96 protein-coding genes, 1 tRNA gene and 1 pseudogene (1 of these 98 running past the window's edge) are annotated in these 115,343 nt (G+C 71.1%); 59 read left to right on the forward strand and 39 right to left on the reverse strand.

What is annotated here, in order from left to right; translation table 11 throughout:
• Positions 1-1,878: 1,878 nt before the first annotated feature.
• Both ADK55_RS40935 and ADK55_RS39150 read left to right on the forward strand, forming a co-directional pair.
• Positions 1,879-2,754: a helicase-associated domain-containing protein gene (locus ADK55_RS40935; protein WP_420713619.1), complete on the forward strand. Its 876-nt coding sequence runs from the start codon at positions 1,879-1,881 to the stop codon at positions 2,752-2,754.
• Positions 2,744-3,301, forward strand: a pseudogene (locus ADK55_RS39150) (site-specific integrase); the annotation flags it as partial. The gene ADK55_RS40935 and the pseudogene ADK55_RS39150, both read left to right, overlap by 11 nt.
• Positions 3,302-3,519: 218 nt before the next feature.
• On the opposite strand, the gene ADK55_RS10725 reads toward ADK55_RS39150, so the two are convergent.
• Positions 3,520-3,591, reverse strand: a tRNA-Arg gene (locus ADK55_RS10725).
• A gap of 82 nt (positions 3,592-3,673) precedes the next feature.
• Here ADK55_RS10725 and ADK55_RS10730 point away from each other — a divergent pair.
• The 25 genes from ADK55_RS10730 to ADK55_RS10850 all read left to right on the forward strand — a co-directional run bounded on the left by ADK55_RS10730 (position 3,674) and on the right by ADK55_RS10850 (position 29,921).
• Positions 3,674-4,168, forward strand: coding sequence for a response regulator (locus tag ADK55_RS10730; protein WP_234349995.1), 495 nt, complete (start codon positions 3,674-3,676; stop codon positions 4,166-4,168).
• Between the two features lie 143 nt (positions 4,169-4,311).
• Entirely contained in the window at positions 4,312-5,391 is a 1,080-nt protein-coding gene (gene nrtL, locus ADK55_RS10735; protein WP_063839500.1) for an ArgS-related anticodon-binding protein NrtL, read from the forward strand.
• A gap of 19 nt (positions 5,392-5,410) precedes the next feature.
• The gene (gene lysA / locus ADK55_RS10740; RefSeq protein ID WP_053677406.1) at positions 5,411-6,802 is read left to right on the forward strand and encodes a diaminopimelate decarboxylase; all 1,392 of its coding nucleotides are present in this window, start codon (positions 5,411-5,413) and stop codon (positions 6,800-6,802) included.
• Between the two features lie 124 nt (positions 6,803-6,926).
• Entirely contained in the window at positions 6,927-8,219 is a 1,293-nt protein-coding gene (locus tag ADK55_RS10745; protein ID WP_053677408.1) for a homoserine dehydrogenase, read from the forward strand.
• 6 nt (positions 8,220-8,225) lie between these two features.
• Positions 8,226-9,296: a threonine synthase gene (thrC, locus tag ADK55_RS10750; protein WP_053677410.1), complete on the forward strand. Its 1,071-nt coding sequence runs from the start codon at positions 8,226-8,228 to the stop codon at positions 9,294-9,296.
• A gap of 316 nt (positions 9,297-9,612) precedes the next feature.
• Positions 9,613-10,539, forward strand: coding sequence for a homoserine kinase (gene thrB / locus ADK55_RS10755; protein ID WP_053677412.1), 927 nt, complete (start codon positions 9,613-9,615; stop codon positions 10,537-10,539).
• A 476-nt stretch (positions 10,540-11,015) separates the two neighbouring features.
• The gene (gene rho, locus ADK55_RS10760) at positions 11,016-13,157 is read left to right on the forward strand and encodes a transcription termination factor Rho (protein ID WP_053677415.1); all 2,142 of its coding nucleotides are present in this window, start codon (positions 11,016-11,018) and stop codon (positions 13,155-13,157) included.
• 371 nt (positions 13,158-13,528) lie between these two features.
• Entirely contained in the window at positions 13,529-14,635 is a 1,107-nt protein-coding gene (locus ADK55_RS10765; RefSeq protein ID WP_053677418.1) for an LCP family protein, read from the forward strand.
• Positions 14,636-14,825: 190 nt separating this feature from the next.
• Positions 14,826-15,044, forward strand: coding sequence for a 50S ribosomal protein L31 (gene rpmE, locus ADK55_RS10770; RefSeq protein ID WP_053677420.1), 219 nt, complete (start codon positions 14,826-14,828; stop codon positions 15,042-15,044).
• 108 nt (positions 15,045-15,152) lie between these two features.
• A complete protein-coding gene (gene prfA / locus ADK55_RS10775) occupies positions 15,153-16,232 on the forward strand; it encodes a peptide chain release factor 1 (protein WP_053677422.1) in 1,080 nt (359 codons plus the stop codon).
• A gap of 48 nt (positions 16,233-16,280) precedes the next feature.
• Entirely contained in the window at positions 16,281-17,126 is an 846-nt protein-coding gene (gene prmC / locus ADK55_RS10780; protein WP_053677424.1) for a peptide chain release factor N(5)-glutamine methyltransferase, read from the forward strand.
• 46 nt (positions 17,127-17,172) lie between these two features.
• Positions 17,173-17,820, forward strand: a complete 648-nt coding sequence (locus ADK55_RS10785; protein ID WP_053677425.1) for an L-threonylcarbamoyladenylate synthase — start codon at positions 17,173-17,175, stop codon at positions 17,818-17,820.
• Positions 17,817-18,470: a low molecular weight phosphatase family protein gene (locus ADK55_RS10790; protein WP_053677427.1), complete on the forward strand. Its 654-nt coding sequence runs from the start codon at positions 17,817-17,819 to the stop codon at positions 18,468-18,470. The genes ADK55_RS10785 and ADK55_RS10790 overlap by 4 nt, the downstream gene beginning before the upstream one ends.
• Before the next feature lie 90 nt (positions 18,471-18,560).
• Positions 18,561-19,790: a serine hydroxymethyltransferase gene (glyA, locus tag ADK55_RS10795; protein ID WP_053677430.1), complete on the forward strand. Its 1,230-nt coding sequence runs from the start codon at positions 18,561-18,563 to the stop codon at positions 19,788-19,790.
• A 104-nt stretch (positions 19,791-19,894) separates the two neighbouring features.
• Positions 19,895-21,241 (forward strand): MraY family glycosyltransferase, encoded by a 1,347-nt coding sequence (locus tag ADK55_RS10800; RefSeq protein ID WP_199826494.1) that lies wholly within the window; start codon positions 19,895-19,897, stop codon positions 21,239-21,241.
• Between the two features lie 276 nt (positions 21,242-21,517).
• The gene (locus tag ADK55_RS10805) at positions 21,518-21,964 is read left to right on the forward strand and encodes a hypothetical protein (RefSeq protein WP_053677433.1); all 447 of its coding nucleotides are present in this window, start codon (positions 21,518-21,520) and stop codon (positions 21,962-21,964) included.
• A 225-nt stretch (positions 21,965-22,189) separates the two neighbouring features.
• Positions 22,190-23,011, forward strand: coding sequence for a F0F1 ATP synthase subunit A (gene atpB / locus ADK55_RS10810; RefSeq protein WP_053677435.1), 822 nt, complete (start codon positions 22,190-22,192; stop codon positions 23,009-23,011).
• Positions 23,012-23,086: 75 nt separating this feature from the next.
• Entirely contained in the window at positions 23,087-23,335 is a 249-nt protein-coding gene (locus ADK55_RS10815; protein ID WP_030008695.1) for an ATP synthase subunit C, read from the forward strand.
• A 40-nt stretch (positions 23,336-23,375) separates the two neighbouring features.
• Positions 23,376-23,921, forward strand: coding sequence for a F0F1 ATP synthase subunit B (locus ADK55_RS10820; RefSeq protein ID WP_053677437.1), 546 nt, complete (start codon positions 23,376-23,378; stop codon positions 23,919-23,921).
• The gene (locus ADK55_RS10825; protein ID WP_053677439.1) at positions 23,918-24,733 is read left to right on the forward strand and encodes a F0F1 ATP synthase subunit delta; all 816 of its coding nucleotides are present in this window, start codon (positions 23,918-23,920) and stop codon (positions 24,731-24,733) included. The genes ADK55_RS10820 and ADK55_RS10825 overlap by 4 nt, the downstream gene beginning before the upstream one ends.
• Before the next feature lie 130 nt (positions 24,734-24,863).
• Positions 24,864-26,459: a F0F1 ATP synthase subunit alpha gene (atpA, locus tag ADK55_RS10830; RefSeq protein WP_053677441.1), complete on the forward strand. Its 1,596-nt coding sequence runs from the start codon at positions 24,864-24,866 to the stop codon at positions 26,457-26,459.
• A 20-nt stretch (positions 26,460-26,479) separates the two neighbouring features.
• Positions 26,480-27,397 carry a F0F1 ATP synthase subunit gamma gene (locus ADK55_RS10835; protein ID WP_053677443.1) on the forward strand — a complete coding sequence of 306 codons (918 nt, stop codon included), beginning with the start codon at positions 26,480-26,482 and terminating at the stop codon, positions 27,395-27,397.
• Positions 27,397-28,839, forward strand: a complete 1,443-nt coding sequence (atpD, locus tag ADK55_RS10840; protein WP_053677446.1) for a F0F1 ATP synthase subunit beta — start codon at positions 27,397-27,399, stop codon at positions 28,837-28,839. Before ADK55_RS10835 ends, atpD begins: the two co-directional genes overlap by 1 nt.
• Before the next feature lie 128 nt (positions 28,840-28,967).
• A complete protein-coding gene (locus ADK55_RS10845; protein ID WP_053677447.1) occupies positions 28,968-29,342 on the forward strand; it encodes a F0F1 ATP synthase subunit epsilon in 375 nt (124 codons plus the stop codon).
• Positions 29,343-29,471: 129 nt separating this feature from the next.
• Positions 29,472-29,921, forward strand: a complete 450-nt coding sequence (locus tag ADK55_RS10850) for a DUF2550 domain-containing protein (protein WP_053677710.1) — start codon at positions 29,472-29,474, stop codon at positions 29,919-29,921.
• A gap of 87 nt (positions 29,922-30,008) precedes the next feature.
• On the opposite strand, the gene ADK55_RS10855 is transcribed toward ADK55_RS10850, so the two are convergent.
• The 3 genes from ADK55_RS10855 to ADK55_RS10865 form a co-directional block, all read right to left on the reverse strand.
• Positions 30,009-31,913, reverse strand: a complete 1,905-nt coding sequence (locus ADK55_RS10855) for a glycoside hydrolase family 18 chitinase (protein WP_053677450.1) — start codon at positions 31,911-31,913, stop codon at positions 30,009-30,011.
• 133 nt (positions 31,914-32,046) lie between these two features.
• Positions 32,047-32,703, reverse strand: coding sequence for a response regulator (locus ADK55_RS10860; RefSeq protein WP_053677452.1), 657 nt, complete (start codon positions 32,701-32,703; stop codon positions 32,047-32,049).
• Positions 32,700-33,896 (reverse strand): sensor histidine kinase, encoded by a 1,197-nt coding sequence (locus tag ADK55_RS10865; RefSeq protein ID WP_234349996.1) that lies wholly within the window; start codon positions 33,894-33,896, stop codon positions 32,700-32,702. The genes ADK55_RS10860 and ADK55_RS10865 overlap by 4 nt, the downstream gene beginning before the upstream one ends.
• Before the next feature lie 187 nt (positions 33,897-34,083).
• On the opposite strand from ADK55_RS10865, the gene ADK55_RS10870 reads away from it, so the two are divergent.
• On the forward strand, positions 34,084-34,665 hold the full coding sequence (locus tag ADK55_RS10870) for a hypothetical protein (protein ID WP_053677454.1): 582 nt from the start codon (positions 34,084-34,086) through the stop codon (positions 34,663-34,665).
• Positions 34,666-34,701: 36 nt separating this feature from the next.
• Here ADK55_RS10870 and ADK55_RS10875 read toward each other — a convergent pair whose 3' ends face one another.
• Positions 34,702-35,274 (reverse strand): cob(I)yrinic acid a,c-diamide adenosyltransferase, encoded by a 573-nt coding sequence (locus ADK55_RS10875; protein ID WP_053677455.1) that lies wholly within the window; start codon positions 35,272-35,274, stop codon positions 34,702-34,704.
• A 454-nt stretch (positions 35,275-35,728) separates the two neighbouring features.
• Between ADK55_RS10875 and ADK55_RS10880 the strand changes: the two genes are divergently transcribed.
• From ADK55_RS10880 to ADK55_RS10890, 3 genes are all read left to right on the forward strand, one after another.
• Entirely contained in the window at positions 35,729-36,577 is an 849-nt protein-coding gene (locus tag ADK55_RS10880; protein WP_053677457.1) for a 3-hydroxyacyl-CoA dehydrogenase family protein, read from the forward strand.
• A gap of 156 nt (positions 36,578-36,733) precedes the next feature.
• Positions 36,734-37,057, forward strand: a complete 324-nt coding sequence (locus tag ADK55_RS10885; RefSeq protein WP_053677459.1) for an STAS domain-containing protein — start codon at positions 36,734-36,736, stop codon at positions 37,055-37,057.
• Between the two features lie 196 nt (positions 37,058-37,253).
• Positions 37,254-39,812 carry a hypothetical protein gene (locus ADK55_RS10890; RefSeq protein ID WP_053677461.1) on the forward strand — a complete coding sequence of 853 codons (2,559 nt, stop codon included), beginning with the start codon at positions 37,254-37,256 and terminating at the stop codon, positions 39,810-39,812.
• A gap of 68 nt (positions 39,813-39,880) precedes the next feature.
• Here the strand turns inward: ADK55_RS10890 and nucS are convergent, their stop codons facing one another.
• Positions 39,881-40,552, reverse strand: coding sequence for an endonuclease NucS (gene nucS, locus ADK55_RS10895; RefSeq protein ID WP_053677463.1), 672 nt, complete (start codon positions 40,550-40,552; stop codon positions 39,881-39,883).
• A 220-nt stretch (positions 40,553-40,772) separates the two neighbouring features.
• Between nucS and ADK55_RS10900 the strand changes: the two genes are divergently transcribed.
• Positions 40,773-41,165, forward strand: coding sequence for an SCO5389 family protein (locus ADK55_RS10900; protein ID WP_053677465.1), 393 nt, complete (start codon positions 40,773-40,775; stop codon positions 41,163-41,165).
• 159 nt (positions 41,166-41,324) lie between these two features.
• On the opposite strand, the gene ADK55_RS10905 is transcribed toward ADK55_RS10900, so the two are convergent.
• Positions 41,325-42,344: an LLM class flavin-dependent oxidoreductase gene (locus tag ADK55_RS10905; protein ID WP_053677467.1), complete on the reverse strand. Its 1,020-nt coding sequence runs from the start codon at positions 42,342-42,344 to the stop codon at positions 41,325-41,327.
• Positions 42,345-42,605: 261 nt separating this feature from the next.
• On the opposite strand from ADK55_RS10905, the gene ADK55_RS10910 reads away from it, so the two are divergent.
• The gene (locus ADK55_RS10910; protein WP_053677469.1) at positions 42,606-42,953 is read left to right on the forward strand and encodes a hypothetical protein; all 348 of its coding nucleotides are present in this window, start codon (positions 42,606-42,608) and stop codon (positions 42,951-42,953) included.
• A 36-nt stretch (positions 42,954-42,989) separates the two neighbouring features.
• Here the strand turns inward: ADK55_RS10910 and ADK55_RS10915 are convergent, their stop codons facing one another.
• From ADK55_RS10915 to mce, 7 genes are all read right to left on the reverse strand, one after another.
• Positions 42,990-43,817 (reverse strand): ABC transporter permease, encoded by an 828-nt coding sequence (locus ADK55_RS10915; RefSeq protein ID WP_053677471.1) that lies wholly within the window; start codon positions 43,815-43,817, stop codon positions 42,990-42,992.
• Entirely contained in the window at positions 43,814-44,926 is a 1,113-nt protein-coding gene (locus tag ADK55_RS10920) for an ABC transporter ATP-binding protein (protein WP_053677473.1), read from the reverse strand. The genes ADK55_RS10915 and ADK55_RS10920 overlap by 4 nt, the downstream gene beginning before the upstream one ends.
• A gap of 209 nt (positions 44,927-45,135) precedes the next feature.
• Complete coding sequence (locus ADK55_RS10925; RefSeq protein ID WP_053677714.1) at positions 45,136-45,918, reverse strand: ABC transporter permease; 783 nt, start codon at positions 45,916-45,918, stop codon at positions 45,136-45,138.
• Positions 45,919-45,920: 2 nt separating this feature from the next.
• Positions 45,921-46,943: an ABC transporter ATP-binding protein gene (locus tag ADK55_RS10930; protein ID WP_053677475.1), complete on the reverse strand. Its 1,023-nt coding sequence runs from the start codon at positions 46,941-46,943 to the stop codon at positions 45,921-45,923.
• A 128-nt stretch (positions 46,944-47,071) separates the two neighbouring features.
• Entirely contained in the window at positions 47,072-48,010 is a 939-nt protein-coding gene (locus ADK55_RS10935) for a cellulose-binding protein (protein WP_053677477.1), read from the reverse strand.
• Positions 48,011-48,204: 194 nt separating this feature from the next.
• Positions 48,205-52,740, reverse strand: a complete 4,536-nt coding sequence (scy, locus tag ADK55_RS10940; protein ID WP_053677478.1) for a polarized growth protein Scy — start codon at positions 52,738-52,740, stop codon at positions 48,205-48,207.
• Positions 52,741-53,277: 537 nt separating this feature from the next.
• Positions 53,278-53,718 (reverse strand): methylmalonyl-CoA epimerase, encoded by a 441-nt coding sequence (mce, locus tag ADK55_RS10945; RefSeq protein ID WP_053677481.1) that lies wholly within the window; start codon positions 53,716-53,718, stop codon positions 53,278-53,280.
• Positions 53,719-53,864: 146 nt separating this feature from the next.
• On the opposite strand from mce, the gene ADK55_RS10950 reads away from it, so the two are divergent.
• From ADK55_RS10950 to ADK55_RS40940, 3 genes are read left to right on the forward strand one after another with little or no spacing between them, the layout of a single operon-like run.
• A complete protein-coding gene (locus ADK55_RS10950; protein WP_053677483.1) occupies positions 53,865-55,073 on the forward strand; it encodes an acetyl-CoA C-acetyltransferase in 1,209 nt (402 codons plus the stop codon).
• 11 nt (positions 55,074-55,084) lie between these two features.
• Positions 55,085-56,065: a methylmalonyl Co-A mutase-associated GTPase MeaB gene (meaB, locus tag ADK55_RS10955; RefSeq protein WP_053677485.1), complete on the forward strand. Its 981-nt coding sequence runs from the start codon at positions 55,085-55,087 to the stop codon at positions 56,063-56,065.
• Positions 56,066-56,117: 52 nt separating this feature from the next.
• Entirely contained in the window at positions 56,118-56,192 is a 75-nt protein-coding gene (locus tag ADK55_RS40940; protein WP_107089157.1) for a 50S ribosomal protein bL37, read from the forward strand.
• A gap of 75 nt (positions 56,193-56,267) precedes the next feature.
• On the opposite strand, the gene ADK55_RS10960 is transcribed toward ADK55_RS40940, so the two are convergent.
• From ADK55_RS10960 to ADK55_RS10980, 5 genes are all read right to left on the reverse strand, one after another.
• Entirely contained in the window at positions 56,268-56,831 is a 564-nt protein-coding gene (locus tag ADK55_RS10960; RefSeq protein ID WP_053677487.1) for a PepSY domain-containing protein, read from the reverse strand.
• A gap of 112 nt (positions 56,832-56,943) precedes the next feature.
• A complete protein-coding gene (locus ADK55_RS10965) occupies positions 56,944-57,420 on the reverse strand; it encodes a MarR family winged helix-turn-helix transcriptional regulator (protein WP_053677716.1) in 477 nt (158 codons plus the stop codon).
• A 70-nt stretch (positions 57,421-57,490) separates the two neighbouring features.
• Positions 57,491-58,294, reverse strand: coding sequence for an AIM24 family protein (locus ADK55_RS10970; RefSeq protein ID WP_053677718.1), 804 nt, complete (start codon positions 58,292-58,294; stop codon positions 57,491-57,493).
• Between the two features lie 11 nt (positions 58,295-58,305).
• On the reverse strand, positions 58,306-58,956 hold the full coding sequence (locus tag ADK55_RS10975; RefSeq protein ID WP_053677489.1) for an AIM24 family protein: 651 nt from the start codon (positions 58,954-58,956) through the stop codon (positions 58,306-58,308).
• Entirely contained in the window at positions 58,956-59,594 is a 639-nt protein-coding gene (locus ADK55_RS10980; protein WP_053677491.1) for an AIM24 family protein, read from the reverse strand. Before ADK55_RS10980 ends, ADK55_RS10975 begins: the two co-directional genes overlap by 1 nt.
• A 150-nt stretch (positions 59,595-59,744) precedes the next feature.
• On the opposite strand from ADK55_RS10980, the gene ADK55_RS10985 reads away from it, so the two are divergent.
• Complete coding sequence (locus ADK55_RS10985) at positions 59,745-60,089, forward strand: DUF3817 domain-containing protein (RefSeq protein WP_053677493.1); 345 nt, start codon at positions 59,745-59,747, stop codon at positions 60,087-60,089.
• Positions 60,086-60,391 (forward strand): MTH1187 family thiamine-binding protein, encoded by a 306-nt coding sequence (locus ADK55_RS10990; protein ID WP_053677495.1) that lies wholly within the window; start codon positions 60,086-60,088, stop codon positions 60,389-60,391. Before ADK55_RS10985 ends, ADK55_RS10990 begins: the two co-directional genes overlap by 4 nt.
• A 158-nt stretch (positions 60,392-60,549) precedes the next feature.
• Here ADK55_RS10990 and ADK55_RS10995 read toward each other — a convergent pair whose 3' ends face one another.
• Complete coding sequence (locus tag ADK55_RS10995; RefSeq protein ID WP_053677497.1) at positions 60,550-61,557, reverse strand: ArsR/SmtB family transcription factor; 1,008 nt, start codon at positions 61,555-61,557, stop codon at positions 60,550-60,552.
• Between the two features lie 148 nt (positions 61,558-61,705).
• On the opposite strand from ADK55_RS10995, the gene ADK55_RS11000 reads away from it, so the two are divergent.
• From ADK55_RS11000 to ADK55_RS11015, 4 genes are all read left to right on the forward strand, one after another.
• The gene (locus tag ADK55_RS11000; RefSeq protein WP_053677499.1) at positions 61,706-62,971 is read left to right on the forward strand and encodes an MFS transporter; all 1,266 of its coding nucleotides are present in this window, start codon (positions 61,706-61,708) and stop codon (positions 62,969-62,971) included.
• A gap of 21 nt (positions 62,972-62,992) precedes the next feature.
• Positions 62,993-63,502 carry a MarR family winged helix-turn-helix transcriptional regulator gene (locus ADK55_RS11005; protein WP_053677500.1) on the forward strand — a complete coding sequence of 170 codons (510 nt, stop codon included), beginning with the start codon at positions 62,993-62,995 and terminating at the stop codon, positions 63,500-63,502.
• A gap of 113 nt (positions 63,503-63,615) precedes the next feature.
• Positions 63,616-63,945: a DUF3817 domain-containing protein gene (locus tag ADK55_RS11010; RefSeq protein WP_053677720.1), complete on the forward strand. Its 330-nt coding sequence runs from the start codon at positions 63,616-63,618 to the stop codon at positions 63,943-63,945.
• Between the two features lie 109 nt (positions 63,946-64,054).
• Complete coding sequence (locus ADK55_RS11015) at positions 64,055-65,755, forward strand: acyl-CoA mutase large subunit family protein (RefSeq protein WP_053677502.1); 1,701 nt, start codon at positions 64,055-64,057, stop codon at positions 65,753-65,755.
• A 132-nt stretch (positions 65,756-65,887) separates the two neighbouring features.
• On the opposite strand, the gene ADK55_RS11020 is transcribed toward ADK55_RS11015, so the two are convergent.
• Entirely contained in the window at positions 65,888-66,526 is a 639-nt protein-coding gene (locus tag ADK55_RS11020) for a TetR/AcrR family transcriptional regulator (RefSeq protein ID WP_053677722.1), read from the reverse strand.
• A 355-nt stretch (positions 66,527-66,881) separates the two neighbouring features.
• Between ADK55_RS11020 and ADK55_RS11025 the strand changes: the two genes are divergently transcribed.
• The 5 genes from ADK55_RS11025 to ADK55_RS11045 all read left to right on the forward strand — a co-directional run bounded on the left by ADK55_RS11025 (position 66,882) and on the right by ADK55_RS11045 (position 71,471).
• Positions 66,882-67,871, forward strand: a complete 990-nt coding sequence (locus ADK55_RS11025; RefSeq protein WP_053677504.1) for a tetratricopeptide repeat protein — start codon at positions 66,882-66,884, stop codon at positions 67,869-67,871.
• A gap of 617 nt (positions 67,872-68,488) precedes the next feature.
• On the forward strand, positions 68,489-69,148 hold the full coding sequence (locus ADK55_RS11030; protein WP_053677506.1) for a DUF6230 family protein: 660 nt from the start codon (positions 68,489-68,491) through the stop codon (positions 69,146-69,148).
• Positions 69,149-69,248: 100 nt separating this feature from the next.
• Positions 69,249-69,806 carry a DUF6114 domain-containing protein gene (locus ADK55_RS11035; protein ID WP_053677508.1) on the forward strand — a complete coding sequence of 186 codons (558 nt, stop codon included), beginning with the start codon at positions 69,249-69,251 and terminating at the stop codon, positions 69,804-69,806.
• Positions 69,796-71,133 (forward strand): hypothetical protein, encoded by a 1,338-nt coding sequence (locus ADK55_RS11040; protein ID WP_053677511.1) that lies wholly within the window; start codon positions 69,796-69,798, stop codon positions 71,131-71,133. Before ADK55_RS11035 ends, ADK55_RS11040 begins: the two co-directional genes overlap by 11 nt.
• Before the next feature lie 104 nt (positions 71,134-71,237).
• Positions 71,238-71,471, forward strand: coding sequence for a hypothetical protein (locus ADK55_RS11045; protein ID WP_053677513.1), 234 nt, complete (start codon positions 71,238-71,240; stop codon positions 71,469-71,471).
• A 105-nt stretch (positions 71,472-71,576) separates the two neighbouring features.
• Here ADK55_RS11045 and pyk read toward each other — a convergent pair whose 3' ends face one another.
• The 3 genes from pyk to pta form a co-directional block, all read right to left on the reverse strand.
• Complete coding sequence (gene pyk, locus ADK55_RS11050) at positions 71,577-73,010, reverse strand: pyruvate kinase (protein WP_053677515.1); 1,434 nt, start codon at positions 73,008-73,010, stop codon at positions 71,577-71,579.
• 63 nt (positions 73,011-73,073) lie between these two features.
• Positions 73,074-74,288, reverse strand: a complete 1,215-nt coding sequence (locus ADK55_RS11055; RefSeq protein ID WP_053677517.1) for an acetate kinase — start codon at positions 74,286-74,288, stop codon at positions 73,074-73,076.
• A 63-nt stretch (positions 74,289-74,351) separates the two neighbouring features.
• Positions 74,352-76,442, reverse strand: coding sequence for a phosphate acetyltransferase (gene pta / locus ADK55_RS11060; RefSeq protein WP_053677518.1), 2,091 nt, complete (start codon positions 76,440-76,442; stop codon positions 74,352-74,354).
• Positions 76,443-76,750: 308 nt separating this feature from the next.
• On the opposite strand from pta, the gene ADK55_RS11065 reads away from it, so the two are divergent.
• Positions 76,751-77,776 carry an ATP-dependent 6-phosphofructokinase gene (locus ADK55_RS11065; RefSeq protein ID WP_053677521.1) on the forward strand — a complete coding sequence of 342 codons (1,026 nt, stop codon included), beginning with the start codon at positions 76,751-76,753 and terminating at the stop codon, positions 77,774-77,776.
• Between the two features lie 157 nt (positions 77,777-77,933).
• Here ADK55_RS11065 and ADK55_RS11070 read toward each other — a convergent pair whose 3' ends face one another.
• The 5 genes from ADK55_RS11070 to ADK55_RS11090 all read right to left on the reverse strand — a co-directional run bounded on the left by ADK55_RS11070 (position 77,934) and on the right by ADK55_RS11090 (position 86,701).
• Positions 77,934-78,623 (reverse strand): helix-turn-helix domain-containing protein, encoded by a 690-nt coding sequence (locus ADK55_RS11070; protein ID WP_078998773.1) that lies wholly within the window; start codon positions 78,621-78,623, stop codon positions 77,934-77,936.
• A gap of 298 nt (positions 78,624-78,921) precedes the next feature.
• The gene (gene glgB / locus ADK55_RS11075) at positions 78,922-81,207 is read right to left on the reverse strand and encodes a 1,4-alpha-glucan branching enzyme (protein WP_078998775.1); all 2,286 of its coding nucleotides are present in this window, start codon (positions 81,205-81,207) and stop codon (positions 78,922-78,924) included.
• Complete coding sequence (locus ADK55_RS11080) at positions 81,204-82,664, reverse strand: maltokinase N-terminal cap-like domain-containing protein (RefSeq protein ID WP_063839501.1); 1,461 nt, start codon at positions 82,662-82,664, stop codon at positions 81,204-81,206. Before ADK55_RS11080 ends, glgB begins: the two co-directional genes overlap by 4 nt.
• Before the next feature lie 351 nt (positions 82,665-83,015).
• Entirely contained in the window at positions 83,016-84,710 is a 1,695-nt protein-coding gene (gene treS, locus ADK55_RS11085; RefSeq protein WP_053677523.1) for a maltose alpha-D-glucosyltransferase, read from the reverse strand.
• A complete protein-coding gene (locus tag ADK55_RS11090) occupies positions 84,707-86,701 on the reverse strand; it encodes an alpha-1,4-glucan--maltose-1-phosphate maltosyltransferase (protein ID WP_063839502.1) in 1,995 nt (664 codons plus the stop codon). The genes treS and ADK55_RS11090 overlap by 4 nt, the downstream gene beginning before the upstream one ends.
• 716 nt (positions 86,702-87,417) lie before the next feature.
• On the opposite strand from ADK55_RS11090, the gene glgP reads away from it, so the two are divergent.
• Positions 87,418-90,054 (forward strand): alpha-glucan family phosphorylase, encoded by a 2,637-nt coding sequence (gene glgP / locus ADK55_RS11095; protein WP_053677525.1) that lies wholly within the window; start codon positions 87,418-87,420, stop codon positions 90,052-90,054.
• A 7-nt stretch (positions 90,055-90,061) separates the two neighbouring features.
• Here the strand turns inward: glgP and ADK55_RS11100 are convergent, their stop codons facing one another.
• The gene (locus ADK55_RS11100) at positions 90,062-91,075 is read right to left on the reverse strand and encodes an Lrp/AsnC family transcriptional regulator (protein ID WP_107089158.1); all 1,014 of its coding nucleotides are present in this window, start codon (positions 91,073-91,075) and stop codon (positions 90,062-90,064) included.
• A gap of 127 nt (positions 91,076-91,202) precedes the next feature.
• Between ADK55_RS11100 and ADK55_RS11105 the strand changes: the two genes are divergently transcribed.
• Together ADK55_RS11105 and ADK55_RS11110 are read left to right on the forward strand one after the other, a co-directional pair.
• Positions 91,203-92,726, forward strand: a complete 1,524-nt coding sequence (locus ADK55_RS11105) for a DHA2 family efflux MFS transporter permease subunit (RefSeq protein WP_053677526.1) — start codon at positions 91,203-91,205, stop codon at positions 92,724-92,726.
• A 305-nt stretch (positions 92,727-93,031) separates the two neighbouring features.
• A complete protein-coding gene (locus ADK55_RS11110) occupies positions 93,032-93,865 on the forward strand; it encodes a hypothetical protein (protein ID WP_053677528.1) in 834 nt (277 codons plus the stop codon).
• A gap of 260 nt (positions 93,866-94,125) precedes the next feature.
• On the opposite strand, the gene ADK55_RS11115 is transcribed toward ADK55_RS11110, so the two are convergent.
• Complete coding sequence (locus tag ADK55_RS11115) at positions 94,126-96,393, reverse strand: M4 family metallopeptidase (RefSeq protein ID WP_053677530.1); 2,268 nt, start codon at positions 96,391-96,393, stop codon at positions 94,126-94,128.
• Between the two features lie 382 nt (positions 96,394-96,775).
• On the opposite strand from ADK55_RS11115, the gene ADK55_RS11120 reads away from it, so the two are divergent.
• Complete coding sequence (locus tag ADK55_RS11120) at positions 96,776-98,263, forward strand: sugar transferase (RefSeq protein ID WP_078998778.1); 1,488 nt, start codon at positions 96,776-96,778, stop codon at positions 98,261-98,263.
• A 19-nt stretch (positions 98,264-98,282) separates the two neighbouring features.
• Here ADK55_RS11120 and ADK55_RS11125 read toward each other — a convergent pair whose 3' ends face one another.
• Positions 98,283-99,227, reverse strand: coding sequence for a GDP-L-fucose synthase family protein (locus tag ADK55_RS11125; protein WP_053677734.1), 945 nt, complete (start codon positions 99,225-99,227; stop codon positions 98,283-98,285).
• 320 nt (positions 99,228-99,547) lie between these two features.
• Here ADK55_RS11125 and gmd point away from each other — a divergent pair, with 320 nt between their 5' ends.
• The 4 genes from gmd to ADK55_RS11145 all read left to right on the forward strand — a co-directional run bounded on the left by gmd (position 99,548) and on the right by ADK55_RS11145 (position 104,695).
• Positions 99,548-100,561 carry a GDP-mannose 4,6-dehydratase gene (gmd, locus tag ADK55_RS11130; RefSeq protein ID WP_053677532.1) on the forward strand — a complete coding sequence of 338 codons (1,014 nt, stop codon included), beginning with the start codon at positions 99,548-99,550 and terminating at the stop codon, positions 100,559-100,561.
• Positions 100,562-100,808: 247 nt separating this feature from the next.
• Positions 100,809-103,589, forward strand: a complete 2,781-nt coding sequence (locus tag ADK55_RS11135; RefSeq protein WP_053677534.1) for a LamG-like jellyroll fold domain-containing protein — start codon at positions 100,809-100,811, stop codon at positions 103,587-103,589.
• Between the two features lie 84 nt (positions 103,590-103,673).
• A complete protein-coding gene (locus tag ADK55_RS11140; RefSeq protein WP_053677536.1) occupies positions 103,674-104,354 on the forward strand; it encodes a hypothetical protein in 681 nt (226 codons plus the stop codon).
• A 125-nt stretch (positions 104,355-104,479) separates the two neighbouring features.
• Positions 104,480-104,695 (forward strand): hypothetical protein, encoded by a 216-nt coding sequence (locus tag ADK55_RS11145; protein WP_053677538.1) that lies wholly within the window; start codon positions 104,480-104,482, stop codon positions 104,693-104,695.
• Between the two features lie 54 nt (positions 104,696-104,749).
• On the opposite strand, the gene ADK55_RS11150 is transcribed toward ADK55_RS11145, so the two are convergent.
• Together ADK55_RS11150 and ADK55_RS11155 are read right to left on the reverse strand one after the other, a co-directional pair.
• Positions 104,750-105,877: a glycosyltransferase gene (locus ADK55_RS11150; protein ID WP_053677540.1), complete on the reverse strand. Its 1,128-nt coding sequence runs from the start codon at positions 105,875-105,877 to the stop codon at positions 104,750-104,752.
• Positions 105,874-106,413 (reverse strand): WcaF family extracellular polysaccharide biosynthesis acetyltransferase, encoded by a 540-nt coding sequence (locus ADK55_RS11155; RefSeq protein WP_053677543.1) that lies wholly within the window; start codon positions 106,411-106,413, stop codon positions 105,874-105,876. The genes ADK55_RS11150 and ADK55_RS11155 overlap by 4 nt, the downstream gene beginning before the upstream one ends.
• 124 nt (positions 106,414-106,537) lie before the next feature.
• Here ADK55_RS11155 and ADK55_RS11160 point away from each other — a divergent pair, with 124 nt between their 5' ends.
• The gene (locus ADK55_RS11160; RefSeq protein ID WP_420713617.1) at positions 106,538-108,058 is read left to right on the forward strand and encodes a hypothetical protein; all 1,521 of its coding nucleotides are present in this window, start codon (positions 106,538-106,540) and stop codon (positions 108,056-108,058) included.
• Positions 108,059-108,094: 36 nt separating this feature from the next.
• Here the strand turns inward: ADK55_RS11160 and ADK55_RS11165 are convergent, their stop codons facing one another.
• The 3 genes from ADK55_RS11165 to ADK55_RS11175 are packed head-to-tail and all read right to left on the reverse strand — an operon-like array spanning position 108,095 to position 112,283.
• A complete protein-coding gene (locus tag ADK55_RS11165; RefSeq protein ID WP_053677547.1) occupies positions 108,095-109,339 on the reverse strand; it encodes a hypothetical protein in 1,245 nt (414 codons plus the stop codon).
• Positions 109,336-111,081 (reverse strand): lipopolysaccharide biosynthesis protein, encoded by a 1,746-nt coding sequence (locus ADK55_RS11170; RefSeq protein WP_053677549.1) that lies wholly within the window; start codon positions 111,079-111,081, stop codon positions 109,336-109,338. Before ADK55_RS11170 ends, ADK55_RS11165 begins: the two co-directional genes overlap by 4 nt.
• The gene (locus tag ADK55_RS11175) at positions 111,078-112,283 is read right to left on the reverse strand and encodes a glycosyltransferase family 4 protein (protein WP_053677736.1); all 1,206 of its coding nucleotides are present in this window, start codon (positions 112,281-112,283) and stop codon (positions 111,078-111,080) included. Before ADK55_RS11175 ends, ADK55_RS11170 begins: the two co-directional genes overlap by 4 nt.
• 172 nt (positions 112,284-112,455) lie before the next feature.
• Between ADK55_RS11175 and ADK55_RS11180 the strand changes: the two genes are divergently transcribed.
• Positions 112,456-112,965 carry an adenylyltransferase/cytidyltransferase family protein gene (locus ADK55_RS11180; RefSeq protein ID WP_053677738.1) on the forward strand — a complete coding sequence of 170 codons (510 nt, stop codon included), beginning with the start codon at positions 112,456-112,458 and terminating at the stop codon, positions 112,963-112,965.
• Here ADK55_RS11180 and ADK55_RS11185 read toward each other — a convergent pair.
• Positions 112,946-113,668 (reverse strand): CDP-alcohol phosphatidyltransferase family protein, encoded by a 723-nt coding sequence (locus ADK55_RS11185; RefSeq protein WP_053677551.1) that lies wholly within the window; start codon positions 113,666-113,668, stop codon positions 112,946-112,948. The genes ADK55_RS11180 and ADK55_RS11185 overlap by 20 nt on opposite strands.
• Positions 113,669-113,710: 42 nt before the next feature.
• Positions 113,711-114,910 carry an MFS transporter gene (locus ADK55_RS11190; RefSeq protein WP_053677553.1) on the reverse strand — a complete coding sequence of 400 codons (1,200 nt, stop codon included), beginning with the start codon at positions 114,908-114,910 and terminating at the stop codon, positions 113,711-113,713.
• 72 nt (positions 114,911-114,982) lie between these two features.
• Here ADK55_RS11190 and ADK55_RS11195 point away from each other — a divergent pair, with 72 nt between their 5' ends.
• Positions 114,983-115,343 carry the 5' portion of a MarR family winged helix-turn-helix transcriptional regulator gene (locus tag ADK55_RS11195; protein ID WP_053677555.1) on the forward strand. 134 nt of this gene lie beyond the right edge of the window, so the window shows 361 of its 495 coding nt (coding positions 1-361); the start codon lies at positions 114,983-114,985; its stop codon lies off the right edge, out of view.

Here is a 115,343-nt window from a genome sequence, read left to right on the forward strand (position 1 = left end):
CCCACAGACCCACCCCCACCCCCTCGTACGGACCACCGGAACCCGCCTCCGGAGCGGCTATCCGATCCCAGCGCTTCCCGGCATTCCCGGAGCGGTTCCCGCGCCGGGTGTCGCGCCACGGCAGTTGGGCAAGGACGCTGTCCACGGCCGTTCCGGAGCCGGGCACGGCGCTGGTGGCGGTGGCCCGTTGCGGTGTCGAGGACGATCTGCCTCTTGCGGCGCTGGGTCCGCAAGGTTCACCCCCGTGGGGTGACCGGACGGCGCTAGCCTGGCCGGGTGAATGCGCGTACCGCCCTCGCGAAATGGCTGGGCACCCTGGATCCTGAGCGGCTGACCGCATTGCTGGAGGAGCGGGATCTGCCGCTCGCCGCCGAGTACCGACGGATCACCACCCTCCGCGAGCTCGCCGAACACCTGCTCACCGACGAGTCGGTGGGCCAGGGACTGATGGCGGGCACCGCCGGAGAACTGGAATTGCTCGCTTCCGTCGCGGCCCTCGCCCTGGAGCGACACGGTCCCGTAGCCGGCGGCGAGGCCGAGGACGGGCCCCGGTATCCCTGGCAACAGCGGATGCCTGTCGCCGCCGTGGAGCCCGCGGACCGACTGGTGCCCGAGCGGGACGTACTGGCCTGGTTCGAGCCGGGGGAGGAGCGGCGGCGGGCGGAGCACACGCTCGCCGGACTGCGGGAGCGCGCGCTGTTGCTCCCCGCGCCCAAGGGGAAACTGGCGCTGCCACCGCTGTTGCACGTCCGGGCCGCCGGCTTCGACGGCTACGGGCGCACCGCGACCCGGCTGCTGACCCACGCCTACAACGCCCCGGAGGTCAAGCGGATCGCCGCGAACCTGTTCGGCGAGGGCGCGGCCCGCACCCGCGACCAGGCCCAGGAGCTGATCATCGCTCTGCTCGCCGATCCCGCACGGGTGCGGGCACTGGTGGCGGACGCCCCGGTCCGGGCGCTGGAGCTGCTGGACCACCTGGTACCCGGCCCGCCGGTGCTGCGAACCCACTGCTTCGTCGGCCGGAATGGGGCACAGTACGCGAGCCCGGACGCCAAGTACGTCTTCCGGGAGGGCGGCAGCGGCGACGATGGCACCGACTGGCTGGCCGTACGCGGACTGCTGGTCCCCGTCGGTGTCGACCTGGTCGAGCTTCCCTACGAGGTCGCCCGTGCGCTGCGCGACGGGGGCGCGGCACCCAGCCCCCGGCTGGAACCGGAGCCGTTCACCGCCGCCGCGCCGTTGCCGTCCGGCTGGGAGGGCGAGGGTGGCACGGCCGCCGCGGCGGCCGCCTGGCGGGCCGAACTGGTACTGCGGGCGCTGGCCGCCGAGCCGGTCGCGATGCGCAAGGCGGGCGGCATCGCCGTACGGGACACCCGGCGGCTGGCCAAGGCGGCCGGGGCCGATGAGGCCGACACCCGGCTGTGGCTGGACCTCGCGGTGAACGCCGGCCTGGCCGCGCCGCAGAACGACGAACCGGCACCCGCTCCCCGGGGCCGTAGGAACTCCAAGGGCCCCAAGCCCTCCGCCCGGCTGCTGCCGAGCGACCGCTACGACGCTTGGGCCGCCGCCCCCGCAGCGGGCAAGCTGCTGCCGCTGCTGGCCGCCTGGGTCGTGGTCCCCGCAGTGCTCAGCCACTGGCCGGACCCCGACGAGACCCCGGTCGCGCTCGTCAGCCCGCAGGACGAGGACGCCGTGATCCTGCGCACCGGGGTCCTGCGAGCGCTCGCCGTCCTCCCCGACGGACACGGGCTGACCGCGAACGCGCGCGGATACACCGAACTGCTCGCCCTGGCCGCATGGTTCCAGCCGTCCCTGCGCGTCCACCTGGCCGCAGACGGCGCCGGGGAGCTGACCGGCCTGGACGGAGTCCTCGACCGCATGGCGGCCACCCTGGCAGAGGCGGCCCTGCTCGGCGTGGTCGCTCACGGCGCGCTCACCCCCGCCGGGCGGGCCCTGTGCCGACTGCTGGAGGCGGGAGCCGCCCACCACTACCCGGCAGTGCCCGGCGCGGGCGCCGACCCGTCCGCCCGGGGCTCCGAGGGCCTGGACGAAGACCTGTCCCTGCGCCCCACCCTGGCGAAGGCGGTGACCACCCTCCGCGAGGAGCTGTACGCGGCGCTGCCCGAGCCCAGCGACACGGCCCGGTTCCAGAGCGACCTGACCGCCACCGTCACCGGTGCGCCCGCGCCCGCCCTCGCCGAACTGCTCTCCGGCGTCGGCGACATCGAGTCCGAGGGGCACGCGGTGGTCTGGCGGATCACCGCCGCCTCCGTGCGCCGGGCCCTGGACGCCGGCTGGAGCGCCGACGAACTACTCGACCGCCTCACGGCGGCAAGCGAACAGGGCGCCCCCCTGCCCCAACCGCTGGCCTACACGATCAAGGACACCGCCCGCACCCACGGACAGCTCAAGGTCGTCCGTTCCGCCTGCTGCATCCGCTCGGACGACACGGCCCTGATCGCCGAGGTGGCCCAGGCCCGCGGCCTGGCCAGACTCCGCCTGCGCCGGATCGCCCCCACGGTCCTGATCTCCACGGCCCCGCCGGAGGAGACCCTCACCGCCCTGCGCACGGCCGGCTACGCCCCCACCCAGGAAGCCGAGACCGGCACCACCCTCCTCGACCGCGCCCCCACCGACCGCGCCCCGAGCCTCATGCCGACCCTGGACCACGCTCACGCCCCCTACGGTGCACCGGCCCGCGGCGTCCCCGCGAGCGCCCGCGTGCTGGCCGCCACACTCACCGCGGGCGGCTGAAGTCGTGGGGCCGGCCGAGGCGGATACGACAGATACGACTCTGCCGGGTTCCGGATGGGGGACCGCTCTACCGCACCGGACGCGGCCGAATGTGGGCAAGCAGTGGACCGACTCGGGGGAGAGCCATGACGAGCGCGGACTGAAGAACCGGCCCACGGAAGAGGTGAGGCGGGCGCCGATCCCGCCCCGGCTTGTGACCATCCTCCGCGAGCACCTCGACACCTTCGGGACCGCTCAGGACGGGCGGCTCTCCTTCACCGGGGGCGGGGGAGCGGTCTCCTCCTCCACGTACTACCGGGCCTGGCGGGAAGCCAGGGTGATCGCGCTGCCGCCGGCTGTGGCTGCCTCGCCGCTCGCACAGCGGCCCTGTGGCCTCCGGCACTCGGCGCCCTCCACATGACTCAATGCCGGGGTCGACTCGACCGAGGTTGCCGAGCGCGCCGGCAACAGCGTGGAAGTGCTGCTCAGTCGGTTCGCGAAGTGCCTCGACGACCGCCAGGAGGTGGCCAACCGTCGGATCGAAGATCTGCCGCGCGAGTACGAGTGATCGCGAGTGAGTGGCGAAGCGCTGCGAGGCCCCTGGACCTGTCTCGGGGCCTTCAGCGGTTCCCGGGTTGACCTGGGGCGATCGGTCGAGATCCTGTCCACGAATAGTCCACAGGGTCTGACATGCGGTTGCACAGGACGGCAGTTGGCTGCGCATACGCGAAGACCCCGTCTCAGCGAACTCGCTGATGGCGGGGTCTTTGGGCACTTCCTGCGAAGTGCCCCCGGCAGGATTCGAACCTGCGCACACGGCTCCGGAGGCCGTTGCTCTATCCCCTGAGCTACGGGGGCGTGTCGCTTGTGTTGCTGCGACGGGTTGAACACTACCAGCTCTCACCGGGTGATCAGGAACTCGTTTACCGGGGAGTGGGGAGTGCGTCGCCCGCAGGGGGTGGAAGTGGCAAAAACCCGGACGCGGGGGCTGTGGCGGACCTACTCTCGAGTTGTGTCAGGCGCCTCGGGTCGGGTGCTTGTTGTCGACGACAACAAGGTCATCCGGCAGTTGATCAAGGTCAATCTCGAGCTGGAGGGCTTCGAGGTCGTGACCGCGAACGATGGTGCCGAGTGCCTGGACGTCGTACATGAGGTGTGTCCGGACGTGATCACCCTTGATGTGGTCATGCCTCGGTTGGACGGCTTCGGGGCGGCCGCGCAGTTGCGGGCCGATCCGCGGACGCGGCATCTGCCCGTCGCCATCGTCAGCGCGTGCACCCAGTACGAGGTCGAGGTCGGGATCGCCGCCGGGGTGGACGCGTTCCTCGCCAAGCCCTTCGAGCCCGCCGAGCTGGTGCGCGTCGTGCGCAGGCTGGCCGAGCGCCGGGACCGGCGCGAGCGGAAAGAGACACCGGCGGGCAGAGGACGAGGGTAAGGCCGACGGGGTGGATGGACCCCGTGGCTGACGGCTCGCGCGGGTCCTGTCCTCTTCTATGTGTCCAGGTGTGTGTTCACGTGTGTGTTCACATGCCGAAACCCTTCGCGTGACCCGGGGGCTTCTCCCCTAGGCTGGGTGACGTGACCCCCGCTGACCTCTCTCGTACCGTCGTGCGCGCCGTGCGCTGCGCCGTCGAGGACGGGGAGCTTCCGGCGGACGCGGTCGTTCCCGACCGGGTCGTGGTCGAGCGGACCCGCCCCGGTGGGGTGGGGGAGTACGCCACGCCCGTCGCGTTCCAGGTGGCGAGGTCGGCCCGCCGCGCACCCGGTGAGGTGGCGGCGGTGCTCGCGCGCCGACTGGAGGTGGCGGACGGGATCGAGCGCGTCGAGATCAGCGGGGCGGGGTTCCTGAACTTCGTGCTGCGGAAGCGTTCCGTCGCCGATCTCCTGCGGGAGATCCACGCCCAGGGAATCCGGTACGGATGCGCCCCGGATCCCGACCCGGATCCCGACCCGGACCATGCCCCGGACCGTGAGCGTGAGCGTGACCGTGATCTCGCCCCCGTCCCCGCTCCCCGCGCCGAAGTCCGCGCGCGCGTCGTCCGCGACGCGCTGCTGAGGATCGCGGCCACGCAGGGCTCGACGCCGAATGCCACCGAACCGGTGCCGAGCACCGTCCCCACCCCGGACACCGCTCCGAACATCGCCCCCGTCCCCGCCAGGGAAGGGGACGTCGGCGCGCGCTTCGGCGTCGACGCCGCCGCCTGGGCCATGCTTGCCGTCGCGCCCCACGAGAGCCCGGTGTTCGCCGAGCGGCTGCTCGCGCAGGACGAGTCCAACGAGTTCTTCCGCGTCCGGTACGCCCATTCCCGCGCCCGCGCGCTGACCCGCAACGCCGCCCAGCTCGGGTTCGAGAGCCTGCCCGAAGAGTTCCAGAGCCTGCCCGGCGAGGTGGTGGGTGAGAACGCCCTCCTGCGCGTCCTCGCCGAGCACCCCCTCGCCCTGGAGGCCGCCGCGTACCACCGTGCGCCCGAGCGGCTCGTACGGCAGCTCGTCGAGCTGGCCGACGCCCTGCTCGACTTCCAGTACCGGGTACTGCCCCAGGGCGACGAGAAACCCTCGGCCGCCCACCGCTCCCGGCTGGCTGTCGCCGAAGCCGCCGGGACGGTGCTGGCCGGTGGCCTGACCCTGCTCGGCATGGACGCCCCTGAACGCCTGTGACCCGCAAAGAGAGATTTCGATGAGCCGTTCCGCGCACCCCGCCGGCCCCCGCCACGCCGACGTCCTGCCCGAGGGCCACTACGCCCCGCCGCCCGCCGACCTGAACGCGCTCGACGAGAAGGTCTGGGCCCGGACCGTCACGCGCGGCGACGACGGCGTGGTCAGCGTCGGCGGAGTCGAAGTCACCCGCCTCGCCGAGGAGTTCGGGACGCCCGCCTTCTTCCTCGACGAGTCGGACTTCCGTGAACGCTGCCGCGCCTGGGCGCACGCCTTCGGGCCGGACGCGGACGTGTTCTACGCCGGCAAGGCGTTCCTCTCCAAGGCCGTCGTGAAGTGGCTCAAGGAGGAGGGACTCAACCTCGACGTCTGCTCCGGTGGCGAGCTGGCCACGGCGCTCGCCGCCGAGATGCCCGCCGGACGCATCGCCTTCCACGGCAACAACAAGTCCGTCGCCGAGATCACCCGCGCCATCGAGGCCGGCGTCGGTCGCATCGTCCTCGACTCGTACCAGGAGATCGCCCGCGTCGCGCACATCGCGCGCGAGCTCGGCGTACGGCAGCCGGTGCAGATCCGCGTGACCGTCGGCGTCGAGGCACACACCCACGAGTTCATCGCCACCGCCCACGAGGACCAGAAGTTCGGCATCGCCGTCGCGGACGGCTCCGCCGCAGAGGCCGTGCGCCGCGCACTCGGGCACGACAGCCTGGAGCTGCTCGGCGTCCACTCCCACATCGGCTCGCAGATCTTCGACATGGCGGGCTTCGAGGTGTCGGCCAAGCGCGTGGTCCGGCTGCTGGCCGACGTCCGCGACGAGCACGGCGTCGAACTCCCGGAGATCGACCTCGGCGGTGGCCTCGGCATCGCCTACACCTCCGCGGACGACCCGCGCGAACCCCACGAGATCGCCAAGGCCCTGCACGAGATCGTCGCCCGCGAGTGCGAATCGGCCGGGCTGCGCGCCCCGCGGATCTCCGTGGAACCCGGACGGGCGATCGTCGGCCCGACGGCCTTCACGCTGTACGAGGTCGGGACGATCAAGCCGCTGGAGGGGCTGCGGACGTACGTGTCCGTCGACGGCGGCATGTCCGACAACATCCGTACCGCCCTCTACGACGCCGAGTACACGGTCAACCTGGTCTCGCGCGTCTCCGACGCCGAACCGATGCTCGTCCGCGTCGTCGGCAAGCACTGCGAGAGCGGCGACATCGTGGTCAAGGACGCGTTCCTGCCGGCCGACCTGGCCCCGGGCGACCTGCTGGCCGTACCGGCCACCGGCGCGTACTGCCGCTCCATGGCCAGCAACTACAACCACTCGCTCCGCCCGCCCGTCGTCGCCGTGCGCGACGGACAGGCGCGAGTGATCGTCCGTCGGGAGACGGAGGAGGATCTCCTGAGTCTCGACCTCGGATGATGAAATAGACGTCTCACTCAATGGACCGAGGATGGAAACTGCTGTCCATTGAGTGAGACTGGTTCACACCTGGTGTGCAAACCGCGCTCCGGGTAGCGATGGAAGATCGAAAGGCGTAGGTCGAATGATGCGTACGCGTCCGCTGAAGGTGGCGCTGCTGGGCTGTGGAGTGGTCGGCTCAGAGGTGGCGCGCATCATGACGACGCACGCCGAAGACCTCACGGCCAGGATCGGCGCGCCCGTCGAGCTCGCCGGCGTGGCCGTGCGCCGCCCCTCCAAGGTGCGCGAGGGCATCGACCCGGCGCTCATCACCACCGACGCGACCGCCCTCCTCAAACGCGGTGACATCGACGTCGCCATCGAGGTCATCGGCGGCATCGAGCCGGCCCGCGCCCTGATCCACACCGCCTTCGAGCATGGCATCTCCGTGGTCTCGGCGAACAAGGCGCTGCTCGCCCAGGACGGCGCCGCGCTGCACGCCGCGGCCGTCGCCGCCGGGCTGGACCTGTACTACGAGGCGGCCGTCGCCGGCGCCATCCCGCTGGTCCGCCCGATGCGCGAGTCCCTCGCGGGCGACAAGATCAACCGGGTCATGGGCATCGTCAACGGCACGACGAACTTCATCCTCGACAAGATGGACTCGACGGGCGCCGGCTACCAGGAGGCCCTCGACGAGGCCACCGCGCTCGGCTACGCCGAGGCCGACCCGACCGCCGACGTCGAGGGCTACGACGCCGCCGCCAAGGCCGCGATCCTCGCCGGCATCGCCTTCCACACCCGGGTCCGCCTCGACGACGTGTACCGCGAGGGCATGACCGAGGTCAGCGCGGCCGACTTCGCCTCCGCCAAGCGGATGGGCTGCACCATCAAGCTCCTCGCGATCCTGGAGCGCGCCGCCGACGGCCAGTCCGTCACCGCCCGCGTGCATCCCGCGATGATCCCGCTCAGCCACCCGCTGGCGTCCGTCCGCGAGGCGTACAACGCCGTCTTCGTCGAGGCGGAGGCCGCCGGTCGGCTCATGTTCTACGGGCCCGGCGCGGGCGGTGCCCCCACCGCGTCCGCGGTCCTCGGCGACCTCGTCGCCGTCTGCCGCAACAAGCTCGCCGAGGCAACGGGGCCCGGCGAGTCTGCGTACACCCAGCTGCCGGTCAGCACCATGGGCGACGTCGTCACGCGCTACCACATCAGCCTCGATGTGGCGGACAAGCCGGGCGTCCTCGCCCAGGTGGCGACGACGTTCGCGGAGCACGGTGTCTCCATCGACACCGTTCGGCAACAGGGCAAGGACGGCGAGGCCTCCCTCGTCGTCGTCACTCACCGCGCGCACGACGCCGCCCTCACCGGGACCGTCGAGGCGCTGCGGAAGCTGGACACCGTGCGCGGTGTCGCCAGCATCATGCGTGTTGAAGGGGAGTAAGGACCCATGAGCAGCAATCGCACCCACCAGTGGCGCGGCATCATCGAGGAGTACCGGGACCGCCTGCCGGTCACGGCCACGACTCCGGTGGTCACGCTCCGTGAGGGCGGTACTCCCCTCGTCCCGGCCCAGTTGCTCTCCGAGCGCACGGGCTGTGAGGTCCACCTGAAGGTCGAGGGTGCCAACCCCACCGGGTCCTTCAAGGACCGCGGCATGACGATGGCGATCACCCGGGCCAAGGAGGAGGGCGCCAAGGCCGTCATCTGCGCCTCCACCGGCAACACCTCGGCCTCGGCCGCGGCCTACGCGGTCCGCGCCGGCATGGTCTGCGCCGTCCTCGTGCCGCGCGGCAAGATCGCGCTCGGCAAGATGGGCCAGGCCCTCGTACACGGCGCCAAGATCCTTCAGGTCGACGGCAACTTCGACGACTGCCTGGACCTGGCCCGCGCGCTGTCCGACAACTACCCGGTGGCGCTGGTCAATTCCGTCAATCCGGTGCGCATCGAGGGTCAGAAGACGGCCGCGTTCGAGATCGTCGACGCGCTCGGCGACGCCCCCGACATCCACGTGCTGCCCGTCGGCAATGCCGGCAACATCACCGCGTACTGGAAGGGCTTCAAGGAGTACAAGGCCGACGGCCTGTCCTCCCGTACGCCCCGCGTGTGGGGCTTCCAGGCCTCCGGTTCCGCGCCCATCGTGCGCGGCGAGGTCGTCAAGGAGCCGCACACCATCGCCACCGCGATCCGGATCGGCAACCCGGCCTCCTGGGACTACGCCCTTCAGGCCCGGGACGAGTCGGGCGGTTTCATCGACGAGGTGACGGACCGCCAAATCCTCGCGGCCTACCGCCTGTTGGCCGCCCAGGAGGGTGTCTTCGTCGAGCCCGCCTCGGCCGCCTCGGTGGCCGGCCTGCTCAAGGCCGTCGATCTCGGCCTGGTCGACCCCGGCCAGAAGATCGTCTGCACGGTCACCGGCAACGGTCTGAAGGACCCCGACTGGGCCGTCGCCGGCGCCCCGCAGCCCATCACCATTCCGGTGGACGCCGAGGCCGCGGCCGCCCGCCTCGGTCTGATCTGACCCCGGGGTCCGACCCCGGTCGGATCCCTCGCCGAGTCGCCGGATTCCGGAAGTCCCCGGAATCCGGCAACTCGGTCCGTACGGCACAAAAGACAACGGAATTCAGCGGAAGAACACGACACGCATCGTGCGCCTCCTGTGCGCCCTATGTCGCGAGAGAACCTTCCTTCGATACGCTGTACTCACATCCGCCACCGCGCATATGACTCGGTGCTGCCCCAAGGGCCTTCGGGTGTCGTACGTTCTCCAGTACATTCGCAGCGAAGATCCCGCCCAGCACCAGATCTCGCACAGTCACAAGGAGTGTCATCGACCGATGGCAGGTCCAGCGTTCCGCGCCGCCGCCGTACGAGTGCGCGTCCCCGCCAGCAGCGCCAACCTCGGCCCGGGCTTCGACGCCCTCGGTCTGGCCCTGGGGCTCTACGACGACGTGGTCGTCCGGGTCGCCGACTCCGGCCTGAACATCGACATCGCGGGTGAGGGCGCCGACACCCTCCCGCGCGACGAGAGCCACCTCCTCGTGCGTTCCATGCGCACCGCCTTCGACCTGCTGGGCGGACAGCCGCGCGGCCTGGAGGTCGTCTGTGCCAACCGGATCCCGCACGGTCGGGGCCTGGGCTCCTCCTCCGCCGCGATCTGCGCCGGCATCGTCGCCGCCCGCGCGGTGACCATAGGCGGGGAGGCGAAGCTCGACGACGCCGCGCTGCTGGAACTCGCCACCGAGATCGAGGGTCACCCCGACAACGTCGCCGCCTGTCTCCTCGGCGGCTTCACCCTTGCCTGGATGGACGGCGGCAGCGCCAAGGCCATCCGTATGGAGCCCGCGGATTCCATCGTTCCGGTGGTCTTCGTGCCGTCCAAGCCGGTCCTGACCGAGACCGCGCGCGGCCTGCTGCCGCGCACCGTCCCGCACGTGGACGCGGCCGTCAACGCGGGTCGTGCGGGCCTGCTCGTGGAAGCCCTGACCAGGCGTCCCGAGCTGCTGCTGCCCGCCACCGAGGACCGGTTGCACCAGGAATACCGGTCCCCGGCGATGCCCGAGAGCGTGGCACTCGTGGGCCGACTGCGGGCGGACGGAATTCCCGCGGTCATCTCCGGCGCGGGCCCCACGGTCCTCGCGCTGGTCGACAACGGTGCGGCCGACAAGGTCGCGCGGCTCGCGGGCGAGGGGTGGGCCGCGAACCGGCTCGCCCTCGACGCCGCGGGCGCGAGCGTACTTCCGCTGGGCACGCAGGGCGGCTGAGCCTTTCCCGAATGGCCGCGGCCGAAAAGGCGCGGCCGAAAAGGGGAAGGCCGGCCAGTGACCAGGGCGGGCGGCCGGGCAGGCCGCTCGCGCGGAAGGGCGTTACAGCCGGTGATTGAGAGGGGGAATGTCTGTTGGATCCGGTAGTGTTAGTCTCAAGTGCGCATCCGAAGCCGCCATGGCTCGGTGCTCAGTGTCCCCATTCGGGACCACCTTTCTTCCGGGAGCCTCCCCGACTGCTTTGATCGCCACCAGCAGTTTCGAGCACGCTCCGGAATCGGCGTGACATTCCCACGCTTTCAGCTCGGGGGCTTCTCGCCGGAACCACCCACGCACGTTTCTCTCCGCCGTATCCCTATCGGCGGACCACCGCCCCGGCCGCGGTCCATGACCCATCAAGTCGTGGTCCGTTGTCGGACAGCACAACCGGTCGCCGAGCCAGACAGGCCGACGTCCGCTCCAGGGAAGGACCCTTCGTGAGCGACACCACCGATCTGATGGGCGCTGCCGACACCAACGTCGACACCAGTGCCCCCGCCGCGGGCGCCGCGCCCAAGCGTCGCCGCTCCGGCACCGGCCTCGACGGCATGGTCCTGGCCGAGCTTCAGCAGGTCGCGTCCGGCCTCGGCATCAGGGGCACCGCGCGCATGCGCAAGAGCCAGCTGATCGAGGTCATCAAGGAGGCGCAGGCGGGCGGCAGCGCCCCCAAGGCCGCCGCCGCGGACACCGCCGAGGCCAAGCCGAAGCGCCGCGCCACCAGCAAGGCCCGCACGGGCGACGTCGCCGCCGAGGCGCCCGTCGAGAAGGCCGCGCAGCAGTCCCAGATCGACATCCCGGGCCAGCCGGCGGGGGGCCCCTCCCGCGCGAGCGAAGCCGAGCGGGAGGAAGCCCCGGCCGGCGAGCGTCGCCGCCGTCGCGCCACCGCCCCCTCCGGAAGCCCGGAGTCCGCGGCGCCCGTCGCCGTGCAGGTCGAGCAGAAGACCGAGACCGCCCCCGCCGCGCAGACCGACGTCAAGGCCGAGGCCGCGACCGCCGTCTCCGGTGGACAGGGTCAGGCCCAGGAGGCCGGCGAGGGTCGCGGACGCCGCGACCGTCGCGACCGCGGTGACCGTGCCGAGCGCGGCGACGGCCGGCGCGAGCGCCGTGACCGCGGCGCCAAGGCCGACGACCAGGGCCAGGCCGGTCAGGGCCAGGCCGGCCAGACCCAGACGGGCCAGACCCAGACGGGTCAGGGCCAGGCGGGTCAGGGCGCTCAGGGCGGAGGCCGGCAGGACCGCGGTGACCGTCAGCAGCAGGGCGGCCGCGGCCAGGGGCAGAACCAGGGCCAGCAGGGTCGTCAGGACCGTCAGGACAACGGCCCCCAGGACGACTTCGACGGTGAGGACGGCCGTCGCGGCCGTCGTGGCCGCTACCGCGACCGTCGTGGCCGTCGCGGCCGTGACGAGTTCGCGCCGAGCGAGCCGCAGGTCGCCGACGACGACGTGCTGATCCCCGTCGCGGGCATCCTCGACATCCTCGACAACTACGCGTTCATCCGGACCTCGGGCTACCTGCCCGGCCCGAACGACGTGTACGTCTCCCTCGCCCAGGTCCGCAAGGCCGGTCTGCGCAAGGGCGACCACACCACCGGTGCGGTCCGCCAGCCCAAGGACGGCGAGCGCCGCGAGAAGTTCAACGCCCTCGTGCGCCTGGACTCCGTCAACGGCATGGCGCCCGAATCCGGCCGCGGCCGGCCGGAGTTCCAGAAGCTGACGCCCCTGTACCCGCAGGACCGGCTCCGTCTGGAGACCGACCCGGGCGTGCTGACGACCCGCATCATCGACCTCGTCGCGCCGATCGGCAAGGGCCAGCGCGGTCTGATCGTGGCCCCGCCGAAGACCGGCAAGACCATGATCATGCAGGCCATCGCCAACGCGATCACGGTCAACAACCCCGAGTGCCACCTGATGGTCGTCCTGGTCGACGAGCGTCCGGAAGAGGTCACCGACATGCAGCGGTCGGTCAAGGGCGAGGTCATCTCCTCGACCTTCGACCGTCCGGCCGAAGACCACACCACCGTCGCCGAGCTGGCCATCGAGCGCGCCAAGCGTCTCGTCGAGCTGGGTCACGACGTGGTCGTCCTGCTGGACTCCATCACCCGTCTGGGCCGCGCGTACAACCTCGCCGCCCCCGCCTCCGGCCGCATCCTGTCCGGTGGTGTCGACTCGACCGCGCTGTACCCGCCGAAGCGCTTCTTCGGTGCCGCGCGCAACATCGAGGACGGCGGCTCGCTGACCATCCTGGCCACCGCGCTGGTCGACACCGGCTCGCGCATGGACGAGGTGATCTTCGAGGAGTTCAAGGGCACCGGCAACATGGAGCTCAAGCTCGACCGCAAGCTCGCCGACAAGCGCATCTTCCCGGCCGTCGACGTCGACCCGTCGGGCACCCGCAAGGAGGAGATCCTCCTCAACGCGGAGGAGCTCGCCATCGTTTGGAAGCTGCGCCGGGTACTGCACGCACTCGACTCGCAGCAGGCGATCGAGCTGCTGCTCGACAAGATGAAGCAGACGAAGTCGAACGCCGAGTTCCTGATGCAGATCGCCAAGACGACGCCCGCGGGCAAGAACGACGACTGACCGTCGCCGTAGCCGCACGTCCGACCGAAACCGCCCCCGCCGCACTCCGCGGAAGGGGCGGTTTCGTCGTGTACGGGCACTGACGGCGTACGCCGGTTCGTACACGCGGCGTACACACTGTCGGCACTCGGTGCGACGTTCGACACACTCCCGCCCCTTCGGCACCCCCCTGCGCGCCGCCCCCTTCCGTCGGGAAACCCCAGGCGAGCGCGCCGCGGCGCGGCGCGGATCCCCGGGCCGGCGGCCCGTGAGGCGGCCCGATCACGCCCGCGGGCGTGGAACCCTGAAGGACGTTAGTCCGTCTGTGTCAGGGGGCAGCAGGGGGAGATCGGCCGACCGGGCCGGGCGCCGTACGCAGGACTGAGGAGACCATGACCGAGGACAGCACGGGCCGCCGCGCCGCAGGCGGAGGGCGCCGACGCAAGCCGCCGCCGCGGCGCCGCAAGGCCCTCACCGTCGTCGCCTGGACGGCCGCCGGCGTGGTCGTGTTGGGCGGCGGGGGACTGGGTTACTTCTACTTCAAGTTCAACGGGAACCTGAAGAGCGTCGACATCGACCAGGCCCTCGGCACCGACCGCCCGCAGAACGTCGACAACGGCTCCATGGACATCCTGGTCCTCGGCTCGGACTCCCGCGGCGGAGCCAACGGCGAGTACGGCCGCGACGACGGCGGCTCGGCCCGCTCCGACACCGCGATGATCATCCACCTGTACGAGGGCCACAAGAAGGCGAGCGTGGTGTCGATACCGCGCGACACCATCGTGAAGCGCCCCTCCTGCGAGACCTCGGACGGCAAGACCGACAAGGGCGGCAACCGCTCGCAGTTCAACGAGGCCTTCACGGTCGGCGGGGCCGTCTGCGCGGTCAAGACCGTCGAGAAGATGTCGGGGATCCGCATGGACCACTACATCGAGGTCGACTTCACGGGCTTCAAGAAGATCATCGACAACCTCGGCGGCGTCGAGGTCACCACCACCAAGCCGATCAAGGACGGCGCCAGCCACCTGAACCTGCCGGCCGGCGTGAACAAGCTCAACGGCGAACAGGCCCTCGGCCTCGTCCGGACCCGCAAGAGCGTCGGCGACGGCAGCGACCTGGGACGAATACAACTCCAGCAGGCCTTCATCAAGGCGCTGATCAAGCAGGTCAAGAACGTCGGCGTCTTCGACAACCCCAAACGGCTGCTCGACCTCGCGGACTCCGCCACCAAGGCGATCACCACCGACCGGGCGCTCGGCGACGTGAAGTCCCTGATGGGCTTCGCACAGGGACTCCAGGGCATCGACGGCGCGGACATGCAGATGATCACCCTCCCGGTGGCCGGCGACCCCGTCGACCCCAACCGGGTCGTCCCCCTCGCCAAGGAGTCGAAGATGGTCTGGGACTCCCTGCTCGCCGACCAGCCGATTCCGGCCGAGGCCACGGCGGACTCGGCGGGGGACAAGGGCACGGCCGGGTCGATCGTGCAGAGCCCCTGACGCGAGTCACCGCAGGTCAGGACGGTTCCTCCGGGGGCCGGAATAGATGCCCGCCGCTCCCTGTTGAGGAGGGCGTCCTCAGAATTTTGACAGGCGGCCCGGTCCTGGCAGACTGGTCTGTCGGCCCCGGTTCACGCAGCGCGCAATTCGGCTCCTGCGACCCGGCGCCCTCCCGAATCTAGGAGACACCTTGAAGCGCGATGTTCACCCCCAGTACGTCGAGACCCAGGTCAGCTGCACCTGTGGCGCGTCGTTCACCACCCGTAGCACCCTGACCGAGGGCACCATCCGTGCCGAGGTCTGCTCCGAGTGCCACCCGTTCTACACGGGCAAGCAGAAGATCCTCGACACCGGTGGCCGTGTGGCCCGCTTCGAGGCCCGCTTCGGCAAGGCTGCCGGCTCGAAGTAGCGAGCCTCCGGCGCCGGATCCCGGCTGCGCACCGTTTCACACGGGGGCAGCCGGGCCGGCGCCTTTCTCGTCCCGCAGCCCTTTCTCACTTATCTCCAGGAGCCCCCGATGTTCGAGGCGGTCGAGGAACTGATCGGCGAGCACGCCGATCTGGAAAAGAAGCTCGCCGACCCTTCGGTCCACTCCGATCAGGCCAACGCCCGCAAGCTGAACAAGCGCTACGCGGAGCTCACGCCGATCGTCGCCACCTTCCGCGCGTGGAAGCAGGCGGCCGAGGACATCGAGACGGCCAAGGAGTTCGCGGCGACCGACCCCGACTTCGCCGCCGAGGCCAAGGAACTGACCGCACAGCGCGAAGAGCTCACCGAGAAGCTCCGCCTGCTGCTCGTTCCTCGCGACCCCAGCGACGACAAGGACGTGCTCCTCGAGGTCAAGGCCGGCGCGGGCGGTGACGAGTCCGCCCTCTTCGCGGGCGACCTGCTGCGCATGTACCTGCGCTACGCCGAGCGCGTGGGCTGGAAGACCGAGATCATCGACGCCACCGAGTCCGAACTCGGCGGCTACAAGGACGTACAGGTCTCCGTCCGCACCAAGGGCGGCAACGGCGCGACCGAGCCCGGCCAGGGTGTCTGGGCCCGCCTGAAGTACGAGGGCGGCGTGCACCGCGTCCAGCGCGTGCCGGCCACCGAGTCCCAGGGCCGCATCCACACCTCCGCCGCCGGCGTGCTCGTCACCCCGGAAGCCGAGGAGGTCGAGGTCGAGGTCAACATGAACGACCTCCGCATCGACGTGTACCGCTCCTCGGGTCCCGGCGGCCAGTCCGTCAACACCACCGACTCGGCCGTGCGCATCACGCACCTCCCGACCGGTGTCGTCGCGTCCTGCCAGAACGAGAAGAGCCAGCTCCAGAACAAGGAGCAGGCCATGCGCATCCTGCGCTCGCGGCTGCTCGCCGCGGCCCAGGAAGCCGCCGAGCAGGAGGCCTCCGACGTGCGCCGCAGCCAGGTGCGCAGCGTGGACCGGTCCGAGAAGATCCGCACGTACAACTACCCGGAAAACCGGATCTCGGACCACCGGACCGGCTTCAAGGCGTACAACTTGGACCAGGTGCTCGACGGCGACCTCGACCCGGTCATCCAGGCCTGCGTCGACACCGACTCCGCGGCCAAGCTCGCGGCCGCCCACTGATCCAGACCCGCACCACCCCCCCGTACGACAGCAGCCCGGAGGACCAGCGTGAACTTGCTGCTTGCCGAGGTGGCCCAGGCCACCCAGCGGCTGGCCGCCGCCGGCGTGCCCTCACCGCGCTTCGACGCCGAGGAACTCGCGGCCTTCGTGCACGGCGTCAAACGGGGGGAACTGCACCACGTCAAGGACACCGACTTCGACGCCCGGTACTGGGAGACCATCGCCCGGCGCGAGGCCCGCGAGCCGCTCCAGCACATCACCGGCCGAGCCTTCTTCCGGTATCTGGAGCTCCAGGTGGGCCCCGGGGTCTTCGTGCCCCGGCCCGAGACCGAGTCGGTCGTCGACTGGGCCATACAGGCCGTCCGGGCGATGGACGTCGTCGAACCGCTGATCGTGGACCTGTGCGCCGGGTCCGGGGCCATCGCCCTGGCCATGGCCCAGGAGGTGCCGCGCTCGCGCGTGCACGCGGTCGAGCTGTCCGAGGACGCCCTCCAGTGGACCCGCAAGAACGCCGAGGGCTCCCGGGTCACCGTCCACCAGGGCGACGCGCTGAGCGCGCTGCCCGAGCTGGACGGCCAGGTGGACCTGGTGATCTCGAACCCGCCGTACATCCCGCTCACCGAGTGGGAGTACGTCGCCCCCGAGGCCCGCGACCACGACCCCGAGATGGCGCTGTTCTCCGGCGAGGACGGCCTCGACACCATCCGAGGCATCGAGCGCACCGCCCACCGGCTGCTGCGACCCGGCGGGATCGTCGTCATCGAGCACGCCGACACCCAGGGCGGCCAGGTCCCGTGGATCTTCGCCGAGGAGCGTGGCTGGGCCGACGCGGCCGACCACCCCGACCTCAACAACCGCCCGCGCTTCGCGACCGCCCGCAAGGCCCTGCCGTGAGCGCGCCCCTTCCCGCCACCACCCCGCTGCTTGAGGAGGCCCGCTGATGGCCCGGCGATACGACTGCAACGACGCGACGGACCGCAAGACGGGCCTGCGCGAAGCCGCATCCGCCGTGCGCCGCGGCGAGCTCGTCGTGCTGCCCACCGACACCCTGTACGGGATCGGTGCGGACGCCTTCAGCGCCGAGGCGGTCGGTGACCTGCTCGCCGCCAAGGGGCGCGGCCGCAACATGCCCACCCCGGTCCTCATCGGCTCGCCGAACACCCTGCACGGCCTGGTCACGGACTTCTCCGAGCAGGCCTGGGAACTCGTCGACGCCTTCTGGCCGGGCGCGCTGACGCTGGTCGCCAAGCACCAGCCGTCGCTGGCCTGGGACCTGGGGGAGACCCGCGGGACCGTGGCCGTGCGGATGCCCCTGCACCCCGTCGCGATCGAGCTGCTGACCGAGGTCGGCCCGATGGCCGTGTCCTCGGCGAACCTGACCGGGCACCCGGCCCCCGAGGACTGCGACGCCGCCCGCGAGATGCTGGGCGACTCCGTGTCCGTGTACCTGGACGGCGGGCCGACCCCCGGCATCCAGCCGTCGTCGATCGTCGATGTCACCGGGAAGGTCCCGGTCCTGCTGCGCGAGGGCGCGCTGACCGCGGACCAGCTGCGGGAGGTCGTACCCGACCTCGAGGTGGCCCCGTGAGCCCTGAGGGGCGTGGCATAGCAGGACACCTCCCGGCCGTGGCCGGGGGCGGATCCTTCCGCATACTCCACGTCAGCACCGGCAACGTGTGCCGCTCGCCGATCACCGAGCGGCTGACGCGGCACGCCCTGTCGCACCGCCTCGGCGGCCCCGTGACCGGGGACCTCATCGTGGAGAGCGCGGGCACCTGGGGCCACGAGGGGGCGCCGATGGAGGCCAACGCCGCCGCGGTCCTCGCCGACTTCGGGGCCGACGCCTCCGGGTTCACCGGGCGCGAGCTGCTGGACGAGCACGTCATACGCGCCGACCTGGTGCTCACCGCGACCCGGGACCACCGGGCACAGGTCATCTCCATGGGCCACTCCGCGGGGCTGCGGACCTTCACCCTGAAGGAGTTCACCCGGCTCGTGCGGGCGATAGATCCGGCCACCCTGCCGCCGCTGGACGACGGCATGGCGGAGCGCGCCCGCGCCCTGGTACGGGCCGCCGCCGCGCTGCGCGGCTGGCTGCTGGCCCCCTCGCCGGATGCCGACGAGGTGTACGACCCGTACGGCGCCCCCATCACCTTCTTCCGCTCCATCGGCGACGAGATCAACCAGGCGCTGGACCCCGTGGTCACCGCCCTGACGGGCGTCACCGCAGGACGCTGAGGACTCACCCGCGCGCGGGCGCCACAAGGCGCGACGGGCACCGCGGTCCTACAGTGGGCGGTACCCGGTACACGTCTCTGGAGTCGCGCCATGAGCGTCATCACCCAGCCCACGGACCTGCTGCGGCAGCAGGACCCGCAGATGGCCGACGTGCTCGCCGGAGAGGCGCGACGGCAGGCCGGCACCCTCCAGCTGATCGCCGCCGAGAACTTCACCTCGCCCGCCGTGCTCACCGCCCTCGGATCGGCGCTCGCCAACAAGTACGCCGAGGGCTACCCGGGCGCCCGCCACCACGGCGGCTGCGAGTACGCCGACCTGGCCGAGCGGATCGCCGTCGAGCGGGCCCGCGCCCTCTTCGGGGTGGATCACGCCAATGTGCAGCCGCACTCCGGTTCCTCCGCGGTCCTCGCCGCGTACGCCGCGCTGCTGCGCCCCGGCGACACGGTCCTGGCGATGGGACTCCCGTACGGCGGACACCTCACACACGGCTCACCCGCGAACTTCTCCGGTCGCTGGTTCGAATTCGTCGGCTACGGGCTGGACGCCGAAACGGGCCTCATCGACTACGAACAGGTCCACGAACTCGCCCGCCGGCACCGTCCCAAGGCCATCGTCTGTGGCTCGATCTGTTACCCCCGCCACCCCGAGTACGGGGTCTTCCGCCAGATCGCCGACGAGGTCGGGGCCTTCCTGATCGCGGACGCCGCGCACCCGATCGGTCTGGTCGCCGGCGGGGCGGCCCCCAGCCCCGTCCCCTACGCGGACGTGATCTGCGCGACCACGCACAAGGTGCTGCGCGGTCCGCGCGGAGGCATGATCCTGTGCGGCGCCGAGTTCGCGGAACGGGTGGACCGGGCGGTGTTCCCCTTCACCCAGGGCGGCGCCCAGATGCACACCATCGCCGCCAAGGCCGTGGCCTTCGGGGAGGCCGCCGGGCCCGCGTTCACCACGTACGCCCACCGGGTGGTCGCCAACGCCCGGGCGCTCGCCGAGGAGCTGGAGGCCGACGGTTTCCTCGTGACGACCGGCGGCACCGACACCCACCTGATCAGCGTCGACCCGGCCCCCCTCGGACTGGACGGCCCGACCGCGCGCGGCCGGCTGGCCGCCGCCGGCATCGTGCTGGACACCTGCGCCCTCCCGTACGGGGAACAGCGCGGGATCCGTCTCGGCACGGCGGCCGTGACCACGCAGGGCATGGGCGGGGCCGAGATGCGACGGATCGGAGCGCTGTTTGCGGCGGCGCTCCACGGGGAAGCCGCGAAGACCCGTACGGAGGTCGAAGAACTGACACGAGAATTTCCACCGTATGGGTACTGACAGGGACAAGCCGGGCGTACCGCAACCGCGGTAGCCTCCCCGCGCGTCCTCGGAGTGGGGTACATCGCAGCTAATGTGTGGGGCTGAGATGGCCGGCGATACATCTGGGGCAGCCCGTGCGTGAATATCTGCTGACGCTGTGCGTCACGGTCGCGGTGACCTACCTGCTGACCGGGCCCGTGCGGAAGTTCGCTATCGCGGCCGGGGCCATGCCGGAGGTGCGCGCGCGTGACGTGCACCGAGAACCGACGCCGAGGCTCGGCGGCATCGCGATGTTCGGCGGTCTGTGCGCCGGCCTCCTGGTCGCCGACCACCTGCAGAACCTCAACGCGGTGTTCACCGCCTCGAACGAACCGCGGGCGCTGCTCTCCGGAGCGGCGCTGATCTGGCTGGTGGGCGTCCTCGACGACAAGTTCGAGATCGACGCCCTGATCAAGCTCGGCGCCCAGATGATCGCCGCGGGCGTGATGGTCATCCAGGGTCTGACGATCCTGTGGATCCCGGTTCCCTTCATCGGAACCGTCGCGCTCACCCAGTGGCAGGGCAACCTGCTGACCGTCGCCCTGGTCGTGCTCACCATCAACGCCGTGAACTTCGTGGACGGACTCGACGGGCTCGCGGCCGGCATGGTCTGCATCACGACCGGCGCCTTCTTCCTCTACGCGTACCGGATCTGGTTCGGCTACGGCATCGAGGCGGCGGCCCCCGCCACCCTCTTCGCCGCGATCCTGATGGGCATGTGCCTCGGCTTCCTGCCGCACAACATGCACCCGGCCCGCATCTTCATGGGCGACTCCGGCTCGATGCTGATCGGCCTGGTGCTGGCCGCCTCGGCGATCTCGATCACCGGGCAGGTGGACCCCGACACCATGGCGCTGTTCGCGGGTGGTGAGCGCAACGCGACCCACGCGATGCTGCCGGTCTTCATCCCGCTGGTCCTGCCGCTGACGATCATCGCGATCCCGATGGCCGACCTGGTGCTGGCCGTCGTCCGGCGCACCTGGAAGGGCCAGTCGCCGTTCGCGGCGGACCGCGGCCACCTGCACCACCGACTGCTGGAACTGGGGCACTCGCACAGCCGCGCGGTGCTCATCATGTACTTCTGGTCCGGCCTGATCGCCTTCGGCGCGGTGGCCTATTCCGTGCACTCCACCTCGATGTGGATCGTGCTCGCCATCGCGGCGCTGAGCGCGCTGGGCCTCGTCCTCCTGCTGCTGCCGCGGTTCACCCCGCGCGCGCCGAGGTGGGCGGAGGGCCTCGTACCGCCGCGGTACCGGCACGCGGAGCGGGCCGCGGAGGCGGCGGCCGAGGCGGCCGCGCAGGACGCGACGGGCACGGAGCCGGAGCCGGCCCGCCCGATCGCGGCCGGGGTGTCCGGCGTCAACGGCGCGACTGCGATTGGCCCCCGTTCTCGCCTCCCCGACCGGCGTAAGGCCGGTTCCGCGCGCTGACGCCGGAGGCGCATGTCCGACATGAACTCCCTTTACCAGACAAGTCACATGGCTGTCCTGCACACACGCGCAGGGTCACTCTCATGTGTGACAGTCAGCACACCCACCGGGTAAAGCTCTCATCAAATACTTTGTGATACCGTTCACTAAACCCGGCGACAGAGCCGAAGGACCGTAGTGCGACGGTCCATTGGCCCGAGGCTCTCACTCGGACCGGGCTTACGCTCGTCCCGTACGAGTCCCGTATACCCCCACCATCACGCGGAGCCATGCGCCATGCTGTCCGATGACGCCCGATCCCTTTTGCATACCGCGGTACCCACCGCTGTGGTCGGCCTTGTGGCCGCTGCCGTCAGCGGCGTCGTAGCCGGCGGGAAGGGGGCTCTCGGGGCCGTCATGGCCACGATCATCGTGATCCTGTTCATGGGGATCGGTTTTGTCATCCTGCAGCGGACGGCACGATCGCTGCCGCATCTGTTCCAGATGATGGGTCTGGCGCTCTACACGACCCAGATCCTGCTGCTCTTCGTCTTCGTCGCCGTGTTCAAGAACACGACGCTGTTCAATCCCAGGGCATTCGCGATCACCATCGTCGCGGCGACCCTTGCTTGGATCGCCGCGCAGACGCGCGCGCACATGAAGGCCAAGATCCTTTACGTCGAGCCCGAGTCCGCCAAGCGCGACAAGGGTGAGAAGCCCGAAAACACGGGGTCCTCTTCGTGAACGGTAGGGGCGGAATAAGTGCGCGTTCGAGATGCTGCTATCGTCCGGTGCCAACTGCGGCATCGCGGGCGCAGGCATCTGAGCTGACGCCTGCTTCAACGCGAGGCTCACTGCCTGCAAGCCGCCCCCACATCCGTAAGACCAGTCCCGTGCCGAACCGCGGCTGTGCGCCGCGCCGACACAACGAGGTTGCCGTACCTATGCGCCACGCTGAAGGAGCCCGCGGTGAGTGCTGACCCGACGCAGGTGCTCGCCTTCGAGACCGATTGCCACATCTTCGACGGCTGTGGCTTCCCGGCTCCTGGCCTGCACTCGTTCCTGTTCGAGCCGATCTTCGGCGACATCGACGGCACCGTCTACTTCAACAAGACGATGCTGTTGGCCCTGCTCGGGTCGATCATCATCGTCGGATTCTTCTGGGCCGCCTTCCGCAAGCCGAAGCTGGTTCCCGGAAAGCTCCAGATGGTCGCCGAAGCCGGATACGACTTCGTGCGCCGCGGGATCGTCTACGAGACGCTCGGCAAGAAGGAAGGCGAGAAGTACGTCCCCTTCATGGTCGCGACGTTCTTCTTCGTCTGGATGCTGAACCTCTGGTCGATCGTCCCGCTCGCGCAGTTCCCGGTGACCGCCGTCATCGCGTACCCGGCGGGTCTCGCCCTGGTCATCTACTTCATGTGGATGTCGGTCACCTTCAAGCGCCACGGCTTCGTCGGCGGTCTGAAGAACCTCACGGGCTACGACAAGTCGCTCGGCGGGATCCTGCCGCTGGTCATGCTCATCGAGTTCTTCTCGAACGTGATCGTCCGACCGTTCACGCACGCGGTCCGTCTCTTCGCGAACATGTTCGCCGGCCACACCCTGCTGCTGCTCTTCACGATCGCCAGCTGGTACCTGCTGAACGGCATCGGTATCGCCTACGCGGGTGTGTCGTTCGTGATGGTCATCGTGATGACCGCGTTCGAGCTCTTCATCCAGGCTGTCCAGGCCTACGTCTTCGTACTGCTGGCCTGCAGCTTCATTCAGGGCGCCGTCGCCGAGCACCACTGACCGGCCCCACCCCCAAACCAACAGTCGTCCGGTGGCCAACCCCCACCGGTCCATGAAAGAGAAGGAAGAACCGGCATGTCCGCTCTCCAGACCCTCGCTGCTGGCGTCGAAATCAAGGGCAACCTCGGCTCCATCGGTTACGGCCTCGCGGCCATCGGCCCCGGCGTCGGCGTCGGCATCATCTTCGGTAACGGCACCCAGGCGCTGGCCCGCCAGCCCGAGGCCGCCGGCCTGATCCGCGCCAACCAGATCCTCGGCTTCGCCTTCTGTGAGGCGCTCGCCCTCATCGGTCTGGTCATGCCGTTCGTCTACCCGACCTCCTGATTCCGGTAGCGGACAGACCCTTTAGACGGAAGGCACTGATGTGAACCCTCTGGTTCAGCTCGCGGCCGAAGAGGCGGAAAACCCCCTCATCCCGCCGATCCCCGAGCTTGTCATCGGCCTGATCGCCTTTGTCATCGTCTTCGGTTTCCTCGCGAAGAAGCTCCTCCCGAACATCAACAAGGTTCTGGATGAGCGTCGCGAGGCCATCGAGGGTGGCATCGAGAAGGCCGAGGCAGCCCAGACCGAGGCTCAGAGCGTCCTCGAGCAGTACAAGGCTCAGCTCGCCGAAGCCCGGCACGAGGCCGCGCGCCTGCGCCAGGAAGCGCTGGAGCAGGGCACTGCGCTCAAGGAAGAACTGCGCGCAGAGGGCCAGCGGCAGCGTGAGGAGATCATCGCTGCCGGCCACGCCCAGATCGCGGCAGACCGCAAGGCCGCCTCGCAGGCACTGCGTCAGGACGTGGGCAAGCTCGCCACCGACCTGGCCGGAAAGCTCGTCGGCGAGTCCCTTGAGGACCACGCCCGGCAGAGCCGCACGATCGACCGTTTCCTCGGCGAGCTCGAGGAGAAGGCCGAGGCCGCCCGATGAACGGAGCGAGCCGCGAGGCACTGGCCTCAGCGCGTGAGCGTCTCGACGCGCTGATGGACAACACGTCCGTCGACGCGACGAAGCTCGCCGGTGAGCTGGCTGCCGTCACCGCGCTGCTCGACCGTGAGGTCTCGCTGCGTCGGGTCATCACGGACCCGGCGCAGCCCGGCGAGGCCAAGGCCGAGCTCGTGGGTCGCCTGCTGGCCGACCAGGTCGGCGGGGAAACCCTCGACCTGGTGTCCGGCATGGCGCGCTCCCGCTGGTCGCAGTCCCGCGACCTGGTGGACTCGCTCGAGGCACTGGCGGCCACCGCCGACCTCACCGCGGCCCAGCAGGCGAACGGGCTCGACAACGTCGAGGACGAGCTGTTCCGGTTCGGCCGGATCGTCGCCTCGAACACCGGGCTGCGCTCCGCGCTGACCGATCGGGCGGCCACCGCCGCCGCCAAGAGCGAGCTGCTGCGCAGCCTGCTCGGCGGCAAGGCGAACGCGGTCACCGAACGACTGGTGACCCGACTCGTCACGCACCCGCGTGGACGTAGCCTGGAAGCGGGACTCGACTCCCTTTCCACGCTCGCCGCCGAGCGCCGCAACCGCATGGTCGCCATCGTGACCACCGCGGTTCCGCTCAGCGACGCGCAGAAGCAGCGTCTCGGCGCGGTGCTGGCCAAGCTGTACGGCCGCCAGATGCACCTCAACCTCGACGTGGACCCCACGGTCCTCGGCGGGATCGTGGTGCGGGTCGGCGACGAGGTCATCGACGGCACCATCGCGGACCGCCTCTCCGAGGCGACCCGCCGCATGGCCGGCTGACCAGCCACCAACTAGAACAAAGCATTCCTAGCGGCCCGGTTGGGCCGTGCAGAACTTGCAGAAGATTCCTGGGGGTCGCCCCCAGACCCCTAAGAAGCTTCAGGCCCAACAAGGAGAGCAGGGAACCCAGATGGCGGAGCTCACGATCCGGCCGGAGGAGATCCGGGACGCACTGGAGAACTTCGTCCAGTCGTACCAGCCGGACGCGGCCTCGCGCGAGGAGGTCGGAACGGTCAGCGTTGCCGGCGACGGCATCGCGAAGGTGGAGGGCCTGCCCTCCGCCATGGCGAACGAGCTGCTGAAGTTCGAGGATGGCACCCTCGGTCTCGCCCTCAACCTCGAGGAGCGCGAGATCGGTGCGGTCGTCCTCGGCGAGTTCAGTGGCATCGAGGAGGGCCAGCCGGTGCAGCGCACCGGTGAGGTTCTCTCCGTAGGTGTCGGCGAGGGCTACCTCGGCCGCGTTGTCGACCCGCTCGGCAACCCGATCGACGGCCTCGGCGAGATCGCGACCGAAGGCCGCCGCGCCCTCGAGCTGCAGGCCCCGGGCGTCATGGTCCGCAAGTCGGTCCACGAGCCCATGCAGACCGGCTACAAGGCCATCGACGCGATGGTGCCGATCGGCCGCGGCCAGCGTCAGCTGATCATCGGCGACCGTCAGACCGGCAAGACCGCTCTGGCCGTCGACACGATCATCAACCAGCGCGACAACTGGCGCTCGGGCGACGTGAACAAGCAGGTTCGCTGCATCTACGTCGCCATCGGCCAGAAGGGCTCGACCATCGCGTCCGTTCGCGGCGCCCTGGAAGACGCCGGTGCGCTGGAGTACACGACGATCGTCGCCGCCCCGGCGTCCGACCCGGCCGGCTTCAAGTACCTGGCGCCGTACACCGGTTCCGCCATCGGCCAGCACTGGATGTACGCCGGCAAGCACGTCCTGATCATCTTCGACGACCTGTCGAAGCAGGCCGACGCCTACCGCGCCGTGTCGCTGCTGCTGCGCCGCCCGCCGGGCCGCGAGGCCTACCCGGGTGACGTCTTCTACTTGCACTCCCGTCTGCTGGAGCGCTGTGCGAAGCTCTCCGACGACATGGGTGCCGGTTCGATGACCGGTCTGCCGATCGTCGAGACCAAGGCGAACGACGTGTCGGCGTTCATCCCGACCAACGTCATCTCCATCACCGACGGCCAGTGCTTCCTGGAGTCCGACCTGTTCAACGCGGGCCAGCGCCCGGCGCTGAACGTCGGTATCTCGGTCTCCCGCGTCGGTGGCTCCGCCCAGCACAAGGCGATGAAGCAGGTCTCCGGCCGTCTGCGCCTGGACCTCGCCCAGTACCGCGAGCTGGAGGCGTTCGCCGCCTTCGGGTCCGACCTGGACGCCGCTTCGAAGTCCTCGCTGGAGCGCGGCAAGCGCCTGGTCGAGCTGCTGAAGCAGGGCCAGTACCAGCCCATGCCCGTCGAGGAGCAGGTCGTCTCCGTCTGGGCCGGTACCACCGGCAAGATGGACGAGGTCCCGGTCAACGACATCCGTCGCTTCGAGTCGGAGCTGCTGGAGCACCTGCGCCGCGAGCGCAAGGACCTCCTCACCTCCATCGCCGAGGGCGGCAAGATGTCGGACGACACCCTGACGTCGATCGCCGACGCCATCGCCGCCTTCAAGCAGCAGTTCGAGACCTCGGACGGCAAGCTTCTGGGCGAGGACGCGCCGGCCGTCAACGTCTCCAAGTGACGACGGAAGGGACCTGACTCATGGGAGCGCAGCTCCGGGTCTACAAGCGTCGCATCCGTGCCGTCACGGCGACCAAGAAGATCACCAAGGCGATGGAGATGATCGCCGCCTCGCGCATCGTCAAGGCGCAGCGCAAGGTGGCGGCATCGATGCCGTACGCGACCGAGCTCACCCGTGCGGTGACCGCGGTGGCGACCGGCTCGAACACCAAGCACGCCCTGACCACCGAGGTCGAGGCGCCGGTGCGCGCCGCGGTCCTGCTCATCACGAGCGACCGCGGTCTGGCCGGCGGCTACTCCTCGAATGCCATCAAGCAGGCGGAGCGGCTCAGCGAGCGGCTGCGCGGCGAGGGCAAGGAGGTCGACACGTTCATCGTCGGCCGTAAGGGTCTGGCCTACTTCGGTTTCCGCGAGCGCAAGGTCGCGGAGTCGTGGACCGGCTTCACCGACAGCCCGGCCTACGCCGACGCCAAGCGCGTCGCGGAGCCGCTGATCGAGGCCATCCAGAAGGAAACGGCCGAGGGCGGCGTCGACGAGCTGCACATCGTCTACACGGAATTCGTGTCGATGATGACGCAGAACGCGGTCGACGGCCGGATGCTGCCGCTCAGCCTCGACAAGGCCGAAGAAGAGTCCGGCGCGAAGGGCGAGATCCTTCCGCTGTTCGACTTCGAGCCGTCGGCGGAGGACGTCCTCGACGCCCTGCTGCCGCGCTACGTCGAGAGCCGTATCTACAACGCACTGCTGCAGTCGGCCGCTTCCGAGCACGCCGCCCGCCGCCGCGCGATGAAGTCGGCGACCGACAACGCCGGAGACCTCATCAAGAGCCTCTCCCGGCTTGCCAACGCGGCCCGCCAGGCCGAAATCACCCAGGAAATCAGCGAGATCGTCGGTGGCGCGAGCGCCATGGCTGACGCGACCGCGGGGAGTGACAAGTAATGACGACCACTGTTGAGACGGCCGCCGCCACGGGCCGCGTCGCCCGGGTCATCGGCCCGGTCGTCGACGTGGAGTTCCCCGTCGACGCCATGCCCGAGATCTACAACGCGCTGAAGGTCCAGGTCGCAGACCCGGCCGAGGACGGCGCGCTCAAGACGCTGACCCTGGAAGTCGCCCAGCACCTGGGTGACGGCCTGGTCCGCACCATCTCCATGCAGCCCACCGACGGTCTGGTCCGCCAGGCCCCGGTGACCGACACGGGCGAGGGCATCACCGTCCCCGTCGGTGACTTCACCAAGGGCAAGGTGTTCAACACCCTCGGTGAGGTGCTGAACTACCCGGAGGAGAACGCCAACGTCACCGAGCGTTGGCCCATCCACCGCAAGGCGCCCCGCTTCGACGAGCTCGAGTCGAAGACCGAGATGTTCGAGACCGGCGTCAAGGTCATCGACCTTCTCACCCCGTACGTCAAGGGTGGAAAGATCGGTCTGTTCGGTGGTGCCGGTGTCGGCAAGACCGTTCTGATCCAGGAAATGATCTACCGCGTCGCCAACAACCACGACGGTGTGTCGGTCTTCGCGGGCGTCGGTGAGCGTACCCGTGAGGGCAACGACCTCATCGAGGAAATGGCCGACTCGGGCGTCATCGACAAGACGGCGCTTGTCTTCGGTCAGATGGACGAGCCCCCGGGCACCCGTCTGCGCGTCGCCCTGGCCGGTCTGACCATGGCGGAGTACTTCCGCGATGTGCAGAAGCAGGACGTGCTGTTCTTCATCGACAACATCTTCCGGTACACCCAGGCGGGTTCCGAGGTGTCGACCCTGCTCGGCCGCATGCCCTCCGCGGTGGGTTACCAGCCGAACCTGGCCGACGAGATGGGTCTCCTCCAGGAGCGCATCACCTCGACCCGTGGTCACTCGATCACCTCGATGCAGGCGATCTACGTCCCCGCGGACGACCTGACCGACCCGGCGCCGGCGACCACCTTCGCCCACCTCGACGCGACGACGGTTCTTTCCCGTCCGATCTCCGAGAAGGGCATCTACCCGGCCGTGGACCCGCTGGACTCGACGTCCCGCATCCTCGACCCGCGGTACATCGCGGCGGACCACTACGCCACGGCGATGCGCGTCAAGGGGATCCTCCAGAAGTACAAGGACCTCCAGGACATCATCGCGATCCTCGGTATCGACGAGCTGGGCGAGGAGGACAAGCTCGTTGTCCACCGTGCCCGTCGCGTCGAGCGCTTCCTGTCGCAGAACACCCACGTGGCGAAGCAGTTCACCGGCGTGGACGGTTCGGACGTTCCGCTGGAGGAGTCGATCGTGGCGTTCAACGCGATCTGCGACGGCGATTACGACCACTTCCCCGAGCAGGCGTTCTTCCTGTGCGGTGGCATCGAGGACCTGAAGGCCAACGCCAAGGAGCTGGGCGTCTCCTGAAGCCCCGCTCCTCGTGAGCAGAGCTGATTGACGGAGAGGGGCGGGTGCGTCCCGTCCCTCTCCCCACGCCCATTAGAATTTGACCCAACACCCGGCCGACCCGCCGGGTGGTGACCCGAGGAGCCACCTTGGCTGCTGAGCTGCACGTCGAGCTGGTCGCGGCGGACCGCAATGTCTGGTCCGGCGAGGCCACCCTTGTTGTCGCCCGCACCACGTCCGGCGACATCGGCGTCATGCCCGGTCACCAGCCGCTTCTCGGTGTGCTGGAATCGGGCCCTGTGACCATCCGCACCAGCGAGGGCGGCACTGTCGTCGCCGCGGTGCACGGCGGATTCATCTCGTTCGCGGACAACAAGTTGTCGCTGCTGGCCGAGATCGCCGAGCTCGCGGACGAGATTGACGTCCAGCGGGCGGAGCGGGCACTGGATCGCGCGAAGTCGGAGGCCGACGCGGCCGCCGAGCGTCGCGCGGATGTCCGACTGCGCGCGGTAACGGGGCACTGAGCCCCGTACCGAATAGTGTGCGACCTCAGCCGCGGTTCGTTCTGGAATTTTCCAGACCGGGTCGCGGCTGAGGCGATGTACGTCCGTTTTTCGCATGGCGGTATTCGATGAGCGAGGAGGTCGGTGAAGATGCTCCTCGCTCTGCTTGTGAGCGGCCTGATCGTGGTCTTGTTGGCGATCGGGCTCTTTGTCTTCGGGCTGCGCCGGAGACTGATCCAGCGGTCCGGGGGGACCTTCGACTGCAGCCTGCGGTGGGGCGGTGTGGCCGAGGGGCCCGACGTCTCCGGCAAGGGATGGGTGTACGGGGTCGCCCGCTACAGCGGTGACCGGATCGAATGGTTCCGGGTCTTCAGCTACTCCCCGCGCCCGCGCCGGCTGCTGGAGCGTTCCTCCATCGAGGTCCTCGCCCGCCGCGCGCCCGAGGGCGAGGAGGAGCTGGCGCTGCTGTCGGACGCCGTCGTGCTCGGCTGTTCCCACCGGGGGACGCGCTTGGAGCTGGCGATGAGCGACGACGCGCTGACCGGTTTCCTGGCCTGGCTGGAGGCGGCGCCTCCCGGCCAGCGGGTGAACGTGGCCTGAGCGGTACCGGCACGTGGGGAAGCCGGGGAGAAGGGGGACGGACCCTTCTCCCCGGCTTCGTCGGTTCACCGGTGCGGAGCGCGGGGGCTACTGCAGACCGGTGTGGATCGCGTTGGCGAGTTCACCGTTGGTGGTGTCGCCGCTGAACTCCCAGAAGAAGGCTCCGCGCAGTCCCTGCTGCTTGGTCCAGGTCATCTTCGAGGCGACGGTGGCGGGGGTGTCGTAGCTCCACCAGTTGCTTCCGCACTTGGCGTAGGCGGTGCCGGCGATGGTGCCGGTGGACGGGCAGCTCGCCTTGAGGACCTTGTAGTCCTCGATGCCGGGCTCGTACGTGCCCGGGGCGGGCCCGGTGGCCGTGCCGCCCGGGGTGGCCTGGGTGACGCCGGTCCAGCCGCGGCCGTAGAAGCCGATGCCGAGGTTGAGCTTGGAGCCGGCGATGCCCTTGCCCTTGAGCTTGGTGATCGCGGCCTCGGAGTTGAAGCCGTCCTGCGGGATGCCGGAGTAGGCGGTGAGCGGGGAGTGCGGGGCCGTCGGGCCCTGCGCCGCCCAGGCGCCGAAGAAGTCGTACGTCATGACGTTGTAGAAGTCGACGTACTGGGCGGCGCCCGCGTAGTCGGCCGCGTCGAGCTTGCCGCCGTTGGAGCCGTCGGCGGAGATCGCGGCGGTGACCAGGTTGTTCGCGCCGAACTTGCCGCGGACGGCCTGCATCAGGTTCTTCAGGGAGGCCGCGCCGCTGGTATCGCAGGTCAGGCCGCAGGCGTTCGGGTACTCCCAGTCGAGGTCGATGCCGTCGAAGACGTCGGCCCACCGCGGGTCCTCGACCAGGTCGTGGCAGGACTGGGCGAAGGCGGCCGGGTTCGCGGCGGCCTGGCCGAAGCCGCCGGACCAGGTCCAGCCGCCGAACGACCAGAGGATCTTGATGTTCGGGTACTTCGCCTTGAGCTTGCGCAGCTGGTTGAAGTTGCCGCGCAACGGCTGGTCCCAGGTGTCGGCGACGCCGTCGACGCTCTGGTCGGCGGTGTAGGCCTTGTCGTAGTCGGCGTACGCGTCGCCGATGGTGCACTTGCCGCCCTGGACGTTGCCGAAGGCGTAGTTGATGTGCGTGATCTTCGCGGCGGAGCCGGAGGTGACCAGGTTCTTCACGTGGTAGTTGCGCTGGTAGACGCCCCAGTTCGTGAAGTAGCCGAGCTTGACCCTGGTGCCGTCACCGGGGTCGGGGCCGGGGCCCGTGCCGCCGCCCGGGGTGGTCACCGAGAGGGAGCCGGAGGAGGGGCCGGTCTGGTCGGCGGTGTCGCGGGCGGTGACCGTGTAGGCGTACGTCGTGCCCTTGGTCAGGCCGCTGTCGGCGTAGCTGGTGCCGGTCACCGTGGCGACCTTGCCGCTGCCGCGGTAGACGTCGTAGTTCTTGATCCCCTTGTCGTCGGTGGCCGCCGCCCAGTTCAGGGTGAGCGAGGTCTCGGTGACCCCGGTCGCGGTGGGGGTGCCGGGGGCGGACGGCGGGTTGTCGGTGGGGGTGGTGCCGCCGTCGCAGGAGCCGCCGTTGATCTTGCAGCCGGAGGGGGCGCCCGGGCCGGTGCCGTTGAAGCCGAAGGTGACGCTCGCGCCGGGGGAGAGGGCGCCGTTCCAGCCGACGTTCTTGGCGGTCCAGTGGTTGCCCGAACTGGTGACGGTGGCGTCCCAGGCCGAGGTGACCCTGGTGCCGGTCGGGTAGTCCCACTCCACGGTCCAGCTGTTGATGGCGGTGGTGCCGGTGTTCTTCACCGTCCACTTGCCCTCGAAGCCGGAGCCCCAGTCGGAGGCCTTGGTGTAGGTCGCGGTGGCGGAGCCGGCGGCCTGTGCGGTGCCTGCCAGGCCGACGAGGCCGGCGACGGGCAGGGCCAGGGCGACCGCGGTCGCGGCCAGCCTTCTGAGCAGTCGTACGCGTCGTGGGGGTGCTGTGCTCAAGGGTGCTCCTCCGTAGGTCCGTCGAAGTCGTGGGGCCGACTCCGACATGGGGGTGGGACCTGCGCCGCCCGTGAGCACGTCTCGTCAAGGTTCTTGCCATGACACGCTCACCACAGTGTTGCGGTGAGATTAGAAAGGTCTGGACCAACCGTCAAGAGGTCCAGACCTCCCTTCGAGCCTCCTACTGGATGCCCAACTCCTGCGCCAGCACGGCCGCTTGGACCCGGCTGCGCAGCTCCAGCTTCCCCAGCAACCTGCTGACGTGCGTCTTCACCGTCGCCTCCGCCATCTCCAGCCGGCAAGCCACCTCCGCGTTCGACAGGCCCTCGCCCAGGCAGCCCCACACCTCCCGCTCGCGCCGGGTCAGCGAGGCCACCGCCGCCGCCCGCTCCGGCGGCACGGCCGTCCGCACGGGTTGCGGCGCCGCGAACTCGGCGATCAACCGACGGGTCACCGCGGGCGCGATCAGCCCCTCGCCGCGGGCGACGGTGCGCACCGCCCCGATCAGCTCCGCCGCCTCCGCGTCCTTCAGCAGGAAGCCCGAGGCGCCCGCGCGCAGCGCTCCGAAGACGTACTCGTCGAGATCGAACGTCGTGAGCACGAGCACGTCGGCCAGCCCCTCCGCGACCACCTGCCGCGTGGCCGAAACCCCGTCGAGCCGGGGCATCTGCACATCCATGAGGACCAGATCCGGCCGAAGCTCACGGGCCAGACGGACCGCCTCCTCCCCGTCCGCCGCCTCGCCCACCACCTCCATGTCGCCCGCACTGCGCAGGATCATCACCAGACCCGCGCGCACCGCCCGCTGGTCCTCCGCCACCACGACCCGGATGGTCACCCGGTCACCGCCCTCTCCTCGGCGGGCAAGGACGCCCGCACCTGCCACACCGTGCCGGCCCGCCCCGCCGTGAACGCGCCCCCGAGCAGCTCCGTCCGCTCGCGCATGCCGATCAGCCCCGCGCCGGAACCGGGGGCGCGCGGGCCGGGCCGCTCCCCGTACGGCGAGTCCACCCGTACGGTCAGCAGCCCGTCCGCGGATGACAGGCGCACCCGGACCGTCCCCGGGACGGCGTGCTTGAGGGCGTTCGTCAGCGACTCCTGGACGATGCGGTACGCGGCCAGCTCCACGGGGGCGGGCAGCGGCTCCCCGTCGGTGCGGGTGTCCTCCAGTACGAAGTCCAGGCCGCTGCCGGCCCCGTTCACGCGAGCCTTGCCGATGAGTACGTCCAGTCCGTCGAGGGAGGGCACCGCCACCGGCTCCTGCTCCGCGCCGGCGTCCCGCAGCAGCCCGATCAACCGTCGCATCTCGGCCAACCCCTGCACGCTGTTCTCGCGGATCACCCCGAGGGCGTCCCGGCTGGTCGCGGGGGAATCGATGGACAGCGCGGCGGTGGAGTGGATGGCGATGGCCGACAGGTGATTGGCCACCATGTCGTGCAACTCCCGCGCCATCCGGGCCCGTTCCGCGACCACGGCCTGCGCGCGGTCCATCTCGGCCAGCAGCGCGGTCTGCTCGGCGCGCAGCCGGGCGGCGACCGCCGCCTCGCGGTGGTTGCGCAGGGTGGCTCCGGTGAGGGCCGGCCCGAAGCTGACGATGCCGGTGATCACGCCGATCAGCAGGGCCTGCGGGGTGCGCAGCCAGGCCACCGAGGCGATCGTGACGGCGATGGTGATCAGTCCGGTGGTGACCGGGAGCCGCCGGGCCATGGAGGGCTTGCCGTACACGACGGCGGCGTACATCAGGTCGGTGAAGATCAGGACCGTGACCAGGTTGCCGACGGTGAACTGGTCCGCGATCACCCCGACGGTGCCCACGGGCAGCGTCACGCGCGGTGCGGTGCGGCGCAGCAGCTCCATCGGGCCGAGGGCGACCAGCGGGACCAGGGCCGCCCAGTCGGGGAACATGTTCCGGCTCGGGGAGCTGTGTACCCCGAGTGACCACAGGAGCACCCCGGCGAGCAGGCTGACGACGCACAGCAGCACGTCGTCGCGGTGGGGGCGGAAGGCGGACACGAGGGTCTTCGAGGGCACGTTCCCATCCAACACGGTGAAGCGCTCCCGGGCCTCGCCGGCTGGGCGGAGGAGCCGCTACATCGAAGGGTGCAGTCGACTCTCGTCATCGCAGACGACGTGCCGGACCGCACCGGACGGGACTCTTGGAAGGACCGGGAGCGGCCGCCCCGTCCGAGTCGAGAGGTCGAGAGGGAAGGTGAGTACCGTGCTCGTCGCGCTGATCGTCGCCTGCGAGGTCGGTTTCTGGGTGCTGCTGGCGGCAGGGCTGGCGCTGCGCTACCTCGCCCGAATGCCGAGGCTGGGCGCGGCGGTGCTGCTGTGCGAGCCGCTGCTGGAACTGGCCCTGTTCGTGTTCACCACGCTGGACCTGAAGAACGGCGGCCGACCGGGCTGGACGCACGGCCTGGCCGCCCTCTACATCGGCTACACCGTGGCCTACGGCCACTACACGGTGAAGTGGCTCGATCGGCACGCCGCCCACCGTTGGGCGGGGGGACCGAAGCCGCCGGGCGCCAAGTACGGCAGGGCGCGGGCCGTCCACGAGTGGAAGCTGTGGGTACGGACCCTCGTCGCCGCGGCCGTCTCGCTGGCACTGCTGGAAGCCGCGATCCGGTACGTGGGCGACGGAGTGGACGTCGACGCGCTCCGGCAATGGCAGTCCGTCGTCCTGCGGATCGTCGGCATCCAGGCCCTGGTCGCGGCTACCTACTCGATCTGGCCGCGGAAGGCTCCGGCGGGCAGGGTCGACCAGGACGGGGCAGACCCCGCCGCCCTCCTCAAGCGGTAGCCGGGTCGACCGCCCGGCCGACGGGCGGCGGACTCGTCAGCGCTCGCCGCCCGGCACCCACAGCACGTCCCCGACCTCCTTGTTGGCCGTACGGGCCAGGATGAACAGGAGGTCGGAGAGACGGTTCAGGTAGGTGGCCGTCAGCGGGTTCATGGCCTCCGCGTGCTCCTCCAGGGCCGCCCAGGTCGAGCGCTCGGCGCGCCGCACGACGGTGCAGGCCTGGTGCAGCAGGGCCGCGCCGGGGGTGCCGCCGGGCAGGATGAAGCTCCGCAGCTTCTCCAGCTCGCCGTTGAAGGTGTCGCAGTCCGCCTCCAGCTTGTCCACGTAGAACTGCTCGACGCGCAGCGGCGGGTACTCGGGGTTCTCGACGACGGGGGTGCACAGGTCCGCGCCGACGTCGAACATGTCGTTCTGCACCCGGACCAGGACCTTCACCAGGTCCTCGGACAGACCGCCGAGGGCGATCGCCGTGCCGATGGCCGCGTTCGCCTCGTTGACGTCGGCGTAAGCGGAGATCCGCAGGTCGGTCTTCCGCGTGCGGCTCATGTCTCCGAGGGCGGTCGTGCCCTGGTCGCCGGTGCGGGTGTAGATGCGCGTGAGGTTCACCATGTGTCCAGCCTAGTGAGCGACCCCGAAACACGCGTACGGCGCCCGCGTGCGATGGCCCCCGCGGGCCGGCCGTCGTCCACCGGCGACGGCCGCAGAACCGCCCGAAAGGGTACGCAACGGCGCAGAGATGGCGGTACGGGGAAGAGGGGGCGGTATGCCCGACCCGGTCGCCGTCCGGAGCGGGGTCGAACAGGCCCGGTGGGCCGCCGTCTTGACGGGCCCGTGCCGCCCCGAGCGGAGCGCCGGGGTCGGTGGAGCGGAGCGCCGGGTCGGGCGACTCCGGCCGATCGAGGACCGGTTGGGGACGGCGGGTACGGGCTGAGCCGTCCCGGTGTGATGTCCGTCAGATGAGACGTGACGCGTGTTACTTCGCGGTCACACGACCCCTCACGGGCGCTAGTCTCCGCCGGAGAGGCCACGGGACTGGGCCGTATTCGAGAACGAGGGGTGTGCAGTGGCTGGGAAGCTCGCCGTCATCGGTGCCGGACTCATGGGATCCGGTATCGCTCAGGTCTCCGCTCAGGCGGGCTGGGACGTCGTACTGCGTGATGTCACCGACGCCGCGCTGACCCGTGGCACGGACGGGATCAAGGCCTCGTACGACCGCTTCGTCGCCAAGGGCAAGCTGACGGCCGAGGACGCCGAGGCGGCGCTGGCCCGGATCACCACCTCCACCGACCTCGACGCGGTCGCCGACGCCGACATCGTCGTCGAGGCCGTCTTCGAGAAGCTCGAGGTCAAGCACGAGATCTTCCGTGCGCTCGACAAGCTCGTACGGGACGACGCGATCCTCGCCTCCAACACCTCCGCCATCCCGATCACCAAGATCGCGGCCGTGACGGAGCGTCCGGAGCGGGTCGTCGGCGCGCACTTCTTCTCACCCGTCCCGATGATGCAGTTGTGCGAGCTCGTCCGCGGCTACAAGACGAGCGACGAAACCCTCGCCACCACGCGGGCGTTCGCCGAGTCGGTCGGCAAGACCTGCATCGTCGTCAACCGCGACGTCGCCGGCTTCGTGACGACCCGTCTGATCTCCGCGCTGGTCGTCGAGGCCGCCAAGCTGTACGAGTCGGGCGTCGCCTCCGCCGAGGACATCGACATCGCCTGCAAGCTGGGCTTCGGTCACGCGATGGGCCCGCTCGCCACCGCCGACCTCACGGGCGTCGACATCCTGCTGCACGCCACGAGCAACATCTACACCGAGTCGCAGGACGAGAAGTTCGCGCCGCCGGAGCTGATGCGCCGCATGGTGGACGCGGGCGACATCGGTCGCAAGAGCGGCCAGGGTTTCTACAAGCACTGAGCACGATCGTTCGAATGCCCTCGCCCGACAGGGTGAATTAGGTATCGGTTCGCTCACGGTCGGCAACTTCCCTGCTCCTGAGGCAGTCAGTTGCAGTGAGAGTTGCCGACCACGGACCAGTCGGACCAGACGAACGCAGGACTGCCGGGAGCGCATATGCACATCAGGGGCGACCACGCCGAACTCGCGGTCGGGGGTCGCCTCGACGTGCGCAGCGCGGCGGACGCCCGTACGGCCCTGCACTCCGCCCTCGACGACGGCCACGGCGACCTCGTGCTGGACCTCACGGCACTCGACTCCTGGGACGCGACCGGCCTCGGCGTGATCATGGGCGCCCACCGGAGGGCCGGCCGGAGCGGACGCCGCCTGGTACTGCGCGGGGTGCCCGCGCAGATGCAGCGGTTGCTGGTGGCGACCCGGCTGCACCGGATCCTCGCCATCGAGGGCGGGCTGGAAGCGGAGTCCCTGCCGCGGGTGTGACGACCGGATGCGTCGGATTCCGCAGAAACGTAACGGTCCGGTGGTGAAGACACCCCCGGCGGTTCCGGCGGGGCCGGCCACGGTCTAGGGTTCGGGCGGAAACCGGACCAGTAGCGACTGCGGCGTGTGCGAGCGAAGGCCGGGCGGTACGACGGCGGCAGCGGCGGTACGCGCGACGCGATCGGGGGACTTGGTCATGGACCGAACTCAGGGACAGTCCGAACCGGGCGAGGACACCCCGGCAGCGTCGACGGGACCCGCGAGCGGGCCCGTCGCGCGGGTCGTCACCCTGACCGCGGGGGACTTCACCCTCACCGTCAACCCGGTCGACGGCAGCGAGATAGAACCCCTGCGACCGGGCGCCGCGACGGAGCGCCCCGCCAAGCGCGGTCCGGCCGCCCGCGCCGAGCGGGACGCCGCCGCGAGACCGCCGGCGCTGCCCGGCACCCCGCTCCCCGGCCGGCTCCTGCTGGAGCGCGAGGAGGAGCGGGAGCGACTCGTACGGCTGCTGGGGCGCGGGCGCTCCGTCCGCCTGACCGGACCCGCCGGATCGGGCCGTTCCGCGCTGCTCGACTCGGTGGCCCTCGCCTGCGAGGGCATCGCGCCCGACGGGGTCGTACGCCTCTCCGGGCACGGGCAGCAGCAACCGACGGAACTGCTCCACGCGCTGTACGCGGCCGTGTACGAGGGCTCGGGCCGACGCCCCGACCGCCCGGAACTCCTCGCACGGGTGAAGGAGATCGGCGCGGTCGTCCTCCTCGACGACCTGGAACTCGGCGGCCCCGCGCTCGACGAGCTGCTGCGGGCCACGCCCGAATGCGCCTACCTGCTGGCCGCCACCCCCGACACCAAATCCCCCTCCGACGACTCGCACCTGGAGGAGGTCTTCCTCGGGGGCCTCGGCCGGGCCGACTGCGTCCTGCTGCTGGAGGCCCTCACCGGGCGCGCCCTGACCGAGGAGGAGACCGCCTGGGCGGGCGACCTGCGGTTCGCCTCCGAGGGGCTGCCCCTGCGCTTCGTCCAGGCCGCCGCGCTGCTGGGCCAACGGGACGAACTCAACCGGACCGACGAGACGGACGACGAGGAGGAGCCCGGAGTCTTCGAGGAACGCCCCCGCGAGCCCGTCGACGTACCGCTGCCCACCCTGGCCGAGGCCGCCGCGCCGGCGGAACTCCTCGCCTCCCGGGTGAGCGAATCGGCACGGGCCGCCCTGCGCATCGCGTGCGCGCTCGGCGGGGAGATGCCCCACCACGCGCACCTGCCGGCCCTGGTGGGGGACACCCACGCCGACGTGGCGGTCACGGAACTCCTCGGCTGCGGACTGCTCACCCCGGTCGGACCGCGCTACCGGCTGGCCCCCGGAGTGGCCCGGCAGCTGGAGGAGGCCGGGTACGGGGAGAGCGCCGCCGAGGAGGCCCGCACGGCCGCCCGGCACTACGTCTGGTGGACCGGCCACGCCTCGGTGACCCCGGAGCGGGTCGCGGCGGAGGCCGACGCGGTACTGGCGGCCCTGGCGGGCGCCGACGTGGTGGCGGCCGTACTGCTGGCGCGCACGGCCGCCCCGGCCTTCGCGGCGTCGCTGCACTGGGAGGCGTGGGAGCGGGTGCTGCGCTCGGGCGCGGAGGCCGCGCGCAAGGCGGGGGAGGTCGCGGAGCAGGCGTACTTCCACCACGAGCTCGGTGTGCTCGCGCTGTGCGAGGGCCGGCTTGAGCGGGCCCGGGCGGAGCTGGAGGCCTCGATCGGCCTGCGGGGCGCGCTCGCCGACAAGCGGGGCACGGTCGCGGGGCGGCGGGCGCTGGCGCTGGTCACGGACCGGGAGACGGCGGGGGGAGTGGCGTCGCCGCCGCTGCGGCTGGAGGCGCCCGTGACCCCGATGACGCCCGTGACCCCGATGACGCCCGCGGCGCCCGTGACTCCTGCTCTTCCCAAGGCTTCCACGCCGCCGACGGCCTTCCCGCCGGTGTCACTGCCCGCGTCCCTGGCCGGCTCCGTTCCGGCGGCTCCTCCCGCGGGCCCGGCCGACGCCCCGCCCGCGTCACCGCCGACGCGACCGGTCGGCGCGCCGGCCCCGACGGGGCCCGGGGTCCCGCCGGCGCCGGCGGGGGAGGTCGTCACACAGGTGGTTCCCGTGATCCAGCGGGGGGACCAGAAGTCCTCCTCCGCCCTGTCGGAGGTCTTCGACGACGCGTTCCCCCTGACGGCGAAGCCGGCCGCGCCGCCCCTCGCCCCGCCGCCGCCCGCTCCGGCGTCCCGACGCCGCACGGCGCTGCTGGCCGCGGCCGGCGCGGTGACGGTGGCCGTGCTGGGCACGGTGGTGGCCCTGGCGGTGATGCCGTCGGGCGACGACAAGCCGCAGGGGCCCGCCGTGTCGACCACCCCGACGTCCGTGACGGAGAGCAGCGGGAACGTTCCTTCGGAGCCCTCCGAACCCGAGCCGGGGACGTCCGACCCGGCCGATCCGGCGGACCCGAGCCGCCCCGCACCGTCGGGCACCCACTCCGATCCGGGCACCGTACCGGGCACGGGGAAGACACCGCCCGCGCGCACGCCGTCCGGCCGGCCCTCGTCCCCGACGACGCCGCGCACCTCGACGCCGCCGTCGACGCCCGTCCAGTCGCCGACCTCCCCGGACCCCAAGCCGTCCACGTCCTCGGTGACCCCGCAGCCGTCGGTGTCGACCCAGCCGCCGGTAACGTCGGTCCCCACCGGCCCGACGGGCGGCGACACCTCCCCGGAGGCGTCCACGACCCGGTAGGGAGCGGAGAACGGCACGGCCCCGCCGGCAGTCGCCGACGGGGCCATGAAAGCCGTGGAAGAGGCGCCCTAGAACAGGCGGAGCTTGTCGTCCTCGATGCCGCGCATGGCGTTGTAGTCGAGGATCACGCAGTCCATGCCGCGGTCCGTCGCCAGGACGCGGGCCTGCGGCTTGATCTCCTGGGCCGCGAACACGCCCCGGACGGGGGCGAGGTGCGGGTCCCGGTTCAGGAGCTCCAGGTAGCGGGTCAGCTGCTCGACACCGTCGATCTCGCCGCGCCGCTTGATCTCCACGGCCACCGTCGCGCCGTCGGCGTCACGGCACAGGATGTCCACCGGCCCGATCGCGGTCATGTACTCGCGTCGGATCAGGCTGTAGCCCTCGCCGAGGGTGTCGATGCGGTCGGCCAGCAGCTCCTGGAGGTGCGCTTCCACGCCGTCCTTGATCAGACCCGGGTCCACGCCCAGCTCGTGGGAGGAGTCGTGCAGGACTTCTTCCATCGTGATGATGAGCTTCTCGCCCGCCTTGTTGATGACGGTCCAGACACCGGCCTCGTCCCCGCTCCCCTCCTTGAGGGTGCACGGAGGCGACATCCAGTTGAGCGGTTTGTACGCCCGGTCGTCCGCATGGATCGAGACACTGCCGTCGGCCTTCACGAGGATCAGACGGGGTGCCGAGGGCAGATGGGCAGTGAGCCGGCCCGCGTAGTCGACGGAGCAGCGGGCAATGACGAGACGCATGGTCGGCAACGCTACTCGACCGATGGGCCTCCACGCGATTCGCCCGTGAAAGCCCCGTTCGCGGATGGCGCGTTGTATGCGCATTCTCCTGGTGCGGTACCCGGTGGGCGCCTACCGTGGATAGCGGGAGGTCGTCGAGCGTGCACACTGCGTCGCGACTCTCCTTCCCTGCCCGTAAGACTCCGGCGACCCGAACGCCGGGGTCACGAGAGGAGAACCCATGTCGCTCGACGTCTCACCGGCCCTACTCGAACAGGCCGAGCGAGGCGAGGTCGACGAAGCCGCCTTCGTCGACTGCGTCCGGACCTCCCTGCCTTACGCATGGGAGATGATCAGCTCGCTGGTGGCTCAGCTGGAGGTTGAGGGCGGAGAGTTCGCCGACAACCAGACGCCGCCGCCGGACGAGCAGGCGCGGGGGCAGCTGCTGCGCGCCCTCGCGAGTGACGCGATACGTGGTGCGCTCCAGCGGCACTTCGGAGTGCGTCTGGCATTCCAGAACTGTCACCGTGTCGCCGTGTTCCCGCTGGATACCTCATCGGATGACAGGCACGCCCGTTTCACCTCGATCCGGGGCCAGTTGCTCAACCAGTCGCCGGAACTGCGGGACTGCTAGGCCGTCTCCGTTTCGCCCGGCGCCACTGTGACGACGGGACCTGGGCCCCGTCGCCACCGGTGTTCCGCTGCCGCTCCGAGTCGCGAGAGCTGCGACTGACACCGGAGCGGCAGGCCCGGGTTCCGACTCCCCGACCGCCGTCGGCCCGGGGTCCGGATCTCAACCGAGGCGGGGCAGGACCTCGGCGCCCAGGCGCCGTACGTTCTCCTCCGTCGCGGCGAGATCGCCGGAGCCCTCCGTGAGCAGGGCGAACCGGGTGATGCCCGTGCGCTCCGCGGTCGCCGCCAGCCGGTCCGCCGCCAGTCGCGGCGTACCGACCGGGTGCAGGTCGCACAGCAGCTCCGTGTAGGCGACGGGATCGCGCATCGCGCGCTGCCGGCCGTCCACCGTCACGTGCGCGTCCAGCCCCTGCCGGAACCAGCCCGGCATCGCCTTCACCAGTGTTTCCCGGGCGTCCGCGGTCCGGTCCGCCAGCTGGCACACCCCCGCCGACACGTGCCCCGCCTCGGGGTCGTGACCGGCGTCCCGCGCGGTGCGCCGCCACAGCGCGACCATGTCAGCCTTGTCCTCGTCCCCGCAGTGCATGCCCAGCAGCATCGGCAGGCCCCGCTCGGCGGCCAGGCGCACCGATGCCGGGGAGGTGCACGCGACGATCACTTCCGGCCCCTTCCCGTCGCCGTCCAACGCCTCCGACGGACGCGGCACGACGGCCACCTCGCGGAAGGCGTACCGCTCGCCGACCGCCCCCACGCGCGGCTCGGACAGCCAGCGCCGCACCAGGTCCAGATCGTCCGGGAAGCCCTTCTCGTACGCGTCCAGACCGCCCCCGAACACCTCCAGGTCCACCCAGGGACCGCCGCGCCCCACCCCGAGGGTGAACCGGCCCCCCGAGGTGACGTGGAGCAGCGCCGCCTGCTCCCCGAGGGCCACCGGGTGCGTGCTCGGCAGCACGCTCACGGCCGTGCCCACCCGCAGCCGCCGGGTCCGTCCGAGCAGCAGGGCCGCGAGGGTCACCGCCGACGGGCAGACCCCGTACGGCACGAAGTGGTGCTCGGCCAACCAGACCGAGTCCAGCCCGGCCTCCTCGGCCACCTCGGCGGTCCGCACCGCCCGGTGCAGCGCCTCCCCCTGCCCCTGGCCCGGGAACTGGGCCGCCAGTACAAACGCTCCTACGCGCATCGCCCTTAGCCTCCTCGCGGCCGGCGCGGCCTCCCCCAGGTGGACCGGCTCGGTGCCGTTTCATGGCATCAACGTCTGATGGCAACAACGTCTGACAAGTGCCAAAGGCACGGCCTGACCGGAAAGTTATTGGGATTGTCATGCCGCCCGACGCGTCGCGAGCCTTTCGGTCACCTTCCTCCGGACACCCTGCGGGTACCCGAGCTCGCTGCGCGTAGTCTGGGAGAAAGTCACTGCCGACCGCCCATCCGTGAGGTATACGTGTCACCGCGCCACAACCGCCCCAGGGGCGGGGGGAATCCGTCCGACCGCTCGGACCCGGGCTCCGGGACGGGCTCGGGGGGCCTGGACCGGTTCGGTCTGGAGCAGACCGAGGAGTACCAGGGCGAGGAGTGGAAGGTCCGGCACGTCGCCGGCGCGAGCGCGGCGGGCAAGCGCTACCGCTGCCCCGGCTGCGACCAGGAGATCCCCTCCGGCACCCCGCACCTGGTGGCCTGGCCCGAGTACGGCGGCGTGGACGACCGGCGGCACTGGCACAAGGCGTGCTGGAACGCGAAGGACCGCCGCACCTCGCGGGTGCAGCGGTCCAGGAACGCGCCCCGGCACTGAGTCCTGTCGGCGTCGGGTCGTACTAGTCGGGTCGTACTAGACGTCCCTGCGGTCGACGATCACGTACGAGGCCGCCACCGCGGCGCCGGTCACCAGCAGGAGCAGGAGCATCTGGGGCAGGTCGCCGGGCACCCTCGTGTCCTCGCCCGTCGGCATGCCGAACAACTGCATCATCGCCACCGGGACGTTGTACTGGAGGACGATCTCCCCGATCCGGGCCGAGGCCTCCCAGTAGCTGAGCATCCCGCCGATCACCGGCGGCAGCGTGACCAGGCCGAGCATGAGGGTGATCGCCCCGGCGGAGTGCCGGACCAGCGCCCCGACGGCGAGGGCGAGCACCCCGAGCAGCGTGACGTAGGCGCAGCCGACGAGCGCGCCGCTCCACTCCCCGAAGGTGTGCGGTCCGGCGCCGGGGCCGCTGTGCACGGCCATCGCCGCGGAGGCGACCACGAAGACCGAACCGACCGTCGCCGCCAAGGCCGTGGCGCTGAAGACGAGGTACTTCGCGGTGAGCACCCGGTGCCGGTCCGGGGCGGCGGTGAAGGTGGTGCGGACCAGACCGGTGCCGTGCTCGGAGGTGATGGTCAGGACGCCCAACACGATCACCGCGAGCTGGCCGACCAACAGGCCGAACAGCGCCGGGGTGGTGAACGGCATCGCGACGTAGTCCTCGTCCGCGGTCTGGGACACGAAGAGCAGTCCGATGCCGACGACGATCACCACCAGCGCCCCGAGGGTCCACATCGTCGAGCGCACCGAGGTCAGCTTCGTCCACTCCGACGCCACGGCGTGCCCGACGTGCGGCCGGGCGTCGTCGTGCGGCGCCCCGGGGACGGCTGGGGCGGTCGTGGTCGGGCCGGTCATCGGGTGTCCTCGGGGTTGCTCTTGGCGGCGCCGGCCAGCTCGCCGGGGTTGCCGGGCATCAGGAAGGGCCGCTCGCCCGCGCCGGGCGGCGGGGGCGCGTAGAAGCCCGTCCGCGGCACCTCGGGGGCCGCGTCCGCCTCCCACTCCGGGACGCTCAGCGGTTCCGGTTCCCACAGCTCGGCCCGGGGGTCGTCGGTGGAGGTGTACTCGACGGAGGACTGGGTCATCCGCATGTAGGCCTCCTCCAGCGAGGCCCGGTGCGGTGACAGCTCCCACAACCGCACTCCCGCCTCGTGGGCGAGGTCGGACAGCCGCGGCAGGTCCAGCCCGGTCACCCGGAGGGCGCCGTCCGGCTCCTGGAGGACCCGGCCACCGGCCTTGCGGAAGGCTTCACCGAGCGTGTCCCGGCCATCCCGATCGGTATCGGCCGCGCGCACCCGAGCGAATCCGGCCGAGTTGTGCGTGATGAACTCCTGGGTGCCCATGTCGGCCAGCAGCCGACCCCGGCCGATCACGATCAGGTGGTCGGCGGTCAGCGCCATCTCGCTCATCAGGTGCGAGGAGACCAGGACCGTACGGCCTTCGGCGGCGAGCCGGCGCATGAGCGTGCGCACCCACAGGATGCCCTCGGGGTCGAGACCGTTGACGGGCTCGTCGAAGAGCAGCACCCGGGGGTCGCCGAGCAGGGCGGTGGCGATGCCGAGCCGCTGGCCCATGCCGAGCGAGAAGCCCTTCGTGCGCTGTCGGGCCGCGTCCTGGAGGCCCACGACGGCCAGTACCTCGTCCACCCGCTTCTCCGGGATGCCGGAGAGCTGGGCGACGGCCAGGAGGTGGGTGCGGGCGCGACGGCCCCCGTGCATGGCCTTCGCGTCGAGGAGGGCGCCGACGTGACGCTGCGCGTTCGGCAGGTCGCGGAACGGCAGGCCGTTGATGGTGACATGGCCGGAAGTGGGCCTGTCCAGGCCGACGATCATGCGCATGGTGGTGGACTTGCCGGAGCCGTTGGGCCCCAGGAATCCGGTGACGTGACCTGGCCTGACCTGGAAGGACAGCTGGTCGACGGCGGTCTTCGCGCCGAAGCGCTTGGTAAGGCCGACTGCCTCGATCATGGTTCTGCCCCTTAGCAGGCCGGTACGACTCTCGCCCGTGTAAGGGTTAAGAGGATATCCAGTGTCCTACGGTTCCGTCTCGGCCGTCATCCCTGAGGTACCCCTGAGACCAACCCGAAGATCCCCCGTAGTACGGCGGACGTCCGTCTCGGGACGGACATCCGCCGGTACTCACCCTCACGCGGGGGAGGCCGGGGCCGGCCACCCCGTCACGCGTCGCGCTTCCTGAGGACCAGGAACCCCGCGAGCACGGCGGCCAACGTCCACAGGGCCATGATCCCGAAGCCGCCCCAGGGCCCGTAGGGCGGCGCGTCCCCGCCCGCCGCGCCCGGCGGGACGACCTGCATGATCCGGGAGCCGGCCTGATCCGGGAAGTACCGGGCCACCTTCCTGGTCGCCTCGACGGCTCCGAGGATGGAGGAGATCATCAGGAAGAACGGCATCAGCACGCACAGGGCGAGCATGGAACTGCGCAGCATCGTGGCGACGCCCATGGAGAACAGGGCGATCATGGCCATGTAGAGCCCGGCGCCGATCACCGCGCGCAGTACGCCGGGCTCGCCGATCCCCACGCTGCGCCCGCCCAGCAGGGCCTGTCCGAGGAAGAACGACAGGAAGCTGGTCGCGAGGCCCACGACCAGGGCCAGGGCGGTGGCGACGATGAGCTTGCCGAGCAGCAGGCTCCCGCGGCGCGGCACGGCCGCGAGCGAGGTGCGGATCATGCCCGAGCTGTACTCGGTGCCGACGACCAGCACCCCGAAGACGATCATGGCGAGCTGACCGAGGGCCATCCCGGCGAAGGCCGAGAGCGTCGGGTCGAAGGTGAGCTGCTCCTCCGGGCGCATGTCGTCGAACGAGGCGTTGATGAACGCGCAGATGCCGGCGCTCACGCCGACCGTGACCACGAGGGCGGCGATCAGCGTCCAGGTGGTCGAGGCCACCGTACGGATCTTGGTCCACTCGGACGCGAGGACGGCGGGGAAATCAGCCATGATCACTTCCCCTTCCGTTGTGCCGCGTCGTAGGAGGAGCCCCAGGCCGGTCCGGAACCGGGCGGGCCGGGGACCACGCCGGCCGCCCCGGGTTCGGGGGGTGCGGCGGCCGCTCCCGCCGCGTGGGCGTGGTACTCGACCGAGTCCGCCGTCATGCGCATGAACGCCTCCTCCAGGGACGCCCGCTGCGGGCTGAGCTCGTGCAACACGATCCCGTGCCGGGCCGCCAGCTCGCCGAGCCGCTCCGACTCCACGCCGTCGACCTCCAGCGTTCCGGTCGCCGGGACGGCGGTCGCGTCGATGCCCTCCGCGTGCAGGAGGTCCTTCAGTCGCTCCTGCTGGGGCGAGCGCACGCGTACGTAACTCCGTGAGTTCTGCCGAATGAAATCGGCCATCGACAAGTCGGCGAGCAGCTTTCCCTGCCCGATGACCACCAAATGGTCTGCGGTCACCGCCATTTCACTCATCAGGTGAGAGGAAACGAAGATCGTCCTCCCCTCCGCGGCCTGCGCTTTCATGAGATTCCTGATCCAGAGAATTCCCTCGGGGTCCAGACCATTGACGGGTTCGTCGAACATCAAGATCTCCGGATCACCCAGCAGGGCGGCGGCGATTCCAAGCCGCTGCCCCATGCCGAGCGAAAATCCTTTCGACTTCTTCCGCGCCACCGCCGTCAGTCCGACCTGGTCCAGCACCTCGGACACCCGACTCCTCGGGATCCGGTTCGACTGGGCCAGGCAGAGAAGGTTGTTGTACGCGCTGCGTCCGCCGTGCATGGCCTTCGCGTCCAGCAGGGCCCCGATGTGCGTGAGCGGCTCCGGCAGGTCCCGGTAGCGCTTCCCGTCGATCCGCACCCGCCCGGCGGTCGGATTGTCGAGGTCGAGCATCATGCGCATCGTCGTCGACTTCCCCGCCCCGTTGGGGCCGAGGAAGCCGGTCACCACCCCGGGTCTGACCTGGAAGCTGAGGTCGTCCACTGCCGTCTTCGCACCGAAGCGTTTGGTGAGGCCCTCAAGCTCGATCATGCGGCCACGCTAGAACGGCAGAGGGCCCCACGCCACCTCAAACAGGTGACACAAGGCCCTCGGTGCCAACCGTCCGGCGCAATGGCGTACAACGCCTACGCGCGCCGTCGTACTGGAGACTGCGCGTACTAGCGGCTCTGCTGAGCCGGGACGCCACGCGTGACCGGCTCGTCGTCGATCGGGGAGCCGGCCGCGGCCACGGCCGCACCGGTCAGCGTCGCCAGCATCTCGCGGACGTTGGTCAGCTGCGCGTTGATCGAGTCGCGGCGGTTGGTGAGCGCCGCCAGCTCGCGCTCGGACTCGCTGCGGATCCGGTCGGCCTTCGCGTTGGCGTCGGCGACGATGTCCTCGGCCTGACGCTGCGCGGTCTCCACGGTCTGGCGCGCGCGACGCTCGGCGTCGGTACGGAGCTTCTCCGCCTCCAGGCGCAGCTGCTCCGCGCGGTGCTCGATCTCCGCGAGACGCTTCTCCGCCTTGGCCTGACGCGAGGCCAGGTCGCGCTCGGACTGCTCGCGGCGCTTGGCCAGGTTGGTCTCGAAGTCCGCGGCGGCCTGGGCGGCCTTGGCGCGGGTCTCCTCGAAGAGCGCGTCGGCCTCCTCGCGCTTGGAGGCCGCGTCCTTCTGGGCCTCGGAGCGCAGGGTGGCGGAGTCGCCCTTGGCCTTCTCGACGATGCGGACGCCCTCGTCCTCCGCCTTCGACTTCCGGTCGGCGGCGAACGACTCGGCGTCGTTGCGCACCTGCTGGGCGGCCGACTCGGCCAGCTCGCGGTGCTGCTCGGCCGCGCGACGGGCCTCCTCGCGAAGGTCCTTCGCCTCCTCCTCGGCCAGTCGCAGGATCTTCTCGACCCGGGCACCGAGGCCGGCGTACGACGGCTCCGCGTCGCTCACCTGCGCCTGGGCGTTCTGCGTTTCGAGGTGCAGCTCCTCGATCCGCTTTTCCAGAGAGTTGATACGTCCTAGTGCGCTGTCGCGGTCGGAGACCAGCTTGGTAATGCGGTCGTCCACCTGACCGCGGTCGTAACCACGCCGCACGAGCTCGAAGCCGAAGGGGGAGGAAGTGTCGCTCATGGGGTTCCTGTCGAATGAGACCGATGAGGTGCTACGTGAGGTGTTAGGGGAATCCTAGGCGCCCAGACGGCGTGTCATCGAGTCAATCCGCGTTTGATCTGGACAATGACACCCCTTTTGAGTGGCAAGGCGACAGAATGCTTGTCGCCCGTTCGCCTGAACCTCCATCAGGAGCACACATCTTCATGTGCTGACTAGTTCTCTGACGACTTGCCACTCGAACGAGTGGAACCCGCCGCCGCACCGGCCTTCACGCCCCCCGCGCCCTGACCGCCGACCGTCGGCTTTCCGCCGCCCGAAGGCGCCTCGAATGATTCCAACGCCTCAAGAACGTCCTGGACACGGGAGATCTCCGCCTGAATGTCCTCGCGTCGACGCACCAGGACCTCCAGCTCGCGGCGGCCCTCGTCGACCAGTCGCTCGGCCTCCGCCTTCGCCTCGGCGAGGGTGCTTTCGGCCTCGCGCGTCACCTCGGCCTTCTTCTGCTCGGCCTCCTTGAGCAGCGCCTCCGCCTTGCGCACGGCGGCGATGCGGACCTTGCCGGCCTCGCTGCTCGCCTCCGACACCAGGTCCTTGGCCTTCTTGTCGGCCTCGACGCTCTGCTCGGTCGCCGCCCGCACCAGCTTGTCCACGCGCTCGCCCGCGGACTTCATCTGCTCCGCCGACTCGCGGCGGGCCCGCTCGTGCAGTTCCTCGACCTCGGACGCGACCCGGCCGCGCAGCTCCTCCGCCCGCTCCCTTATGGCGGCGGCGTCCGTACGCGCCCCGACCAGCAACTCGTTCGCGTCCGTACGGGCCTTCTCCACCGTGGAGTTGCCCTCGACGGTCGCCTCCGACGTGATCCGCGCGGCCTCCTTGCGGGCCGCGTCGACCATCGCGTCGGCCTGCTCCTCGGCCGCCGTGGTCGCGGCGAGGGCCTGCTGCTGCGCGTCGGTGGTGAGCCTCTCGGCTTCCGCCGAGGACTCCGTGATGAGCCGGTCCACCTGCTCGGCGGCCTCGCTGCGACGCTTGTTGGCCTCCTCGCGGGCCTCGTCGAGCAGCCGCTCGGACTCCGTACGGGCCTCCGCGCGGGTGCGCTCCGCCTCGGTCGCCGCCTCCGCCTTGACCCGCTCGGCCTCCGACCGGGTACGGGTCGCGTGCTCCTGCGCCGAGGACAGGGCCTCGGCGGCCTCCGTGCGCAGCCGTTCGGCCTCGGCGGCGGCCTCCCCGACCGTCCGCTCGTTGTCCTTGCGGGTCTCCTCGGTGAGCTTGTCCGCCTCGGCGGCCGCCTCGGTGATGAGCCGGTCCGCCTGTTCGGCGGCCTCGCTGCGACGCTTGTTGGCCTCCTCGCGGGCCTCGTCGAGCATCCGCTCGGAGTCCCGTTCGGCGCTCGCCAACGTCTCGTTCGCAGCCTCGGTGACCCGCTCGGCCTCCGCGGTGGCCTCGCCGATGATCCGGCCGCCCTCCTCGCGGGACTCGTCGAGGATCCGCGCCGCCTCGGTGCGCAGCCGCTCGGCCTCCTCGGCCGCCTCGCCGACCGTGAGGTCGTTGGCAGCCCGCGTCTCGACCGTCATGCGCTCGGTCTCGGCCGCGGCCTCGCCGATCAGTCGGGCGCCCTCGGCGCGTGCGTCGTCCAGGGTCCGTGCCGCCTCGGTGCGCAGCCGCTCGGCCTCCGTCGCGGCCTCGCCGACCGTGGCCGCGTTCGCCGCGAGGGTCTCCTCGGTGAGCTTGTCCGCCTCGGCGGCCGCCTCGGTGATGAGCCGGTCCGCCTGCTCGGCGGCCTCGCTGCGCAGCCGGTTGGCCTCGGAGCGGGCCTCGTCGAGCGTGCCCGCCGCCTCGGCGCGGGTCGCGTCGGCCGCGGCCTCGGCCTCGGAGGTGAGTCGGGCCGCCTGCTCGCCGGCCTCCTCGATCGTGGCCGCGTTCGCCGCGCGGGTCTCCTCGGTGTGCAGTTCGGCCAGTCGCGTGGCCTCGTCGACGATCCGGGTGCCCTCGGCGCGGGAAGCGTCCAGGGACTCCGCGGCCTCGCCGCGGATCCGGTTGGCGTCGTCCCGGGCGTCCGCCCGGGTCCGGGCCGCGTCCCGCTCGGCCGCGGCCAACGCGTCGGTGGCCTCGGTGCGCAACCGCTGCGCGTACTCGGCGGTGTCGGTGCGCAGTTGTTCGGACTCGGCGATGGCGTCGCCGACCGTGCGCTCCGCGAGGGCCTTCGCGGCGTCCGTCTCGACACGGGCCTCGTTGCGCAGGCGGGTGGCGTCCTCGGACGCCCGCTCCCGCTCGGCGTGGGCGTCGGCGCGGACGCGTCCGGCCTCCTCCTCGGCTTCGTTCCTCGTGCGCTCGGCGGAGTGTTCGGCCGCGCTGCGCAGCCCGACGATCTCCTCCTCGGCCTGCTCGTGCAGCCCGGCCACGGCGTCCCGTACCTGCTGGGCGGTCGTCTCCGCGGCCGACACGACCTCGGACGCGCGCCGCTCGGCCTCCTCGGTCAGCCAGACCGCCTCGGCCTGTGCCTCCTCGGAACGCTTGCGGGCCTGCGCCAGCAGTTCCTCGCTCTGCTCGCGGGCCTGGGCCCGCTCGTTCTCCGCGTCGGTGCGCGCCGACGCCAGCGTCTCCTCGGACTCCCGGCGACGCCGGGCGGCCTCCTCCTGCGCGGCGGCCAGCGCCTCCGCGGCCTCCGCGGCGACCCGCTCGGCGGCGGCCTTGGCCTCCGCGCGCAGCCGGTCGGCGGTCTCCTGTGCCTCCGTACGCACCCGCTCGGCCTCGGACTCGGCCTCGCCGCGCAGCCGCACCGCGACCTGCTCGGCCTCCGCGCGCACCTGGCCGGCGTCTTCCGCCGCGTCCGTGCGCAGCTGGTCCGCCTCCGCCTCCGACTGGGCCTGGAGGGTACGGATCCGCTCGGCGGCCTCGGCGCGCAGCCGGTCGCTCTCCTCCGTGGTCTCCCGGCGGATGTTCTCCGCCGAGGTCCGGGCGTCGCGCAGCGTCTGCTCGGCGTTGGTCAGCCGGTTCTCGGCGTCCGTGTGGAGCCGGACCAGTTCCTCGTCGGCCTCCGCCCGCTTCGCCGACAGCGCCTGCTCGGTCTCCTCGCGCCGGGCCCGCGCCGCCGCGTCGGCCTCGGCGCGGACGGACTCCGCCTCCTCCTCGGCCTCGGCGCGCAGCCGCTCGGCCTCGGCGCGGGTGCGCTCCAGGGTCTCCTCGGCCTGCCTGCGCAGGGTGCCGGCCCGTTCCACGGCCTCGCCGCGGACCCGCTCGCTCTCGGCGGTCGCCCCGCCGCGCAGCTCGTCCGCGTCCGACTTGGCCTTGCCCAGCAGCTCCTCGGCGGTCCTGGCCGCCTCCTCGATCTGCTGGACCGCCTCGCGGCGGGCCTCGCCGCGGATCCGCTCGCCCTCGGCGACGGCCTCCGCGCGCAACTGCTCGGCCTCGCCGCGCAGCCTGCGGGCGTCCGCCTGGAGTTCGACCGTACGGGCCCGGTACTCCTCGGTGTCGTCCTTCGCGGCGCCCTTGAGCTCGTCGGCCGTTGCCGCGGCCTGCACGCGCAGCCGGTCGGCCTCGGACTCCGCCTCGCGGCGGATCCGCTCGGCCTCCTCGGACGCGGCGCGGGTGGTGGCCCGGGCGTCCTCCGAGGCCTTGTTCAGTACTTCCTCGGCCGTGCGGGCGGCCTTCGCCAGCTGCGCCGCCGTGTCCTCGGCGGCGGCGGCGCGGGCCTGCTCCCCGGCCTCGGCGCGCAGCCGCTCCATGTCGGCGCGGGCGTCGGCCAGCAGCTGTTCGGCCTCGCCCTTGAGGACCTCGGCCTCCTTGGTGGCCTCGCCGACCAGCCGTGCGACCTGCTCCTTCGCGGTGCGGGTGCGCTGCTCGTTGACGGACTCCGCCGAGGCGAGCTGCCGCGCGGCGCTCTCCTTGGCCTCCGCGAGCAGGGTCTCCGCCTCGGCGCGCGCGGTGCGCAACGCGGAGTCGGCCTCCTGGACCCGGGACTCCGCGACGCGGCCGAGGTCCATGGTCTGCTGCCGGGTCTGCTCGGCCTCGGCGGAGGTGGTGCTCCGCAGCCGTTCGGCGTGCTCGGTGGCCTCCTGCGCCTGCGAGGAGGCGGCGGTCAGCAGCCGCTCGGCCTCCTTGCGGGCCCGCAGCAGGGTGCTCTCGGCCTCGGTACGGGCGGCCTCGGAGTCGGCGGTGAGCCGGCGTCGGGCCTCCTCGGCGAGCCGGGCGGCCTCGGCGCGGGCGGCGTTCAGCGCCTGCTCGGCCTCGGCGCGGGACTCCTCCATGAGCCGGCGCGCCTGGGACTCGGTACGGGCGCGCAGCTGCTCGGCCCAGGCGACGTTCTCGTTGACGTGCGCCTCGACGGTCTGGCGGCGCTCGTTCAGCTCCTGGTCCAGGCGCTGGCGGCGGTTGACGGCCTCGCTGTGCAGCTCGGCCTGGAGGCGGGCCTGGTGTTCGGCGTGCTCCTGGAGGATCCGCTGGGTCTGGGCCCGGGCGTCGCGCAGCTCGCGTTCGGCGTCGGAGCGCATCTGGTCGGCCTGGATCTGGGCATTGCGGAGCAGCTGCTCCGCCTGGTAGCCCATGTCCGCGCCGTCGTAGGCGGGGCGGGACGCGAGATTGCGGCGTACCTCATGGAGCTTGGCGCGCAGCACCTCGACCTGGTAGCCCAGGTCCTCGGCGTGCTGGACGGCCTTCCCGCGCTCCTTCTTCAGCCGCTCCATCTCGGCTTCGAAGCGCGAGAGATGGTCGACCTCGGCCTGGTGGCTCTCCTGGCTTTCGTAGCCCCGCACAGCGCGGTCCCATCCGTCCCCTGGTCGCAAGCTCACTCCCAATTGAGCATCGCTCGCCCGCTGAACGACGCCCCCGGGGAATGGTGTCAGATACCGGGGCAGGGGTTACAGGCCCCGACCCCGTCTCCGCACCGAACCCCGGCCGAGCCATGGCCACTCTACCGGCCGGAGAAACGGGACATCAGTGCGCTTGGGTGCGCATCGCCTGGTTGGGAGCCCGAAGAACGCCTGTCAGCAGGGGTGGAGCGGGGTGTACCCGTGGGTACGAACAGATCTTCAGACAAGCCGACCGGCGACGGTCGGAGTCGATCACGGGCGGCGGCGGGCGCCGGTCCGCCGCCCGCGGGGACGGGTGCCGCGTTCGCGCACGCGCACGGAACCCGGGCCGGTGTCCGAACCCGCCGGCACCCTTCACCGGCCCCTCCGGCAGCGGAAACAGCCGTTCCGGAACCATGTCGCGCGCCGGCCGGCGTGACGCAACGCAAACTCCCGCGCGAGGCGTCACGACCGGTCGTTCGACGACACGCGCCACGCGCCTCAGTGCCCTTCCGTCGCCTCCGGGGCGGAGGTGACCAGTTCGGTCAGGACCCCGTGGCAGTCCTTCGGGTGCAGGAAGGTGATCCGGGACCCCATGGAGCCGATGCGCGGCTGGTCGTACAGGACGCGGACGCCCTTGCCGCGGATGGCCTCGGCGTCGCCGTCGACGTCCTCGGTCCCGAAGGCGATGTGATGGACGCCCTCCCCGTTCTTGGCGAGCCACTTGCCGACCGCGGAGTCCTCCCTGGTGGGCTCCAGGAGCTGGAGGTAGGAGGCACCCCCGTCGGAGGTCTCGTTGATCTTGAGCATGGCCTCGCGGACGCCCTGCTCCTCGTTGACCTCGGAGTGGAACACCTCGAATCCGTACGTGGCACGGTAGAACTCGACAGTCTTGTCGAGGTCGAAGCAGGCGATCCCGATGTGGTCGATTCTTGTCAGCATGGGACCAGTGCACAGCTCGGGAGGGGCGTCACGCAACGTGCCAGCGATCACACCGACTGGCCGGTGACGGCGCGGGTACTGCTCAGTACATTCAGGTAAACCCTCGTTCACTCCTCAGCTTCCCCGCTGAAAGGGGATCCGCCATCATGTCCGGAACGAACAACACCACTTCGGTGATCGTCGCTGGGGCCCGCACGCCCATGGGGCGTCTGCTGGGCTCGCTGAAGTCCTTCTCGGGTGCCGACCTCGGCGGCTTCGCGATCAAGTCCGCGCTGGAGCGGGCCGGGATCTCCGGCGACCAGGTCCAGTACGTGATCATGGGCCAGGTGCTCCAGGCCGGCGCGGGCCAGATTCCCGCCCGACAGGCCGCCGTCAAGGGCGGGATCCCCATGAACGTCCCCGCGCTCACCATCAACAAGGTGTGCCTGTCCGGCCTCGACGCCATCGCGCTCGCGGACCAGCTCATCCGCGCCGGGGAGTTCGACATCGTGGTCGCGGGCGGCCAGGAGTCCATGACCAACGCCCCGCACCTGCTGCCGAAGTCCCGCGAGGGCTTCAAGTACGGCGCCATCGAGATGCTCGACGCGATGGCCTACGACGGCCTCACCGACGCCTTCGAGAACATCGCGATGGGCGAGTCCACCGAGAAGCACAACACCCGCCTGGGCATCGAGCGCGCCCCGCAGGACGCGTTCGCCGCCTCCTCGCACCAGCGGGCCGCCGCCGCGCAGAAGAACGGCGTCTTCGAGGCCGAGATCACCCCGGTCGAGATCCCGCAGCGCAAGGGCGACCCGGTGGTCTTCTCGCAGGACGAGGGCATTCGCGCCGAGACCACGGTCGAGTCCCTCGGCAAGCTGCGCCCCGCCTTCGCCAAGGACGGCACCATCACCGCCGGCACCTCCTCGCAGATCAGCGACGGCGCCGCCGCCGTGGTCGTGATGAGCAAGGCCAAGGCGGAGGAGCTCGGCCTGGAGTGGATCGCCGAGATCGGCGCGCACGGCAACGTGGCGGGACCCGACAACTCGCTCCAGTCGCAGCCGTCGAACGCCATCCTGCACGCCCTGAAGAAGGAGGGGCTGGAGGTCTCCGACCTGGACCTCATCGAGATCAACGAGGCCTTCGCGGCGGTCGCCGTGCAGTCAATGAAGGACCTCGGCGTGACCCCGGAAAAGGTGAACGTCAACGGCGGCGCCATCGCCCTGGGGCACCCGATCGGCATGTCCGGCGCCCGGGTCGTGCTGCACCTGGCCCTGGAGCTGGCCCGGCGCGGCGGCGGTGTCGGCGCGGCGGCCCTGTGTGGCGGCGGCGGCCAGGGCGATGCCCTGATCGTGCGCGTGCCCGGCGCGAAGGCGTAGGTGTCACGAGGATGACGACGGTGGACGTCCCCACACTGGTGGCCCAGGCCCGAGAAGGCCGACCCCGGGCCGTGGCCCGGCTGATCTCACTGGTCGAGGGGGCGTCCCCGCACCTGCGCGAGGTGATGGCCGCCCTGGCCCCGCTCACCGGCGGGGCGTACGTGGTGGGGCTCACCGGCTCCCCGGGCGTGGGCAAGTCCACGTCCACCTCGGCGCTCGTCTCGGCGTACCGCAAGGCCGGCAAGCGCGTCGGCGTGCTCGCCGTGGACCCGTCCTCGCCCTTCAGCGGGGGCGCGCTGCTCGGCGACCGGGTGCGCATGTCGGACCACGCCTCCGACCCGGGGGTCTACATCCGCTCCATGGCCACCCGCGGCCACCTGGGCGGGCTCGCCTGGGCGGCGCCGCAGGCGATCCGCGTGCTGGACGCGGCCGGGTGCGAGGTGATCCTGGTCGAGACGGTCGGGGTCGGGCAGTCGGAGGTGGAGATCGCCTCGCAGGCAGACACCTCGGTGGTGCTGCTGGCGCCCGGGATGGGTGACGGGATCCAGGCCGCGAAGGCGGGCATCCTGGAGATCGGCGACGTGTACGTGGTCAACAAGGCCGACCGGGACGGCGCGGACGCGACCGCCCGGGAGCTGAACCACATGCTCAGCCTGGGGGAGTCCCGGGGCAAGGGCGACTGGCGGCCGCCGATCGTCAAGACGGTCGCCGCGCGGGGTCAGGGCATCGACGAGTTGGTCGAGGCATTGGAGAAGCACCGGGCCTGGATGGACGAGCGCGGTGTGCTGGCCGAGCGTCGCACGGCCCGTGCCGCCCGTGAGGTGGAGACCATCGCCGTGACGGCCCTGCGTGCCCGAATGGCGGATCTGCGCGGGGACGCGCGCCTGGACGCGCTCGCGGCCCGGGTCGCCGTGGGGGAGCTGGACCCGTACGCGGCCTCGGACGCCCTGCTGGCGACGCTGACCGATGCGGACTCCCAAGGGCGAACCTAAACTGGCAATCGCCCGGAATGGCCCGAAGGATCCCCTGTAAGGGAGTGGTGTCATGGCGAAGCGCGGAAACAAGAAGCGAGCCCGCAGGAAGAAGAAGGCGAACCACGGCAAGCGTCCCAACGCCTGACCGCGCACAACACGAAGAGGGCCGCGCCCCCGAGCCGGGGCGCGGCCTTCGTCGCGTCGGTGCGAAAGCGACGACCTAGTTGTTGTCGTCGTTGTCGTCGTTCGAGTCCGACGAGGACGCGGTGGCCTTCCCCGACGTGGGGTCGACGTGGACGTGCTTGGTCTTGCCGTCGCTCGACTTGACCTCGATGTCCCAGTAGGTGCTGCCGTTGTCGTCGTCGTCATCCCAGTCGACGGACCAGACCTTGGCACCCTTGTTGGCGGCGAGGGCCGCCGCCATCGCCTTCTTGGCGTTGACCTTGGCGGCGATCAGGGGTGCGTACTGGGCGGCGTTGTCGTTGTCCGTGTCGCGGGTGGTGGCCTTGCCGGCGCTGTCGACCTCGACCTCGGTGTTCTTGCCGTTCTTGGCGACCACGTTGACGTGCCAGACGGTGCCGTCCTTGTCGAGGGACTCGACGACACCCGGGTGGTGCTTGAGGGCCGCGTCGCTCGCGCTCTCTGCGGTCACGTCGGCGCGGGCGGCGGTGGCCGTGGTCGTGGTCCCGGCCGTGGCGCCGGTGGCGGCGACGGCCGCCGCGGTCGGGCCGCCGACCGTGAGGACGGCGGCCGCGGCCGCGGAGATGATCACGTTGCGCTTCATGGGCAGTACCTCCTCGGGCCGGCCCGGGCGCCTACGGTTGCTCGGCGGGCGGACCGGCGGGCGATATCGACCATTCTGCGATCGATCGCCGGATCCGGCGCGGGGAGGGGCGTCAGCCCTTGCCGCGGTTGTCCCGCAGGTGCTCCGCCACGGGGCGCAGGGACTCGCGCAGGGCGGCCAGGGCGGCCGGCGGCAGCAGGTCGATGAAGTGCTGGCGCACGGAAGCCACGTGGTGCGGGGCGACCTTGCGCATGGTCTCCATGCCCTCGTCCGTGAGGACCGCGAAGAGGCCGCGGCGGTCGGACTCGCAGTTCACCCGGCGGACCAGCCCGGCCGCCTCCATTCGGGTGATCTGGTGGGAGAGCCGGCTCTTGGACTGCAGGGTCGCCGTCGCGAGGTCGCTCATCCGCATCCGGTGACCCTCCGACTCCGAGAGGTTCACGAGGATCTCGTAGTCGTTGTTGGTGAGGCCGAAGGGCTGGAGATCCTTTTCCAGCTGGTGCATGAGCAGCCTGCTGACGTCCAGGTGGGTGCGCCAGGCGCACTGTTCGGCGTCGGTCAGCCAGCGCGTGGCCGTCTCGGTCTCCATGGTCTCCATGACTGAACTCTACCTAAAAAGTTGAATTGCGTACAAAAATAGGACGATCACAGATGCGAGATCACAGGCCGAAGCGCCGCTGTAGATCACCCAGCTGTCCGGGCATCCGCGGCACGCCGATCTGACCGAGCGGCCCCTGACCGGCCCCGGGAACGCCCTGCGCGTTGCCCGTCGCCGCGCCGGCGCCGACCGCGCCGACCGCCTGCTCCGCCATCAGCATCTCCGACGACTGGAGCAGCACCGTGCCCGCCCCCACGAACTCGAACTGGTGCTCCTCGCCCGAGGAGCCGCCGATGCCCGTCAGCGAACGCAGGCCGCCGATCACGCCCGACATGTAGCCGTGGTCGTAGTGGTGGCAGGGAGAGGGGCAGTCCGCCCAGCCCACCAGTGCCTGCGGGTCCACGCGCAGGGGAGGCTCCATGAACACGACCGGTCCGTTGGACGCGGCCACGAACTTCCCGGTGCCGATCAGCGTCAGGAACCCCGGCACGATCGACTGCTTCAGCGCCAGCGTCGGCTGGTACGCCAGCAGGTTGCCCGACCGGATCGTCAGGTTGCCCTTGTCCAGGTCGTACGAGTTCACGTCGAAGGCCCGGTCGGCCAGCAGCATCTTGCCCTGCCCCTCGGCCACCACCCAGTCGGCGGCGTGCAGGGGCGAGTGGAAACTCGTGCGCAGCAGCCGGTCGAAGCGGCCGTTGCCGATGCCGTTGAACTCGATGCTCCCGTAGTACGAGATCATCTTGCCCTTCTGCAGGAACCACTGGCTCCCCTTGAGCTCCACGCAGAAGGTGTACGCGTTGACGTTGTCGTCGGAGGGCAGCGTGTACGGGTCGAAGACCGTCGGACCTCCCGGTCCGCCGGGCACGGGGCCAAAGTTCACAGCTTCTCCTCCGAGGCCTGTACGTACACCGCGCCCTGGCCCGACAGCTCCAACTGGAACGCCTCGCCCGAGCCGCGCCCCACCATGTCGCGCCAGCCGAGCGCCGTGGAGAGCTTGTTCCTGACGTCCCCGTGGTGGGCCACGTACGCCTGCGGGTCGACGTGCACCGGCCGGTTCGGGGTGATGGGCAGTTCGACGACCCCGCCGTGGGCCATCACGGCGACGGAGCCGTGCCCCTTGAGGGTGGTGGTGAACAGGCCCTGGCCGGAGACCTGGCCGCGGACCATGCCCATGACGCCGCCCTGCGAGCCCATGAACATCGTGCCCTGCTGGAGGGTGCCGTCGAAGGCGAGCAACCGGTCCGCCTCCACGTACAGGGTCTCGCCCGACAGGTTGATCACCTGGATGTGGTGGCCGCCGTGGCCGAACATCACGGTGCCACTGCCCTCGACCGACATCAGCGGCGTCTGTTCGTTCGCCACCCGGCGGCCGATCATGCCCATGACCCCGCCCTGACCACCGGTCAGGCTCGGGGTGAAGGAGACCTCGCCCCGGTAGGCGAGCATCGCGCCGCGCTGGCTGTACATCTTCTGCCCGGGGACGACCTGCGCCTCGACCATCTTGGAGTTGATCTCGCGGAACGGCATCAGACGTCGCCCCCGATGGTGTTGCGCTCGCTGGGCTGCACGTAGACCAGGCCCTCGCCCTCGAAGCGGATCTGGAACGCCTCGCCCGAGCCCTCGCCGATCAGCGTGCGGAAGTTCACGCCCGACTGGAAGGACTGCCGCAGGTCCCCCGTGTGCGCGACGTACGCGCCCGGATCGACCGACAGCGGGTACTGGGCGCTGACGCGCAACACCACCGCCGGACCGTCCGACATGATCGCGGCCTGGCCGGAGCCCTCCACGGTCGTGGTGAACAGGCCGTTGCCCGTCGTCGCCCCGCGCAGGCCGGTGAAGGTCGTGCCGGTGCGCAGGCCGGCGTCGGTGCACAGCAGGTTGCCGGCCTCCACGTGCAGCTTCTCGCCGCGCAGGCTGACCAGATTGATCTCGCTCGCGCGGTCGGCGAAGAAGCAGGTGCCCTGCCCCTGGACCTCCATCACCGTCATCTGTTCGCCGGTCAGCCGGCGGGTCACCATCCCGCGGAGACCTTCGCCACCGCCGGACATCTTCTTGAAGGCCATCTGGCCGTCGTACGCGACCATGGAGCCGTTTTTCGCTTTGACGGCGTCCCCGGTCAGGTCGACGGCGAGCACCTTGCTGCCTTGGAGTCGGAACTGAGCCACGGGAAGACGTTATCCGCAGAGTGCGGGACCGAACAGGGCTTCGTGGCCGATATCCGCCACACTCGGTCGTTCCGGGTACCCCGGTCAAGATCCCGCGGGGCGGCTGAGACACTGGGAAGGACCCCCGGCCTCCTCCCGCGAAGGTTCCACGTGGACATCAAGACCGCTTCCGCCCTGCACCGGCTGCGCCTCATCTCCGTACCGGAGGCACTGTCGTTCCCGGCCCTGCTGATCTTCGGCTCGCTGCTCAGCCGGGTCTCCGACATCGACTACCTGATGATGCCGTTGGGCATCCTGCACGGGATCCTCTTCGTCATTTACGCGGTCTTCCTGCTCGACGTCTGGAACAAGGCGAAGTGGCCGCTCAAGAAGGTGGCCCTGTTCTTCCTGCTGGCGCTGCTGCCGTTCGGCGGGCTGTACGGGGACCGGCTGCTCAAGCGCGACGAGGCCGACAGCGTCCTGGCCGCGCGGGCGCGCGAGGCGGCCCGCGCATGATCGTCGCGTTCTCCGTGACCCCGCTCGGGGTGGGCGAGGAGGTCGGCGAGTACGTCGCCGACGCGGTCCGTGTCGTACGGGAGTCCGGGCTGCCGAACCGCACCGACGCGATGTTCACCACGGTGGAAGGCGAGTGGGATCAGGTGATGGACGTCGTGAAGCGCGCCGTCGCCGCCGTGGAGGCGCGGGCGCCCCGGGTCTCCTTCATCCTCAAGGCCGACATCCGTCCCGGAGTCTCGGACGGCATCACCTCGAAGGTGGACACGGTCGAGCGGCACCTCGCCGCCGGCTCCGAGGGCTGAGCCCCCGCACCCTTCGAAGCGCCCCCCGCCGACAGGGCCGGGGGCGCTCTCGCGTGCCCCGCCGGGGCCGGTGCGGTCACGCGGACGGTTCCCGCGCCGAGGGAAAGGTCGAGGGAAGGGGGTCGGTCCGCGACACCGTGCGCGACCGCGCGACCGCGTCAGGGCGGGGAGGACCCGCTCCCGGGATCGGTGCCCGCGGCCAACGCGATGGCGAGGGGGGTGCGTTCGTAGAGGATCCGGTGGCCGTGGCGGGACGAGAGGAGGAGCCCCGCCGACTGGAGGGTCTTGAGGTGGGCCGAGACGGTGGACGGCGCCAGGCGGAGCCGTTCGGCCAGCGCCGAGGTGGACGCGGGCTCCTCCAGGGCGCGCAGGATCTCGGCCCGGGCCCGCCCCAACAGCCGGGCGAGCGCCCGCGGGGTCGGACCGTCCGAGGCCGCCCACAGCGCGCCGATGCCCCGGGCCGGGTAGACGACCGTCGGCTGCCACGGCGGGTCGTAGCCCCCGACCACCTCGGGCCACACGAACGCGCTCGGCATCAACAACAGGCCCTGGCCGTCGAGCGAACGGTCGTGGTGCGTGCGCCGGTCGATGACAAGGGTGTCCCCGGACCACCGCAGGTCCGGGTGGAGCCCGTCGAAGAGGGCCTCCAACCCGCCCGCCGCCAGCCTGCGGGAGTGGAAGAGGACGTCCGCCTCCAGCAGGGCCCGCAGCCTCGGCCAGTGCGGGGCGACCAGACAGGTCCAGGCCCGCTCCAGCAGATCCGCCAACTCCCGCACGGACCGCTCCGGATCGGCGAGCAACCGCTGCCCGATGTCGCTCTCCACGGCCCCCGGCGTACACACCAGGGAGCGCCGCAGGTCCTCCCGGGCGGCGCCCGGATCGGCCGCGCGCACCCGGGCCAGTTCCTCCTCGAAGGTCACCGACGGGCCGGACGGCGGAGGGCTGAGGAAGTCCGGATTGTGCCCCTTTTTGGGCATCAGCAGCCACAGCGGACGCAGGTCCAGGCCGTCCGCCGCCTCACGGATTACCCGCAGCCACGGCAGGTGGTAGGCCTGGCGGTTCCGGTACAGCAGGACCCGGACCGCCTCCTGCGTCTCCCAGCGCGGAGAGATCGGGAAGCGGCAGCGCAGCAGGTCCACCGGACCGAACCGGTAGTGGAACGGCATCGACCCTCCCGAAGCCCCCGAGGCCTTCCCGAGGCCCTCTCGATTCTTCCCGAGATCCTCCCGCGGCCCTTCCGACGGAACACGCGGCCAGGATTCGGCGGGGAACGAATCCCTGCCCCCGGGGCCCGGCCCCGACCAGGCTGCCCGCATGGAAACCGTCAACCAACCGGCCGCCGATCACACGGCGGACCCGTCCGACACCGGATACCGGGCCGTCTTCAGGGTCCGGGAGTTCCGGAGCGTCTTCGCCGCGCACCTGATGTCCGTGCTCGGCGTCGTCGTCGCCGAGATCTCCCTGACCGTCCTCGTGTACCGGCTCACCGGCTCACCACTGATGAGCGCGCTCACCTTCGCCCTCGGATTCCTCCCCTACGCCCTCGGCGGCACCCTGCTCGCCGGGCTCGCCGACCGGTACCCCGCCCGCCGGGTACTCGTGGCCTGCGACCTCGTCTGCGCGGCCTGCGCGGCGGCCATGGTCCTGCCCGGCACCCCCGTCGCCGGACTCCTCGCCCTGCGCTGCGCCATGTCCTTCGTCGCACCCCTCTTCCAGGGCGCCCGCAGCGCCTCCCTCGCCGACATCCTCGGCGCCGGCGACGTCTTCGTCCTCGGCCGGTCGCTGCTGCGCATGGTCGCGCAGAGCGCCCAACTGATCGGATTCGGCCTCGGCGGGCTGCTGCTCACCGCCCTCGCACCCCGAGGGGCCCTCGCGCTCACCGCCGCCGGCTTCCTGGCCTCCGCGCTCCTGCTGCGCCTCGGCACGGCGGCCCGACCCGCCCGCGCGGGCACCGGCGGCACCCCGCTCGGCGGCCTGCGGGCCGTCTTCCGGCACCGACGGACGCGCGTGCTGACCCTGCTGTTCTGGCTGCCGCCGGTCTTCGTCGTGGTCCCCGAGGCGCTGCTCGCCCCGTACGTCGCCGGCATCGGCGCCGGAACGGTCGCCCTCGGCCTGCTGATGTGCGCGTTGCCCGTCGGCACCATCGCGGGTGAACTCTGGGCCGGCTCCGTACTCACCGCCCGAACGCGTTCGCGGATCGTGGCCCCGCTCGCGGCGGCCGGCCTGTCCCCGCTCCTGCTGTACGCGGCGCGGCCGGGCATCGTCGTCACCCTCGGGGCGCTGCTGCTGGCCGGGCTGGCGCACGCGTACACCCTCGGGCTCGACCGGATGTACGTGGACGCCGTGCCCGAGGAGCTGCGCGGTCGGGCGATGACCCTGCTCGGGACCGGGATGATGACCCTCCAGGGAGTGGGCATGGCCCTGGCGGGGCTCGCCGCCGAGTTCCTGCCCGTCCACGTCGTCGTCACCGCGTCGGGGGTGCTCGGCACCCTCGTCGTCCTGGCCCTGCTGGCCGAATTGCGCGCCTGCGCCCCGGCCGCCGAGGGGCCGAGGGATGAGACGGGGCTGACCGCCAAATGACCGCCCGGTAGGGTCTGGTGGATGCCCAAGCCGCTCAGCCTTCCCTTCGACCCCATCGCCCGCGCCGACGAACTCTGGGAGCGCCGCTGGGGTCCGGTGCCCTCGATGGCAGCCATCACCTCGATCATGCGGGCGCACCAGATCCTGCTCGGTGAGGTCGACGCCGTGGTGAAGCCGTACGGACTGACCTTCGCGCGGTACGAGGCCCTCGTGCTGCTGACGTTCTCGCAGGCCGGCGAGCTGACGATGTCGAAGATCGGCGAGCGACTGATGGTCCACCCGACCTCGGTGACGAACACCGTGGACCGGCTGGTGCGCTCCGGACTGGTGGCCAAGCGACCCAACCCGAACGACGGACGCGGCACGCTCGCGTCGATCACCGACAAGGGCCGCGAGGTCGTCGAGGCGGCGACCCGGGACCTGATGGAGATCGACTTCGGTCTCGGGGCGTACGACACCGAGGAGTGCGGGGAGATCTTCGCCCTGCTGCGCCCCCTGCGGGTGTCCGCCGGCGACTTCGACGAGAAGTAGTTCCCGTACGCGGGACCCGCGTCGATCAGGGGCATCGGGCACGACGTCGATCGCGAGGTCGATCACGGGGCCCGCGTCAAGATCGCGCAAAACGGACGGTTAGGCTCGTGGCCATGAAACGAAGCGTGCTGACCCGGTACCGGGTGATGGCCTTTGTCACTGCCGTGATGCTGCTGGTGCTGTGCACCTGCATGGTTTTCAAGTACGGCTTCGACAAGGGCGCCGACCTGACCTTCGTGGTCTCCCAGGCTCACGGCGTGCTCTTCATGATCTACCTGGTCTTTGCCTTCGACCTGAGCTCCAAGGCCCGGTGGCCCTTCGGCAAGATGCTCTGGGTCATGGTCAGCGGAACGATTCCGCTCGCGGCCTTCTTCGTCGAGCGCAAGGTCCGCGCCGAGGTCGAGCCGCTGGTCGAAGACGGTCTGACCACCGCCAAGGCCTAGCCTCGGCGCCGGCGCGCGGCTCGCGGCACACCTGAGCGGACACCCCCGGGACGACTCTCCGGGGGTTTGCCATCGACATTTACTAGGACGTCCTAGTAAATTCATGGGTATGGACGCTGACGCCATCGAGGAGGGCCGCCGTCGCTGGCAGGCCCGGTACGACAAAGCCCGCAAGCGCGAGGCCGATTTCACGACGCTCTCCGGCGATGCCGTCGATCCCGTCTACGGGCCCCGGCCCGGCGACTCGTACGAGGGATTCGAGCGCATCGGCTGGCCGGGGGAGTACCCCTACACCCGGGGCCTGCACGCCACCGGGTACCGGGGGCGGACCTGGACGATCCGGCAGTTCGCCGGGTTCGGCAACGCCGAGCAGACCAACGAGCGCTACAAGATGATCCTGGCCGCCGGCGGTGGCGGGCTCTCCGTCGCCTTCGACATGCCGACCCTGATGGGACGCGACTCCGACGACCCCCGCGCCCTCGGTGAGGTCGGGCACTGCGGTGTGGCCATCGACTCCGCCGCCGACATGGAGATCCTGTTCAAGGACATCCCGCTCGGCGACGTCACCACCTCGATGACCATCAGCGGCCCCGCCGTCCCCGCCTTCTGCATGTACCTGGTCGCCGCCGAGCGCCAGGGCGTCGATCCGGCCGTGCTCAACGGCACGCTCCAGACCGACATCTTCAAGGAGTACATCGCCCAGAAGGAGTGGCTCTTCGAACCCGAGCCGCACCTGCGCCTCATCGGCGACCTCATGGAGTACTGCGCGAACGGCATCCCGGCCTACAAGCCGCTGTCCGTCTCCGGCTACCACATCCGCGAGGCCGGAGCCACGGCCGCGCAGGAACTCGCCTACACCCTCGCCGACGGCTTCGGCTACGTGGAGCTGGGCCTCTCCCGCGGCCTGGACGTGGACCACTTCGCGTCCGGTCTCTCCTTCTTCTTCGACGCGCACCTCGACTTCTTCGAGGAGATCGCCAAGTTCCGCGCCGCCCGCAGGATCTGGGCCCGCTGGATGAAGGAGGTCTACGGCGCACAGTCCGACAAGACGATGTGGCTGCGCTTCCACACCCAGACCGCCGGCGTCTCCCTCACCGCCCAGCAGCCGTACAACAACGTCGTGCGCACCGCCGTGGAAGCCCTCGCGGCCGTCCTCGGCGGCACCAACTCCCTGCACACCAACGCCCTCGACGAGACCCTCGCCCTGCCGAGCGAGCAGGCCGCCGAGATCGCCCTGCGCACGCAGCAGGTGCTGATGGAGGAGACCGGCGTGGCCAACGTGGCCGACCCGCTGGGCGGTTCCTGGTACGTCGAGCAGCTCACCGACCGCATCGAGGCCGACGCCGAGAAGATCTTCGACCAGATCAAGGAGCGCGGACTGCGGGCCCACCCGGACGGCCGGCACCCCATCGGGCCGATCACCTCGGGCATCCTGCGCGGCATCGAGGACGGCTGGTTCACCGGGGAGATCGCCGAATCGGCCTTCACCTACCAACGGTCCCTGGAGAAGGGCGACAAGCGGGTCGTCGGCGTCAACGTCCACCACGGATCGGTCACCGGCGACCTGGAGATCCTCCGGGTCAGCCACGAGGTGGAGCGCGTACAGGTCGAGGAGCTGGCCGCGCGCAAGGGGCGGCGGGACGACGCCAAGGTCAAGGCCTCGCTGGACACCATGCTGGCCGCCGCCCGGGACGGCTCGAACATGATTCCGGCCATGCTGGACGCGGTGCGGGCCGAGGCCACCATGGGCGAGATCTGCAACGTCCTGCGGGACGAGTGGGGCACGTACACCGAGCCGCCCGGCTTCTGATCCCCGATCCGCGGGGGATCCCCTCGTTCACGACAGCCGGTCGTGGTGCCCCGCAGGGTGGCGCCGCGGCCGGCTCTCGCGTGTGCCGCGGCTCCGGTCGCGGTCGTGGCCCGGGTCCCGCCCCGGGCCCGCTCAGGCCGGTGTCGGGCCCAGGAGGCCGTGCATCAGCAGGGCCGTGAAGGTGGCCACCCAGAGCTCGTCCACCGGCTCCGAGCTGACCAGGGCCCGGTGCACCACCGTCCCGGCGATCACGTCGAAGATCAGGTCCGTGGTGTGGTTCGCCAGGGACTCGTCCGCCTCGTAGGGGAGTTCGCCCCGAGCCTGCGCGCGCTCGCGCCCCAGTACGACGAGACGTTTCTGCCGATCCACGATGGCCGACCGGATCCGGTCCCGCAGGGCCTCGTCCCGGGTGGACTCGGCGACCACCGCCATCAGGGCCGTACGGGCCTCCGGCCGCCGCAGCAACTCCGCGAACCGCAGCACCACGTACTCGACGTCCGCTTCCAACGAGCCCCGGTCGGGCAGTTCGAGCGCGTCGAAGAGCTCCGCGACCGCGTCGACCACCAGCTCGTTCTTGCTCGCCCACCGCCGGTACAGGGTGGTCTTCGCGACGCCCGCGCGGGCCGACACGTCGCCCATCGTCAGCTTCGACCAGCCCAGCTCGACCAGCGCGTCCCGCGTCGCGGCGAGGATCGCCTCGTCCGCCGCCGCGCTGCGGGGACGGCCGGTGCGACCTTGCGGGGAGCTGGTGCCGGGGCTGGGGTTGCGCATGGCGGTGACCATACCCGCCAGTAGGTGAACCATCGGGGGCCCGTTCACTGTGGTTCAGATCACGGAGCGCCGGAGGCCCGGGGGAGTTACGCTACGGCTCGTAGCGTAAGAGCGACAACCACGCGAAGGCTACGGGCGCCGGGTGGGGACCTGGTGCCGACCTCAGGGAAGCAAGGCAGTACGGGGACGCGACACCGGCGCTGCTCCGCCGCGTCAGCGGGGGGAGCAGCGGTGGAGCGGCAACACAGGCAACACCAACCACACGGGTAACACCGATCGGGTTCGCGCGGGAATTCCTCACGCGATCTTGTCCGATCTTTTTCGTCGGCGCGCGCACACGGGGGAGGATGTACGCATGCAGCCCAGAAACATGTCCATGAGCGGCGTCGTCGACCTCGCCGCGGTGAAGGCCGCCGGCGAAGCCAAGGCGAAGGCCGAGCAGGCGCGCGCCGAGGCGAACCGCCAGGGCGGCGCCGGAGCGGACGCCGCGCCCACCGGCGCCGTACCGCCGTCCGCGCTCGTCATCGACGTAGACGAGGCCGGTTTCGACCGCGATGTCATCCAGCTCTCCGACCAGGTTCCCGTCGTCCTCGACTTCTGGGCCGAGTGGTGCGAGCCGTGCAAGCAACTCAGCCCGCTCCTGGAGCGGCTGACCGTCGAGGCGAACGGCCGCCTCGTCCTGGCCAAGGTGGACGTCGACGCCAACCAGCTGCTCATGCAGCAGTTCGGCATCCAGGGCATCCCGGCCGTCTTCGCCGTGGTCGCCGGCCAGGTGCTGCCCCTGTTCCAGGGAGCGGTCCCCGAGCAGCAGATCCGCGAGACCCTGGCCCAGCTGGTCCAGGTCGCGGAGGAGCGCTTCGGTCTCATCGGCGTCCAGGTCGACCCGAGCGCCGAAGGAGCCCCGGTCGAGACCGCCGAGCCCGTCGGCCCGTACGACGCACTGCTGGAGGCGGCCGTCGTGGCGCTCGACGCGGGCGACCTGGCCGGCGCGGTGCAGGCGTACAAGAACGTACTGGCCGACGCCCCGGCCAATACCGAGGCCAGGCTGGGCCTGGCCCAGGCGGAACTCCTCGTCCGGGTCCAGGACATGAACCCCCAGGCGGTGCGCACCGCGGCCGCCGAGAATCCCAAGGATCCGGCGGCGCAGATCGCCGCGGCCGACCTCGACCTGGTCGGCGGTCACGTGGAGGACGCCTTCGGTCGCCTGGTGGACACCGTGCGGGTGACGTTCGGTGACGACCGGGACACGGTACGCCTGAGGCTGCTGGAACTGTTCGAAGTCATCGGGGCGGACGACCCCCGGGTGTCGGCGGCCCGCACCGCGCTCGCGCGGGTGCTCTTCTAGACCCGGCCCGGAAGCGGTCCGTGGCCGGTCCGGGGGCGTCCCCGGAGTTCGACGGGCCACCGGCGATTTGTTGACACATAGAGAAACAGCGGCCGCACTTTGCCAAAACTTGGCAATCCCGGCCGCTGTTACTCGCAGTAAGTCGAACCCCGTGATCTGTCCGGTTGGTTCGCTCGTTCCCTGTTTGTCGTGGCCCTGGGTGACACCCTGTGTTGCCTCCCGACGACAGTGGGCCTCACTCCGGTTATCCAGCCGTTACCCGCCAGTAACGAACCCCCTTGTGCCCCGGCCGTGAATGGACCACGATCGGCCACGCTCGGTCCTTCCCGCAGAGCCGCTCATCCGGAGCCGCGGTGGAGGGTCCCCACCGAGTCGGCCTGTGGCAGTGGCACCGGCCGTGGGACAGGGGGGTACTTGCCTCACCGGCAGGGCCTGTCCCCCCAGGTTGCGCGAACGCGTGGCCCAGTGGTTGTCGCTCGGGGGTGAACGCCTGTGTACGGACGCGGCCTGGTCGCGGCTCGGCCGCTCGCGCTTCTTCCCGAGGACGTAGCACTTCTCCCATCCCAGGACGGGCACTGCCCGGACCGGAGATGTACGTCCGAGAAGGAGGAACGAAAATGAGTTCTCAGGTTCGTGGTGGGACCAGATGGAAGCGCTTCGCTCTCGTCATGGTGCCGAGCATCGCGGCCACGGCCGCGGTCGGTGTGGGTCTGGCGCAGGGTGCCCTCGCGGCGTCCTTCAGCGTCTCGGGCCAGGACTTCAAGGTGTCGGCCGACAAGCTCGACGGTGACGACCTCATCCAGTACGGCAGCGTCGCCAAGGGCAAGGGCCTCGACGGCAAGGACGCGGCGCACCCGGTCACCATCTCCGGGTTCCGTCACGCCGAGATCACCAACATGTGCCAGTCGCTGGTCACCCCGATTCCGGGCATCGGCAACATCACGATGAAGCTCCAGACCGGCAACAAGGGCAAGCCGGCGGTCGCGGAGAACATCTACCTGGATGTCGCCGAGCTCGACACCGATGCCACGTTCAAGGACCTGGACATCGGTGTCGCGGTGAGCGCGGCGGGAGGCACCGCGGAGCACCCCACCGCGCCGCAGGCCGGCACGGTGGCGAACGGCGCCCTGTTCTCGCAGCGCGCCAAGAAGGCCGTGCTGACGGACGTGAAGCAGAAGGCCTGGGCGACGACGGCGGGTACGTTCACGCTGCCGAACCTCAAGCTGCGCCTGCTCAGTGGCGACGAGCCCTGCTACAAGGACTCCGACGTGAAGTAGTCGGATCCGGTGCGTGGCCGGGAGGGCGGCGGTTGTGGTCGCCGTCCCTTCCGGTCCCCACACAGTTTTCCGTACCACCGTTTCCAGGGAGCTGTTGTCCATGAACGCCGAGGCCCCGGTTCGCTCCGCAGACGAACACTGGCTCACCGTGGTGCGCCACCGCTTCCGCGACTGGAGGGGTAGCCGCCCCTTCTGGGCGGGGCTCTTCATTCTCTTCGGGGGCTTCCCGATCGCGTACTTCCCCTACGCGGACCTCCGCCTGGGCAACATCACGATCGCCATGTCGACGACCGCCGGTGCGGGTTCGCTGATCATCGGCGTCCTGCTGATGACCCTGGGCGTGGCCCTCTGGTTCCAGCAGGGCATCCGGGTTTTCGCCGGGGTGGCCTCGATCCTCCTGGCCCTGGTCTCCCTGCCGGTGTCCAACCTGGGCGGCTTCTTCCTCGGTTTCCTGTTCTCGCTGATCGGCGGCGCCCTGGCCCTCGCATGGGTTCCCGGCAAGCCGGCGGCCCCGGAAGAGGAGCAGGACCCGGCGGCGGCCAAGGCGGACGCGTTCGCCGGCGGCCCGCTGGGGATCCCCGGTCCCCGCGACACGGAAACGGCTTACGCGACCGAGACGACTGCCCACGCCGATGGCGGGAGGAACAGTGCGGGGTGACGAGACGCGGAGGGGTGAGACCCCGGACGCGGAGTCCCGTGAGAGAAAAGGCCCGCGACACGCGGCGCCCAGGAAGTCGCTGCTGACCAAGTTCCAGATACCCGTCGGCAAGACGATGGCACTGGCGGCCATGCCGACCGCCGTGTTCGTCGGGATGGGCATGGCCCCCAAGCTGGCCCTGGCCGACGACAAGGACATCCCCTTCGCGCCCGGTCCGTGCGTGACACGGTCCGACGAGCCCGCGGAGTCGGCCTCGCCGTCCGCGTCCAAGTCGCCTTCGCCGAGCGCCAGTGCGAGCACGTCGCCGAGCGCGACTCCTTCGCCCGGTGCGAGCGCGGTGGCGCCGAAGCCCGGCACGAAGCCGTCCGCTTCCAAGCCCACCACGCCCGAGAAGGCGAAGCAGAGCACTCCGGCGGCCACCCCGTCCGCGAGCGCCTCCCCGTCGCCGTCCGCCTCGGCGGCCAAGCCCACGAACCCCCTCGACCCGCTGGGTGTCGGCGACAAGGTCAAGGACTTCTTCGACGAGCTCGGCAAGCCCCTCAAGGGCACCGAGAAGCCGGCCACCCCGGCGCCCACCACGTCCACCGCACCCAAGCCCGACCCGTCGGCGGACGCGATCCGCGAGGCGGCGAAGCAGGCGGGCGCCAAGGTCGAGGAACTGCCCCAGAACGTCAAGGACACCGCCAAGTCCCCCAAGGACGAGACGGGCAAGGCCACCGACAAGGACAAGGCCGACAAGGACGCCAAGGACGAGGCCGACGAGAAGAAGGACGAGGACAAGACCTCGCCGTCCCCCTCTCCCTCGATCTCGGCGACGAAGGACGCGGACGGGAAGGAACCCTTCCCCTGCCCGACCTACGACGCCAAGGCGCTGGCCGACGCCGAGCTGGAGCCGGGCATCCCGCTCCTGCCCGACGAGCCCTGGTACCTCGACAGCTCCCGACTGACCCTCTACGGCCTGGACTACGCGGGCATCGTCGAGGTGAAGACGGCGGGCGGCAAGATCAAGAAGGTCCTGAAGTTCACTGCGGACTCCCTGGACATCAAGGACCTGTACCAGACCGTCGGCAAGGAGGGGAACGTCGCCCACCTGAAGTCGCGGCCGGGCTCCACGTCCACCATCCGCGGCGCCACGGTGACGATGTACACCGAGAGCCTCAAGGGGAAGCTCTTCGGGCTGATCCCGATCGAGTTCACCCCGAACAGCCCACCGCCCCTGAACGTCCCCTTCGCGTTCTTCACGGACGTCAAGGTCGTCCAGGCAGGCCAGTTCGGCGGCAACCTCACGGTCCCGGGCCTCAAGAACTACGTAGGCCCGCCGGAGTAGAACCCCCGCACACCCCGCACATACGACTGAGGCCCGCTCCCTTCCCGGAACGGGCCTCAGTCGTGCGTTGCTCGGTCGCCGCTCCAGCACTGGGACGATGTGCCATGAGAACCCGTTTCCACGCCAACCACGACGAACCGCTGATGGTCCACTTCGAGATCATCGGCGGCCAGTGCCTCATCCCTCCGGGCGACTGGATCGATGTGGAGTTCGCCGAGTCCGATCCGCCGAGCTCGGTCCACCTCCGGGGCGGCGTCCTGATCCGGACCCAGGAGGGCTTCGGCTTCATGCGGGTCTGGGACTCCACGGGCCGGGAGATCGACCCCGGCGGGGAGTAGTGGCCGTACGCAGCCACCGCAGACCGAGGCCCGCTCCCCCACGGGGGAGCGGGCCTCGGTCTCTGTGCGGCAGAGCCGGCCGGTCGGTCCGGCCGGCCGGGTCGGTCAGGCGCGGGAGTCGTCGCCGCCCAGGTGGTGGACGCGGACCATGTTGGTCGTGCCCGGGACACCGGGAGGGGAGCCGGCCGTGATGATCATCGAGTCGCCCGGGTGGTAGCGGTTGAGCTTCAGCAGCTCCGCGTCCACCAGGTCGACCATCGCGTCGGTGTTGTCCACGTGCGGGACCACGTACGACTCGACGCCCCAGCTCAGCGTGAGCTGGTTGCGGGTGCCGGTGTCGGTGGTGAAGGCCAGGATCGGCTGGCACGCGCGGTAGCGCGACAGGCGGCGGGCCGTGTCACCGGACTGGGTGAAGGCGACGAGCGCCTTCGCGTCGAGGAAGTCGGCGATCTCGCAGGCCGCGCGGGCGACGGCGCCGCCCTGGGTGCGCGGCTTCTTGCCCGGGACCAGCGGCTGGAGGCCCTTGGAGAGCAGTTCCTCCTCGGCCGCCGTGACGATCTTCGACATCGTCTTGACGGTCTCGATCGGGTACGCGCCGACCGAGGACTCGGCGGACAGCATGACCGCGTCCGCACCGTCGAGGATGGCGTTGGCGACGTCGGAGGCCTCGGCGCGCGTCGGGCGCGAGTTGGTGATCATCGACTCCATCATCTGGGTCGCGACGATCACCGGCTTGGCGTTGCGGCGGCACATCTCGATGAGCCGCTTCTGGACCATCGGGACCTTTTCGAGCGGATACTCGACGGCCAGGTCACCGCGGGCCACCATGACGGCGTCGAAGGCGTCCACCACGGCCGCCATGTTCTCGACGGCCTGGGGCTTCTCCACCTTGGCGATGACGGGGACCCGGCGGCCGACCTCGTCCATGACCTTGTGGACGTCCTTGACGTCGTTGGCGTCGCGGACGAAGGACAGGGCGACCATGTCGCAGCCCATCCGCAGCGCGAAGCGCAGGTCGTCGACGTCCTTCTCCGACAGGGCGGGGACGTTGACGGCGGCACCCGGCAGGTTGATGCCCTTGTGGTCCGAGATGACACCGCCCTCGATGACGATGGTCTTGACCTTGGGGCCCTCGACCGCGGTCACGCGGAGCTCGACGTTGCCGTCGTTGATCAGGATCGGGTCGCCCTGGGAGACGTCGCCGGGCAGGCCCTTGTAGGTGGTTCCGCAGATGGACTTGTCGCCGGGGACGTCCTCGGTGGTGATGGTGAACTCGTCACCGCGCACCAGCTCGACGGGACCCTCGGCGAAGGTCTCCAGGCGGATCTTCGGACCCTGGAGGTCGGCGAGGACGCCGACGGCACGCCCGGTGTCCTCGGAGACCTTCCGGACGCGGTCGTACCGCTCCTGGTGTTCTGCCTGGGATCCGTGGCTGAAGTTGAATCGGGCCACGTTCATGCCTGCCTCGATGAGCGCTTTCAGCTGCTCATACGAGTCGACGGCGGGGCCCAGGGTGCAGACGATTTTGGAACGGCGCATGAAGCGGATCCTATCCGGTTTGTTTCGCAGCGGAATATTCCGTCTGGTGGAAAGTCCAAGTGACTACTGAGTAACCAGCGCGTACGTCTGGGCGGCGATCTCCAGTTCCTCGTCCGTCGGGACCACGGCCACGGCCACCCGGGCGTACTCCGTCGAGATCAGGCGCGGCTCCGAGGAGCGTGCCGCGTTGGCCTCCAGGTCGAGCGCGAGGCCCAGCTCGGCCAGCCCGTCGACCGCGGCCTCCCGGACCTGGTGGGCGTTCTCGCCCACGCCCGCCGTGAACGCCACCGCGTCCACCCGGCCGAGCACGGCCGAGTAGGCGCCGATGTACTTCTTCAGACGGTGGACGTAGGCGGCGAAGGCGGTCGCCGCCGCCTCGTCGCCCTCGCCCGCGCGCCGCAGCACCTCGCGCATGTCGTTGTCGCCGCACATGCCCAGCAGACCGCTCTTCTTGTTCAGGAGCGAATCGATCTCATCCACCGAGAGGCCGCCTACCCGCGCCAGGTGGAAGATCACGGCCGGATCCAGGTCGCCCGAGCGGGTTCCCATGACCAGGCCCTCCAGTGGGGTCAGCCCCATGGAGGTCTCCACGCACACCCCGCCGCGCACGGCCGAGGCCGAGGCGCCGTTGCCCAGGTGCAGCACGATCACGTTCACGTCCTCCACCGGCCGGCCGAGGAGCTCGGCCGTGGCCCGCGAGACGTAGGCGTGGGAGGTGCCGTGGAAGCCGTACCGCCGGATGGAGTACTTGTCCGCCGTCGCGGCGTCGATCGCGTACCGGGCCACGTACTCCGGCATCGTCGAGTGGAAGGCGGTGTCGAAGACGGCCACCTGCGGCAGGTCGGCGCGCAGCGACCGGGCCACCTCGATGCCGGTCACGTTCGCCGGGTTGTGCAGCGGGGCGAGCGGGATCAGGCTGCGGATCTCCGCCAGCACCTCGTCGTCGATCACCGTCGGCCGGGTGAACCTGGTGCCGCCGTGCACGACCCGGTGCCCCACGGCCGCGAGTTCGGGGGAGTCCAGTCCCAGGCCGTCGGCGTCCAGCTCCTCGGCCACCGCCCGCAGCGCGGCCTCGTGGTCGCCGATCGCGCCGACCCGCTCGCGCTTGCCGCCGGCGGCGCCGGGGCCGGTCAGGGGTTCGTGGACCAGGCGCGAGGTCTCCTCCCCGATCCGCTCCACCAGCCCGACGGCGAGACGGCGGGAGTCCGCCATGTCGAGGAGCTGGTACTTCACCGACGAGGAGCCGGAGTTGAGGACGAGTACGCGCGATGCGGTCACGGGTGCGGTGCCTTCTCGTGTGTGGGGTGACTCGTGGGGGTGGGGGTGGGAGTGGCCTGCGGGTCAGCCGGCCGGCTGCTGTGTCTGCTGCGTCTGGGCCTGGATCGCGGTGATCGCCACGGTGGTGACGATGTCCTGGACCAGGGCGCCGCGCGAGAGGTCGTTGACCGGCTTGCGCAGGCCCTGGAGGACCGGGCCGACCGCGACGGCGCCCGCCGAGCGCTGCACGGCCTTGTACGTGTTGTTGCCCGTGTTCAGGTCGGGGAAGATCAGCACGCTCGCGCGGCCGGCCACCTCCGACTCGGGCAGCTTGGTCGCGGCGACCGAGGGTTCCACGGCGGCGTCGTACTGGATCGGACCCTCGATCAGCAGGTCGGGGTGCAGCTCGCGGACGATCTCGGTGGCCTTGCGCACCTTGTCGACGTCCACTCCGGAGCCGGACGTGCCGGTGGAGTACGAGAGCATCGCGATCCGCGGCTCGACGCCGAAGGCGGCGGCGGTGGCCGCCGACTGGACGGCGATGTCCGCGAGCTGCTCGGCGCCCGGGTCCGGGTTGACCGCGCAGTCCCCGTAGACGAGGACCTTGTCGGCCAGACACATGAAGAAGACCGAGGAGACGATGGAGGCGTCGGGCTTCGTCTTGATGATCTCGAAGGCCGGGCGGATCGTCGCGGCGGTGGAGTGCACCGAGCCGGAGACCATGCCGTCGGCCAGGCCCTCCTGGACCATCAGGGTGCCGAAGTAGTTGACGTCGGTGACCACGTCGTGGGCCAGCTCGACGGTCATGCCCTTGTGGGAGCGAACCTGGGCGTAGTACTCGGCGAATCGTTCCCGCAGGGGAGAGGTCGCCGGGTCGATCAGCTGGGCCCCCGAGATGTCGATGCCCAGGTCGGCGGCCTTCTTCACGATCGCCTGCTCCTCGCCGAGCAGGGTCAGGTCACAGACCCCGCGCCGCAACACCACGTCCGCGGCGCGCAGCACCCGCTCCTCGGTGCCCTCGGGCAGCACCACACGGCGGCGCTCGGAACGGGCCCGCTCCAGCAGCTCGTGCTCGAACATCATCGGGGTGACGCGCTCGGAACGCGCCACCGACAACAGGTCGCGCAGCTCGGCGGTGTCCACGTGACGCTCGAACAGGCCGAGCGCGGTCTCCAGCTTGCGCGGGGTCGCCGAGTTCAACCGGCTCTGCAGCGAGAAGAGTTCCGCGGCCGTGGGAAAGCTGTTGCCGGCGACCGAGACCACCGGGGTGCCCGGCGCGAGCTTCGAGGCCAGCGTCAGCACGGCCGGCGTCGGCCGCTCGTTGAGCGTCAGCAGCACGCCGGCGATCGGCGGGGTGCCGGAGGTGTGCGCGGCCAGCGCGCCCACGAGCAGGTCGGAACGGTCTCCGGGGGTGACCACCAGACATCCGGGGGTCAGCGCGTTGAGGAAGTTCGGCAGCATCGCCCCGCCGAAGACGAAGTCCACCGCGTCGCGCGCCAGCCCGGCCTCGTCGCCCAGCAGCACCTCGCCGCCGAGCGCGCGGGTGATCTCGGCGACGGTCGGCGCGGAGAGCGACTTGTCGTCCGGCAGCACGTAGCAGGGCACCGGCATCCTGGCGGCCAGTCGCCCGGCGATGTGGTCCCGGTCCTCGGCCGCCACCCGGTTCACGACCATCGCCACGACGTGGCAGCCCAGGCTCTCGTACGCCCGGTACGCGTTGCGGGTCTCGGCGCGCACGGCCTCGGCGGGGTGCTTGGTACCGCCCACGACGGGCACGACCACGGCCCCCAGCTCATTGGCGAGGCGGGCGTTCAGCGCGAGCTCGTCCGGGAGGTTGGTGTCGGCGTAGTCGGTGCCGAGGACGAGCATGACCTCGTAGTCCCGGGCCACCCGGTGGTAGCGGTCGACGAGCCGGGAGACCAATTCGTCGGTACCCTTCTCGGCCTGGATGGCCCAGGCCTCGTGGTACTCCATGCCGTAGGCCGTCGCCGCGTCCTGGTCGATCCGGTAGCGGGCCTTCAACAGGTCGAAGAGCCGGTCCGGGGCGTCGTGCAACAACGGACGGTAGACGCCGACCCGGGCTGTCTGGCGGGTCAGCAGCTCCATGATTCCCAGCTCGACGACCTGCCGGCCGTCCCCCCGCTCGATACCGGTCACGTACACGCTGCGCGTCACGCGTGCTCTCCGTCCATGTGTCGCCGCGGCGCGGTTCCTGGGCGCCGCGCGCGGATCTCCGAGTCGGTTGCCCCGGTTGATTTGGGCTTGACCTCTTGACAATACCTCTGCGGGCAGATAGGTCGCCCGCCGGGAAAAAGGCCTGTCCAGGGGGGCCGAAAGGCCCGTCGGGGGTAGTGGCGCGTAGAGCGACCCACCCTCGGCCCGTGGAACAATCGGACAGGCTTCATCAATACGCCCTTCATATGTACGGCCGTGTGCCCGCACGCGTACGGCCAGGTACGACCAGGAGCAGGAGACACAGCACGATGCGTATCGGAGTTCTCACCGCAGGCGGCGACTGCCCGGGCCTCAACGCTGTCATCCGGTCGGTCGTACACCGCGCCGCAGTCGGCCACGGAGACGAGATCATCGGCTTCGAGGACGGTTTCAAGGGCCTCCTCGACGGCAACTTCCGCCCGCTCGACATCAATGCCGTCAGCGGCATTCTCGCGCGCGGCGGCACGATTCTCGGCTCAGCGCGCATGGAGCGGGCGCGCCTGCACGAAGCCGCCGAGAACGCCCGCGAACTGGCGACCCGCTACGGCATCGACGCGCTCATCCCGATCGGCGGGGAAGGCACGCTCACCGCCGCCCGGATGCTGTCGGAAGCGGGGATGCCGGTCGTCGGAGTGCCGAAGACCATCGACAACGACATCTCCTCCACGGACCGCACCTTCGGCTTCGACACCGCCGTCATGGTCGCGACCGAGGCCATCGACCGCCTCAAGACCACCGCCGAGTCCCACCAGCGCGTGATGGTCGTCGAGGTCATGGGGCGCCACGCCGGCTGGATCGCCCTGGAGTCCGGCATGGCCGGCGGCGCCCACGGGATCTGTCTGCCGGAGCGCCCCTTCGAGGTGGACGCGCTGGTGAAGATGGTGGAGGAGCGGTTCGCCCGCGGCAAGAAGTTCGCCGTCATCTGCGTCGCCGAGGGCGCGCACCCGGCCGAGGGCTCCATGCCGTACGAGAAGGGCGCCATCGACGCGTACGGTCACGAGCGCTTCGCCGGCATCGGCAACCGTCTCGCGGTCGAGCTGGAGCGGCGCCTGGGCAAGGAGGCCCGCCCGGTCATCCTCGGCCACGTCCAGCGCGGCGGCACCCCGACCGCGTACGACCGCGTGCTCGCCACCCGCTTCGGCTGGCACGCCGTCGAGGCCGTCCACCGGGGCGAGTACGGCAACATGACCGCGCTGCGCGGCACCGACATCGTGATGGCCCCGCTGGCGCACGCCGTCACCGAGCTGAAGACGGTCCCGGAGGACCGCATGTATGAGGCCGAGTCCGTCTTCTGACCGGGACCGGTGACCGGCCCGTGCGAGCGGGACCCGCGTCCCGCCCGCACGAGCGGGACCCACGTCCCGACATCGCGCGCCGAACGGCCCCGGTCGAGTCCCTCCGCGGCCCGGCCGGGGCCGTCTCGGCCCGTCCCCGGACCGCCCGGAACGCGTCCTATTCCGCGCCGCCGGCGATGGCCCAGAAGCGGTTCACGATGTCCGCGAGGTACTCCCGGCCGGAATCGCCCGTCCCGGCGGTGCCCTCACCGCCGCCCCAGCTCAGGGTCGCGACCATGCGGGACTGGTACTCGCCGTGCAGCCGCTCCAGCACCCGTTCCAGGTGCGCCTTCGGCACCGGCAGCATCTTGGACAGCGGTTTCCCGTAGGCCTGCCAGCGGGTGGTGACCGCGCTGCGCAGCAGATCGGCCAGTTCCTCGTGCTTGCCGGTCGCCGTCACGAACTGGGCCAGGGTCAGTCCCAGCGTCGAGGCGAGGGCGGCGGACTGCCGCTCGTTCCCCTTCCAGCGGCCGGTGTCCTCCATTTTCTGGTAGGAGTTCGTCTCCAAACCGATGCGCCGGGCCAATTCCTCGGCGGCCATCCCCCTGGCCATTCGATGCTCCCGCAGGGTGATCGGCTCGGCGATGAGTTCCCCGGGGGAACACCAGAGCACGCCGGCGAGCGCCGTGAGCTCGGTGGAAGTGGGTGAGACCTCGCCCCGCTCCCAGGCCATCACGGTTTCGGGCGCGACAGTCAGTCCGTACTGGGCGCGCAGGCCATAAGCGACGTGGCCGGGCGCCATGCCCAGGGCCGCGCGCAGACGACGCGCGGCGGGGGCATTGAAGGGGGGGCTGGAGTGCACAAGCACACCGTAGGAGTGGCCAAGGCGTGGCGACTACAGACCATTCAAACAAGCTGATAACTCGTAGGAAAGTCCTATGGAAATCGGGGCTTTATGCCGGTTTCCTGGCGACTGTCCGGTAATCGGGGTCGTCGGAAGATCCATTTACAGGGTACGGATTCAGCCACTCCATTTCGCCGCTACCCCCGTACTTGTTGAGTGATCCCCGTCACAGGGCGTGAACCGGCCATGCGGCCGGTCCGTGATCCCTTTCGGGGCCCTCGCCCACGGGGGTGGCGAGGGCCCCGAAAAAAGGGGGGTGTCCCTACGGCCTGAACCAGACCGTCGCCATCGGCGGCAGCGTCAGTCGCAGGCTCGCCGACCGCCCCTGCGCCGGAACCGGATCGGGCCGCAGCGACTGGAGGTGCCGCACACCGCTGCCGCCGTACCGCTCCTCGTCGGTGTTCAGGACCTCCCGCCACAGCGGGACCTCCTCCGGCACCCCGAGCCGGTAGCCGTGACGCACCACCGGCGAGAAGTTCGACACCGCCAACAACTGCGAGCCGTCCTGCGCGAACCGCAGGAACGCGAAGACGTTGTCGTCGGCCGCGTCCGCCTCCACCCAGGCGAAGCCCTCCGGCACCGTGTCCCGCTCCCACAGCGCGGGCGCCGCCGTGTACGCGCGGTTCAGGTCCCGCACCAGGGTGCGCACACCGCGGTGATCACCGGCCGCCGGATAGGACTCGTCCAGCACCCACCAGTCGGGCCCGTACGTCTCGGACCACTCCGACCCCTGCGCGAACTCCTGTCCCATGAAGAGCAGCTGCTTGCCCGGGTGGGCCCACATGAAGCCCAGGTACGCGCGGTGCGCCGCCCGCTGCTGCCACCAGTCACCCGGCATCTTCGACACCAGCGAGCGCTTGCCGTGCACCACCTCGTCGTGCGAGATCGGCAGCACGTAGTTCTCGCTGTACGCGTACACCATCGCGAAGGTCATGTCGTGGTGGTGGTACTTGCGGTGCACCGGCTCCTTCGACACGTACCGCAGCGTGTCGTGCATCCAGCCCATGTTCCACTTCAGGCCGAAGCCCAGCCCGCCCGCGTCCGTCGGCCGGGTCACGCCCTCCCACGCCGTGGACTCCTCCGCGATCGTCACCACGCCCGGGCAACGCCGGTACACCGTCGCGTTCATCTCCTGGAGCAGGGCCACCGCGTCCAGGTTCTCCCGGCCGCCCTGCTCGTTCGGCGTCCACTCGCCCTCGGAGCGCGAGTAGTCCAGGTAGAGCATCGAGGCGACCGCGTCCACCCGCAGGCCGTCCACGTGGAACTCCTGGCACCAGTACACCGCGTTCGCCACGAGGAAGTTGCGGACCTCCTTGCGCCCGTAGTCGAACTCCAGCGTCCCCCAGTCCGGGTGCGCCGCCCGCTGCGGGTCGTGGTGCTCGTACAGCGGCCGGCCGTCGAACTCGGCGAGCGCCCACTCGTCGCGCGGGAAGTGCGCGGGCACCCAGTCGACGATCACCCCGATCCCGGCCCGGTGCAGCGCGTCCACCAGGAACCGGAAGTCGTCCGGGGTGCCCATCCGCGACGTCGGCGCGAAGAATCCGGTGACCTGGTAGCCCCAGGAACCGCCGAAGGGGTGCTCCGCGACCGGCATCAGCTCCACGTGCGTGAAGCCGAGCTCCTTGACGTACGCCGGGAGCTGTTCGGCCAGCTGCCGGTACGACAGCCCCGGCCGCCACGACGCGAGGTGCAGCTCGTACACGGACAGCGGGGCCTGGTGCGGCGGCCGGAGCCCGCGCGTGGCCATCCACTCCGTGTCCTGCCACGTGTGGTGCGAGGCGGTGACCACCGACGCGTTCGCCGGCGGGACCTCCGCGTACCGCGCCATCGGGTCGGCGCGCACGGTGTGGCTGCCGTCCGGGCGCGTGATGTCGTACTTGTACATGGTGCCCTCGCCGACACCGGGCAGGAACAGCTCCCACACCCCGGTCGAGCCCAGCGAACGCATGGGGTACGCCACGGAGTCCCAGTACGAGAAGTCGCCGGTGACCCGCACCCCCTGGGCGTTCGGCGCCCACACCGTGAACCGGGTGCCGGCCACGCCCTGGTGCTCCATCGGCTCCGAGCCCAGCGCCGTCCACAGCTCTTCGTGCCGGCCCTCGCCGATCAGGTGCAGGTCCAACTCGCCGAGCGCCGGCAGGAACCGGTACGGGTCGTGGACCTCGATCTCGTCGCTGTCGTAGGCCACCAGGAGCCGGTACTCCGGCACGCCGGACAACGGCAACAGCCCGGAGAACAACCCGTCCCCCTCGTCGAACAACTCGGCGCGCAGTCCCTTGCCGAGGACCGTCACCGCCTTCGCGTAAGGGCGCAGCACCCGGAAGGCCACCCCGCCGCGGTGTGCCCGGGCGCCGAGCACCGCGTGCGGGTCGTGGTGACGGCCCTCCAGCAGCCGGGCCCGTTCCTCGGCCCCCAGCGCGGGCGCCGGCCGGACCCCGTGGGGTGGCGCGGCCTTGCGGGCCCGGGGCGCGCGGGCCTTCCGAACGGGCTCGGGGGTGACCCCGGATTCGTCGCGGACGGTCGGTGACGGCTGTCGTGCGGCGCTCACGCGAGCGGCCTCCTCGGGGGCTTCGGATGGGGGGTGGTGGAGCCTGGGGTGGTCGGCGGGGTCACGGGGTGTCCCGGCCGGTGAGCGGGCCGCTGTGGTTCGGACAGTCGCCGGATCGCCGCCATCGGGACGTGCAGCCAGTCGGGGCGGTGCCGGGACTCGTAGCGGGCCTCGTACACCGCCTTGTCGGTCTCGTACGCGCGCAGCAGCACGGGGTCCTCGCGCGGGTCCCGGCCGCTGGTGCGGGCGTAGCCCTCGCAGTACGCCGCCCGGCAGGCGTCCGCCCAGGCGGGGGCGAACGGCCGGTGGGAGCGGGCCGCGTAGTCGAAGGAGCGCAGTATCCCGGCGATGTCCCGCACCGCCGGTTCGGGTCGCCGCCGGTCGGCCAGCGGCCTGGCCGGCTCGCCCTCGAAGTCGATCAGCGCCCAACTGCCCTCGACGGTGCGCAGGGTCTGGCCCAGGTGCAGGTCCCCGTGGATGCGCTGGGCGGACACCCCGCCGCCCCGCGAGGCGGCCAGGGCGTCGAAGGCGCCGCGCAGCCCCGCCTCGTACGGTCGCAGCGCGGGCACCTCCCTGGCGGTCGCGGCCAGTCGGGCCGTCATCCCGGCGGCGAGCCGCGCGGTCTGTTCCGGCCCCAGCGCGACGGTGGGCAGGGCGCCGGCGAGGGCGTCGTGCACCTCGGCTGTGGCCCGGCCCAGGGCGTGGGCCTCGGCGGTGAAGTCGGCCCCGGCGCCGAGCCGGCGCAGTGCGAGCTGCCAGCCGTCGTCGGAGCCGCGCAGGTACGGCTGGAGCACGCCCAGGGTCAACGGTTCGGCGCCGGGCAGGTCGGCCTCGTACCAGGCGACCGGCGCGGGCACCCGGGCACAGCCCGCGGCGGCCAGCGCCCTGGGCAGCTCCAGGTCCGGGTTGACTCCCGGGCCGACCCGGCGGAACACCTTGAGGATGTACGAATCCCCGTAGATCAGCGAGGAGTTGGTCTGTTCCCCGGACAGCGGCCGGGGCGTCGGCGCGGCCGGGATCAGGGCTCCCGGGTCCCGCTCGAAGCGCAACGGGCCGAGCGTTCCGGGGGAGCGCAATCGTTCCAGCAGCAGCGCCGCGAGCCGCGGATCGCCGAGTCCCTCGTAGACGGCCTGCCCGGCGTACGGCCCCTGTTCCGCGTGCCCGATCAGGGCGGGCGCGAGCGCCGGCGGCAGGTTCGGGCGTACCCCGAGCAGGAGTTGGTAGCAGTCCGAGCTGCCCTCGGCGTCCACGCCGACGAGCAGGTGCAGCAACCCGGGGGAGGCCCCGGGTGGCAGGAGTTCGACGGCCGAGACCAGACGAAGGCGCGTGATGGCGCGCCCCTTTCCGGCGAACCAGCGCTGCCTCGGAAGCCAGTTGCGCAGCATGGGTTCGAGCGGTCCGATGGGGACCGCGGCCAGGCTGCCCTGGCGACTCCGGGCGGATGCAGCCTCCGACATGGCGTCGCGTCCTTTCCCCGGGCCGTCACAGAATGCGCAGAGTGTCCCGGATGGCGATGGTTGCTGTCCGGCGGTGAACGAGTGTCGGGCCATGGATGATCCGTACAGGGGCGGGCGATTGACCCATTCGCGCGCCTTTTGCTCTTCGGGTCGCTCTTCGGGTCGTTCCTCGGGCTCGGTTCGCCCCGGGGCGCGGCAGCCCGACTCGCGGGGTCGTACGTGCTCGAAAGCGCGGTTGTGGCACGTTCCTTCGCGCGTTCGACCCCGTTCCGCGGGCGTGCGCCTTCGGCTCGCTCGCCCGGTGCCGACGTCGGTTCACGTCGGCTCCGGTGGGAGCGAAGGCCCCGCGTACTACTCGGTGCGGAGCCGGAACCAGTAGAAGCCGTGTCCCGCCAGGGTCAGCAGGTACGGCCACTCGCCGATCGGCGGGAAGCGCACGTCACCCGTGAGCTCCACCGGAACCCGCCCGTTGAACGACCGCAGGTCCAGCTCGGTGGGCTGCGCGAAGCGCGAGAAGTTGTGCACGCACAGCACCAGGTCGTCCCCGTACTCGCGAAGGAACGCGAGTACCGCCGGGTTCGACGACGGCAGTTCGGTGTACGAGCCGAGACCGAAGGCGGGGTTCGCCTTGCGGATCTCGATCAGCCTGCGGGTCCAGTGCAGCAACGACGAGGGCGATGCCATGGCCGCCTCGACATTGGTGACCTGGTACCCGTGGACCGGGTCCATGATGACCGGCAGGTTCAGCCTGCCCGGATCGCACGAGGAGAAACCGGCGTTGCGGTCCGGGGTCCACTGCATGGGGGTCCGGACGCCGTCCCGGTCGCCCAGCCAGATGTTGTCGCCCATGCCGATCTCGTCGCCGTAGTAGAGCACCGGCGAACCGGGCAGCGACAGCAACAGGGCGGTGAACAGCTCCATCTGGTTGCGGTCGTTGTCCAGGAGCGGGGCGAGCCGGCGTCGGATGCCGATGTTGGCGCGCATCCGGGGGTCCTTGGCGTACTCGGCGTACATGTAGTCGCGCTCTTCGTCCGTGACCATTTCGAGGGTGAGCTCGTCGTGGTTGCGCAGGAAGATGCCCCACTGGCAGCGGTCCGGGATCGCCGGGGTCTTGGCCAGGATTTCCGAGACGGGGTAGCGGGACTCTCTTCGCACCGCCATGAAGATGCGCGGCATGACGGGGAAGTGGAAGGCCATGTGGCATTCGTCCCCGCCCTTCGTGAAGTCGCCGAAGTAGTCGACGACGTCCTCGGGCCACTGGTTGGCCTCCGCGAGGAGGACCGTGTCGGGGTAGTGCGCGTCGATCTCGGCGCGGACCCGCTTGAGGAGGGTGTGGGTGCGCGGCAGGTTCTCGCAGTTCGTGCCCTCCTCGGCGTACAGGTAGGGCACGGCGTCGAGCCGGAAACCGTCGATGCCGAGGTCCAGCCAGAAGCGGAGCGCCGAGATGATCTCCTCGACCACGGCCGGGTTCTCGTAGTTGAGGTCCGGCTGGTGCGAGAAGAAGCGGTGCCAGTAGTACTGCTTGCGTACCGGGTCGTACGTCCAGTTGGAGGTCTCGGTGTCGACGAAGATGATGCGGGCGTCCTGGTACTGCTTGTCGTTGTCGGCCCACATGTAGTAGTCGCCGTACGGACCGTCGGGGTCCTTGCGGGACTGCTGGAACCACTCGTGCTGATCGCTGGTGTGGTTCATGACGAAGTCGATGATCACCCGCATGCCGCGCTGGTGCGCGGCGTCCACGAACTCCACGAAGTCGGCGAGGTCGCCGAACTCGGGGAGTACCGAGGTGTAGTCGGAGACGTCGTAGCCCCCGTCGCGGAGGGGTGAGGCGAAGAACGGCGGCAGCCAGAGGCAGTCGACGCCCAACCACTGGAGGTAGTCGAGCTTGGCGGTGAGCCCCTTGAGGTCACCCACGCCGTCGCCGTTGCTGTCGTGGAAGGAGCGGACGAGCACTTCGTAGAAGACCGCCCGCTTGAACCAGTCGGGATCGCGGTCCTTGGCGGGGGTGTCCTCGAACGTGTCGTGGACGGGATCGTTGATCATCATGTGATGGGTGACCCTCCGGTGGGCGGGGACGGTCGCAGAGCGGCCAGTACGTGCGCGGGCGTGCGGCCCGGCTCTAGGCGCACGTAGTTCGCCCTGCCCCAGTGATAGGTCTCGCCGGTGAGCTCGTCGCGCACCGCGAGGGACCCGTGCCAGTCGAGGCCGAGTACCGGCATGTCCAACGAGACCGTCGCCTCCTGGGTGTGGTGCGGATCGAGGTTGACGACCACCAGTACGGAATTGGCTCCGGCGTGCTTCGAATAGGCGATCACCTGTTCGTTGTCGGTCGAATGGAAGTGGATGTCGCGGAGCTGCTGGAGGGCCGGGTTGCGCCGGCGCAGTCGGTTCAGGGCCGTGATCAGCGGGGCGATGGTCAGCCCGTCCCGATCGGCGGCCGCCCAGTCGCGTGGCCGGAACTCGTACTTCTCGGAATTCAGGTACTCCTCGCTGCCCTCCTTGACGGGGGTGTTCTCGCAGAGCTCGTAGCCGGCGTAGACGCCCCAGGCGGGGGACAGGGTGGCGGCGAGTACGGCCCGCACCTCGAAGGCCGGGCGACCGCCGTGCTGAAGGTACGCGTGGAGGATGTCGGGGGTGTTGACGAAGAAATTCGGCCGCATGACGGAGGCCGAACGGTCCCCCGACAGTTCGGTCAGGTACTCGGTCAGCTCGGCCTTGGTGTTGCGCCACGTGAAGTACGTGTACGACTGCTGGAAGCCGACCGCCGCGAGCGCGCGCATCATCGCGGGACGGGTGAAGGCCTCGGCGAGGAAGATCACGTCGGGGTCGGACTTGTTGATGTCCGCGATCACCTTCTGCCAGAAGACGACAGGCTTGGTGTGCGGATTGTCGACCCTGAAGATCCGCACGCCGTGATCCATCCAGTGGCGCAGGATCCGGACCGTTTCCTCGACGATGCCGGCCATGTCGGTGTCGAAGTGGATCGGGTGGATGTCCTGGTACTTCTTCGGCGGGTTCTCGGCGTAGGCGATCGTCCCGTCGGCGCGTTGGCGGAACCACTCCGGGTGCTTCTCCACCCACGGGTGGTCGGGGGAACACTGGAGCGCGAAGTCCAGCGCGATCTCCATCCCCAGCTCGCGGGCGCGCGCGACGAAGGCGTCGAAGTCCTCGATGGTGCCCAGTTCGGGGTGGACGGCGTCGTGACCGCCCTCGGTGGAACCGATCGCCCAGGGCACACCGGGATCCCAACTACCGGCGGACAGCGTGTTGTTCGGCCCCTTGCGCCATGTGCTCCCGATGGGGTGGATCGGCGGCAGGTACACGACGTCGAAGCCCATGGCGGCGATGGCCGGCAGCCGCTCGGCGGCGCTCCGGAAGGTCCCGCTGACCGGGGCCGAGCCGGGCTCCAGCACCGCTCCCTCGGAGCGCGGGAACATCTCGTACCAGGAACCGAACAGGGCCCGCTTGCGCTCGACGAGCAGCGGCAGGGCCTTCGCGGCGGTGACCAGCTCCCGCAGGGGCCGCTTGGCGAGGGCCGCCACCACCTCGGGCGCGAGGGCGGCGGCGTGCCGCTCGGCGGGGGCCCGCTCCTCGTCGCGCATGACCTCGGCGGCGGCCAGCACGTCGGCCCGGCCGTCCCGCTTGGGGATCTTCGCGGCGGCCCGCTCGTGGAGCTCGGCGCCTTCGAGGAGGGTCAGGCCGGCGTCGATCCCGGCGGGGATCTTCACGGCCGCGTGGGCCCGCCAGGTGGCGAGCGGGTCGCTCCACGCCTCGACGGTGTACGTCCACCTCCCCTCGACCTCGGCGGACACCCGGGCCCCCCACCGGTCGGTGCCGGGGGCGAGCTCGCGCAGCGGTACGGGAGGCCGCAGCCGCCCGCTCGGATCTCGGAGTACGACGTGGGCGGAGACGGCGTCGTGGCCCTCGCGGAACACGGTGGCCGAGATCTCGAAGACCTCGTCCACAACCGCCTTCGCGGGTCTGGCGCCGCAGTCGACGGCGGGGCGGACGTCCAGCACGGGAATGCGACCGATCATGATGGGATCACCTGGGGGCAGTTCGCAGGGCTCGGTGACAACGGACCGACTGTCTGGGCAGCCGGCAGTGCACGCTCTGTTCGCTCTGTTTCTAGCCGCTCGGAAGACGGCTGCGCTGCGGGCATGGCCGCTCCTGTCCGCGTTCACTCGGGTGGCGGGAGGTGGGCGGGGTTGCCTCCGGACGGAGTCCGGGGCCTGGTGCGCCGTGCGTGTACCCGGGGAGCCCTTCCCACTCTGGTCCCGCCCAACCCGGGTGCCCGGTTAACTACTCGTACGTAGTGGCACGCGGATCACCAAGGGCCGGATCGACATCGGTCGAGGCTCCGTCAAGTCGGCGAGGACCGACTGATGTACAGCGGCACACCCCCTGTCCCAGTTGCCTCACGGGCCCCGCAGACACCCTTGTTCCGCTTCGTCGGGCCCGCGCATCTCGTGTGCCCCGGCAAGCGCCGGGACACGCGGCCGGGCGGACCGCGGGGCAGGGATCCGGCCGGAATCGCACCCCCCGCGGCGGACCGGAGCGGGCGGCCCGCGGCGGGCGTGCCGGCCGGTCGCCGGCCGTCTGCGGCCCTCCCCCGACGACCCGTTGGAGGCCCGGCCCGACGAGGCGCCATGGCCGGGCGACGAGGGCGCCGCTAGCCTTCCGGGGGTCGAAGCGCGGGTGCACAGCGTGGTGCGACCGCTCCGATCCGTCATCCCCTGCGAAGGTGGAACACGTGAAGGCTATCCGTCGATTCACCGTGCGCCCCGTCCTCCCCGAACCCCTTCTGCCGCTCGCCGACCTCGCGCGCAACCTGCGCTGGTCTTGGCACGCGGAAACCCGCGAACTCTTCCAATCCGTCGACCCCGAAGGCTGGCAGGCCGCCGGCGGCGACCCCGTCCGACTGCTCGGCGCGGTACCCGCCGCCCGGCTGGAGGAACTGGCCGGCGACCGCCGGTTCCTGCGCCGGCTCGCCGTGGCCGCCGCCGACCTCGACGACTACGTCCACGGCGGGAGGTGGTACCAGAGCCACGAGGGCGACGGCGGGCTCCCCGCGGGCATCGCCTACTTCTCCCCCGAGTTCGGCATCACCGCAGCCCTGCCGCAGTACTCCGGCGGCCTCGGGATCCTCGCCGGCGACCACCTCAAGGCCGCCAGCGACCTCGGCGTCCCGCTCATCGGAGTGGGCCTGCTCTACCGTCACGGCTACTTCCGCCAGTCGCTCTCCCGCGACGGCTGGCAGCAGGAGCACTACCCCGTCCTCGACCCCAACGAGCTGCCCGTCGCCCTGATCCGCGAGGAGGACGGCAGCCCCGCCCGGGTGGCACTCGCCCTGCCCGGCGGCCGCGCGTTGCACGCGCACATCTGGCAGGCCCGCGTCGGGCGGGTGCCGCTGCTGCTCCTCGACTCCGACGTCGAGGACAACGACACCGCCGCCCGCGAGGTGACCGACCGGCTCTACGGCGGCGGCAGCGACCACCGGCTGCTCCAGGAGATGCTGCTCGGCATCGGAGGCGTCCGCGCGGTCCGCACGTACTGCCGGCTCACCGGCCATCCCGACCCCGAGGTCTTCCACACCAACGAGGGGCACGCCGGGTTCCTCGGACTCGAACGCATAAGGGAACTGGGAGGAGAGCCGGGGCTCGGCTTCGACGCCGCCGTCGAGGCGGTCCGCGCCGGAACCGTGTTCACCACGCACACCCCCGTCCCCGCCGGCATCGACCGCTTCGAGCGGTCCCTGGTCGCCCGGCACTTCGGCGAGGGCGGCGAACTGGCCGGCGTGCCCGTGGACCGGATCCTCGAACTGGGCGCCGAGTCCTACCCCGGCGGCGACCCCGGGGTGTTCAACATGGCCGTCATGGGGCTGCGCCTGGCCCAGCGCGCCAACGGCGTCTCCACCCTGCACGGGGCCGTCAGCCGGGGCATGTTCGCCGGCCTGTGGCCGGGCTTCGACCCCGCCGACGTCCCCATCACCTCCGTCACCAACGGGGTGCACGCGCCGACCTGGGTGGCCCCCGAGGTCATCCGGCTCGGCGCCCGGCAGATCGGCGCCGGCCGGACCGAGGACGCGCTGTCGGTCGGCGGCTCCCCGCGCTGGGACGCCGTCGCCGGGATCGGGGACCAGGAGGTCTGGGACCTGCGCCGGGTCCTGCGCGAGCAACTGGTCCAGGAGGTCCGCGACCGGCTGCGCGCCTCCTGGAAGCAGCGCGGCGCCGCCGACGCCGAACTGGGCTGGGTGGACTCCGTCCTCGACCCGGACGTGCTGACCATCGGCTTCGCCCGCCGGGTGCCCTCCTACAAGCGGCTCACGTTGATGCTCCGCGACCCCGAGCGGCTGCGCAGGCTGCTGCTGGACCCGGAGCGGCCCGTTCAGATCGTCGTCGCGGGCAAGGCGCACCCGGCCGACGACGGCGGGAAGCGGCTCGTCCAGGAACTGGTGCGGTTCTCCGACGACCCGCGCGTGCGCCACCGCATCGTCTTCCTGCCCGACTACGGCATGGCCATGGCCCAGAAGCTCTACCCGGGCTGCGACGTCTGGCTGAACAACCCGCTGCGCCCCCTGGAGGCCTGCGGCACGAGCGGGATGAAGGCCGCGCTGAACGGCTGCCTCAACCTCTCCGTGCTGGACGGCTGGTGGGACGAGTGGTTCGAGCCCGACTTCGGCTGGGCGATCCCCACCGCCGACGGGATCGGGACGGACGAGGAGCGCCGTGACGACCTGGAGGCCAACGCCCTCTACGAGTTGATCGAGAGCCGGGTCGCGCCCCGCTTCTACGACCGGGCCGGGCACACCGGCCTCCCGACGCGCTGGATCGAGATGGTCCGGCGCACCCTGGTGTCACTGGGGCCGAAGGTGCTCGCGGGACGCATGGTCCGCGAGTACGTGGAACGGCTCTACGCACCGGCCGCGCTCTCCCACCGCGCCCTCACCCCGGAGACCGCCCGCGACCTCGCCGACTGGAAGGGCCGGGTCCGCGGCTCCTGGCCGAGGGTCGGCGTCGAGCACGTGGAGGCCCTGGCCGCCGCGCCCGTCGGCGGCACCGCCGAACTCGGGGCCACGCTCACCCTCCGGGTACGGGTGGCCCTCGACTCCCTCGCGCCCGAGGACGTCGAGGTCCAGGCGGTCGCGGGCCGGGTCGACCCCCAGGACGTCATCCAGGGCGGCCGGTCCTTCCCGCTCAAGGCCGCCGCCGGACCGGACCTGGAGGGCCGCTGGGTGTACGAGGGCCCGCTCGCGCTCGACCGGACGGGTCCCTTCGGCTACACCGTGCGGATCCTGCCCGCGCACCCGCTGCTGGCGACCCCGGCCGAACTGGGCCTGGTCGCCGGGCCGGCGGACACCGACGCGGGGGGCGGCGTCCTGCTGCGCTGACCGCCGCTCAGGGGACGGGCGGCGGATCGACCAGCCGCCCGTCCTCCACCAGCATCCCGGCCCGCTTCACGGTGCGCAGGATCGGGACCAGCTCCACCTGCCGGATGCCGTCGACCGCGCCGATCCGCTCGGTGAGGTACGTGTACAACGCGTCGGTGTCCCGGCACACCACCACCGCGAGCAGATTCGCCGAGCCGGTGACCGCCGCCGCGAACGGCACCTCGGGGTGCTCGCCTATCGCCGCGCCCACCCGGGCCAGCCGGGCCGGGTCCACGGTCAGGAGCATCGCCGCCTCCGCCTCGTACCCGAGCGTCGCCGGCACGATCTCCACGTCGAAGTAGACCGCCCCCATGTCCCGCAACCGGTCCAGCCGGCGCCGGGCGGTGGACTCCGACAGCCCGGTGGCGCGGGCCAGTTCCGGATAGCCGGCGCGGCCGTCCTGCCCCAGCACGGCCAGCATCGCCAGCTCCGCCTCGTCCAGCGCGTACCGGTCCTGATCCGGCAGCGGCGGCTGCCGCTCCAGCGCCGCCACCTGGTCCGGGCGCAGCGCGTCGATGCCGAACCAGCGCTCGGGCCCGCCCGTGAACATCCGCAGGATGGTGTGCGCGCTCACCCCGATCACCCGGCGGGTGCGCGGGAGCTTCTCCAGCAGCAGGACGTCTCGGTCCTGGCGGGTCCGGGCCTTGGTCATGCAGTGGATCTCGGTGCCGCCGGAGTTGAGGGTGACCCAGGCGATGTCCGGCCGGCGGGACAGCGCCTCCGCGACGGCGAGCGCGGCGTCCGGCGTGCACTGCACCCGCAGCCAGGACTCGAACAGCCCGACGCGGCTGCCCAGCGGCAGCCCGACCACCCGGACCAGGCCCGTGGTGCGCATCCGGCGGTAGCGGCGCACCACCGTCTGGTCGGAGACCTCCAGCACCTCGGCGAGCCGGCTGAAGGAGGCCCGCCCGTCGATCATGAGGGCCTGCACGAGCGCCAGGTCGAGGTGGTCCATCTCGGCGGAACCGGCCAGAGGCTGCATGGTTTCCATCATCGCAGAGCCTCCGACGAGTGAAATCCGGCAGCGGAAGCCCGCTGGATGGTTGGTCCGGACGGGTGACCGCGACTCTGGTGGCACACCTCATCTGCTCTTGATCCGGAGAACCCCCATGCGTAAATGGCTGCCCTTGACGGCCGTGAGCCTCGGAGCCTTCATGCTCCTGGTCGACGTCACCATCGTGACCGTCGCGCTCCCGGACATGGCCACCGACATGAACACCGGTTTCGCCGGACTCCAGTGGGTGATGGACATCTACGCCCTCGCGCTCGCCGCACTGCTGCTCGGCGCGGGCTCCCTCGCCGACCGGATCGGCCGCCGCCGCGTCTACCTCGGCGGACTCGCCGTCTTCGCCGCCGCCTCCCTGGCCTGCGGCCTGGCCACCGGCCCCGTCCTGCTGATCGCCTTCCGCGCCGTGCAGGGCATAGGCGGCGCGGCGATGTTCGCCACCACCATGGCCCTGCTCAGCAGCGCCTACCAGGGCCGCGACCGGGGGATCGCCTTCGGCGTCTGGGGCGCGGTCAACGGCGCGGCCGCCGCGGCCGGACCGATCATCGGCGGGCTGCTGACCGAGCACTTCGGGTGGCGCTGGATCTTCTTCATCAACCTGCCCGTCTGCGCCCTGGCCGTCTGGGTCACCCTCAAGGCCGTCGCCGAGTCCCGCAACCCGCACGCCAAGGGCCTCGACCTGCCCGGCATGGTCACCTTCACGGCGGGCGCCGGCATCGTCACCTACGCCCTCATCCGGGTCGCGGAGAACGGCTGGACCTCCGCCGCCACCCTCGGCCTGCTCGGCCTCGGCGCGGCCTGCTTCGCCGCCTTCGTCCTCGTCGAACTGCGCACCGCGCACCCGATGCTCGACCTCTCCCTCTTCCGCAGCCCGACCTTCGTCGCGGTGATGGCCGGCGGACTGCTGCTGTCCGGGGCCGCGTTCTCGTACCTCATGTACGTCTCGCTCTGGCTCCAGTCCGCCGAGGGGATGGGCCCGGTCCAGGCCGGACTGGTCCTGGTGCCGCTGAGCCTGGCCGCGTTCCTCGTCTCCGCGGTGGCCGGCCGACTGCTGCACGGCGCCCCCGCCCGACTGTCCATCGGCGGCGGGCTGCTGCTGATCGGGGCGGGCGCGCTGCTCCAGGCCTGGATGCTGGACGCGGGCGACGGCTGGACGGCGCTGGTGCCCGGACTGGTGCTGACCGGCGTGGGCGTCGGGATGGCCACCCCGCCGCTGGCCGCCGCCGCGATGGGGACCGTGGCCCCGGCCCGGGCCGGGATGGCCGGCGGCGCCCTGAACACCGCCCGCCAGCTGGGCAACGCCCTCGGCATCGCGGTGCTCGGCGCGCTCTTCCAGGCCGGTCTGACGAGCGGCCTCGCCGGCAGCGGGCAGCCGCACGGCACCGCCGAGGCCCTGGCCTCGGGCGGAGCGGGGCGGTTCCTCGCGGCCGGCCCGCAGGCCCGGGAGTGGGTGGAGGCCGCCTTCGCGAGCGGGCTCCGGGACACCTTCGTGGCCTCCGGGGTGATGGGTCTGGTGGGCGCGCTGGTGGTGGTCCTGCTGATCCGTCCCGCCCGGGGGACCGGGGCTTCGCTCCCGGCCCGGGCCAAGGGCTCGACGGGCTCGACCACCGAGCGGGCCTCCGCCTGAGCCGCCGAGGCCGTACGGCGACCCGCGCATCCGAACTCCGGGTGCGCGGGTCGCCGTACGTCCGGGGGCGTTCGTGTGCACGGGAGCGTCCGTATGTACGGGGGCGTTCGCGTGCCCGGGGGCGTCCGTATGTACGGGTGGTGGATGGGCGTACGACGGCCGTCCGGCCCGGTTGTCCGGTCCGGGAGGGTGAACCTTCGAACGCGCTGCGCATGCTGAATCGTTTCTGCTGATCGGCCCGCTCCTACGCTGCCCGCTGGATGTCTCCGGATCCGGCATCCAGCGACCAGAGAAACGGACTGCTCATGCGTGCTCGCACCACCGCCGCGGCCTTCCTAGGCGCCCTCGCGCTCGTCCTGCCGGCCTCCGGCCAGGCCATGGCCGACGACGACTACGACGGTCACCACACGCTCGGCCGCCTCTACTACGTCGTCGAGGACGAGGACGGCGACGAGTACACCCGACACATCAGCCCCTCGGACAACGACACCTGCTACGAGCTGACCGGAACCTCCCGGCACCAGCCGGCCACCGAGGCCTACAACCGCACCGAGTCGCTGGCGGTCCTCTTCGAGGGCCGCGGCTGCAACGGCCGGGCGGTGCGCACCCTGGCGCCGGGCGGCGGGGCGCACGACGTCGAGGCCCTCTCGGTCTACTTCCGGCCCACCGGCGGGGACGGCCACGGCCACCACGACGGCGGCTGGAACGACGACGAGGACCGCCGCGTCCGCCGCGACGCCCGTCCCGAGCAGGGTCGTCAGACGAACCTGGTCAAGCCCGCCGTGGCGGCCGTCGCCGCCCCGGCCGCGGCCCCCGCCCCGCGCCCGGCCGACGACGAGCCGTCCTTCGACGAGTCCGCCGACGAGCAGTCGCGCGAGGACGAGCAGCGCGGCGAGGACGAGCAGCGCGACGAGGCGGGCCGTCCGGGCGACGACCAGGCCGAGGACGAGAACGGACAGCGCGACGAGGCGCGCGACGAGCGCGGCCAGGCCGACGAGGACGAGGCGCGTGACGAGCGCGGCCAGAACGAGGAGGACGAGGCGCGCGACGAGGACGGGCAGCGCGACGAGCGCGGTCAGGACGGCGACGAGGAAGAGGAGTACGGCGTCCTGGACACCGTCTTCCGCGCCATCGGCTGACACGCCCCGGCGCTGGCACCGGCGCTGACACCGGCTCAGGCCGACCGGAAGGCCCGACACCCCTGGGAACCACCCCGTGGGTGCCGGGCCTTTCGCGCGGGGACGGACCGCGGGGCCGCTCGGGCGCCGAGGGTCCCCCTCGCGGGGGCACCGGGTCCCGCCCTCGGCGGGACCCCGGACATGGAACAGGGCCGCCCGGGGTGGTCTTCTCCCGAGCGGCCCCGCGATCAAACGGTGGTGCGGTCAATCCCCGACGGGGATCAGAAGGTGAGCTTCCAGCTGTTGATGTAGCCGGTGTCCGCGCTGGCCAGGTCGGCGACCCGGAGCTTCCACACGCCGTTGGCGACCTCGGAGGAGGCGTTCACGGTGAAGGACTGGACGATGTTGTCCGCGCTGCCGCCGGTGCGGTTGCGCAGGTTGTACAGGGTGCCGTCGGGGGCGACCAGGTCGACCTTCAGGTCACCGACGTAGGTGTGGACGATGTTCACGTCCACCTTGAGGGTGCTCGGGGCGTTGCCCGTGCGGTTGACCGTGATCGGTGAATCGACGGTCGCGTTGTCCTTGATCTGGTAGTCGGCCGTGTTCTCGAAGACGTTCGGCTGCGAGGTGCCGACCGTCCAGGTGAAGGAGGCCGTACCGGTCTTGCTCTGCGAGTCGGTCACCGTGACGGTCACGTTGGACGTGGCGGCGGTGGTGGCCGTGCCCGAGATCAGGCCGGTGGAGGAGTTGATCGACAGGCCGGCCGGCAGGCCGGTCGCCGCGTAGCTCAGCGCGCCCGGGTTGGTGCTGGTGGCCTGGACCTGCAGGCTGACAGCGCCACCCACCTGGGTGTTCTGGTTGGCGATCGGGGTGACCGTGACACCGGTCGTGATGCGGGCGCCGACCGCGATGCCCGCCCAGGCGTTGGCCACGTTGTTGTACGTGGTCGAGCCCTGGCCGTACAGGTCGGCGGCGGCCTGCAGGGTGGCCGTGCGCGCGGCGGCGTAGTTGGTGTTCGACTTGAAGTAGCCGACCGTCAGCGCGCGGAACCAGATCTTCGAGGCGGCGTCCCGGCCGATCGCCGTGACGGGCAGGTTGTCGGCGGTGGGCGAGTTGTAGCTCACGCCGTTGACGACCTTGGCGCCCGAGCCCTCGGAGGCCAGGTAGTACCAGTGGTTGGCCGGACCCGAGGAGTAGTGGACGTCGATGCCGCCCAGACCCGAGTACCAGGAGTCCTTGGACGAGCCGTCCTTGCTCGGCTTGTCCATGTAGCGCAGCGGGGAGCCGTCGCCGTTGATGTCGATCTTCTCGCCGACCAGGTAGTCACCGACGTCCTGGGGGTTGTTGGCGTAGAACTCGACCGCGGCCGCCATGATGTCGGAGGTGGCCTCGTTCAGACCGCCGGGCTCACCGCTGTAGGTCATGTTGCCGGTGACCGAGGTGAGGCCGTGGGTCATCTCGTGCGCCGCGACGTCCGTCGAGGTGAGCGGCTTGGTGTTGCCCTCGCCGTCGCCGTACGTCATGCAGAAGCAGCCGTCGTCCCAGAACGCGTTGACGTACGCGTTGCCGTAGTGGACCCGGCTGTACGGGGCCACGCCGTCGTTGCGCAGGCCGTTGCGGCCGTGGACGTTCTTGTAGTAGTCCCACGTCGCGGCGGCGCCGTAGTGGGCGTCCGCGGCGGCGGTCTCGGCGTTGGACGCCTGGCCGTTGCCCCAGATGTCGTCCGGGCCGGAGAACAGGGTGCCGGTGCCGGACGAGCCCTTGTTCAGGTTGTACGTCTTGTGGTTGCCGCGGCCGGCGTCGGTCAGCGTGTAGTTGCTGCCCGACTGCGAGGTGCCCAGCGTCACCTGACCGCTGTACATCGTGTTGCCGGTGCCGGTCTCGATGGCCTGCCACTCGGTGATCTTGGCGCCGGTCCTGGCGTTGGTGACCACGTGCAGCTCGCTCGGGGTGCCGTCGTGCTGGAGGCCGCCGACGACGGTCTCGAACGCGAGGACCGGGGCGCCTTCGGCGGCCCAGATCACCTTGCGGGCGTTCTTGGAGGCCTTCGCGTCCTTGGCACCCTGGGTCTTGGCCAGACCGAGGGCCTGCTGCTCCGCCGAGGCCGGGGTGACCGAGGCGCTGGTGTCCGCGACCTTGATCTCGTGGTTGGTGGCCTTGGTCACGCTCTTGGTGACACCGCTCTTGGCGTGGACCGTCAGGTCACCACCGAGCACGGGCAGGCTGGCGTAGGTGCGTTCGTAGGTCGTGTGCGTGGTGCCGTCCGCATCCTGGACGACATCGCGGACGACGAGCTTCTCCTGGCCACCGAGCCCGAGAGCCTTCGCCGCCTGCACGGTGGTCGAGTTGGCGTCGGCGAGGAGCGTCGCACGCTCCGAAGCGCTGAGTGCGCGGTTGACCGAGCCCGGGTTGGGCTGGGCCGCCGTGCGGGCCTGGGACGCGGTGGCGTCGGCGGTGGCTGTTCCGGCCTGTATACCTACGGCGAGCAGGGCTGCCGCGGCCACGAGAGCGCCGGCCGCAGTGGCACGCCGCTGGGGGGTGGGACTCAACGCAGACTCCTTCTGCAAGGGGGGTTCCGGATGGCTGGGTGGGCCTCCGGGCAGATCAGGGCTGGTGCGATGAACGGTCGAAGAGTGCCACCTGTGGGCGCTGATGTCAGGGCCGCGTCAAAAGGTTGGCTGGAAACGGTTCGTTGTCCGAAGATACGTATCCGGTATCCGAACCATTCACCTTTGTGTGGGAAGGGGGAGTTCGGGATGCGGAACAGGAGGTACCGGTTGCTAACGCTTGAGCAACGAGAGGCACCGTTAACGCAAACGGCATTTACCGTACGGGTGTTTGTCGTACTGTTTCCCGGTGCGACTGTTGCCCGTTGCCAGGGGAAGCCACGGGCGCTCGCCGCTGTCATATGACCACGTGCCAGGGGGGCCCATGAGGCATGTCCATTTTCCTGCGCAAAGAGTGGCCAGGACCGTCGCCGACACGGTCGGGGCGGCCACCGCGCCCGCTCGACGGCTCGGGGACAAGGCCGGTTGGTACCTGCCGGTCGCCGTGGCCGCCGACTGCCTCGGTGCCGCCGTGCCCGTGGGCCTCGTCTTCGAGGCCGCGCAGCAGGTCCGGCCCGCCTACTGCGCCGTCGGCGCCGCTCTCGCGTGGACCGGGGTGCAGGCCGTGCGCCGGCGCTACGCCGCCCGACAGCTCGGCGAATCGCGCGGAGTGCTGCCGGTCGTGCACGACTGGCTGATTCTCATCGGGGTACTGGCCGTCGCCCGCGTGGTGACGGGGGAGAGCACCCCCCGACTGGCCGCGCTCGGGGCACTGTTGCCCGCCCTGCTGATCACCGTCGCCGTCCACAAGCTCACCTACCGCCACCTCTCGGCCGCCCGCCGCGAGGCGCAGGCCGTCAGTCGGGTGCTGGTCGTCGGCGAACCCGAGGCCGCCGAGGGCGTCATCGCGCACCTGGCCGCCCGCACCGACCACCCGTACGTGGTGGTCGGGGTCATCCCGGTGGGCGACGGCCCGCTCTCCAGCGGAGTGCCCGTCGCGGCCAGGCTCGACGCCGGGATGCCGGACACCCCGTACGGGGACTCGGCCGCCGTGCTCGGCGCCGTCGCCGGACACCACGCCGACCTGGTCCTGGTCGCCCCCGGCGTGCGCATCGCCGGCGAGCGGCTGCGCCGGGTCGCCTGGGCCCTGCACGACGCCGGCCTGGAACTGGCCGTCTTCCCCGGACTGGTGGAGATCTCCGTCAAGCGACTGGAGACCCTGTCCGCGGGGGGGCTCGCCGTGCTGCGGATCGCGCCGCCCGTGCGGCGGGGCATCCAGACCCTGTTGAAGTCGGTGCTGGACCGGGTGGGGGCCGCGATCGGGCTGCTGGTCCTGTCGCCGATGTTCCTCGCGGTCGTCCTGGCGATACGTCTCGGATCCCGCGGTCCGGCCTTCTACAGCCAGCACCGCATCGGCCGCGACGGCGAGCCCTTCGTCATGTGGAAGTTCCGCACGATGGTGGTCGACGCCGACAAGCTCAAGGCCGACCTGTCGGCATCCAACGAGAACGACGGCCTGATGTTCAAGATGCGCCGTGACCCCCGGGTGACCCGGGTGGGCCGGCTGCTGCGCCGGACGTCGATGGACGAACTGCCCCAGCTGGTGAACGTGCTGACCGGCAGCATGTCGCTGGTCGGCCCGAGGCCGCCGCTGCCGGAGGAGGTGGCTCGGTACGACGAGGTCGAGCTGCGCCGGCTCACCGTGCGGCCCGGCATGACCGGCCTGTGGCAGATCAGCGGGCGCTCGGACCTGTCCTGGGACGAAACGATTCAGCTTGATCTGCAGTACGTCGACAACTGGTCCTTCACCAGCGATGTCGACGTCATGGGCCGTACCCTCCGCGCCGTCGTCGACGGTCGCGGAGCGTACTGAGGGGCCGCGGCCCGTGCGATCAGCCCTGCCCCAACCACCAGGCGTACGTGGAGGCGATGCCGTCCCGCAGCGGGATGCCCGGCTTCCAGCCCAGCGAGGTCAGACGGGTCACGTCCAGCAGCTTGCGCGGCGTCCCGTCCGGCTTGGTGGTGTCCCAGGCGAGCCGTCCCTCGAAGCCGGTCACCTCGGCGACGGTCTCGGCCAGGGCCTTGATGGTCAGGTCCTCGCCGCAGCCGATGTTGACGGGCTCGTCCCCGTCGTAACCGTTCAACAGCACCGCACAGGCCGCCGCGAGGTCGTCCACGTGCAGGAACTCGCGGCGGGGGGTGCCCGAGCCCCACAGGGTGACCTCGTCGCGCCCCTCGGCCGCGGCCTCGTGGAAGCGCCGGATCAGCGCGGGCAGCACGTGCGAGGACTGCAGGTCGAAGTTGTCGCCCGGACCGTAGAGGTTCGTCGGCATGGCCGAGATGTACGAGGCCCCGTACTGCTTGCGGTACGACTGGACCTGGACGATGCCGGCGATCTTCGCCAGGGCGTACGCCTCGTTGGTCGGCTCCAGCGGGCCGGTCAGCAGGGCGTCCTCGCTGATCGGCTGCGGGGCCAGCTTCGGGTAGATGCAGGAGGAGCCCAGGAACAGCAGGCGGTTCACCCCGGCGGCGTGCGAGCCGGCGATGACGCTGAGCTGGATCTTGAGGTTGTCCTCCAGGAACTGCACCGGGTAGGTGCTGTTGGCCATGATGCCGCCGACCTTGGCGGCGGCCAGCACGACCGCGTCCGGGCGGACGTCCTTCAGGTACGCCTCGGTGGCGGCGGCATCGCGCAGGTCGAGCTCCGCGCGACCGCGGGTGAGCACCTCGTGGCCGTCGGCGGTGAGGCGCCGGACGACCGCGGACCCCACGAGGCCGCGATGGCCTGCGACGAAGACGCGGGCGTGCGGGGGCAGGAGCGGCAGCGAACTTGTCATACCGCCGATGATGCCGGCCCCCGGACGCGGGCCGACGCCGAGGTGGCCGGCCCGCGACGGGTCGGGACGGCCGGAATACGGAGGGTGCAGCTCCGGTTCGGCCGTGTACGGTACCCATCCAGCCCCCGCGCCGGCGCCCGCGCGGACGGAGCGCCCCCCGACCGGGACCCGCGCCCCCGCACGGCGCGGCACCGCCACGGGCCGACAGGCCCGTCACGAACCCCGAGGCACGGCCTCGAAACGCCGGGGCGCCGTCCCGGCACGCCGGGGCACGCCCCGCACTTCACGACAGACCGCAACGATTCACAGGGGGACCCCACATGGGCAAGACCGCACTGATCACCGGAGTCACCGGACAGGACGGCTCGTACCTCGCCGAGCTCCTGCTCTCCAAGGGCTACACGGTGCACGGGCTCGTGCGGCGGTCCTCCAGCTTCAACACGGAGCGGATCGACCACATCTACCAGGACCCGCACACGGAGAACCGCTCCCTCGTCCTGCACCACGCGGACCTGTCCGACGGGGTCGCCCTGGTGAACCTGCTGCGCGACATACGCCCCGACGAGGTCTACAACCTGGGCGCGCAGTCGCATGTGCGGGTGTCCTTCGACGCCCCGCTCTACACCGGCGACGTCACCGGCCTCGGCGCCCTGCGCCTGCTGGAGGCGATCCGGGCGAGCGGCATCGACACCCGCATCTACCAGGCCTCGTCCTCCGAGATGTTCGGCGCCACCCCGCCGCCGCAGAACGAGGGCACCCCGTTCCACCCGCGCAGCCCCTACGGCGCCGCGAAGGTCTTCGCGTACTGGACCACGGTGAACTACCGCGAGGCGTACGACATGTTCGCCGTCAACGGGATCCTGTTCAACCACGAGTCCCCGCGCCGCGGCGAGACCTTCGTGACCCGCAAGATCACCCGCGCGGTCGCCCGGATCAAGGCCGGCCTCCAGGACCACCTCTACCTGGGCAACCTCGACGCCGTCCGCGACTGGGGCTACGCCCCGGAGTACGTCGACGCCATGTGGCGGATGCTCCAGCAGGACGAGGCGACCGACTACGTGGTCGCCACCGGTGTCGCCGCGACCGTCCGCGAGTTCGTCGAGTCCTCCTTCACCCACGCCGGGCTCGACTGGAACGACCACGTGCGCTACGACGCCAAGTACGAGCGTCCCAGCGAGGTCGACGCCCTCATCGGCGACGCCTCCAAGGCCAACGACCTGCTTGGCTGGAAGCCGTCGGTCCTGGTGGCGGAGCTGGCCCGCATCATGGTCGACGCCGACGTCCGCCAGGTCGAGGACCAACTGGCGGGCGTGACGGTACGGATTGACCGCTGAGGGCTTATATTTCGCCTACGCTTTGCCGTGTCCCGGCCATACTCCGCAGCTCTCTGTGGGTGTGGCCGGGGTAAACCTGCCGTATGTCCGTAGTGCACCCTCCATGCTGAACCCTGTTGATTCCAAGTTGGTATGCAATGGGTCAAGTGAGGTGACCGGGCCCTCACGCGAGCCCTAGTCTGCGCCTGTACATATGGCTGTTCGTCTAGTTCCAGCCATCAAACCGGGCAATTGCCCTGGGGGGCTCATGCGTAGATCCAGAGGGCTGACTGCTGCCCTCGTCCTGTCACTGGCCGGTGCCGGCACCGGTATAGGCCTGGTGCTGATGCCCGAGGCGTCGGCCATCACGCAGCCGGTGGCATTCACGGCCGACGACCTGCCGACCTGGCAGCCGAACGGCATCGTCTTTGCCATGGCCCAGGCCAACGGCACCGTGTTCGCCGGCGGTACCTTCTCGGCGGTCCGTCCGCCGGACAACGCCGGCAGCGGCGCCGAGCAGGAAGCCGTGAACTTCGTCGCGCTCGACGCGGCGACGGGCAACCCCACGTCCTGCAAGCTCGCCTTCACCACCGGCGACGGCAGCGCGACCGTCCGTTCGCTGGTCGTCTCGAAGGACAACAAGACGCTGTACGCGGCCGGATACTTCGGGGCCGTCAACGGCACCCCGGTCTCCAGCGTCGCGGCGATCGACATCGAGACCTGCACCCCCAAGGCGTCGTTCCACCCGAGCTTCCCCGCCACCGTGCGCGCGCTCGCCGTCACGGACGACACCCTGTACGCGGCCGGCGACTTCGGCACCGTGGAGGGCCAGACCCGCGAGCGGTTCGCCGCGGTCGACGCCGGCTCCGGTGCGATCAAGCCCTTCGTCGCCAACGCCGACGAGCCCGGCCGCGCCATCGCGCTCAGCAACGACGGCAAGAACGTCCTGCTGGGTGGCGACTTCTTCTCGGTCAACGGCTCCAACACCCACGCGCTGGCCGTCGTCAACGCCACCACGGGTGCCGTCGCCAAGACCTACAACAACATCCCGTCGAACTCGGTCGTCAAGCACATCTCGGCCGACGCGACCGGCTACTACACGGGCAACGAGGGCTCCGGCGGCGGCGTCTTCGACGGCCGCATCGGTCTCGCCACCAACTTCAACGAGAAGTGGCGCGACCGCTGCCTCGGCGCCACCCAGTTCGTCCTGCCGTACGACGGAGTCCTCTACAGCTCCTCGCACGCGCACGACTGCTCGCTGGAGGGCCAGTTCCCCGACGGCAAGCGCAACTTCCTGCTGGCGCAGCTCACCGACCACGAAGGCGCCGCCCCCGCGCCCGTGGACGGCTTCGTCCGCAGCCCGCGCAAGCTCGGCTGGCACCCCACCGCGAACGACGGCCTCGGCGAGGGCATCGGCCCGCGCGTCATGGCCATCGCGGAGAAGAACGACACCAAGTACATGTGGGTCGGCGGTGAGTTCACCCTGATCAACGGTCAGCCGCAGCAGGCGCTCACCCGCTTCTCCTCCAAGGGCGACGTCGGCGCGCCGACCACCCCGGTGGCCAGCGCGGGCAGCGTCAAGCCCGGCGAGGCCCAGGTCCGCTGGCGCACCAGCTACGACCAGGACGACAGCAAGCTGACGTACCGCATCTACCGCAACGGCTCGGGCACCCCGATCGCCACCGTGGCGGCGGAGTCCCTGGAGTGGGAGCGCCCGCAGGCCTCCTGGATCGACACCACGGTCAAGGCCGGGCAGTCGTACACCTACCGCGTGACCGCGACCGACGGAGCGGGCAACACCAGCGCGCTGTCGGCCACCAGCTCGGTCACCATCCCGAGCTCGGTCCAGTCGTACCCGGACAAGGTCCGCTCGGACGGCGCCAACCTGTACTGGCGCTACGACGACGCGGTCAGCCCGTACGTCGCCGACTCGTCGGCCTCCGGCAACACCAGCGGCATCCAGGTCAACGCCCCGGCGCTGCGCCAGACGCCCGGCGCCGTCGCCGGTACCGGCACGGCCATGGGCTTCAACGGCACCAGCCAGCAGGTGTACAGCGACCACCGCCAGAGCGTCGGGTCCAGCTACACCATCGAGACCTGGTTCAAGACGAACAGCTCGCGCGGTGGCAAGCTGATCGGCTTCGGCAACAACACCACCAGCAACAGCGGCACGTACGACAAGCAGCTGTACATCACCAACACCGGCCGCCTGATCTTCGGCGTGTACAACGGCTCGAACCGGACCATCTCCACCGGTCTGTTCGACTCCTCGTACAACGACAACAAGTGGCACCACGTGGTCGGCACGCAGGGCCCCGGTGGCATGACCCTGTACGTGGACGGTCAGAACAAGGGCACGAACAACGCCTCGACCTCCACCGCGTACGCGGGCTTCTGGCACGTGGGCGGCGACAACCTCGCCGGCTGGCCGACCCGACCGACCAGCAACTTCTTCGCCGGTCAGATCGACGAGACGGCCGTCTACCCGACGGCGCTCACCCAGGCCCAGGTCAAGGCGCACTTCGACCTGGCGAAGGCCCCCACCGACACGGTCACCAAGGTCGTCACGACCGAGGACACCTACGTCAACCAGGGTGCTCCCAACGCCGCCAACGGCGCGGCCACCTCGCTCGCGGTCCGCGGCACGTCGGCGTACCAGACGTACCTGCGCTTCACCCTTCCGGCCGCCCCGGCCGGGCAGGTCCTGAAGGCGGCCTCGCTCCAGGTCAAGACCACGACCCAGGCGGGCGCCGGCACGACCGACACCGTGTCCGTGGTCCCGGTCACCGGTTCCTGGACGGCCGCGGCCACCACGTTCAACACGAAGCCGGCGCTCGGCACCCCCGCCCTCGGCACCCTCGCGGGCGCCGCGGACGGCTCCGCCATCCACGGCATCGACCTGGACACCGCGGCGGTCACCGCCCTGCTGGGCGACAACACCAGCCTCGCGCTGACCAGCACGGGTACCGACCCGCTGTGGCTCTGGTCGTCGGAGTCGACGGCCGCGGACGCCGCTCCGCAGCTGATCCTCACCTTCGGCCCGAAGTAACAACCGCTTGACGGAGTACGGGGCCCGCCTCAGCAGGCGGGCCCCGTACTCCTGTCTCACCACCGGCAAGTACGGGAGCCCCTGATGTACCGACGCCCCGCGGCGGCCGCTGTTCTGCTGGCCGCCGCCCTGACGCTGACCGCCTGCAGTTCGGGCGACGGCAAGGCCGACTCCGAGGCCGCGAAGCCGAAGCCGCCCGCCTCGTCGTCGGTCCCCGACCCGGCGGACGCCCCGCCGGCCTCGGCGACCCCGTCGACCGGCGCGAAGCCGACGGGCCCGGTCCTCCCCGACGCGAAGCTGACCCCGAAGACGGGCAACTTCACCGACAAGGAGAAGAAGTTCCTGAGCGGCCGGGTGCCGGAGAAGATGGACCCGGCGGCCGTCCTCCAGACCGGTCAGGAGTCCTGCCAGCGCGTGGAGCGCACCGCGAAGCGCGACAAGGACGCGGCGACCGGGGCCGTCATCACCGGGGAGATCCCGGGGGCGAAGGACGCCATCACGCTGCTGTGCCCGGAGCAGAAGCCGATCCTCGCGGCCGCGGAGAAGGGCTTCCCCGAAGGTCCCCGGAAGTCGCCCGCCGCGGGCAACTACCGGGCGCTGACCCAGAGCACCACCTGCACCTGGGAGGCGAAGGGCAAGGACGGCGCCGTCCTCGCGTCGGGTCCGGCGGCCCCCCTCAAGGCGGGCGACAAGGTGACGGCCACCATCCCGGCCGGCGCCGCGGAGTTCAACTCCGCGGGCTGCTACGCCTGGATCCGCGCGTAGCGGACCCGCGCCCGCTCCGTACCGCAACGCCGCCGCCGCCCGAACCCCCGGGCGGCGGCGGCGTTTTCGCGTCCCGTTGCCGGGTACCCGCGTGTGACACGACCAAGACTGTGAAGGCGGTAGGTATGCGCGGCATCGGCGGTTGCATCGCCCTGATCGTGGTGGGAGCCATCCTCACCTTCGCGAGCGACTGGAAGATGGAGAGCGTCAACCTCGATCTGGTCGGCCTCATCATGATGGCGGCCGGCGGCATCGGCCTCGCCGTCTACGCCAGCGTCCTCAAGCGCCGGCGCGCGGCCGGGGTCCTCCCGGTGGTCGAGGGTCGACGCGACGGCATCTGACCGCCCCCGGGGCCCGGCCGCGCGGCCGGGCGACCCCGGGGGACACGTGAGGTCCTAGCGGGTGCGTCCCGCGGCGGCCTCGTAGACCGGCAGCAGGGTGTCCAGGACCGCGTCCATCGAGAAGGACTCCGTCGCCAGCTCGCGGGCGGCGACCGAGGCCGCCGCGTTGGCGGCCGGGTCCAGCAGCGCGAGGATCGCCTCGGCGACCCCCGCCGGACCCGGCTCCACGGCCCGGCCGGCCCCCGCCGCGGCGATGTCGCGGGCCAGCCCGTTGGAGTGGGTGACCACCGTCGGGACGCCCACCGAGAGGGCCTCCAGGACCGACATCGGGAACGGCTCCTCCACCGACGGCAGCACGTACACGTGCGCCCGGCGCAGCTCCGTCAGCACCTCGGCGCTGGACAGCGCCCCCGGCACGGTGAACCGGTCGCCGAGCCCCAGGGCCGCGATCCGCGCCAGGACGGAGTCCCGTTCCCCCTCGTCCGGCCCCGCCACCACGAACTCCGCGTCCGGGTGGACGGCCAGCACCGCCGGGGCCGCGTCCACGAAGTCCACCGGACGCTTGCGGGCCTGCAGTCGCGCCGAGTACAGCACGCGCGGCGCCCCGCTCGGCGCGGGCCGTTCCTCCTGCGCCGGAGTGCCGTTGACGAGTCGGACCGCCGACGCGAGCGCGGGCGGACCCACCACGGCGTCCAGGCCCTCCCGTTCGTGCGGGGTCAGGTACAGCACCGCGTCCGCGCCGCGCAGCAGTCGGCGTACCGCCACCGCGTCCAGCACCTTCGCCAGCAGCTTCCCGCTCGGGTCCACCATTCCGTGGGTCTGGAGCACCAGCGGCTTGCGGGCCCGCAGCGCCGCCAGCGCCACCGGCAGCGTGACCAGGTCCCGGGCCAGGTGGACGTGGACGACGTCGGCGTCGCGGACCAGCCGCCCCGCCGAGGCCAGCAGAGCCGGCGAGGTCATCCCGCTGAAGCCGAGGGGGAGCAGCCGCCGGGCCGGGAACAGCTTCGCCGGGACGCCCTCCACCGAGGTCGGCCACGGGTCGGGGAAACCCTCGCCCAGGGCCAGCAGTCGGGCCTCGTGACCGCGCGCCCGCAGCCCCTTGGCGAGGTTCAGCGCGACCCGCACCGGCCCGCCGAAAGCGTGCGAGGGGGAGTGCAGGGTAACGGCGTGCAGGACTCTCACTTGGGCTCCTCCACCGGGCGGCGACGCCCGTCCTGGGTCTGCAGGGTCAACGCCGGCAGGTCCTTGTGGACCACGGCGCCGGCGCCCGCGACCGCGCACCGGCCGATCGTCACGCCGGCCAGCACCGTCGCGCGCACGGCCACCCACGCGCCGTCCTCCACGACGATCGGGGCGTTGCGGTAGCGGAAGTCCGCGGCCCGGTGGTCGTGCGAGCCGGTGCAGAGCATCGCCTCCTGCGAGACGCACACGTTCGCCCCGATGGTCACCGGTTCCAGGTTCAGCAGCCAGGCGCCCTCGCCGATCCAGGCGTGGTCCCCGACGGTCAGTTTCCACGGCCACAGCACCCGCACCCGGTGGCGGATCAGCACACCCTCGCCGATCTTCGCCCCGAAGGCCCGCAGCAGCGCGACGCGCAGCCGGGCCGGGCAGAACCAGGCCATGAACACCGTGTTCATCACGGCGAACCAGAGCGCCTGCGTGAGCAGTCCGCGCCCCTTCTCGTATCCGGCCAGCGTGAACGCAGGAAGATCCCGCAACTGTCGCCCCTCGTCGTCCGCCCCCGAGCACCGTCGGCGGGCGTCTCCCCCGGCCGCGCCTCCCCGGGCGCCGCCCGCTCAGACTAGACTGCGCGCGGACCAGGCACACCGGGTGGGGGCAGCAGTGGCAACAGACGTACACAAGCCCGCCGTCACGCGCCCGATACCCGGCGTGCCCGACCCGGACGACGAGAAGAAATGGGGTCGGGTCACCACCCCGCGGACCCTGCTCTCGCGCGCGTTGTCCATCCCGCTCATCCTCGGCTTCAGCGTCTTCCTGCCGCTCGTGGTCGCCGTCCAGTCCGGTGACGGCCAGCACGACGCCGCCTTCTGGCTCCAACTCCTGCTCACCATGTACGCGGGCGCCCGGCTGTCCGCGATGGTGCTGACCAGCCGCCGCAAGCTCCTCCAGGGCTCGTTCTGGCTGTTCGTCTACATGGCGATGGGGGTGGCCCCGCTCGCCCAGGCCGTCCTCGGCCGGGTACCCACGCCCGTGGTCGGGCCACGCTCCGACCTGACGCTCGCCATCGGCCTCGTCCTGCTCGGCTGCCTCGCGTTCGACGTCGGCGTCCTCCTCGCCCGGCACCGGCCGACGGGCCTCGCCGGGGGGTCCCGCAAGGAGGAGAAGCCGGTCATGGCGCACAAGCGGCGCCTGCAACTGCTGACCGTCCTCGCCTTCCTGGGCAGCGCGGCCCTCATCGTGAAGCTGGGCGGCCCCAGCGTCTTCTTCTCCAGCCGCCAGGAGATCATCGCCGGCATCGAGGAGGCGGGCGTCTCCAACGGCGACGGGCAGGCCGGCCAGGCCCTGCTGCGCGGCTTCGGCACCGTACCGGCGCTGCTCGCCCTGCTCCTGTACACGCGCTGGCTGATCACCTCGAAGTTCGCCCGCCGCAAGGTGTCGATCATCGTCACCTGGGCGGGGCTGGCCGCGCTGAACCTCGTGGTCAACAACCCGATCTCGAACCCGCGCTACTGGTTCCTCACCGTCATGTTCGCGCTGCTGTTCACCGTCTTCCCGGTGAGCGCCGCGATGTACCGGGTGGCGCTGTCGATGGCCGTGGTGATCGCCCTGCTCGTCTTCCCGTTCGCGGACCGCTTCCGGTACGACGAGAAGAACTACAAGCCGGTCGAGACGACCTCGTTCCTGGAGCCGATGGCGCTCAAGGACTACGACCAGATCGGCATGTTCGCCAACACCATCACCTACGCGGACTCCGGCCCGGGCCACTCCTACGGGCGCCAGCTCGCCGGTTCCGTCTTCTTCGCCGTGCCCCGCTCGGTCTGGCCGAGCAAGGCACGCGACACCGGCGTGATGGTCGGCCAGTGGATGGGCACGATCAACACCAACCTCTCCTCCCCGATCTGGGCGGAGCTGTGGCTGGACTTCGGCACGCTGGGCATGGGCGCGGGGCTGCTGGTGATGGGCTACGCGGCCGCCCGCGTCGACCGGCGGTACGCGAAGCGCGCCACCCGCCGGTCCCCACCCGGCAGCCTGATCTCGGTGGTCGTCCCGCTGGTCGCGGGCTACTCCTTCATCCTGCTGCGCGGACCGCTGCTCCAGGCCTCGGGCCGCGTCGCGATAGCGGCCATGTGCCTGGCCCTCGTGGCGACGTACCGCACGGACACGGACACCACCCTGCGCTGATCCGCCGCCGGGGCCTGCGACGAGCCCCGCACGGGGTCAGACGGCGCCGCGGCTCTCGGTCACCGGGTCGGGCGCCCGGCCCGCGGTCACCGGCGGCACGGGCAGCCGTACGACGCGCGACCAGCCGGCGGCCGCCTTGGCGGCCGAGCCGACGGCCAGCCCCCACGCGGCGCCGGCGACGCCCCACGCCGCGTACCCGCCCAGCAGCAGCCCCACCGACAGCAGCGAGAACACCACCTGGAGCGAGAGCGTCGCCTTCGGGTTCAGCACCCGAAGGGTCAGCAGGGCGCAGGTGCCCAGCCCCATCACCGCGTACTGGGCGCCCGTCGCCGGCAGCAGCGCGGCGGCCGCCGTCCAGGTGTCGCCCAGCAGTTGGCGGCCCACGGAATCGGGCAGCGCGTACAACACCGCCCCCCAGCCGGCGCCGAGGACGGCCAGCGCGCCGCCCATCAGCAGCGTCAGCCGGACCACACCCCGCTTGCCGGAGGCCCGGCCCACCACGGGCGGCCCGAAGGCGTTCGCGGAGTTGAACAGCACGTTGAGCGGCCCGAACAGGGTCGTCGCGCCGCGCAGCGCCCCCACGGCCAGGGGCGTCGCGAAGACGCCGAGGCCCAGGACGGCGAGCTGACTGGACCCGTTGCCCACCGCGAACTCGACGACGAACCGCTGCCCCAGGTGACCGCGGCGCAGGTACGGACGCGGATCCGTCGCCGCGCCCCGCACGGCCGGCCGCAGCAGGAGCAGCCCCAGGGCCAGGGCGGGCAGCGCGGAGACCCCCCACACCAGGACGAGCCGTCCCGCCGACGCCCCTTCGGGCTGGAGCAGCAGGGCGGGCACCACGCACACCAGGCGCAGCGCGTCGGCGGCCAGGGCCCGCTCGGGCGCGCGCAGCGCGGAGAAGCAGTACCGCAGTCCGTCCTGTACGAGCACCGGCGGCAGGACCAGACCGAGCGCGAGGACGGCCCACCCGGTGGCCCCGGGCAGCAGCAGGCCCACGAGGACGAGCACGACGCCGACGGCGGTCGCGGCCGCCGCGGTGAAGGCGACGGCCGAGCGGCACACCGTCGGGAGCCGCGCGCCCTTCTCCAGCACCACGGTCTGGCCGACGTAGGCCATGTTCAGCCCGAGGAGCACGGTGAACGTCACGTACACCATCGAGAAGTCGGCGAACCCGGCTGCCGAGGACAGCCGGGCGGCCAACACCAGCACCAGGATGTTGGTGGCGCTGGAGGCCGCCTGGTCCAGGACCGAGGCGACCGCTGCGAGTCCCCGCCGACTCACCGCCGGCCCATGCGGACCGTTCGCAGCGCCACGGTGTCGGTGCCGTCACCGGGGATGTGCTGCTCCGGCTCGGCCACCTCGTAGGGGATCGGCTGCGGCGCGGACGGACCGGCCGGCCCGCGGGCCGGCCGGTCCTGCGAGGCAGTTTCCCCCTTGCCCTTGCCGCGTCCGCGCTTCTCGGTGGGCAGCGGGGTGTGCAGCACCGCGCCGAGCACCGTGCCGCCCGCGCCGCTGATCAGTTCGCGGATGCGGGAGAGGTCGGTGCGCCGCACGGCACGCGGGTCACAGACGACCAGCACCCCGTCGACGCGGTCGACGAGCGCGAGGGCGTCGGCGTACGAGAGCACGGGCGGCGCGAGCACCACGACCGTGGAGTTGGGGGAGTCGGCCTCGGAGATCAGCCGGGTCGAGCGCGGGGACGTCAGGGCGCGGGCGACGTTGCGGACCCGCTCGCCCGGGATCAGGTCGAAGGCACCGGACTCACCGGCGTCCACGACGAGCTGACGTCCGTCGGGCCAGTCGGAGTCGCCGCTCTGCCCGGCGGCGGGACCGCCCGGCATCTGGCTCCAGCGCGGCCGGCCTCCCGCGTCGGTCGGCAGCTGGCTCGCCAGCACCGGGGTGCGCAGGTCCGCCTCGATGAGCAGGACGTCCTTGCCGGTCTCGGCGAAGGAGGCGGCCAGGTTCACGGCCACCGCCGCGGCGGTCTCGCTGGAGCCGCGCGGGGCGACGACCAACAGGCGGCGCCGGTCGGCGAACCGGGCGTCGTACGCGAGCCGGAACGCCACCGAGCGGAACTCCTCGGCGAGCCGCGGATCCTCCTCGCCGGCCGCGAGCAGCGGACCGCCGCCGGTCTTGTCCCGCGGCAGGGAGCCCAGTACGGGGGCGCGCAGGGCCCGGGCGACATCGCCCTCGGAGCGCGGAGCCGGGTCGAAGACGAGCCGGACCCAGGCGGCGAGCAGGCCGAGCGCGAGGCCCACGGCCGCGCCGATCGCCAGCGACATCGGGATGCCGGGGCCGTCGGGCTCGGACGGCGGGGTCGCGGGGCTGGTGACGCGCCCCGGGGTCATGTCGAGGGCTTCGAGCTTGGTGATGCTGTTGTTGTAGCGGCCGACCTCGCTCTGGAGGTCGGTCTTGCTGGAGGTGGCCGCGTCCCGGGTGGCGCCCGCCGGCATCCGGGAGATGTCCTTGGACAGCTCGTCCAACTGCTTGGCGACCGGGTCGCGCTGGTCCTGGTAGCCCTTGACCATCTTGTCGCGGGTGACGTCGAGGGCCTCCTGCCGCTTGAGCAGGTAGGCGCCGGTCATCGCGTTGGCGCGCTTGGCGGCCTCCTGGGGGGAGGACGAGGTGTAGGTGAAGCGCAGGACCATCGTCTGCGGCGGGTTGGTGACCTGGAGACCCGAGCGCAGACCGGCGAGGCCGGACGCGGTGACGCCGAGCTTCTTCGCGGCCTCGTTGGCGATGGAGCTGGAGAGCGCGACCTGGCGCTCGGAGCCGATGTTGATCGCCTTGTCGGGCGCGAGGCTCGGGTTGAACGGGTCGTCGGTGGGCGCGCGCAGCACGACGTCGGCGGTGGCGACGTACGTGTCGGCCGTGGATATGCCGAGGTAGACACCACCCAGCAGGCCGACGCCGACGCCCGCCAGGAGAAGTCGGCGGTAGCGCAGGAGCTGCTTGAACTGGTCCCGGAGGAGGTCGGGTTCGTCCTCTGCCGGAGCCGCTGCCGGGCGGTTCGTCTCGATCACGGCCGGGGACCCCCAAGTGCTTCGTCTATCAGTGCGTCGATGCGGGCGAGACCCGCTTCCCTGCTCAGGTGGGCCGCCACGTGGGCGGGCCCGGCGGCCCCCAGCGCGTTCGCGCCTTCGGGATCCTCGGCCAGGGCCCGGACGGCCTTCAACAGGGCGTCGGGGTCCTCCGGCGGTACGAGCACCCCCGCGCCCGAACGTTCCACTTCCTGGGCCGTTCCGCCCTGTGCCGCGACGGACGCGAGGACGGGCCGGCCCGCCTGGAAGTACGAGGTGAGCTTGGACGGCACGCTCATGTCCATCACCGCCGCGTGCTGCGTGACCGCGAGCACGTCCGCCGCCGCGAGGATATCCGGGAACTCGCCGTCAGCGGCAGGGGGGATGATGTCAAGGTTCGGCACATCGGCGGCGAGGTCGGCGAGAGTGGAGCGCTGGCTTCCGTCACCCATGAGGACAAAGCGGACGTTCGGATCCAGTCGCGCGGCACCGACGAGCACTTCCAGACCCTGCTTGAGGCCCATGTTCCCGGAGTGCAGGACCACCGTCTGACCAGGGGCCCAGCCCAGATGCCGGCGGGTCTCGCCGCGCGGCTTCGTGGGGACCGACACGTGGGACCAGTTGGGCACCAGGCGGATCCTCTTCGGGTCCACGCCCATCCCGACGACCCGGTCCACGAACGTCTCGTGAATCACACCGACCAGGGTGGCGCGCTTGAGGGCGTACGCCTCGGCGCGACCGGCGACGGCGGCCGCCTTGTCGCCGCCGCTGATCCCGCTCTGCGCGGCGGCGGCGCCCATCAGGTCCTGGACCACCGGGACGTAGGGGACCTTCCACTTGGCCGCGAGTCGCGCCGCGAGGACCCCGCCGGCCAGGCTGGGCATCTGGGCCATGACCGCGTCCGGCTTCTTCATCCGCGGCGGGGCCGCGGCCCCGTGCAGCAGAATCGATCCTTCGAAGAGGGCCCGCTTCACGGCGGTCTGGCGCTGCGGAACGGTGTGCGCGCGCCGGTGCACGGTCACCCCGGCGCGCTGCTCCGTGCGCCGTAGCGCCCCCTTGTACTCCGGCTCGAGAGACCAGGCCGGGTAGTGCGGCATGCCCGCCAGTACATGGGTCTCGTGGCCGAGATCCGCCCAGTGCTCGGCGATCTGGGTGGCGTACGGCCCGATCCCCGCGTGCTCAGGAGCGTAATTGGTGGAAACCAGCAGCAGGCGCCGGTGACCGGATCTGGACACTGAAGGTCCCCTTCTCCCCTGGATGATGCGCACGTCACCCTATTCGTTCACCGACGTGACGCGGTACGTGCACGCTATTGTCTGCTAATCCGCCACACCGGGGGGTGTGGCTCATGGGGGGTAACCGATGACGGAGCAGGACATGTCAGACCTTGGTGCGTCCGCGCGCAGGCCGTATCGAGTGGGCTACGCGCCGGGTGCGTACGATCTGTTCCATATCGGACATCTCAATATCCTTCGCCACGCCCGGAGTCAGTGCGACTACCTGGTGGCCGGCGTGGTGTCGGACGAGATGGCCGAACTCGCCAAGGGCCGCCGCCCGATGATCCCGCTGGTGGAGCGGCTGGAGATCGTCCGCAGCGTCAAGTACGTCGACGCCGCCTTCGTCGAGACGGTCCCGGACAAGGTGGAGACCTGGAAGCAGGTCCGCTTCGACGTCATCTTCAAGGGCGACGACTGGCGCGGCACCCCCAAGGGCGACCGTCTGGAGAAGGACTTCGCCGAGCACGGCGTCGACGTCGTCTACTTCCCCTACACGGTCCACACCTCCAGCACCCAGCTCCGTCGGGCCCTGGACGCCCTGTCGCAGCCGCTCGTCCCGCCCCAGGTCGCCCACCTCGCCGGCGAGGGCCTCAGCGCGGAACGGCGCTGAGCTCCCGGTACCACTTGGCGAGGAACGCCAGCAGGAACAGCACGGCGACCGCGCCCAGTCCCGCGTACGCCCAGCGGAACAGCTCCCCGCCGCCGAGCAGCAGGAACACCAGACAGAACACCCCGTAGTCCACGGGCAGCAGTGCGACCGCGCGCACGGTCGACGGCGCGGCGGCGGCGCTTCCCGGCGCCGGCCTGGGCTTGAGCTTCTCGGTGAGCAGCCCGCCGAAGAAGGTGACGATCGCGGCGAACTGGAAGCCGAGCGGCACCAGCAACCAGCCGTCCCCGCCCGTCCCGTACGCGTCGGGGAAGCGGTAGAAGGCGATCAGCACGCAGGTGTGCAGGGCCGTCAGCTTGGCGCAGTCCACGACGTGGTCCAGCCATTCGCCCGAGGCGCTGCCGCCCCCGCGCAGCCGCGCGAGCTGGCCGTCGGCGGAGTCGAAGGCGAAGCCGACCGCGAGCGCGGCCCACACGACGATCCCGAGCCCCCACGAGGGCGCGGCCAGCGCGACGGCCGCGACCGCGGCGAAGCTGAAGGCCGCGCTGATCAGCGTGACCTGGTTCGGGGTGAGACCGAGGGCGTGCGACCCGGCGGCCAGGTACCGCCCGGCGGGACGGTTGACGTACCGGGAGTAGAGCGACACGCCCTTCGCCGACTTCTGCGCCCCGCGCAGCTCCCGCAACGCGGTCCCGAATCTCGCCATCCGGCCAAGCCCCTTTGAACGTGTGTACGTATGAAGGGCACATCATCGCAGGACCGGTGCGGCCTTCCGCCCGGGATGTGCCCGGACGTCCTGAAGCAGCAGTACGGACAGGTTCGCGGCGGCGGTGAGCACCGCCGCCACCAGCAGCGGGACCGTCGTCCCCGCGACCGCCGCGAGCGGCGCCGCCGTCGCGAGGCCCAACGGCCGGGCGGCGAACGAGATCAGGGTGTCGAAGGAACCGACCCGCCCCAGGGTCTCCGGCGGGACACGGCGCTGGATCTCCGTCTCCCACAGGGGGCTCAGCAGCCCCACGCCGAACATGGCGACGAAGAGGGCCGCGGCCGTGACCGCGAGCGGCGACCGCAGGGCGAAGGCCGTCAGCGGCAGGGCCTGGAGCGAGGACGCGACCGCCACCCAGACCAGCGGCCGTCCCACGCGCAGCCGACCGGCGAGCCAGACCCCGACGAGCATCCCGGCCGTGCCCAGTTGCGCGACGACCACCCAGGCGCCCTCGCCCCCCAGGCTCCGCACGGCGATCAGCGGACCCAGGGTGAGCAGCAGGCCGGCCGCGAGGTGCCAGACGCCGTGGGCCACGACATTGGCCAGAAACCACGGGTGCCGCCGGGTCTCCGCCCAGCCGGCCCGCAGTTCCGTGAGGAAGCGGGCGCGTGCCTCGCTCCGGTCGGGCGCCGGGGTGCGCAGCCCGCCCAGGGTGAGCGCGGAGCAGACGAACAGGGCGCTGGTGAGCAGGGAGGACCAGCCCGCGCCGACGAGCAGCACCATCGCGCCGGCGGCGGCGGGTCCGGCCATCAGGGCGAGGGCGTTGGCCACCCCCAGCCGGGCGTTGACCCGCAGTCGGCCCTCCTCGGGGACGACGCCCGCCACCAGCGTCCGGGCGGAGGGGTTGCCGAAGGCCACGGCGACCCCGGTCACGGCGGCCAGCGCCGCGAGCTCGGGGATCCGTACGGGGCCGGACAGCAGCAGCGCGCCGGTGCCCAGTTGCGCGGCGGCGCGCGCGAGGTCGGAGACGAGCACCACCCGTCGGGCGGGGTGGCGGTCGGCCACCACGCCCGCGAGGGGCAGGAGGAGCAGCATCGGGAGCAGCTCGGCGGCGAGCACCAGGCCGAGGTCGCCGGCCGAACCGGTGCGCACCACCGCGAGGGTGAGGGTGGTGGGGATCAGGGCCGTGGCGAAGGCGGCGAAGGCGCGCCCGGTGAGCAGTCGCCAGATCGTCGGGGTCATGACACCGGACACTATTTCGCCAGCGAATGATTCGTCAACGAAATGCTTTGGGCGGGTGCGATACTGCCGCCCATGGACACCGAGGACTCCGTCGACCGGCACATCGCCCGCTGGAGCGGCAAGGTTCCCTTCGACGTGCCCACCGAGGAGGTCATCACCCGCATCCAGCTCCTCGCCAAACACGTGAAGTACGGCAAGGAACGGGCGATGGCCGAGACCGGTCTGCAGGAGTTCGAGTTCGAGACCCTCCACCGGCTCGCCTCCCGGGGCGCCCCCTGGCGGGCCCCCTCCTCCGAGCTGGCCGCCGAGATGCTGCTCTCCCCGGCCGGGATGACCGGCCGCCTGGACACCCTGGAGAAGGCCGGTCTCATCCGGCGGATCCGCGCCGCCGGGGACCGTCGCCGTGTCGACGTCGAGCTCACCGACGAGGGAC

It is taken from the genome of Streptomyces sp. WM4235, from assembly GCF_001279725.1.
In the GTDB taxonomy this organism is placed as follows: Bacteria; Actinomycetota; Actinomycetes; order Streptomycetales; family Streptomycetaceae; genus Streptomyces.

Coding starts and splice junctions, on each gene's coding strand:
- ADK55_RS40935 (WP_420713619.1), top strand. CDS start 1,879: ATGGCGGCCACCCTGGCAGAGGCGGCCCTGCTCGGCGTGGTCGCTCAC.
- lysA (WP_053677406.1), top strand. CDS start 5,411: ATGAGCCGTTCCGCGCACCCCGCCGGCCCCCGCCACGCCGACGTCCTG.
- ADK55_RS10745 (WP_053677408.1), top strand. CDS start 6,927: ATGATGCGTACGCGTCCGCTGAAGGTGGCGCTGCTGGGCTGTGGAGTG.
- thrC (WP_053677410.1), top strand. CDS start 8,226: ATGAGCAGCAATCGCACCCACCAGTGGCGCGGCATCATCGAGGAGTAC.
- thrB (WP_053677412.1), top strand. CDS start 9,613: ATGGCAGGTCCAGCGTTCCGCGCCGCCGCCGTACGAGTGCGCGTCCCC.
- ADK55_RS10765 (WP_053677418.1), top strand. CDS start 13,529: ATGACCGAGGACAGCACGGGCCGCCGCGCCGCAGGCGGAGGGCGCCGA.
- prfA (WP_053677422.1), top strand. CDS start 15,153: ATGTTCGAGGCGGTCGAGGAACTGATCGGCGAGCACGCCGATCTGGAA.
- ADK55_RS10785 (WP_053677425.1), top strand. CDS start 17,173: ATGGCCCGGCGATACGACTGCAACGACGCGACGGACCGCAAGACGGGC.
- glyA (WP_053677430.1), top strand. CDS start 18,561: ATGAGCGTCATCACCCAGCCCACGGACCTGCTGCGGCAGCAGGACCCG.
- ADK55_RS10805 (WP_053677433.1), top strand. CDS start 21,518: ATGCTGTCCGATGACGCCCGATCCCTTTTGCATACCGCGGTACCCACC.
- ADK55_RS10815 (WP_030008695.1), top strand. CDS start 23,087: ATGTCCGCTCTCCAGACCCTCGCTGCTGGCGTCGAAATCAAGGGCAAC.
- ADK55_RS10825 (WP_053677439.1), top strand. CDS start 23,918: ATGAACGGAGCGAGCCGCGAGGCACTGGCCTCAGCGCGTGAGCGTCTC.
- atpA (WP_053677441.1), top strand. CDS start 24,864: ATGGCGGAGCTCACGATCCGGCCGGAGGAGATCCGGGACGCACTGGAG.
- ADK55_RS10835 (WP_053677443.1), top strand. CDS start 26,480: ATGGGAGCGCAGCTCCGGGTCTACAAGCGTCGCATCCGTGCCGTCACG.
- atpD (WP_053677446.1), top strand. CDS start 27,397: ATGACGACCACTGTTGAGACGGCCGCCGCCACGGGCCGCGTCGCCCGG.
- ADK55_RS10850 (WP_053677710.1), top strand. CDS start 29,472: ATGCTCCTCGCTCTGCTTGTGAGCGGCCTGATCGTGGTCTTGTTGGCG.
- ADK55_RS10855 (WP_053677450.1), bottom strand. CDS start 31,913: ATGTCGGAGTCGGCCCCACGACTTCGACGGACCTACGGAGGAGCACCC.
- ADK55_RS10875 (WP_053677455.1), bottom strand. CDS start 35,274: ATGGTGAACCTCACGCGCATCTACACCCGCACCGGCGACCAGGGCACG.
- ADK55_RS10885 (WP_053677459.1), top strand. CDS start 36,734: ATGCACATCAGGGGCGACCACGCCGAACTCGCGGTCGGGGGTCGCCTC.
- ADK55_RS10890 (WP_053677461.1), top strand. CDS start 37,254: ATGGACCGAACTCAGGGACAGTCCGAACCGGGCGAGGACACCCCGGCA.
- nucS (WP_053677463.1), bottom strand. CDS start 40,552: ATGCGTCTCGTCATTGCCCGCTGCTCCGTCGACTACGCGGGCCGGCTC.
- ADK55_RS10900 (WP_053677465.1), top strand. CDS start 40,773: ATGTCGCTCGACGTCTCACCGGCCCTACTCGAACAGGCCGAGCGAGGC.
- ADK55_RS10905 (WP_053677467.1), bottom strand. CDS start 42,344: ATGCGCGTAGGAGCGTTTGTACTGGCGGCCCAGTTCCCGGGCCAGGGG.
- ADK55_RS10915 (WP_053677471.1), bottom strand. CDS start 43,817: ATGACCGGCCCGACCACGACCGCCCCAGCCGTCCCCGGGGCGCCGCAC.
- ADK55_RS10920 (WP_053677473.1), bottom strand. CDS start 44,926: ATGATCGAGGCAGTCGGCCTTACCAAGCGCTTCGGCGCGAAGACCGCC.
- ADK55_RS10925 (WP_053677714.1), bottom strand. CDS start 45,918: ATGGCTGATTTCCCCGCCGTCCTCGCGTCCGAGTGGACCAAGATCCGT.
- ADK55_RS10930 (WP_053677475.1), bottom strand. CDS start 46,943: ATGATCGAGCTTGAGGGCCTCACCAAACGCTTCGGTGCGAAGACGGCA.
- ADK55_RS10935 (WP_053677477.1), bottom strand. CDS start 48,010: ATGAGCGACACTTCCTCCCCCTTCGGCTTCGAGCTCGTGCGGCGTGGT.
- mce (WP_053677481.1), bottom strand. CDS start 53,718: ATGCTGACAAGAATCGACCACATCGGGATCGCCTGCTTCGACCTCGAC.
- ADK55_RS10950 (WP_053677483.1), top strand. CDS start 53,865: ATGTCCGGAACGAACAACACCACTTCGGTGATCGTCGCTGGGGCCCGC.
- meaB (WP_053677485.1), top strand. CDS start 55,085: ATGACGACGGTGGACGTCCCCACACTGGTGGCCCAGGCCCGAGAAGGC.
- ADK55_RS10960 (WP_053677487.1), bottom strand. CDS start 56,831: ATGAAGCGCAACGTGATCATCTCCGCGGCCGCGGCCGCCGTCCTCACG.
- ADK55_RS10965 (WP_053677716.1), bottom strand. CDS start 57,420: ATGGAGACCGAGACGGCCACGCGCTGGCTGACCGACGCCGAACAGTGC.
- ADK55_RS10975 (WP_053677489.1), bottom strand. CDS start 58,956: ATGCCGTTCCGCGAGATCAACTCCAAGATGGTCGAGGCGCAGGTCGTC.
- ADK55_RS10990 (WP_053677495.1), top strand. CDS start 60,086: ATGATCGTCGCGTTCTCCGTGACCCCGCTCGGGGTGGGCGAGGAGGTC.
- ADK55_RS10995 (WP_053677497.1), bottom strand. CDS start 61,557: ATGCCGTTCCACTACCGGTTCGGTCCGGTGGACCTGCTGCGCTGCCGC.
- ADK55_RS11000 (WP_053677499.1), top strand. CDS start 61,706: ATGGAAACCGTCAACCAACCGGCCGCCGATCACACGGCGGACCCGTCC.
- ADK55_RS11005 (WP_053677500.1), top strand. CDS start 62,993: ATGCCCAAGCCGCTCAGCCTTCCCTTCGACCCCATCGCCCGCGCCGAC.
- ADK55_RS11010 (WP_053677720.1), top strand. CDS start 63,616: ATGAAACGAAGCGTGCTGACCCGGTACCGGGTGATGGCCTTTGTCACT.
- ADK55_RS11015 (WP_053677502.1), top strand. CDS start 64,055: ATGGACGCTGACGCCATCGAGGAGGGCCGCCGTCGCTGGCAGGCCCGG.
- ADK55_RS11020 (WP_053677722.1), bottom strand. CDS start 66,526: ATGCGCAACCCCAGCCCCGGCACCAGCTCCCCGCAAGGTCGCACCGGC.
- ADK55_RS11025 (WP_053677504.1), top strand. CDS start 66,882: ATGCAGCCCAGAAACATGTCCATGAGCGGCGTCGTCGACCTCGCCGCG.
- ADK55_RS11030 (WP_053677506.1), top strand. CDS start 68,489: ATGAGTTCTCAGGTTCGTGGTGGGACCAGATGGAAGCGCTTCGCTCTC.
- ADK55_RS11035 (WP_053677508.1), top strand. CDS start 69,249: ATGAACGCCGAGGCCCCGGTTCGCTCCGCAGACGAACACTGGCTCACC.
- ADK55_RS11045 (WP_053677513.1), top strand. CDS start 71,238: ATGAGAACCCGTTTCCACGCCAACCACGACGAACCGCTGATGGTCCAC.
- pyk (WP_053677515.1), bottom strand. CDS start 73,010: ATGCGCCGTTCCAAAATCGTCTGCACCCTGGGCCCCGCCGTCGACTCG.
- ADK55_RS11065 (WP_053677521.1), top strand. CDS start 76,751: ATGCGTATCGGAGTTCTCACCGCAGGCGGCGACTGCCCGGGCCTCAAC.
- ADK55_RS11080 (WP_063839501.1), bottom strand. CDS start 82,664: ATGTCGGAGGCTGCATCCGCCCGGAGTCGCCAGGGCAGCCTGGCCGCG.
- treS (WP_053677523.1), bottom strand. CDS start 84,710: ATGATGATCAACGATCCCGTCCACGACACGTTCGAGGACACCCCCGCC.
- ADK55_RS11090 (WP_063839502.1), bottom strand. CDS start 86,701: ATGATCGGTCGCATTCCCGTGCTGGACGTCCGCCCCGCCGTCGACTGC.
- ADK55_RS11100 (WP_107089158.1), bottom strand. CDS start 91,075: ATGCAGCCTCTGGCCGGTTCCGCCGAGATGGACCACCTCGACCTGGCG.
- ADK55_RS11105 (WP_053677526.1), top strand. CDS start 91,203: ATGCGTAAATGGCTGCCCTTGACGGCCGTGAGCCTCGGAGCCTTCATG.
- ADK55_RS11110 (WP_053677528.1), top strand. CDS start 93,032: ATGCGTGCTCGCACCACCGCCGCGGCCTTCCTAGGCGCCCTCGCGCTC.
- ADK55_RS11120 (WP_078998778.1), top strand. CDS start 96,776: ATGAGGCATGTCCATTTTCCTGCGCAAAGAGTGGCCAGGACCGTCGCC.
- ADK55_RS11125 (WP_053677734.1), bottom strand. CDS start 99,227: ATGACAAGTTCGCTGCCGCTCCTGCCCCCGCACGCCCGCGTCTTCGTC.
- gmd (WP_053677532.1), top strand. CDS start 99,548: ATGGGCAAGACCGCACTGATCACCGGAGTCACCGGACAGGACGGCTCG.
- ADK55_RS11135 (WP_053677534.1), top strand. CDS start 100,809: ATGCGTAGATCCAGAGGGCTGACTGCTGCCCTCGTCCTGTCACTGGCC.
- ADK55_RS11140 (WP_053677536.1), top strand. CDS start 103,674: ATGTACCGACGCCCCGCGGCGGCCGCTGTTCTGCTGGCCGCCGCCCTG.
- ADK55_RS11145 (WP_053677538.1), top strand. CDS start 104,480: ATGCGCGGCATCGGCGGTTGCATCGCCCTGATCGTGGTGGGAGCCATC.
- ADK55_RS11180 (WP_053677738.1), top strand. CDS start 112,456: ATGTCAGACCTTGGTGCGTCCGCGCGCAGGCCGTATCGAGTGGGCTAC.
- ADK55_RS11185 (WP_053677551.1), bottom strand. CDS start 113,668: ATGGCGAGATTCGGGACCGCGTTGCGGGAGCTGCGCGGGGCGCAGAAG.
- ADK55_RS11190 (WP_053677553.1), bottom strand. CDS start 114,910: ATGACCCCGACGATCTGGCGACTGCTCACCGGGCGCGCCTTCGCCGCC.